This window comes from Bradyrhizobium sp. WCU1 (assembly GCF_053474805.1).
Map to the genome: position 1 here is coordinate 2,726,886 of NZ_CM130280.1, position 113,076 is coordinate 2,839,961.

109 protein-coding genes (2 of these 109 running past the window's edge) are annotated in these 113,076 nt (G+C 64.0%); 46 read left to right on the plus strand and 63 right to left on the minus strand.

The genetic code is table 11. The annotated features are described in order from the left end of the window. Window positions 1–862: the 3' portion of an O-succinylhomoserine sulfhydrylase gene (locus tag ACTUWL_RS12650; protein ID WP_021076967.1), read on the plus strand. It extends 332 nt beyond the left edge of the window; 862 of the gene's 1,194 nt are visible here — the last part of the coding sequence; its start codon lies beyond the left edge, outside the window; the stop codon is at window positions 860–862. Window positions 863–1,044: 182 nt separating this feature from the next. Here ACTUWL_RS12650 and ACTUWL_RS12655 read toward each other — a convergent pair whose 3' ends face one another. From ACTUWL_RS12655 to ACTUWL_RS12675, 5 genes are all read right to left on the minus strand, one after another. After that, the gene (locus ACTUWL_RS12655) at window positions 1,045–1,818 is read right to left on the minus strand and encodes an SDR family NAD(P)-dependent oxidoreductase (protein ID WP_021076968.1); all 774 of its coding nucleotides are present in this window, start codon (window positions 1,816–1,818) and stop codon (window positions 1,045–1,047) included. A 136-nt stretch (window positions 1,819–1,954) separates the two neighbouring features. After that, window positions 1,955–3,100, minus strand: coding sequence for a pimeloyl-CoA dehydrogenase small subunit (gene pimD, locus ACTUWL_RS12660; RefSeq protein ID WP_021076969.1), 1,146 nt, complete (start codon window positions 3,098–3,100; stop codon window positions 1,955–1,957). Between the two features lie 195 nt (window positions 3,101–3,295). Continuing rightward, window positions 3,296–4,486, minus strand: coding sequence for a pimeloyl-CoA dehydrogenase large subunit (pimC, locus tag ACTUWL_RS12665; RefSeq protein ID WP_021076970.1), 1,191 nt, complete (start codon window positions 4,484–4,486; stop codon window positions 3,296–3,298). 10 nt (window positions 4,487–4,496) lie between these two features. Continuing rightward, window positions 4,497–6,167, minus strand: coding sequence for a dicarboxylate--CoA ligase PimA (gene pimA, locus ACTUWL_RS12670; RefSeq protein ID WP_021076971.1), 1,671 nt, complete (start codon window positions 6,165–6,167; stop codon window positions 4,497–4,499). Window positions 6,168–6,342: 175 nt separating this feature from the next. Then, on the minus strand, window positions 6,343–8,439 hold the full coding sequence (locus tag ACTUWL_RS12675; RefSeq protein WP_021076972.1) for a 3-hydroxyacyl-CoA dehydrogenase NAD-binding domain-containing protein: 2,097 nt from the start codon (window positions 8,437–8,439) through the stop codon (window positions 6,343–6,345). Window positions 8,440–8,619: 180 nt separating this feature from the next. Here ACTUWL_RS12675 and ACTUWL_RS12680 point away from each other — a divergent pair, with 180 nt between their 5' ends. The 11 genes from ACTUWL_RS12680 (at window position 8,620) to ACTUWL_RS12730 (ending at window position 21,184) form a co-directional block, all read left to right on the plus strand. Next, window positions 8,620–9,486 (plus strand): IclR family transcriptional regulator, encoded by an 867-nt coding sequence (locus ACTUWL_RS12680; protein WP_021076973.1) that lies wholly within the window; start codon window positions 8,620–8,622, stop codon window positions 9,484–9,486. Window positions 9,487–9,555: 69 nt separating this feature from the next. Next, window positions 9,556–10,353 (plus strand): ABC transporter ATP-binding protein, encoded by a 798-nt coding sequence (locus ACTUWL_RS12685; protein ID WP_021076974.1) that lies wholly within the window; start codon window positions 9,556–9,558, stop codon window positions 10,351–10,353. After that, the gene (locus ACTUWL_RS12690) at window positions 10,350–11,063 is read left to right on the plus strand and encodes an ABC transporter ATP-binding protein (RefSeq protein WP_021076975.1); all 714 of its coding nucleotides are present in this window, start codon (window positions 10,350–10,352) and stop codon (window positions 11,061–11,063) included. Before ACTUWL_RS12685 ends, ACTUWL_RS12690 begins: the two co-directional genes overlap by 4 nt. Window positions 11,064–11,076: 13 nt before the next feature. After that, a complete protein-coding gene (locus ACTUWL_RS12695; RefSeq protein WP_021076976.1) occupies window positions 11,077–11,955 on the plus strand; it encodes a branched-chain amino acid ABC transporter permease in 879 nt (292 codons plus the stop codon). A 2-nt stretch (window positions 11,956–11,957) separates the two neighbouring features. Further along, complete coding sequence (locus ACTUWL_RS12700; protein ID WP_021076977.1) at window positions 11,958–12,974, plus strand: branched-chain amino acid ABC transporter permease; 1,017 nt, start codon at window positions 11,958–11,960, stop codon at window positions 12,972–12,974. 29 nt (window positions 12,975–13,003) lie between these two features. Then, window positions 13,004–14,233, plus strand: coding sequence for an ABC transporter substrate-binding protein (locus tag ACTUWL_RS12705; protein WP_106940443.1), 1,230 nt, complete (start codon window positions 13,004–13,006; stop codon window positions 14,231–14,233). 118 nt (window positions 14,234–14,351) lie between these two features. Further along, a complete protein-coding gene (locus ACTUWL_RS12710) occupies window positions 14,352–15,578 on the plus strand; it encodes an ABC transporter substrate-binding protein (RefSeq protein ID WP_021082493.1) in 1,227 nt (408 codons plus the stop codon). Window positions 15,579–15,806: 228 nt separating this feature from the next. Then, window positions 15,807–17,033, plus strand: coding sequence for an ABC transporter substrate-binding protein (locus ACTUWL_RS12715; RefSeq protein ID WP_021082492.1), 1,227 nt, complete (start codon window positions 15,807–15,809; stop codon window positions 17,031–17,033). A gap of 158 nt (window positions 17,034–17,191) precedes the next feature. Further along, window positions 17,192–18,418: an ABC transporter substrate-binding protein gene (locus ACTUWL_RS12720; RefSeq protein WP_106940444.1), complete on the plus strand. Its 1,227-nt coding sequence runs from the start codon at window positions 17,192–17,194 to the stop codon at window positions 18,416–18,418. A 272-nt stretch (window positions 18,419–18,690) separates the two neighbouring features. Then, window positions 18,691–19,878 carry an ABC transporter substrate-binding protein gene (locus tag ACTUWL_RS12725; RefSeq protein ID WP_373011656.1) on the plus strand — a complete coding sequence of 396 codons (1,188 nt, stop codon included), beginning with the start codon at window positions 18,691–18,693 and terminating at the stop codon, window positions 19,876–19,878. A 22-nt stretch (window positions 19,879–19,900) separates the two neighbouring features. Further along, a complete protein-coding gene (locus ACTUWL_RS12730) occupies window positions 19,901–21,184 on the plus strand; it encodes a glycerate kinase type-2 family protein (protein WP_021081428.1) in 1,284 nt (427 codons plus the stop codon). 115 nt (window positions 21,185–21,299) lie between these two features. Here ACTUWL_RS12730 and ACTUWL_RS12735 read toward each other — a convergent pair whose 3' ends face one another. Then, a complete protein-coding gene (locus ACTUWL_RS12735; RefSeq protein WP_021081427.1) occupies window positions 21,300–21,818 on the minus strand; it encodes a MarR family winged helix-turn-helix transcriptional regulator in 519 nt (172 codons plus the stop codon). A gap of 178 nt (window positions 21,819–21,996) precedes the next feature. On the opposite strand from ACTUWL_RS12735, the gene ACTUWL_RS12740 reads away from it, so the two are divergent. Genes ACTUWL_RS12740 through ACTUWL_RS12750 form a run of 3 tightly spaced genes read left to right on the plus strand, consistent with a single transcriptional unit; the run spans window position 21,997 to window position 25,528 of the window. Then, complete coding sequence (locus ACTUWL_RS12740; protein ID WP_021081426.1) at window positions 21,997–23,037, plus strand: branched-chain amino acid ABC transporter permease; 1,041 nt, start codon at window positions 21,997–21,999, stop codon at window positions 23,035–23,037. Between the two features lie 5 nt (window positions 23,038–23,042). Then, a complete protein-coding gene (locus ACTUWL_RS12745; RefSeq protein ID WP_021081425.1) occupies window positions 23,043–24,812 on the plus strand; it encodes a branched-chain amino acid ABC transporter ATP-binding protein/permease in 1,770 nt (589 codons plus the stop codon). After that, window positions 24,809–25,528 carry an ABC transporter ATP-binding protein gene (locus tag ACTUWL_RS12750; protein WP_021081424.1) on the plus strand — a complete coding sequence of 240 codons (720 nt, stop codon included), beginning with the start codon at window positions 24,809–24,811 and terminating at the stop codon, window positions 25,526–25,528. Before ACTUWL_RS12745 ends, ACTUWL_RS12750 begins: the two co-directional genes overlap by 4 nt. 57 nt (window positions 25,529–25,585) lie before the next feature. Here the strand turns inward: ACTUWL_RS12750 and ACTUWL_RS12755 are convergent, their stop codons facing one another. The 12 genes from ACTUWL_RS12755 to ACTUWL_RS12810 all read right to left on the minus strand — a co-directional run bounded on the left by ACTUWL_RS12755 (window position 25,586) and on the right by ACTUWL_RS12810 (window position 39,460). Continuing rightward, window positions 25,586–26,905, minus strand: coding sequence for a phosphorylase family protein (locus ACTUWL_RS12755; protein WP_021081423.1), 1,320 nt, complete (start codon window positions 26,903–26,905; stop codon window positions 25,586–25,588). Further along, window positions 26,898–27,350 (minus strand): response regulator, encoded by a 453-nt coding sequence (locus tag ACTUWL_RS12760; protein WP_021081422.1) that lies wholly within the window; start codon window positions 27,348–27,350, stop codon window positions 26,898–26,900. Before ACTUWL_RS12760 ends, ACTUWL_RS12755 begins: the two co-directional genes overlap by 8 nt. Then, window positions 27,347–29,932, minus strand: a complete 2,586-nt coding sequence (locus ACTUWL_RS12765; RefSeq protein WP_146160390.1) for a hypothetical protein — start codon at window positions 29,930–29,932, stop codon at window positions 27,347–27,349. The genes ACTUWL_RS12760 and ACTUWL_RS12765 overlap by 4 nt, the downstream gene beginning before the upstream one ends. Before the next feature lie 454 nt (window positions 29,933–30,386). Continuing rightward, window positions 30,387–31,538 carry an ABC transporter substrate-binding protein gene (locus ACTUWL_RS12770; RefSeq protein WP_021081420.1) on the minus strand — a complete coding sequence of 384 codons (1,152 nt, stop codon included), beginning with the start codon at window positions 31,536–31,538 and terminating at the stop codon, window positions 30,387–30,389. Between the two features lie 145 nt (window positions 31,539–31,683). Beyond that, window positions 31,684–32,103: an acyl-CoA thioesterase gene (locus ACTUWL_RS12775; protein ID WP_021081419.1), complete on the minus strand. Its 420-nt coding sequence runs from the start codon at window positions 32,101–32,103 to the stop codon at window positions 31,684–31,686. Between the two features lie 61 nt (window positions 32,104–32,164). Beyond that, window positions 32,165–32,926, minus strand: a complete 762-nt coding sequence (locus tag ACTUWL_RS12780; protein ID WP_021081418.1) for an SDR family NAD(P)-dependent oxidoreductase — start codon at window positions 32,924–32,926, stop codon at window positions 32,165–32,167. A gap of 22 nt (window positions 32,927–32,948) precedes the next feature. Then, window positions 32,949–34,817: a feruloyl-CoA synthase gene (locus ACTUWL_RS12785; protein WP_021081417.1), complete on the minus strand. Its 1,869-nt coding sequence runs from the start codon at window positions 34,815–34,817 to the stop codon at window positions 32,949–32,951. After that, window positions 34,814–35,608, minus strand: a complete 795-nt coding sequence (locus tag ACTUWL_RS12790; protein ID WP_021081416.1) for a crotonase/enoyl-CoA hydratase family protein — start codon at window positions 35,606–35,608, stop codon at window positions 34,814–34,816. The genes ACTUWL_RS12785 and ACTUWL_RS12790 overlap by 4 nt, the downstream gene beginning before the upstream one ends. 301 nt (window positions 35,609–35,909) lie before the next feature. Beyond that, window positions 35,910–36,371: a DUF3237 domain-containing protein gene (locus ACTUWL_RS12795; protein ID WP_021081415.1), complete on the minus strand. Its 462-nt coding sequence runs from the start codon at window positions 36,369–36,371 to the stop codon at window positions 35,910–35,912. Window positions 36,372–36,375: 4 nt separating this feature from the next. Further along, on the minus strand, window positions 36,376–37,680 hold the full coding sequence (locus tag ACTUWL_RS12800) for a TRAP transporter large permease (RefSeq protein ID WP_035652979.1): 1,305 nt from the start codon (window positions 37,678–37,680) through the stop codon (window positions 36,376–36,378). An 18-nt stretch (window positions 37,681–37,698) separates the two neighbouring features. After that, window positions 37,699–38,208 (minus strand): TRAP transporter small permease, encoded by a 510-nt coding sequence (locus tag ACTUWL_RS12805; protein WP_035652977.1) that lies wholly within the window; start codon window positions 38,206–38,208, stop codon window positions 37,699–37,701. A gap of 226 nt (window positions 38,209–38,434) precedes the next feature. Continuing rightward, a complete protein-coding gene (locus ACTUWL_RS12810) occupies window positions 38,435–39,460 on the minus strand; it encodes a TRAP transporter substrate-binding protein (protein ID WP_021081412.1) in 1,026 nt (341 codons plus the stop codon). 269 nt (window positions 39,461–39,729) lie between these two features. Here ACTUWL_RS12810 and pobA point away from each other — a divergent pair, with 269 nt between their 5' ends. Together pobA and ACTUWL_RS12820 are read left to right on the plus strand one after the other, a co-directional pair. Further along, entirely contained in the window at window positions 39,730–40,899 is a 1,170-nt protein-coding gene (gene pobA, locus ACTUWL_RS12815) for a 4-hydroxybenzoate 3-monooxygenase (RefSeq protein ID WP_021081411.1), read from the plus strand. 287 nt (window positions 40,900–41,186) lie between these two features. Beyond that, complete coding sequence (locus tag ACTUWL_RS12820; RefSeq protein WP_021081410.1) at window positions 41,187–41,630, plus strand: PaaI family thioesterase; 444 nt, start codon at window positions 41,187–41,189, stop codon at window positions 41,628–41,630. On the opposite strand, the gene ACTUWL_RS12825 is transcribed toward ACTUWL_RS12820, so the two are convergent. Then, window positions 41,627–42,520 carry a LysR family transcriptional regulator gene (locus tag ACTUWL_RS12825; RefSeq protein ID WP_035652971.1) on the minus strand — a complete coding sequence of 298 codons (894 nt, stop codon included), beginning with the start codon at window positions 42,518–42,520 and terminating at the stop codon, window positions 41,627–41,629. The two genes, ACTUWL_RS12820 and ACTUWL_RS12825, sit on opposite strands and share 4 nt — an antisense overlap. A gap of 105 nt (window positions 42,521–42,625) precedes the next feature. On the opposite strand from ACTUWL_RS12825, the gene ACTUWL_RS12830 reads away from it, so the two are divergent. Beyond that, window positions 42,626–43,258 (plus strand): pyridoxamine 5'-phosphate oxidase family protein, encoded by a 633-nt coding sequence (locus ACTUWL_RS12830; RefSeq protein WP_021081408.1) that lies wholly within the window; start codon window positions 42,626–42,628, stop codon window positions 43,256–43,258. Here the strand turns inward: ACTUWL_RS12830 and ACTUWL_RS12835 are convergent. Further along, window positions 43,255–43,986, minus strand: a complete 732-nt coding sequence (locus ACTUWL_RS12835; protein ID WP_021081407.1) for a glutathione S-transferase family protein — start codon at window positions 43,984–43,986, stop codon at window positions 43,255–43,257. The genes ACTUWL_RS12830 and ACTUWL_RS12835 overlap by 4 nt on opposite strands. 64 nt (window positions 43,987–44,050) lie before the next feature. Beyond that, a complete protein-coding gene (locus ACTUWL_RS12840) occupies window positions 44,051–44,284 on the minus strand; it encodes a hypothetical protein (protein ID WP_021081406.1) in 234 nt (77 codons plus the stop codon). A 168-nt stretch (window positions 44,285–44,452) separates the two neighbouring features. Between ACTUWL_RS12840 and ACTUWL_RS12845 the strand changes: the two genes are divergently transcribed. Both ACTUWL_RS12845 and ACTUWL_RS12850 read left to right on the plus strand, forming a co-directional pair. After that, window positions 44,453–45,151 (plus strand): helix-turn-helix transcriptional regulator, encoded by a 699-nt coding sequence (locus tag ACTUWL_RS12845; protein WP_021081405.1) that lies wholly within the window; start codon window positions 44,453–44,455, stop codon window positions 45,149–45,151. Beyond that, window positions 45,151–45,486, plus strand: a complete 336-nt coding sequence (locus ACTUWL_RS12850; RefSeq protein ID WP_021081404.1) for a YkgJ family cysteine cluster protein — start codon at window positions 45,151–45,153, stop codon at window positions 45,484–45,486. Before ACTUWL_RS12845 ends, ACTUWL_RS12850 begins: the two co-directional genes overlap by 1 nt. A gap of 7 nt (window positions 45,487–45,493) precedes the next feature. Here ACTUWL_RS12850 and ACTUWL_RS12855 read toward each other — a convergent pair whose 3' ends face one another. Both ACTUWL_RS12855 and ACTUWL_RS12860 read right to left on the minus strand, forming a co-directional pair. After that, a complete protein-coding gene (locus ACTUWL_RS12855; protein WP_021081403.1) occupies window positions 45,494–45,901 on the minus strand; it encodes a hypothetical protein in 408 nt (135 codons plus the stop codon). A gap of 247 nt (window positions 45,902–46,148) precedes the next feature. Beyond that, window positions 46,149–46,502 carry a DUF3307 domain-containing protein gene (locus tag ACTUWL_RS12860; protein WP_021081402.1) on the minus strand — a complete coding sequence of 118 codons (354 nt, stop codon included), beginning with the start codon at window positions 46,500–46,502 and terminating at the stop codon, window positions 46,149–46,151. 413 nt (window positions 46,503–46,915) lie between these two features. On the opposite strand from ACTUWL_RS12860, the gene ACTUWL_RS12865 reads away from it, so the two are divergent. Beyond that, window positions 46,916–47,143 (plus strand): hypothetical protein, encoded by a 228-nt coding sequence (locus ACTUWL_RS12865; protein ID WP_021081401.1) that lies wholly within the window; start codon window positions 46,916–46,918, stop codon window positions 47,141–47,143. A 245-nt stretch (window positions 47,144–47,388) separates the two neighbouring features. Further along, window positions 47,389–47,598 (plus strand): hypothetical protein, encoded by a 210-nt coding sequence (locus ACTUWL_RS12870; protein ID WP_146160391.1) that lies wholly within the window; start codon window positions 47,389–47,391, stop codon window positions 47,596–47,598. Here the strand turns inward: ACTUWL_RS12870 and ACTUWL_RS12875 are convergent, their stop codons facing one another. From ACTUWL_RS12875 to ACTUWL_RS12885, 3 genes are all read right to left on the minus strand, one after another. Then, window positions 47,599–47,994, minus strand: coding sequence for a DUF6894 family protein (locus tag ACTUWL_RS12875; protein ID WP_307756364.1), 396 nt, complete (start codon window positions 47,992–47,994; stop codon window positions 47,599–47,601). A gap of 30 nt (window positions 47,995–48,024) precedes the next feature. Beyond that, the gene (locus ACTUWL_RS12880) at window positions 48,025–48,786 is read right to left on the minus strand and encodes a Crp/Fnr family transcriptional regulator (RefSeq protein ID WP_106940451.1); all 762 of its coding nucleotides are present in this window, start codon (window positions 48,784–48,786) and stop codon (window positions 48,025–48,027) included. A gap of 251 nt (window positions 48,787–49,037) precedes the next feature. Continuing rightward, window positions 49,038–49,400, minus strand: coding sequence for a PRC-barrel domain-containing protein (locus ACTUWL_RS12885; protein WP_021081398.1), 363 nt, complete (start codon window positions 49,398–49,400; stop codon window positions 49,038–49,040). 397 nt (window positions 49,401–49,797) lie between these two features. Here ACTUWL_RS12885 and ACTUWL_RS12890 point away from each other — a divergent pair, with 397 nt between their 5' ends. Then, window positions 49,798–49,989, plus strand: coding sequence for a hypothetical protein (locus ACTUWL_RS12890; protein WP_021081397.1), 192 nt, complete (start codon window positions 49,798–49,800; stop codon window positions 49,987–49,989). Between the two features lie 31 nt (window positions 49,990–50,020). Beyond that, window positions 50,021–50,236 (plus strand): hypothetical protein, encoded by a 216-nt coding sequence (locus tag ACTUWL_RS12895; protein WP_021081396.1) that lies wholly within the window; start codon window positions 50,021–50,023, stop codon window positions 50,234–50,236. Between the two features lie 13 nt (window positions 50,237–50,249). Here ACTUWL_RS12895 and ACTUWL_RS12900 read toward each other — a convergent pair whose 3' ends face one another. Beyond that, a complete protein-coding gene (locus ACTUWL_RS12900; protein ID WP_021081395.1) occupies window positions 50,250–51,128 on the minus strand; it encodes a DUF6537 domain-containing protein in 879 nt (292 codons plus the stop codon). A 29-nt stretch (window positions 51,129–51,157) separates the two neighbouring features. Continuing rightward, window positions 51,158–51,826 (minus strand): Crp/Fnr family transcriptional regulator, encoded by a 669-nt coding sequence (locus ACTUWL_RS12905; protein WP_021081394.1) that lies wholly within the window; start codon window positions 51,824–51,826, stop codon window positions 51,158–51,160. Window positions 51,827–52,153: 327 nt separating this feature from the next. Between ACTUWL_RS12905 and ACTUWL_RS12910 the strand changes: the two genes are divergently transcribed. Beyond that, a complete protein-coding gene (locus ACTUWL_RS12910) occupies window positions 52,154–53,266 on the plus strand; it encodes a cyclic nucleotide-gated ion channel (RefSeq protein WP_021081393.1) in 1,113 nt (370 codons plus the stop codon). 11 nt (window positions 53,267–53,277) lie between these two features. Next, window positions 53,278–54,063, plus strand: a complete 786-nt coding sequence (locus tag ACTUWL_RS12915) for an enoyl-CoA hydratase/isomerase family protein (RefSeq protein WP_021081392.1) — start codon at window positions 53,278–53,280, stop codon at window positions 54,061–54,063. Window positions 54,064–54,191: 128 nt separating this feature from the next. Here ACTUWL_RS12915 and ACTUWL_RS12920 read toward each other — a convergent pair whose 3' ends face one another. The 3 genes from ACTUWL_RS12920 to ACTUWL_RS12930 form a co-directional block, all read right to left on the minus strand. Further along, on the minus strand, window positions 54,192–55,520 hold the full coding sequence (locus ACTUWL_RS12920; protein ID WP_106940575.1) for an IS1182 family transposase: 1,329 nt from the start codon (window positions 55,518–55,520) through the stop codon (window positions 54,192–54,194). A gap of 229 nt (window positions 55,521–55,749) precedes the next feature. Further along, window positions 55,750–56,184: a DUF6157 family protein gene (locus tag ACTUWL_RS12925; RefSeq protein WP_021082275.1), complete on the minus strand. Its 435-nt coding sequence runs from the start codon at window positions 56,182–56,184 to the stop codon at window positions 55,750–55,752. Between the two features lie 14 nt (window positions 56,185–56,198). After that, complete coding sequence (locus ACTUWL_RS12930; protein WP_021082274.1) at window positions 56,199–56,852, minus strand: glutathione S-transferase family protein; 654 nt, start codon at window positions 56,850–56,852, stop codon at window positions 56,199–56,201. An 82-nt stretch (window positions 56,853–56,934) separates the two neighbouring features. On the opposite strand from ACTUWL_RS12930, the gene ACTUWL_RS12935 reads away from it, so the two are divergent. Beyond that, window positions 56,935–57,936: a helix-turn-helix transcriptional regulator gene (locus ACTUWL_RS12935; protein ID WP_021082273.1), complete on the plus strand. Its 1,002-nt coding sequence runs from the start codon at window positions 56,935–56,937 to the stop codon at window positions 57,934–57,936. Here the strand turns inward: ACTUWL_RS12935 and ACTUWL_RS12940 are convergent. The 9 genes from ACTUWL_RS12940 to ACTUWL_RS12980 form a co-directional block, all read right to left on the minus strand. Then, window positions 57,933–58,343: a hypothetical protein gene (locus tag ACTUWL_RS12940; RefSeq protein WP_021082272.1), complete on the minus strand. Its 411-nt coding sequence runs from the start codon at window positions 58,341–58,343 to the stop codon at window positions 57,933–57,935. The two genes, ACTUWL_RS12935 and ACTUWL_RS12940, sit on opposite strands and share 4 nt — an antisense overlap. 70 nt (window positions 58,344–58,413) lie before the next feature. Then, complete coding sequence (locus tag ACTUWL_RS12945) at window positions 58,414–59,127, minus strand: nitroreductase (RefSeq protein ID WP_021082271.1); 714 nt, start codon at window positions 59,125–59,127, stop codon at window positions 58,414–58,416. Between the two features lie 2 nt (window positions 59,128–59,129). After that, a complete protein-coding gene (locus ACTUWL_RS12950) occupies window positions 59,130–60,374 on the minus strand; it encodes an acyl-CoA dehydrogenase (RefSeq protein ID WP_021082270.1) in 1,245 nt (414 codons plus the stop codon). Between the two features lie 29 nt (window positions 60,375–60,403). Further along, entirely contained in the window at window positions 60,404–61,651 is a 1,248-nt protein-coding gene (locus tag ACTUWL_RS12955) for an acyl-CoA dehydrogenase (protein ID WP_021081461.1), read from the minus strand. A 12-nt stretch (window positions 61,652–61,663) separates the two neighbouring features. Next, the gene (locus ACTUWL_RS12960; RefSeq protein WP_021081460.1) at window positions 61,664–62,791 is read right to left on the minus strand and encodes an acyl-CoA dehydrogenase family protein; all 1,128 of its coding nucleotides are present in this window, start codon (window positions 62,789–62,791) and stop codon (window positions 61,664–61,666) included. Window positions 62,792–62,951: 160 nt separating this feature from the next. Next, window positions 62,952–64,820 (minus strand): AMP-binding protein, encoded by a 1,869-nt coding sequence (locus tag ACTUWL_RS12965; RefSeq protein WP_106940546.1) that lies wholly within the window; start codon window positions 64,818–64,820, stop codon window positions 62,952–62,954. Window positions 64,821–64,861: 41 nt separating this feature from the next. Beyond that, the gene (locus ACTUWL_RS12970; RefSeq protein ID WP_021081458.1) at window positions 64,862–65,668 is read right to left on the minus strand and encodes an enoyl-CoA hydratase/isomerase family protein; all 807 of its coding nucleotides are present in this window, start codon (window positions 65,666–65,668) and stop codon (window positions 64,862–64,864) included. A gap of 187 nt (window positions 65,669–65,855) precedes the next feature. Then, window positions 65,856–66,614 carry an SDR family NAD(P)-dependent oxidoreductase gene (locus ACTUWL_RS12975; RefSeq protein ID WP_021081457.1) on the minus strand — a complete coding sequence of 253 codons (759 nt, stop codon included), beginning with the start codon at window positions 66,612–66,614 and terminating at the stop codon, window positions 65,856–65,858. A 46-nt stretch (window positions 66,615–66,660) separates the two neighbouring features. After that, entirely contained in the window at window positions 66,661–67,389 is a 729-nt protein-coding gene (locus tag ACTUWL_RS12980; protein WP_021081456.1) for a TetR family transcriptional regulator, read from the minus strand. A gap of 112 nt (window positions 67,390–67,501) precedes the next feature. On the opposite strand from ACTUWL_RS12980, the gene ACTUWL_RS12985 reads away from it, so the two are divergent. Both ACTUWL_RS12985 and ACTUWL_RS12990 read left to right on the plus strand, forming a co-directional pair. Continuing rightward, on the plus strand, window positions 67,502–68,674 hold the full coding sequence (locus tag ACTUWL_RS12985; RefSeq protein WP_021081455.1) for an acetyl-CoA C-acetyltransferase: 1,173 nt from the start codon (window positions 67,502–67,504) through the stop codon (window positions 68,672–68,674). Between the two features lie 171 nt (window positions 68,675–68,845). Next, a complete protein-coding gene (locus ACTUWL_RS12990) occupies window positions 68,846–70,390 on the plus strand; it encodes an acyl-CoA synthetase (RefSeq protein ID WP_021081454.1) in 1,545 nt (514 codons plus the stop codon). 230 nt (window positions 70,391–70,620) lie between these two features. Here ACTUWL_RS12990 and ACTUWL_RS12995 read toward each other — a convergent pair whose 3' ends face one another. Then, window positions 70,621–71,127, minus strand: coding sequence for a hypothetical protein (locus ACTUWL_RS12995; protein WP_021081453.1), 507 nt, complete (start codon window positions 71,125–71,127; stop codon window positions 70,621–70,623). Window positions 71,128–71,230: 103 nt separating this feature from the next. Between ACTUWL_RS12995 and ACTUWL_RS13000 the strand changes: the two genes are divergently transcribed. Both ACTUWL_RS13000 and ACTUWL_RS13005 read left to right on the plus strand, forming a co-directional pair. Continuing rightward, a complete protein-coding gene (locus ACTUWL_RS13000) occupies window positions 71,231–72,379 on the plus strand; it encodes an alpha/beta fold hydrolase (protein ID WP_021081452.1) in 1,149 nt (382 codons plus the stop codon). 106 nt (window positions 72,380–72,485) lie between these two features. Then, window positions 72,486–72,863: a hypothetical protein gene (locus tag ACTUWL_RS13005; protein ID WP_021081451.1), complete on the plus strand. Its 378-nt coding sequence runs from the start codon at window positions 72,486–72,488 to the stop codon at window positions 72,861–72,863. Between the two features lie 83 nt (window positions 72,864–72,946). On the opposite strand, the gene ACTUWL_RS13010 is transcribed toward ACTUWL_RS13005, so the two are convergent. Next, window positions 72,947–73,669, minus strand: a complete 723-nt coding sequence (locus ACTUWL_RS13010) for a hypothetical protein (protein ID WP_021081450.1) — start codon at window positions 73,667–73,669, stop codon at window positions 72,947–72,949. A 166-nt stretch (window positions 73,670–73,835) separates the two neighbouring features. Here ACTUWL_RS13010 and mbfA point away from each other — a divergent pair, with 166 nt between their 5' ends. The 4 genes from mbfA to ACTUWL_RS13030 all read left to right on the plus strand — a co-directional run bounded on the left by mbfA (window position 73,836) and on the right by ACTUWL_RS13030 (window position 77,805). Beyond that, window positions 73,836–74,807: an iron exporter MbfA gene (gene mbfA / locus ACTUWL_RS13015; RefSeq protein WP_021081449.1), complete on the plus strand. Its 972-nt coding sequence runs from the start codon at window positions 73,836–73,838 to the stop codon at window positions 74,805–74,807. 20 nt (window positions 74,808–74,827) lie between these two features. Continuing rightward, window positions 74,828–75,691, plus strand: coding sequence for a hypothetical protein (locus ACTUWL_RS13020; RefSeq protein WP_021081448.1), 864 nt, complete (start codon window positions 74,828–74,830; stop codon window positions 75,689–75,691). Between the two features lie 163 nt (window positions 75,692–75,854). Then, window positions 75,855–77,327, plus strand: a complete 1,473-nt coding sequence (locus tag ACTUWL_RS13025) for an amidase (RefSeq protein WP_021081447.1) — start codon at window positions 75,855–75,857, stop codon at window positions 77,325–77,327. Window positions 77,328–77,451: 124 nt separating this feature from the next. Beyond that, a complete protein-coding gene (locus tag ACTUWL_RS13030) occupies window positions 77,452–77,805 on the plus strand; it encodes a nuclear transport factor 2 family protein (protein ID WP_021081446.1) in 354 nt (117 codons plus the stop codon). A 139-nt stretch (window positions 77,806–77,944) separates the two neighbouring features. Here the strand turns inward: ACTUWL_RS13030 and ACTUWL_RS13035 are convergent, their stop codons facing one another. Together ACTUWL_RS13035 and ACTUWL_RS13040 are read right to left on the minus strand one after the other, a co-directional pair. Next, entirely contained in the window at window positions 77,945–79,033 is a 1,089-nt protein-coding gene (locus tag ACTUWL_RS13035) for a Zn-dependent alcohol dehydrogenase (RefSeq protein WP_021081445.1), read from the minus strand. A gap of 195 nt (window positions 79,034–79,228) precedes the next feature. After that, entirely contained in the window at window positions 79,229–81,010 is a 1,782-nt protein-coding gene (locus tag ACTUWL_RS13040) for an acyl-CoA dehydrogenase family protein (RefSeq protein WP_021081444.1), read from the minus strand. A 71-nt stretch (window positions 81,011–81,081) separates the two neighbouring features. On the opposite strand from ACTUWL_RS13040, the gene ACTUWL_RS13045 reads away from it, so the two are divergent. The 3 genes from ACTUWL_RS13045 to ACTUWL_RS13055 all read left to right on the plus strand — a co-directional run bounded on the left by ACTUWL_RS13045 (window position 81,082) and on the right by ACTUWL_RS13055 (window position 83,330). Then, window positions 81,082–81,783, plus strand: coding sequence for an SDR family NAD(P)-dependent oxidoreductase (locus ACTUWL_RS13045; RefSeq protein WP_021081443.1), 702 nt, complete (start codon window positions 81,082–81,084; stop codon window positions 81,781–81,783). Between the two features lie 142 nt (window positions 81,784–81,925). Then, on the plus strand, window positions 81,926–82,756 hold the full coding sequence (locus ACTUWL_RS13050; RefSeq protein ID WP_021081442.1) for an enoyl-CoA hydratase: 831 nt from the start codon (window positions 81,926–81,928) through the stop codon (window positions 82,754–82,756). 16 nt (window positions 82,757–82,772) lie between these two features. After that, entirely contained in the window at window positions 82,773–83,330 is a 558-nt protein-coding gene (locus tag ACTUWL_RS13055) for a GNAT family N-acetyltransferase (RefSeq protein ID WP_035652990.1), read from the plus strand. A gap of 51 nt (window positions 83,331–83,381) precedes the next feature. Here ACTUWL_RS13055 and ACTUWL_RS13060 read toward each other — a convergent pair whose 3' ends face one another. After that, entirely contained in the window at window positions 83,382–84,005 is a 624-nt protein-coding gene (locus tag ACTUWL_RS13060) for a GNAT family N-acetyltransferase (RefSeq protein ID WP_021081441.1), read from the minus strand. 67 nt (window positions 84,006–84,072) lie between these two features. Beyond that, the gene (locus ACTUWL_RS13065; RefSeq protein ID WP_021081440.1) at window positions 84,073–84,291 is read right to left on the minus strand and encodes a DUF1127 domain-containing protein; all 219 of its coding nucleotides are present in this window, start codon (window positions 84,289–84,291) and stop codon (window positions 84,073–84,075) included. Between the two features lie 118 nt (window positions 84,292–84,409). On the opposite strand from ACTUWL_RS13065, the gene ACTUWL_RS13070 reads away from it, so the two are divergent. The 5 genes from ACTUWL_RS13070 (at window position 84,410) to tcuB (ending at window position 90,654) form a co-directional block, all read left to right on the plus strand. Beyond that, on the plus strand, window positions 84,410–85,309 hold the full coding sequence (locus ACTUWL_RS13070; RefSeq protein WP_021081439.1) for a transcriptional regulator GcvA: 900 nt from the start codon (window positions 84,410–84,412) through the stop codon (window positions 85,307–85,309). Window positions 85,310–85,497: 188 nt separating this feature from the next. Beyond that, on the plus strand, window positions 85,498–86,808 hold the full coding sequence (gene tcuC, locus ACTUWL_RS13075; protein WP_021081438.1) for an MFS transporter: 1,311 nt from the start codon (window positions 85,498–85,500) through the stop codon (window positions 86,806–86,808). Between the two features lie 79 nt (window positions 86,809–86,887). Continuing rightward, a complete protein-coding gene (tcuA, locus tag ACTUWL_RS13080) occupies window positions 86,888–88,288 on the plus strand; it encodes an FAD-dependent tricarballylate dehydrogenase TcuA (protein WP_021081437.1) in 1,401 nt (466 codons plus the stop codon). 163 nt (window positions 88,289–88,451) lie between these two features. Beyond that, window positions 88,452–89,480: a 3-hydroxyethyl bacteriochlorophyllide a dehydrogenase gene (locus ACTUWL_RS13085; protein WP_021081436.1), complete on the plus strand. Its 1,029-nt coding sequence runs from the start codon at window positions 88,452–88,454 to the stop codon at window positions 89,478–89,480. Between the two features lie 70 nt (window positions 89,481–89,550). Further along, on the plus strand, window positions 89,551–90,654 hold the full coding sequence (gene tcuB, locus ACTUWL_RS13090) for a tricarballylate utilization 4Fe-4S protein TcuB (RefSeq protein ID WP_021081435.1): 1,104 nt from the start codon (window positions 89,551–89,553) through the stop codon (window positions 90,652–90,654). A gap of 185 nt (window positions 90,655–90,839) precedes the next feature. Here the strand turns inward: tcuB and ACTUWL_RS13095 are convergent, their stop codons facing one another. The 3 genes from ACTUWL_RS13095 to ACTUWL_RS13105 are packed head-to-tail and all read right to left on the minus strand — an operon-like array spanning window position 90,840 to window position 93,494. Beyond that, on the minus strand, window positions 90,840–91,253 hold the full coding sequence (locus ACTUWL_RS13095) for a Rieske (2Fe-2S) protein (protein ID WP_016846808.1): 414 nt from the start codon (window positions 91,251–91,253) through the stop codon (window positions 90,840–90,842). Next, on the minus strand, window positions 91,254–92,363 hold the full coding sequence (locus ACTUWL_RS13100; RefSeq protein ID WP_021081434.1) for an amidohydrolase family protein: 1,110 nt from the start codon (window positions 92,361–92,363) through the stop codon (window positions 91,254–91,256). A 15-nt stretch (window positions 92,364–92,378) separates the two neighbouring features. Next, window positions 92,379–93,494 (minus strand): amidohydrolase family protein, encoded by a 1,116-nt coding sequence (locus ACTUWL_RS13105; protein ID WP_021081433.1) that lies wholly within the window; start codon window positions 93,492–93,494, stop codon window positions 92,379–92,381. A 175-nt stretch (window positions 93,495–93,669) separates the two neighbouring features. On the opposite strand from ACTUWL_RS13105, the gene ACTUWL_RS13110 reads away from it, so the two are divergent. Beyond that, the gene (locus ACTUWL_RS13110) at window positions 93,670–94,152 is read left to right on the plus strand and encodes a CinA family protein (protein ID WP_021081432.1); all 483 of its coding nucleotides are present in this window, start codon (window positions 93,670–93,672) and stop codon (window positions 94,150–94,152) included. Between the two features lie 25 nt (window positions 94,153–94,177). Here the strand turns inward: ACTUWL_RS13110 and ACTUWL_RS13115 are convergent, their stop codons facing one another. The 5 genes from ACTUWL_RS13115 to ACTUWL_RS13135 form a co-directional block, all read right to left on the minus strand. Beyond that, window positions 94,178–95,470, minus strand: coding sequence for an IS4 family transposase (locus ACTUWL_RS13115; protein WP_110201936.1), 1,293 nt, complete (start codon window positions 95,468–95,470; stop codon window positions 94,178–94,180). Window positions 95,471–95,686: 216 nt separating this feature from the next. Next, a complete protein-coding gene (locus tag ACTUWL_RS13120; protein WP_199196604.1) occupies window positions 95,687–96,997 on the minus strand; it encodes an HlyD family type I secretion periplasmic adaptor subunit in 1,311 nt (436 codons plus the stop codon). Window positions 96,998–97,017: 20 nt separating this feature from the next. Next, window positions 97,018–98,769 carry a type I secretion system permease/ATPase gene (locus tag ACTUWL_RS13125; protein WP_021080303.1) on the minus strand — a complete coding sequence of 584 codons (1,752 nt, stop codon included), beginning with the start codon at window positions 98,767–98,769 and terminating at the stop codon, window positions 97,018–97,020. 148 nt (window positions 98,770–98,917) lie between these two features. Continuing rightward, window positions 98,918–99,340 carry a hypothetical protein gene (locus ACTUWL_RS13130; protein ID WP_021080302.1) on the minus strand — a complete coding sequence of 141 codons (423 nt, stop codon included), beginning with the start codon at window positions 99,338–99,340 and terminating at the stop codon, window positions 98,918–98,920. Window positions 99,341–99,349: 9 nt separating this feature from the next. Next, window positions 99,350–99,712, minus strand: a complete 363-nt coding sequence (locus ACTUWL_RS13135; protein ID WP_021080301.1) for an acyl-CoA thioesterase domain-containing protein — start codon at window positions 99,710–99,712, stop codon at window positions 99,350–99,352. 108 nt (window positions 99,713–99,820) lie between these two features. Here ACTUWL_RS13135 and ACTUWL_RS13140 point away from each other — a divergent pair, with 108 nt between their 5' ends. Beyond that, a complete protein-coding gene (locus ACTUWL_RS13140; protein ID WP_021080300.1) occupies window positions 99,821–100,729 on the plus strand; it encodes a LysR substrate-binding domain-containing protein in 909 nt (302 codons plus the stop codon). Here the strand turns inward: ACTUWL_RS13140 and ACTUWL_RS13145 are convergent. From ACTUWL_RS13145 to ACTUWL_RS13175, 7 genes are all read right to left on the minus strand, one after another. Then, window positions 100,726–101,703 carry an ABC transporter ATP-binding protein gene (locus ACTUWL_RS13145; RefSeq protein WP_021080299.1) on the minus strand — a complete coding sequence of 326 codons (978 nt, stop codon included), beginning with the start codon at window positions 101,701–101,703 and terminating at the stop codon, window positions 100,726–100,728. The two genes, ACTUWL_RS13140 and ACTUWL_RS13145, sit on opposite strands and share 4 nt — an antisense overlap. Continuing rightward, entirely contained in the window at window positions 101,700–103,112 is a 1,413-nt protein-coding gene (locus ACTUWL_RS13150; protein WP_021080298.1) for an Asp-tRNA(Asn)/Glu-tRNA(Gln) amidotransferase GatCAB subunit A, read from the minus strand. The genes ACTUWL_RS13145 and ACTUWL_RS13150 overlap by 4 nt, the downstream gene beginning before the upstream one ends. Then, window positions 103,109–103,306, minus strand: coding sequence for a hypothetical protein (locus tag ACTUWL_RS13155; protein ID WP_021080297.1), 198 nt, complete (start codon window positions 103,304–103,306; stop codon window positions 103,109–103,111). Before ACTUWL_RS13155 ends, ACTUWL_RS13150 begins: the two co-directional genes overlap by 4 nt. After that, window positions 103,303–104,376: an ABC transporter ATP-binding protein gene (locus ACTUWL_RS13160; protein WP_035652196.1), complete on the minus strand. Its 1,074-nt coding sequence runs from the start codon at window positions 104,374–104,376 to the stop codon at window positions 103,303–103,305. The genes ACTUWL_RS13155 and ACTUWL_RS13160 overlap by 4 nt, the downstream gene beginning before the upstream one ends. Before the next feature lie 189 nt (window positions 104,377–104,565). Beyond that, a complete protein-coding gene (locus ACTUWL_RS13165; protein ID WP_021080295.1) occupies window positions 104,566–105,453 on the minus strand; it encodes an ABC transporter permease in 888 nt (295 codons plus the stop codon). A gap of 65 nt (window positions 105,454–105,518) precedes the next feature. Further along, a complete protein-coding gene (locus ACTUWL_RS13170; RefSeq protein ID WP_021080294.1) occupies window positions 105,519–106,472 on the minus strand; it encodes an ABC transporter permease in 954 nt (317 codons plus the stop codon). A 195-nt stretch (window positions 106,473–106,667) separates the two neighbouring features. Continuing rightward, window positions 106,668–108,287 carry an ABC transporter substrate-binding protein gene (locus ACTUWL_RS13175; protein WP_291734306.1) on the minus strand — a complete coding sequence of 540 codons (1,620 nt, stop codon included), beginning with the start codon at window positions 108,285–108,287 and terminating at the stop codon, window positions 106,668–106,670. Between the two features lie 244 nt (window positions 108,288–108,531). Here ACTUWL_RS13175 and ACTUWL_RS13180 point away from each other — a divergent pair, with 244 nt between their 5' ends. Next, window positions 108,532–110,139 (plus strand): ABC transporter substrate-binding protein, encoded by a 1,608-nt coding sequence (locus ACTUWL_RS13180; RefSeq protein ID WP_021080292.1) that lies wholly within the window; start codon window positions 108,532–108,534, stop codon window positions 110,137–110,139. A gap of 279 nt (window positions 110,140–110,418) precedes the next feature. Here the strand turns inward: ACTUWL_RS13180 and ACTUWL_RS13185 are convergent, their stop codons facing one another. Together ACTUWL_RS13185 and ACTUWL_RS13190 are read right to left on the minus strand one after the other, a co-directional pair. Then, complete coding sequence (locus ACTUWL_RS13185; RefSeq protein ID WP_021080291.1) at window positions 110,419–112,653, minus strand: CHASE2 domain-containing protein; 2,235 nt, start codon at window positions 112,651–112,653, stop codon at window positions 110,419–110,421. Between the two features lie 107 nt (window positions 112,654–112,760). After that, window positions 112,761–113,076, minus strand: the 3' portion of a protein-coding gene (locus tag ACTUWL_RS13190; protein WP_021080290.1) for a VCBS domain-containing protein. 3,839 nt of this gene lie beyond the right edge of the window; the window shows 316 of its 4,155 coding nt (coding positions 3,840–4,155); its start codon lies beyond the right edge, outside the window; the stop codon is at window positions 112,761–112,763.

The window sequence follows — 113,076 nt, forward strand, 5'->3', positions numbered from 1 at the left end:
GAAGGCGCTGTTCGGCTCCTGCCTCTACGTGGTGCAGGACCTGCTGCCGCGCTACGGCATCGAGACGACGCTGGTCGACGGGCTTGACCTCGACCAATGGCAGCGCGCGTTGCGGCCGAACACCAAGACCTTCTTCCTGGAGAGCCCGACCAACCCGACGCTCGACGTGCTCGATATCGGCGCGATCGCCAAGATCGCCCACAGCGGCGGCGCCCGGCTGATCGTCGACAACGTGTTCGCGACGCCGATCTGGCAGAGCCCGCTGTCGCTCGGCGCCGACGTCGTGGTCTATTCCGCGACCAAGCATATCGACGGCCAGGGCCGCTGCCTCGGCGGCATCATCCTGTCGTCGGAAGCCTTCATCGCCGAGCACATCCACAATTTCATGCGCCAGACCGGCCCGTCGCTATCGCCGTTCAACGCCTGGGTGCTGCTGAAGGGACTGGAGACGCTCGGCGTCCGCGTCCGCGCGCAGACCGAGAACGCGGCGAAGATCGCCGAGGCGCTGGCGAGCCATCCGAAGGTCACCCGGCTGGTCTATCCCGGCCGCGCGGATCATCCGCAGGCCGCGACGGTGAAGAAGCAGATGGGCGCCGGCTCGACGCTGGTCGGCTTCGAGGTCAAGGACGGCAAGGCCGGCGCGTTCCGCTGTCTCAACGCGCTGAAGATCTCGCGCATCTCCAACAATCTCGGCGACGCCAAGAGCCTGGTCACGCATCCCGCCACCACGACGCATCAGCGCCTGGCGCCGGAAGCGCGCGCCGAACTCGGCATTAGCGAGGGTTTTATTCGCTTCTCGGCCGGGCTCGAGCATCCCGACGATCTGATCGAGGATTTCCAGCGCGCGCTGGAGCAGGTCTAAACTTGGATCGGAAGCGGAGGCTCACCTCTCCCTCGGGAGAGGTCGGCGCGTAGCGCCGGGTGAGGGCTTACGGTCCCTCGTGAGAGTTGCGGCCCCTCACCCGATTTGCTTCGCAAATCGACCTCTCCCCAATGGGGAGAGGTGAAGCGAGCGTGCGGCTAAAGCGATTCAATCATCATGCGTTACGTCGCCGCCGTCGTAACACCGCCGTCGACCACGATGGTCTGGCCGGTCATGAAGGTCGAGGCGTCGGAGGCGAGATAGGCCACCGCGCCCGCGATCTCGTCGGGCTCGCCAATGCGGCGGAGCGGCGTCGACGCGGTGCGACGCTTCAGATTGTCCGGATCCTCCCACAGCGCGCGGGCGAAATCGGTCTTCACCAGGCCCGGCGCGACGCAATTGACGCGCACGCCCTTCGGGCCCCATTCGCCGGCGAGGCTGCGGCACAGCGCGAAGTCGGCCGCCTTGGAGATGCCGTAGGCGCCGATCACGGTCGAGCCGCGCAAGCCGCCGATCGACGAGATGATGATGACCGAGCCCTTGCCGCGTTCGGCCATCTGCGGGATCGCCAGCGCGGAGAGCCAGATGTTGCTCTTGACGTTGGAGCCCATGATCTTGTCGAAGGCCTCATCGGTGATGTCGAGCAGCGGGCCGTAATACGGATTCACCGCGGCGTTGCAGACCAGGATGTCGATCTTGCCGTAATGCTTGATGGTGCCGGAGACCAGCGCCTCGACCTCCGCGCGGCGCGCGATGTTGCAGGGGATCACGAGGGCATCACCGCCGGCCTTCTTGATGCCGTCGGCGACGACCTCGCAGGCATCCGCCTTGCGCGAGGAGATCACGACCTTGGCACCGAGTTTTGCGAGCAGCTCCGCCGAGGCGCGGCCGATGCCGCGGCTCGAGCCGGTGACGACCGCGACCTGACCGGTGAGATCGAACGGGGTGTTCTTCATTGTTGTTGCCTCCCGGATCGGCCGTCATTCCGGGGCTCGCGAAGCGAGAACCCGGAATCCATTGGGCCGCATGATTTGTCGTGGAATGGATTCCGGGTTCGCCGCGTTGCGGCGCCCCGGAATGACGTTTGTGCGATCAGGCCAACAGCCCGCCGCCCTCACTGACGCGACGGAGGTGGTAGTCGGTGTCGCCGAGCGTGTTCTCGATCATGGTCAGCCGCTTGAAGTAGTGGCCGATCTTGGCTTCCATGGTCATGCCGATGCCGCCGTGCAGCTGGATCGACTGCTGGCCGACGAACTTCAGCGACTTGCCGACCTGCACCTTGGCGGCCGCGACCGCCGACGAACGCTCCTTGGCATCGCTGAAGTCCGACGCCATGGTCGCGAACATCGACATGCTGCGGGCCTGCTCCAGCGCCACGAACATGTCGGCGGCGCGGTGCTGCAGGCTCTGGAACGAGCCGATCGCGACGCCGAACTGCTTGCGGGTCTTGATGTACTCGACGGTGTCCTTCAGCGACTGGTCCATCGCGCCGACCGCCTCCGCGCACAGCGCAATGCGGGCCTCATCGGCGACACGCTCGATCAGCGGCAGGCCGTTCTCGGGATCGCCGATCGCAGCATCCGCACCGACTTCGACATTGGTGAAGGTGATGTCGGCCGCGTGCAGGCCGTCCTGGGTCGGATAGCCTTTTTTGGTGATGCCCTTGGCATCCGCCGGGACCAGGAACACGCCGATGCCGGCCTTGTCGCGCTGGCCGCCCTTGGTGCGCGCAGTGACGATCAGCGTGTCGGCGTTCTCGCCGTTGAGCACGACGAACTTCTCGCCGTCGATCACCCAGCCGTCGCCCTTCTTCTTCGCCGTGGTCACGACGTCGAACAGGTCGTAGCGCGAGTTCTTCTCGAGCTGGGCAAAGCCGAAGGTCTTGCTGCCGTCGATGATGCCCGGGATGTACTTGGCCTTCTGCTCGGCCGAGCCGCCATGGCGCAGGAAGCCGCCGGCGACGACGACGGTCGCGAGATAGGGCTCGACCACCAGCGCCTTGCCGAGCGCTTCCATCACGATCATGGTCTCGACCGCACCGGCGCCGAAGCCGCCGTCGGTCTCGGCGAAGGGCAGACCCAGCAGGCCCTGCTCGGCGAGCTTGCCCCAGAGCGCTTTGCTCCAGCCGCCCTTCTCCTTCATGTACTTCTTGCGCGCATCGAAGTCGTAGGCATCCGCCAGCAACCCGTCGACGCTTTCCTTGAGAAGCCGCTGCTCCTCGGACAGATCAAAATCCATGTTCGTTCCCTTAACTAACTGATCGTTGTTCAAGCCGGGGTCTCTTCACCTCGCCCCGCTTGCGGGGAGAGGTCGGATCGCATCGTCAGATGCGATCCGGGTGAGGGGGTACAGGTCTCTCGGCATTCCCTGCACGGAGAGAGGCCCCTCACCCCAACCCTCTCCCCGCAAGAGCGGGGCGAGGGAGAAGAGAAATCAAAGCCCCAGCACCGCCTTGCTGATGATGTTGCGCTGGATCTCGTTGGAGCCGCCGTAGATCGAAACCTTGCGGTTGTTGAAGTAGCTCGGCGCGATCTGCGCGGTCCAATCCATGCTCTCGTTCGAACCGGCATCGCCGTGCTCGTCATAGGGCGCGGCGAACGGGCCGATGATCTCCATCAGCAACTCGGTGGTGGTCTGCTGGATTTCGGAGCCCTTGATCTTGAGCACCGAGGATGCCGGATTGGGCTTGCCCTTGCCGTGCTTGCCCTCGTCGGCGACGACGCGGAGCTGGGTCAGCTCGAGCGCCTTCAGCTCGATCTCGCAGGCGGTGAGCTTCTCGCGGAACGCCGGATCCTCGATCACAGGACGGCCGCCGGACTCGACCTTGGAGGCCAGCGCGCGGATGCGACGCAGCCGCTCCTTCGAGACGCCGACCCGGGCGATGCCGGTGCGCTCATTGCCGAGCAGGAATTTGGCGTAATCCCAGCCCTTGTTCTCCTCGCCGATCAGGTTCTCGTAGGGAACCTCGACGTCGTCGAAGAACACCTCGTTGACCTCGTGGCCGCCGTCGATGGTCTGGATCGGACGCACGGTGACGCCCTTCGACTTCATGCTGAACACGATGAAGGAGATGCCCATCTGCTTCTTCGCGTTCTTGTCGGTGCGGCAGAGACAGAAGATCATGTCGGCGTGCTGGGCGAGCGTGGTCCAGGTCTTCTGGCCGTTGATGATCCACTTGTCGCCACGGCGCTCGGCCGTGGTCTTCAGTGAAGCGAGGTCCGAACCCGAGCCCGGCTCCGAGAAGCCCTGGCACCACCAGTCGTCGACATTGGCGATGCGCGGCAAATATTCCTTCTTCTGCTTCTCATTGCCGAAGGTGTAGATGACAGGGCCGACCATGCTGACGCCGAAGGCGAGCGGCTGCGGCGCGGGATAGGACTGCAGTTCCTCGTTGAAGATGTAGTGCTGCACGGTGGTCCAGCCGGTGCCGCCAAATTCCTTCGGCCAGTGGGTGACGCCCCAGCCCTTCTTGTTGAGGATGCGCCACCAGGTGACCATCTCGTCCTTCGACAGATGACGGCCTTCCTGCAGCTTGCGCCTTGTCTCCGGCGGCACGTTGTTCTTGAAGAACTCCCGTACCTCCTCGCGAAACGCTATCTCTTCCTTGGTGAAAGCGAGATCCATCGGATCCTCCTTATTGAACGACTGATTTGGCTTGCGATGTCTTGGGCTGTTGCTGGCGCAATTCGTGACGCGACAGTTTTCCAACCGGGGTGCGCGGCAGTTCGGCGACGAATTCGACCGCCGCCGGCAATTCGTGCTTGCCCAACTTGCCGGTGAGGAAGGCGCGCAACTCGTCGATCGTGAACGCTTTCTCGCCGTCGCGCAGCTTGATGAAGGCTTTGGCCGCTTCGCCGCGGTAATCGTCGGGAATGCCGATCACGATCACCTCCTGCACGGCAGGATGGGTGTAGATCGCCTGCTCGATCATCTGCGGATAGACGTTGAAGCCGCCGGAGATGATCATGTCCTTCTTGCGGTCGACCAGATAGAAATAGCCGTCGGCGTCCATGTAGCCGATGTCGCCGGTGAGGAAGCGGTCGCCGACGAAAGCCTCCGCGGTCTCCGCTGGCCTGTTCCAGTAGCCCTTGGTGACGTTCGGGCCGCGGATGCGGATTTCGCCGACCTCGCCGACCGGCATCACCTTCGTGGAATCCTCCAGCGACACCACGTCCATCTCGATGCCGGGCAGCATCAGCCCGATCGAGCCCGGCTTCTCCGGTCCTTCCTTGGGATGGCCGGTGCCGGGCGAGCAGGTCTCGGTCATGCCCCAGCCGCTCTTCAGCTTCATGCCGACGCGGCGCTCGAATATCTTGGCGACCTCGACCGGCAGCGGCGCGCCGCCGGAGCCCGCGACCACCAGCGAGGAGAGATCGCGCTTGTCGAGATCAGGCAGCGAGGCGATCGCGATCCACATCGTCGGCACGCCGGGAAACACCGTCGCGCGCTTGACCTCGATGTCCCGCATCACGGCCTCGACGTCGAAGCGCTGATGCAGCGAGATCAGATGGCCGCGCCGGATCACTGACAGCAGCACGACGGTCAGCGCATAGATGTGAAACAGCGGCAGCACGCAGATCACGCGCTCAATCGCATTGCGTTCGAGCCGCCCGGGCCTGCCCCAGACGTCGTAGATCGACACCGCCGCGGTGAGATTGCCGTGGCTGAGCATGGCGCCCTTCGGCAGGCCGGTGGTGCCGCCGGTATATTGCAGCAGCGCGACGTCCTCGACATCGACCGCGGGCCATTGCGACGGCTTGGTCACGCCCTCGATGAACTGGCGGTGCGTGATGATCTTGGGATTGTCGGGCAGCGCGGTCTGCTGTGTGCCGACCTTGCCCCAATTGTCGTCCTCGCAGACGATCAGACGATCGAGCAGGCCTTTGTCGAGAAACTTCAGCGCGGTCGGCAACAGCGCCGAGAGATTGCTGGTAACCAGCACGCGCGCACCGGAATCGGAGAGCTTGTGCGACAGCGCGATCTCGCCGTCGAGCGGCGACAGATGCACGATTCGGGCGCCGGCCTTCAGCGCGCCGAAGAAATTGATCGGATGATCGGGCGAATTGCCGAGGAACAGCGCGACCGAGGTGCCCTTGCCGTAGCCGGCCCGCAAGAAGGCGGCGGCGGCGGTCTCGACCAGGGACTCAAGTTCGCTATAGCTGATCTGCCGGTCGCGGAATTCGAGCACCGGGCGCACACCGAACTCGGCGGCAGCGTTGGAGAGCAGGTCGGGCAGCGTGCCGCGCGTGATCTCGTCGCTCCACTTCACGCCAGAAGGATAATATTGTTCGCCGGGATAGGTCATGAAAGGTCTTGCATCTGTGAGGTGACCCCGCTGCGCGGGCTCCCCTCCCCCTTGCGGGGAGGGGTTGGGGGAAGGGGTACCACACGGGCAGTCCCGACGCGGCTACCCCTCTCCCTAACCCTCCCCCGCAAGGGGGGAGGGAACCCTACCAGCGAGTCCTTGGCCAGAAAGCGGATCACGCCGCCTTCGACGCGGCGGCGAGCGAGGCGAAGGTCTTGCCTTCGTCCGCAAGCTTCCTGAGCAGCGGCGCCGGCTCGAGCGAGGGATCGTTGGTCTCCTTGGCATAGAACGCCAGGCGATCGGCGATGTGCTTGAGGCCGACGCTGTCGGCCCAAAACATCGGGCCGCCGCGATAGATCGGCCAGCCATAGCCATAGAGCCAGACCACGTCGATGTCGGACGGACGCGCCGCGATGCCTTCGGCGAGGATCTTCGCGCCCTCGTTGATCATCGGGTACATCATCCGTTCGAGGATCTCGTCGTCGGTGACGACGCGCTTCTTGCGGCCGAGGCGCGCCAGCGTCTCGTCGATCAGCTTCTCGACCTCCGGATCGGGCAGCGCCGCGCGCGAGCCCGGCTCGTACTTGTAGTAGCCCTTGCCGGTCTTCTGGCCGAACCGGCCGGCCTCGCACAGCGCGTCGGCAATCTCCGACTTGATGCCGCGATCCTTGCGCGAGCGCCAGCCGATATCGAGGCCGGCGAGATCGCCCATCGCGAACGGGCCCATCGGCATGCCGAACTTGGTGACGACGGCGTCGACCTGCTGCGGCAGCGCGCCTTCGAACAACAGCTTCTCGGACTGCTTGCCGCGCTGCGCCAGCATGCGGTTGCCGACGAAGCCGTCGCAGACGCCGACCACGGCCGGCACCTTGGCGATCTTGCGGGCGATCGACACCGCGGTCACCAGCGCGTCCGGCGCGGTCTTGTCGGCGCGGACGATCTCGCACAGCTTCATGACGTTGGCCGGCGAGAAGAAGTGCATGCCGAGCACGTCCTGCGGCCGCTTGGTCGACTGCGCGATCTCGTCGATGTTGAGATAGGAGGTGTTGGAGGCCAGCACCGCGCCCGGCTTGGCGTACTGATCGAGCTTGCCGAACACTTCCTTCTTGACCGCCATGGTCTCGAACACGGCCTCGATCACGAGGTCGGCGTCGCCGACGTTCTCGATGCCGACGACACCGTTGATCAGCGCCATGCGCTTGGCGGGCGCATCCGCCGGGATGCCGCCACGCGCGGCGGTCGCCTCGTAGTTCTTCTGCATGATGCCCATGCCGCGCTTGAGCTGCTCCTCGCCGGTCTCGATCAGGGTGACCGGGATGCCGGCATTGGCGAACGACATCGCGATGCCGCCACCCATGGTGCCGGCGCCGAGGATGGCGACGCGCGCCACGTTGCGGCCCTTGGTGCCTTCGGGGACACCGGAGATCTTGGCGGCTTCGCGCTCGGCGAAGAACGCGTAGCGCTGCGCCTTGGACTGCTCGCCGTTCATCAGCTTGAGGAAGCCCTCGCGCTCCTTCTTCAGACCTTCCTCGAACGGCAGGTCGATCGCGGCGCCCACGGCGTCGGCAGCGGCGAACGGCGCCTCGAGGCCGCGCGACTTCTTGGTCAACGCAGCGACCGCATTGGTGAAGATCGAGCGGTCGGCCTTGGCCGCGGCAAGCTTGGAGTCGTCATCGCGCAGCTTGCGCAGCGGACGCTTCTCGGCGACCACCTTGCGCGCAAATGCCTCACCACCCGAGGCCGGACCTTCCACGATCTCCTCGATCAGGCCGGCCTTGAGCGCCGCATCGGCGCTGATCGGATCGCCGCCGACGATCATCTTGACCGCAAGCTCCGGGCCGACCGCGCGCGGCAGGCGCTGGGTGCCGCCGGCGCCCGGCAGCAGGCCGAGCTTCACCTCGGGCAGGCCGAGCTTGGCGTCCTTGGTGGCGACGCGATAGTGGCAGGCCAGCGCGACCTCGAGGCCGCCGCCGAGCGCGGTGCCGTGGATCGCGGCAACGATCGGCTTCGGCGAGCTTTCCATCAGGCTCAGCACTTCGGCGAGGCCGGGCGGCTTCGGCGGCTTGCCGAATTCGGTGATGTCGGCGCCGGCGATGAAGGTACGGCCGCCGCAGGTCAGCACGATGCCCTGGACCTGCGCGTCATCGATCGCAGCCTTGACGCAATCGAAGATGCCACCGCGCACCGCGGCGCTGAGCGCATTCACCGGCGGACTGTTAACCGTGACGACGGCAATATTGTCATGACGTTCGAGCTTGACGACTTCACTCACCGGGACTCTCCCTGGATGCTTGTTCTTGAACTTGCGTTGAGTAGCTGAACGACTTGCGTCGAGCCGCTGCGATTAGACCAATTTCGCACTGCGAAATTTAATTCCACATCTTGACACGGAGGGTTATTTTGAAGCACGAGCCTTGTCAACGAGCATGACAAGGGCAGGACAAGGATCGGCATGAAGCGCGCCAGCAAGAAAGCAGCGACCGATCGCAATTTCGTCGTCGCGCTTTCCCGCGGACTGGACGTCCTGCGCGCATTTCAACCCAATGACGGCCTGCTCGGCAATCAGGAGATTGCTGCCCGCACCAAGTTACCGAAGCCAACCATCTCCCGGCTGACCTACACGCTGACCAAGCTGGGATACCTTACACCTGTACCGAAATTCGAGAAGTATCAGCTCGCGCCGTCGGCGATGGCGCTCGGCTACGCCGCGCTCGCCAATCTCGGCGTTCGGCATTTGTCCGAACCCTATCGAGAAGAAGTGATGCGCGCGACCGGCGGCGCCGTCGCCGTCGGCGGCCGCGACCGTCACAGCATGATCTATTTCGGCCAGAGCCGAAACGGCCTGGCGCTCGGCGTGCAACTCGACGTCGGCTCGCGGGTGCCGATCGCAACCACCGCGATGGGACGTGCCTATATTTGGGCATTGCCACCCGACGATCGTGCGGCATTATTGCGCGAGCTGCGGGATCACTATGGCAGCCGCTGGGCCAAGATGCGTGACGGCATCGAGCGTTCCGGCGAGACGGTGGCGAAGCACGGCTTCACCATGTCGACCGGCGACTGGCAGAACGACGTCGCCGCGGTCGGCGTTGCATTGAGATTGAACGACGGAACCGGTCCTTACGCCTTCAATTGCGGCGCGCCGGCATTCCGCTTCACGGAAGACAGATTGCTCAACGACATTGGACCTCGTCTTGTCGCGATGGTAAGGAACATCGAGCAGGCGCTCGGTGGAATGGCGCCGCAATCCAAAAAAGAAGAACGCAAAAAGACCAGAGTAGGAGGGAAAGTTGCACGTTTGGCCGAGGGGATCAGATAGCCTCCATCACGTCCAGCGAAACGCATCGCAGGACCGCTCGCACCGCTCGAAGACGGCGGGCGAGACGAGATGACGCAGGCACAGCTCGCGCAGGGGAATGATCCCTTGCTCGCGGTTCGCGACGTCAGCGTCGTGTTCGGCGGCATCATCGCACTGAATGGCGTGTCGTTCGACATGCGCCATGGGCAGATCCTCGGACTGATCGGGCCGAACGGCGCCGGCAAGACGACGCTGTTCAATTGCCTGTCGCGGCTCTATCAGCCGTCGTCCGGCGACATCCTGATGGAAGGCAAGAGCATCCTGTCGCGGCCGCCGCACCGGATCGCCGAGATCGGCATCGGCCGCACCTTCCAGAACGTCGCGCTGTTTCCCAACCTATCCGTGATCGACAATGTGCGCGTCGGCGCGCATGCGCGCACCTCGAGCGACATCGTCAGCGACTCGCTGCGCCTTGCCTGGGTCCGCCGCGGCGAGAACGACATGAACAAGAAGGTGCACGACATCCTGGGCTATCTCGATCTCGAGAGCGTCGCCCACACCGTGGTCTCGGGACTGCCGTTCGGCACCCAGAAGCGCGTCGAACTGGCGCGCGCTTTGGCCGCAGACCCCAAGATCCTGCTGCTCGACGAGCCGGCCGGCGGCCTCAATCACGAGGAAGTCTACGTGCTCGGCGATCTGATCCGCAAAATCCGCGATGACCGTAAAATTACGGTGTTGCTGGTCGAGCATCACATGGGTCTCGTGATGTCGATCGCCGACCACGTCGTCGCGCTCAATTTCGGCCGCAAGCTGGCCGAAGGCACGCCGGCCCAGGTCCAGGCCGACCCCGACGTCATCAAGGCCTATCTGGGGAGCAAGGACCAATGACCACGATGCTCAACGTCAAGGACCTGCGCGCCTATTACGGCCAGGTCCAGGCCCTGCACGGCCTCAGCTTCTCGCTCAACGAGGGTTCGCTGACCACGCTGCTCGGCGCCAACGGCGCCGGCAAGACCACCACGCTGCGGGCGATCTGCAACATGGTGCGCTCGACCGGCGCGATCGAATTCGAGGGCAAGCCGATCGGCACTCGTTCCACTGAAAACGTGGTCCGCCTCGGCATCGCCCATGTGCCGCAGGGCCGCGGCACCTTCACCAACATGACGGTGGAGGAGAATTTGCAGTTAGGGGCCATCAGCCGCTCCGACACCAAGGCGATCGGCTCCGACATCGAGCGGATGTACGAGCACTTCCCGGTGCTGAAGCAGCGCTACACCCAGCAGGCCGGCACGCTGTCCGGCGGCGAGCAGCAGATGCTCGCGGTGGCGCGCGCGCTGATGCTGCGGCCGCGCCTGATGCTGCTCGACGAGCCGTCGTTCGGCCTCGCACCGCTGATCGTGCGCGACCTGTTCCGCATCCTCGGCAAGATCAATCGAGAAGAGAAGGTGACCATCCTGGTGGTCGAGCAGAACGCGCAGCTCGCGCTCGAGCTCGCCGACCAGGCCTATGTGATCGAAACCGGACGGATCGTGATGTCGGGCAATGCCAAGGACATCGCGAACAACGAAGACGTCCGCAAATCCTATCTCGGCTACTGAGGGAGCTGGCTCAATGGAGCTTTTTGCCAACCAGGTCCTGGCCGGCATCGCCACCGGCGCGATCTATGCATGCATGGCGCTTGCGGTCGTGATGATCTACCAGGCCATCGACCATCTGAATTTCGCCCAGGGCGAAATGGCGATGTTCTCGACCTTCGTGTCCTGGCAGCTGATGCAATGGGGCGTGCCCTACTGGGGCGCCTTCGTACTCACGGTCGCCTTTTCATTCGCCGCCGGCATCGTCATCGAGCGGCTGCTGTTCAAGCCGCTGGCGAAGGCGCCGATCCTGACCAACGTCGCCGGGTTCATCGCGCTGTATGCGATCATCAACTCGGTCGCCGGCCTGATCTGGGACTTCACCATCAAGCAATATCCGACGCCGTTCGGCTCCTCGCCGTTCCTCGGCAGCCAGCTGATCTCGACCCACCAGGCCGGCATGATCGGCATCACGCTGTTGATGCTGCTCCTGCTGTTCTTCTTCTTCCGCTTCACCCGGGTCGGCCTTGCAATGCGCGCCGCCGCCTCGCTGCCTGAATCGGCCCGCCTCGTCGGCATCAACACCTCGTGGATGATCGCGCTCGGCTGGGGCATGGCGTCCGCGATCGGCTCGATCGCCGGCATGATGATCGCCCCGGTGGTGTTCCTCGAGCCGAACATGATGCTCGGCGTGCTGATCTACGGCTTTGCCGCAGCCGTGCTCGGCGGCCTGACCTCGCCATTCGGCGCCGTGATGGGCGGCTTCCTGGTCGGCATCTTCGAGAACCTGGTCGGCACCTATATCCCCGGTGTCGGCAATGAGCTGAAACTTCCGATCGCGCTTGCGCTGATCATCGTCGTCCTGGTCGTGAAACCGGCAGGCCTGTTCGGCCGCGCCATCGTCAAGCGAGTTTGATCATGAGCGCCGCTGAAGAAATCGTCACAGAAGCCCCCGCCGTCGAGGCCGTGCCCAAGCGTGCCATGACGCTCGGCTATGGCACCTCGCTCGCCGTGCTCGCCGCGCTGATCATCATTCCGCTGTTCGTGAAGAACTTCATCATCTTCCAGATGACGATGCTTCTGATCTACGCGCTGGCGGTGATGGCGCTCAACATCCTGACCGGCGGCAGCGGCCAGTTCTCGCTCGGCCAGAGCGCGTTCTACGCCGTTGGCGCCTATACCTCGGCGATCCTGATGGAGCATGCGGGCATGAACTATGCCCTCACGCTGCCGATCGCCGGCATCGTCTGCTTCGGCTTCGGCTTCCTGTTCGGCCAGCCGGCGCTACGGCTTTCCGGCGTCTACCTGGCGCTTGCGACCTTCGCGCTCGCGACCGCGATGCCGCAGCTGCTCAAGCTCGGCTATTTCGAGCACTGGACCGGCGGCGTGCAGGGCCTCGTGGTGACCAAGCCGGACGCGCCGTTCGGCCTGCCGATGTCGCAGGACATGTGGCTCTACTACTTCACTCTGGTGGTCTCGATCGCGATCTATGTCGCCTCGGTGAACCTGCTGCGCTCGCGCTCGGGCCGCGCCTTCATGGCGATCCGCGACAACGAGATCGCGGCCTCCGCAATGGGCGTCGACGTCGCGCTGTACAAGACGCTGGCATTCGGCGTCTCGGCCGGCATCACCGGCGTCGCCGGCGGTCTCGGCGCCATCGCGGTGCAGTTCGTGGCGCCGGACGGCTACACCATCCAGCTCGCGATCTCGCTGTTCCTCGGCATGGTGGTCGGCGGCGTCGGCTGGCTGCCCGGCTCGATCGTCGGCTCCGCCTTCATCATCTTCGTGCCCAACATCGCCGAAGGCATTTCCAAGGGCCTCTCCGGCGCGGTGTTCGGCGTGCTGCTGTTCCTCGTCATCTTCCTCGTGCCGCACGGCGCCAGGCAGGTTGCGATCGTTGCCCAGCAACTGGCCGCAAAGCTCAAGAAGAACTAAGAATCTTTAGAACCAAACCAGGAGACATTATGCTTTCTACCGTTCGGATCGCCGCGATTTCCGCGGCGATCACGGCTGTCGCCGTGACGTCCACCGCCGCATTCGCCCAGAAGAAATACGACACCGGCGCAAGCGATACCGAGATCAAGATCGGCAACATCATCCCCTATTCGGGACCGGCCTCCGCCTACGGCGTGATCGGCAAGACCGAAGAAGCCTATTTCAAGATGATCAACGACCGCGGCGGCATCAACGGCCGCAAGGTCAATTTCGTCAGCTATGACGACGCCTATTCGCCGCCCAAGGCGGTCGAGCAGGTGCGCAAGCTGGTCGAGAGCGACGAGGTGCTGCTGGTGTTCAATCCGCTCGGCACGCCGTCCAACACCGCGATCCAGAAGTACCTGAACTCCAAGAAGATCCCGCAGCTGTTCGTCGCCACCGGCGCCACCAAGTGGAACGACCCGAAGAACTTCCCGTGGACCATGGGCTGGCAGCCTAGCTACCAGAGCGAAGCGCAGATCTACGCCAAGTGGCTGATGAAGGAGAAGCCCGACGCCAAGGTCGCGATCCTCTATCAGAACGACGATTTCGGCAAAGACTACCTCAAGGGCACCAAAGACGGCTTTGGCGCCAAGGGCGCCACGAGCATCATCATGGAGGAGAGCTACGAGATCTCCGAGCCGTCGATCGACAGCCACATCGTCAAGATCAAGGCCGCCAATCCGGACGTGCTGCTGATCTACACGACGCCGAAATTCGGCGCGCAGACCATCAAGAAGACCGCCGAGCTCGGCTGGAAGCCGCTGCAGATCATCACCAACGTGTCGGCCTCGGTCGGCAGCGTGATGCAGCCGGCCGGCTTCGACAACGCCCAGGGCGTGCTGTCGGCGGCCTATGCCAAGGACGGTGCCGATCCGCAATGGGCCAACGATCCGAACATGAAGAAGTGGGCCGAGTTTCTCGACAAATACATGCCGGGCGCCGACAAGACCGACGGCGGCTACGTCTACGGCTACGGCGCCGCGCAGACGCTCGCCAAGGTGCTCGAAATGTGCGGCGACGATCTGACCCGCGCCAACGTCATGAAGCAGGCCGCCAGCCTGAAAGACTTCACGCCCGACACCCTGCTGCCCGGCGTCAAGATCAACACCTCGGCCACCGACTTCGCCCCGATCGCCCAGCTGCAGATGCAGCGCTTCAAGGGGCAGAAGTGGGAACTGTTCGGCGAGATTATTTCCGGCGACGTTCCCTCCGAGTGACGTTGCACTGCGGGAATAAACAACGGGCCTCCGCGATATCAGTCGCGGGGGCTTTTTGTTGACGCCCTGCTCCGATGGTATTGAATACCGCAAACCAAGAACCCGAGGTGGGGAAACCATGACTGCCGCACGTCCGTCCCTGACGGCGCTGTTGTCCGCATTCGCTCTGATCCTGACGAGCTGCAATGTCGCGCTGGCGCAGAAGGCCTACGACACCGGAGCCAGCGACACCGAGATCAGGATCGGCAACACCGTGCCCTACAGCGGTCCGGCCTCGGCCTATGGGGTGATCGGCAGGACCGAGGCGGCCTACTTCAAGATGATCAACCAGGCCGGCGGCATCCGCGGCCGCAAGATCACGTTCATCTCCTATGACGACGGCTACTCGCCGGCCAAGACCGTGGAGCAAGCCCGCAAGCTGATCGAGGACGACGAGGTGCTGCTGGTGTTCGGCTCGGTCGGCACCGCGAGCAACGCCGCGGTTCGAAAGTATATGAACGAGAAGCAGGTGCCGCAGCTGTTCATCGCCTCCGGCGCCTCCAAGTGGAATGACCCCAAGAACTATCCATGGACCATGGGCTGGCAGCCGTCCTACCAGGACGAGGCGCGGGTCTACGCAAAGTACATCATGAAGCACAAGCCTGATGCCAAGGTTGCCGTGCTCTACCAGAATGACGATTTCGGCAAAGACTACCTCAAGGGCCTGAAGGACGCTTTCGGCGGCAAGGCCTCGATGATCGTCGCCGAGGAAGCTTACGAAACTTCCGAACCCACGATCGACAATCATATCGTCAAGCTGAAGGCCGCCGGCGCCGATACGTTCGTCAGCGTCACGTCACCGAAATTCGCGGCGCAGGCGATCAAGAAGGCTGCCGAAATCGCGTGGACGCCGTTGCAGATCGTGGCCAACGTCTCCGCTTCGGTCGGCGGCGTGATGCAGCCGGCCGGCTTCGAGAACTCGCAGGGCATCCTGTCGGCGTCCTATCTCAAGGACGGCGCCGATCCGCAATGGGACAAGGATCCCGGCATGGAGAAATTCCTCGCCTTCCTCAAGAAGGACTATCCCGAGGCCAACAAGCTCGACGGCGCCACCTCCTACGGTTACGCCGCGGCACAGACCATGGTGAAGGTGCTGGAGATGTGCGGCGACGATCTGACCCGCGCCAATGTCATGAAGCAGGCCGCCAGCATGAAGGACTACGTGCCCGACACGGTGCTGCCGGGCATCAGCATCAACACCTCCGCCACCGACTTCGCGCCGATCAAGCAATTGCGCTTGATGCGATTCAAGGGCGAGAAGTGGGAGCTGTTCGGCGACATCATTTCGAGCAATCTGAGCAACTGATCGTCGCACTCAACTCAACGACGTTTGGTGAACTCACCGCAATCTCTGCGGCGCACCCGGGAAGAAGTCAGCTCCCGATATTGTCGACTAAAGATGCAGCTTCCGCGGCCTCGCCGCGGGGGCTTGTCATTGAGACACCCCCGGTAAGATGATAGTTTCCACCGACAATAACGAGCCCTCGAAACAGAGGGCCGCGACACATCATCTGCTATCAGGGAGAGAACCCGCATGTCTGCAACACGACATCTGGCGGCATTCGCCGTTGCGTTCGCGCTCGTCTCCGCATCCGGCAGCACGGCGCTTGCCCAGAAGAACTACGACACCGGCGCCACCGACACCGAAATCAAGATCGGCAACATCATGCCCTATAGCGGAGCAGCTTCCGCCTATGGCGTGATCGGCAAGACCGAGGACGCCTATTTCCGCAAGATCAATGCCGAGGGCGGCATCAACGGCCGCAAGATCACCTTCATCAGCTACGACGACGCCTACACGCCGCCGAAGACCGTCGAGCAGGCGCGCAAGCTGGTCGAGAGCGACGAGGTGCTGATGATCTTCAATTCGCTCGGCACGCCGCCGAACTCGGCGATCCAGAAATACATGAACCAGAAGAAGGTGCCGCAACTGTTCGTCGCCACCGGCGCCACCAAATGGAACGACCCGAAGGAATATCCCTGGACGATGGGCTGGCAACCCAACTATCAGAGCGAGTCGATCATCTATGCGAAGTACATTCTGAAGAACAAGCCGGACGCCAGGATCGCGGTGCTCTACCAGAACGACGATTACGGCAAGGACTATCTGAAGGGATTCAAGGACGGGCTCGGCGCCAAGGCGGCGTCGATGATCGTCGCCGAGGACAGCTATGAGGTGACGGAGCCGACCATCGATTCCCACATCGTCAGGCTCAAGGCCTCCGGCGCCGACGTGTTCTTCAACATCACGACGCCGAAATTCGCGGCGCAGGCGATCAAGAAGAACGCCGAGCTCGACTGGCATCCGCTGCACTTCCTCAACAACGTCTCGTCATCGATCGGCAGCGTGATCAAGCCGGCGGGCTTCGAGGCCGCCCAGGGCATCGTCTCGTCGCAATACCTCAAGGATCCGACCGATCCGCAGTGGAAGACCGACAAGGGAATGATCGCCTGGAACCAATTCCTGGATAAGTACTATCCCGAAGCAAACCGCGCCGACGCGTCCGTGATGTACGCCTACACCGTCGCGCAGGGCCTCGAGCACGTGCTGCGGGCGTGCGGCGACAATCTGACGCGCCAGAACATCATGAAGCAGGCCGCCAACCTGCGTGACCTCGAGCTCGACGGCTTATTGCCGGGTATCAAGGTCAACACCTCGGCAACCGACTTCGCGCCGCTTTCGCAACTGCAACTGATGCGCTTCAAGGGCGAGACCTGGGATCGCTTTGGTGAAATTTTGAGCGGCGATGTCGGCGGTTGACCCGCAATTGTCGACTAAAGACGCGGCCCCTGCGACGTTGTCGCGGGGGCTTTTCATTGAGACCAGCCGGGTATGGTGGTAATTTCACCTGATAACAACAGAGCTCTCGAAACAGGGGGCCGCGACACATTCGTCTGACAACAGGGAGAGAGACATCGATGTCCGCTACCACAAGATTTGCGGTCCTTGGGGCCGCGCTCGCGCTCGTCGCGACATCCGGCAGCGCTGCGCTGGCCCAGAAGAAATACGACACCGGCGCCAGCGATACCGAGATCAAGATCGGCAACATCATGCCCTACAGCGGACCCGCCTCCGCCTATGGCATCATCGGCCGCACCGAGGCCGCCTACTTCAAGAAGATCAACGACGCCGGCGGCATCAACGGCCGCAAGATCAACTTCATCTCCTATGACGACGCCTACTCGCCGCCGAAGGCCGTGGAGCAGGCCCGAAAGCTGGTCGAAAGCGACGAGGTGCTGCTGATCTTCAACTCGCTCGGCACGCCGTCGAACTCGGCAATCCAGAAATACATGAACTCCAAGAAGGTGCCGCAGCTGTTCGTCGCCACCGGCGCCACCAAGTGGAACGATCCGAAGGACTTCCCCTGGACCATGGGCTGGCAGCCCAACTACCAGAGCGAGACCCAGATCTACGCCAAGTACATCCTGAAGAACATGCCGAACGCCAAGATCGCGGTGCTTTACCAGAACGACGATTACGGCAAGGACTATCTGAAGGGTCTGAAGGACGGGCTCGGCCAGAAGGCCGCCAGCATGATCGTTGCCGAGGAGAGCTTTGAGACCTCCCAGCCGACCATCGACAGCAACATCGTCAAGCTGAAAGCCAGCAACGCCGACGTATTCATCGACATCGCGACGCCGAAATTCGCGGCGCAGGCGATCAAGAAGGTCGCCGAGATCGGCTGGAAGCCGACCCACTTCCTCAACAACGTGTCGGCCTCGGTCGGCAGCGTGATCAAGCCGGCCGGCTTCGAGAACGCGCAGGACATCATCTCCGCCGCCTATCTGAAGGACGCTTCCGACAAGCAATGGGACAATGATCCCGGCATGAAGGAATTCTACGCCTTCATGGCCAAGGACTTCCCCGAGGGCGACAAGCTCGACGGCGGCACCGTGGTCGGCTTCGGCGTGGCGCAGACCCTGGTCCAGGTGCTCAAGCAGTGCGGCGACAATCTGACGCGCGAGAACATCATGAAGCAGGCCGCGAGCCTGCAGGACTTCCGCACCGAAGTGCTGCTGCCCGGTATCAAGATCAATACCGCCGCGAATGATTTCGCCCCGATCAGCCAGTTGCAGCTGATGAAGTTCAAGGGCGACAAATGGGAACTGTTCGGCGAGGTCATCAGCGCCGACGTCGGCGGCTGAGAACTTTCCCGCATCGTGAAAAATCTGCCCCCTGCGACCCGATCGCAGGGGTTTTTCTTTGCCTTTCGTTTGCTATCGCTCTATCCGGAAAACCGAAGGACACGGGCCGTTTACACTTCAGCGGACGATACGCTATTCAACCAAATCTCATCGTGCTCTAGGTACGGCAGAGCCAACAAGAAGCCGAGCGCCTCCCGCCGGGCGCGCAAGAACAGGAGATCCGCAAATTGTCCACGCCCGTCCTTCACCGTGCCGCAACCGCCGTTTTCGGCCTGGCCCTGCTCGCGACAAGCGGCAGCGCCGCCCTGGCGCAGAAGAAATACGACACCGGAGCGAGCGATACCGAGATCAAGATCGGCAACATCGTGCCCTATAGCGGCCCGGCATCGGCCTATGGCGTGGTCGGCAAGGCGATGACGGCGGTGTTCAAGAAGGTCAACGACGACGGCGGCATCAACGGCCGCAAGATCAACTTCATCTCCTATGACGACGCCTATTCGCCGCCGAAGGCCGTCGAGCAGGCCCGCAAGCTGGTCGAGAGCGACGAGGTGCTGTTCCTGTTCGGCACGCTCGGCACCGCCTCCAACACCGCGATCCAGAAATATCTCAACGCCAAGAAGGTGCCGCAGCTGTTCGTCGCCACCGGCGCCACCAAGTGGAACGATCCGAAGACCTTCCCTTGGACCATGGGCTGGCTGCCGAGCTACCAGAGCGAGTCGCGGATCTACGCGAAATATCTGCTCAAGGAGAAACCCGCCGCCAAGGTCGCGGTGCTCTACCAGAACGACGACATGGGCAAGGACTACCTCAAGGGCCTGGAAGACGGCTTCGCCAGCGATCCCGCGCGGATCGTCGCCAAGGAGAGCTACGAGGTCGCCGAGCCGACCATCGATTCCCACGTGGTGCGGCTGAAATCCTCCAGTCCGGATGTCATCATCTTCTTCACCACGCCGAAATTCGGCGCCCAGGCGATCAAGAAGCTCGGCGAGATGAACTGGAAGCCGGTGACGATCGTCTCCAACGTCTCGGCCTCCACCGCGACGGTGATGCGTCCGGCCGGGCTCGACAATGCGCAGGGCGTCATCTCGGCGGCCTACGCCAAGGACGCCAGCGATCCGCAGTGGAAAGACGACGCCGGCATGAAGGCGTTCGACGAACTGCTCGCCAAATATTTGCCCGACACCAATCGCGCCGATGCCTCGGCGATGACCGGCTACAACATGGCGACCACGATGGTCGAGGTGCTGCGCCGCTGCGGGGACGACCTCACCCGCGCCAATGTGATGAAGCAGGCGGCGAGCCTGAAGCAGTTTCCGCAAGGCGGCCTGCTGCCCGGCGTGACGCTGTCGACCGGGCCCAACGACTTCCAGCCGATCGAGCAATTGCAGCTGATGCAGTTCAAGGGCGAGCGCTGGCAGTTGTTCGGCGACGTCATCAGCGGCGAAATTGGCGGCAACTGATCCGTCTCACAAAGGCATAGCCATGACCGACCGTCGTCCCTTCCTGCGTTCGATCTTCGATGCCGCAGTGGCGGCTGCACATCCCGATGTCGTGCTGGCGTCGCGGCTGCGGCCGGCGCCGAAAGGCCGCGTGATCTGCCTTGCCGCAGGCAAGGGCGCCGGCGCCATGGCCGCCGCGGCGGAACGGCACTATCTCGACACGCTCGGCCTCGAACCGTCGCGGCTGGTCGGCATCGCCACCACCCGCCACGGCCATGGCGTGCCGACCCGCCGCATCAAGGTGGTCGAGGCCGGCCACCCGGTGCCCGATGAAGCCGGCCTGCGCGCGGCCGACGATACGCTGCGGCTGGCGGCGGAAGCCACACCCGACGATCTGCTGCTGGTGCTCTTGACCGGCGGTGGCTCGGCGAACTGGATCGCGCCGGTCGCGGGGGTGAGCTTTGCCCAGAAGCAGCAGGTCAACCGCGCGCTGCTGCGCTCCGGCGCGCCGATCGGCGAGATGAACATCGTCCGCAAGCATCTGTCGCGGATCAAGGGCGGACGGCTGGCGCGCGCCGGCCAGCGCGCCGCCGAGATCGTCACGCTGGCGATTTCGGACGTGCCGCATGACGACCCCTCCGCGATCGCCTCGGGGCCGACAGTGCCGGATCCGACCACGCTGGCGGATGCCCGCGCGCTGGTCGCCAAATACAATCTCTCCGTCGATGACGCGGTGCGCCGCGCGCTCGACGATCCCAGCAACGAGAGCTGCAAGCCCGGCGATCCCGCCTTTGCGCGGGCGACGTTCGAATTGCTGGCGAAGCCGAAGGCCTCGATCGACGCCGCGGTGAAGGTCGCGCAGGACGCCGGCTACGAGACCATCGCGCTCGGCGCCGATCTCGAAGGCGAGGCCCGCGAGGTCGCGGCCGAACATGCGAGGCTTGCATTGAAGGCGCGCAGCGAGGGCAAGCGCGTTGCGATCGTCTCCGGCGGCGAGCTCACGGTGACCGTGCGCGGCAACGGCCGCGGCGGACCCAACCAGGAATATGCGCTGGCGCTCGCCGGCCTGCTCAAGGACACGCCCGGCATCGCGGCGCTCGCCGCCGACACCGACGGCGCCGACGGCGGCGCCGGCAGCGCGACCGACCCGGCCGGGGCCGTGATCGACCAGGTGACGTTTGCGAAGATGAAAGCGATCGGCCTCGATCCCAAGACCTATCTCGAGAACAACGACGCCACCGGCTTCTTCGCGCAGACCGGCGATTTGCTGCTGACCGGGCCGACGCTGACCAACGTCAACGATGTGCGCGTGATCCTGGTGGATTAGTTCACCGTCATTCCGGGGCAGCCCGAAGGGCTGAGCCCGGAATCCATTCAGCCACGACGCCTGCGGCGCAATGGATTCCGGGCTCTCGCTTCGCGAGCCCCGGAATGACGAGACCTCAAAACTCCTGCGCCAGCTTCGCCAGCATCTCCAGCAGCGCGGCGTGGTTGGCCGGGCCAAGCACCTCGATCAGCCGCGCCTCGTGCTTGTTGCCGACCAGCTTCTTGGCGCGCGCCAGCACCGCGCGGCCCTTGTCGGTCAGGACCAGGATGTGGGAGCGGCGGTCGTTGGTCGAGCGCATCCGCGCGCAAAGGTCGCGGCTCTCCAGCGCGTCGAGCATCGCGACGAAATTCGGCCTGAGGATGCCGAGCGTGTTGGCGATCTCGGTCTGGTTGCGGCCCGGATTCTTGTCGAGCAGCAGCAGCACCGAGAACTGCGCCGGCGTCAGCTGCAGCGGCGCGACGCAGCGCAGGAAGTCCTCGAACACCTTGAGCTGCGCGCGTTTGAGCGAATAGCCGAGCAACCCGGACAGTTCGCCCAGTTGCAGCATGCTGTCGTCCCCGGCAGGATCGACCGGTTCCCGGCGCAGGGCGCGCGACGAACGGACGGCATCGGAGGCGGTCTTTGAAACAGTCATCGCTCCAGGCTCGCAATCCCGGTACAAAACCCCGCGGGACGCTCGGGGACCTTGAGATTATATCTAATAATTGTTATCCGCTATATCTAATATCGGCGGCTATCAACAGCCGATATCGGCCGACCGGACCGGCACAGCCGGCTGCGGCGGCCCGACGCTTGAGGGGGAGCGCTCGGCCTTGAACACGACGATCATGCTGTTCCTGCTGCAGGACGGCATCACCAATGGCGCGATCTACGCACTGCTGGGGCTCGCCCTGGTGCTGGTGTTCGCGGTGACGCGGGTGATCCTGATCCCGCAGGGCGAATTCGTCACCTATGGCGCGCTGAGCTACGCCATGCTGGCGACCGGCCAGGTGCCCGGCACCGCGCGCCTTGCGGTCGCGATGGGCTTGGTCGCTTTTGCCCTCGACCTGTTCTTCGCCCGCAGGGCGCTGCATGCGCGGCTGGTGATCCGCTCGGTCGCGCTCAACATCGCCTTTCCCATGGCGCTGCTCGGCCTCGTCTATGCGCTGGTCGGTCCGCACACGCCGATCGCCGTCAACATCGCGCTGGCGCTGCTGATCGTGGCGGCGATCGGGCTGTTCCTCTACCGCATCGCGTTCCAGCCGATCGCGCACACCTCGGTGCTGGTGCTGCTGATCGCCTCGGTCGGCTGCCACCTGGCGCTGCAAGGCCTGGGCCTCGTGTTCTTCGGCGCCGAAGGCCTGCGCGGCCCGGCGCTGTCGAATGCCGCGGTGACCGCGGGTCCGCTGCGCTTCACCGGACAAAGCCTTGCGGTCTATGGCCTGACGGTCGGCTTCATCATCGCGCTGTGGCTGTTCTTCGGCTACACCAAGACCGGCAAGGCGCTGCGCGCCACCGCGGTCAATCGCCTCGGCGCCCGCCTGGTCGGCATCCGCACCACGCTGTCGGGCCAGATCGCATTCCTGCTCGCTTCCGTCATCGGCGCGATCTCCGGCATCCTGATCGTGCCGATCACCACGCTCTATTACGACACCGGCTTCCTGATCGGCCTGAAGGGCTTCATCGCCGCCATCATCGGCGGCCTGGTCAGCTATCCCCTCACGGCGGTCGCGGCCATCGTGGTCGGCATCGTCGAGGCCTTCTCGTCGTTCTACGCCAGCAACTTCAAGGAAGTCATCGTGTTCACGCTGATCCTTCCCGTCCTGGTGCTGCGCTCGCTCGCGGCGCCCCAGGTCGAAGAAGAGAAGGATTGAGCGCGATGGCGCAGCGGCTGCCTCTCATCATCTTCGCGCTCGTGCTGGCGGTGATCCCGCTGCTGCCGGGCATCCCGCCGTTCTGGATCGTGCTGCTCGACAATATCGGCCTCGCCTCGCTGGTCGCGATGGGGCTGGTGCTGCTCACCGGCGTCGGCGGTCTCACCTCGTTCGGACAGGCCGCGTTCTGCGGCTTCGGCGCCTACACCACGGCGGTGCTGACCACCGCCTACGGCGTCTCGCCGTGGCTGACGCTGCCCGCCTCGCTTGTGGTCAGCGGCATCGCCGCGGTGCTGCTCGGCCTCGTCACGGTGCGGCTGTCAGGCCATTATCTGCCGCTCGGCACCATCGCCTGGGGCATCGGCCTGTTCTATCTGTTCAGCAAACTCGAATTCCTCGGCCGCAACGACGGCATCTCCGGCATTCCACCGCTCTCGATCGGCGCGTTCAAGATGCTGAGCCCGGATACGATCTACTACGCGATCTGGATCGCGGTGCTGCTCGCCGCGCTGCTCACCATGAACCTGTTGGACTCCCGCACCGGGCGCGCCATCCGCGCGTTGCGGCGCGGCCATGTCGCGGCCGAAGCGTTCGGCGTGCAGACGCCGCGCGCCAAGCTGCTGGTGTTCATCTATGCCGCTGTTCTGGCCGGCCTGTCCGGCTGGCTCTATGCGCATTTCCAACGCGCCGCCAACCCGACGCCGTTCGGCGCACAGGCCGGCATCGAGTATCTGTTCATCGCCGTGGTCGGCGGCGCCGGTTACGTCTGGGGCGGCGTGCTCGGCGCCGCCATCGTCGTGATCCTGAAGGAGGTGCTGCAGAGTTACCTGCCCTACATCTTCGGCGGCCAGAGCCAGCTCGAGACCATCGTGTTCGGCATCATGCTCGTGCTCCTGTTGCAACTGGCGCCGCAGGGCGTTTGGCCCTGGCTCATGTCGAAGCTGCCGTTCAAGCCGGGACGCAAGACGCCGGATACTTCAGTTAAATTGGAGCATCGTGAGCGCGCGCCCGGAACGTCCCCGGTGCTGCTGCATATCGATAAAGCACGCAAGCAGTTCGGCGGCGTGCTCGCGGTGAACGACGTCTCGTTCGACGTCAACGCCCGCGAGATCGTCGCGCTGATCGGCCCCAACGGCGCCGGCAAGAGCACGACCTTCAACCTGATCACCGGCGTGCTGACCGCGACCAGTGGCAAGATCGCCGTGCTCGGCAACGAAGTCGCGAACGCGCCGCCACAGGAAGTGGTCAAGCTCGGCGTCGCACGCACCTTCCAGCACGTCAAGCTGGTGCCCGACATGACCGTGCTGGAGAACGTCGCGATCGGCGCGCATCTGCGCGGCAATTCCGGCGCGATCTCCAGCATGCTGCGGCTCGATCGCGCTGACGAGGCGAAACTGCTGGCGGAAGCCGCACGGCAGATCGCGCGCGTCGGGCTGTCCGACCAGATCGATCAGCTCGCGGGTTCGCTGTCGCTCGGCCAGCAGCGCATCGTCGAGATCGCGCGTGCGCTGTGCGTCGATCCGATGCTGCTGCTGCTCGACGAGCCGGCCGCCGGACTGCGCCACATGGAGAAGCAGCGGCTGGCCGCGCTGCTCCGGCAGTTGCGCGACGGCGGCATGTCGGTGCTGCTGGTCGAGCACGACATGGGTTTCGTGATGGATCTCGCCGACCGCATCGTGGTGCTCGATTTCGGCACCAAGATCGCCGAGGGCACGCCGGCCACGATCAAGCGCAATCCCGACGTGATCAAGGCCTATCTCGGAGCCGCCGCATGACCGCGCTGCTGTCGGTCACCGACGTCCACATTTCCTACGGCAAGGTCGAGGCGGTGCGCGGCGTCTCGCTCGAGGTCGCGGGCAACGAGATCGTCACCATCATCGGCGCCAACGGCGCCGGCAAGACCACGCTGCTCAACGCCATCATGGGCGTGCTGCCGCTGAGGGGCCGCACCACCTTCGCCGGCGTCGACATGGCGCCGCTGGATATCGAGGACCGCGTCGCAACCGGCCTGAGCCTCGTGCCGGAGCATCGCGAATTGTTCGGCACCATGAATGTCGAGGACAATCTGGAGCTCGGCGCGTTCCGGATCGCGAAGGGCGTCGCTGCCACCTCGCTGGAGCGGGTCTACACGCTGTTTCCGCGGCTCAAGGAACGCCGCAAGCAACTTGCCGGCACGCTATCCGGCGGCGAGCAGCAGATGCTCGCGATGGGCCGTGCGCTGATGGGCGCGCCGAAACTCCTGATGTTGGACGAGCCGAGCCTCGGCCTCGCCCCGATCATCGTCGCCGACATCTTCCGCATCGTCGGCGAGCTCCGCGCAGCCGGCGTCTCCGTGCTCTTGGTCGAGCAGAACGCCCAGGCCGCGCTGCAGATCGCCGACCGCGCCTATGTGATGGAGCTCGGCGAGTTCGTGCTGTCAGGCTCCGCAAAGGACATCGCCGCCAACAAGGGCGTCGCCGCGAGCTATCTCGGCTTCCAGCACGAAGGCTAAAGCGCGATTTAGAGCTATTTGCGGATGGCATGGAGCATGGAACGAGCCGTTCGATACCTACTTTTTGGACTGCCCGTCAATCCTATTAAAGTAGTTGGAGATGATCTCGCTCGCCACACAGTACGAAAGCCTACTAGCTAGTGGCTGAAATAGCTTGTGCTTGGATCCATCACCAAAGTCAGCAACGCCCTTTACAGCCATCATTGCAGGCTTAGCACCCACCGCTAATTCTATGGCCTTGAAGAAGCCGAATATTTCCATCTCGAGCCCGAGAGCATTCGGGAAGCGGTTGATTATCTCGTCCCCCTTCACGTCGTGCGCCACGACGCTACTACCAGAAAGCAATAGTCCGTACTTCACATCGGGATAGTCACCCACGTCCGCCTTAAATTTCTTTCTTAGATTCTTTGACCCTCGTTCGTTCCACACCTCGCTAACCGCAGATCTGAAGATTTCTCCTTCCGACTCCAACAGTGAGGAAATTAGGCGGTCCAGATGACCATCAACAGATACCGGCAGCGCTCGGTTAAAGAAGAACCCTTCCTCAGCCAACTCCCCGTACTTTCCCTCATCCCAGCATGCAGCCTGCCGAGCCACGATAACATCCCCCAACGCACTCCGATTTTGACACTTTTCCTGCCTAAAGCCGCAGCACATGCCCAACATAACCAGAAGCTTCGGTCTAAGTTGACCAATAAGCTGCTCGGCCACAGCCGCGGCGGGCGCCAACCCCATTCCCTCAATGCAATACACAGCAGCCCGCAAAACACGCTCTCCAAACCGAATTGCCCCCGTTTTGAGACGCCTATCTCGAAAGAGCTGAATGTCATCGTTGGGTCCGCTGGCCCATTGAATGCTATCCACAATCGGCTTGTACTCATTCTGAAAACGAGCCGTAACTAAGACCACGTCATAGTCATAACTCGCACTATGAGCTCGGCCATAAGCCGCCTTCCATTTTGCGATGAATTTGATCTTACTGACGATGCTTTTGAGCCAATCATCGCTGTCAGGCCTAAACTGCTCTATCGAAAATAGATTCTCCGCATAGTACCGAAGCTCAGCTTGATACTCCTGTTCGTACGCAGTGAGCCCAACGACACAAGCGGGCATGACCAGGCTACCAGACGCGAGCTGTTCAATGATCGCTCTCGAGTTTTCAGTTCGCGGAGAGCCACGGTCGGTTGCCGGGATGAGTATATCCAATATGACCAAGTCGTAGTAGTTAACCTCTAAGAGCTTCAGAGCCTCAACCAAATTCGACACTAGCTCTATCGTCAACTCAGGCTCGGAAACCCGATCGAGCAATCCAAGGCGAATCGCATCGCTTTTCTCGTGTGCATCCTCGATGACTAGGATGTTGAACCTACTAGCCATAGATCGCTCTCTTAGAATAGCTAATTAACTCATCGTGCCAGCCGTCCGTAGCTAGATCGACGTAGACAGTTGCTTGGTAGATTCCCGGAAAATAACGTCGAAGCTTCGTGTCCAAATCCTTGATACTTGCAATGACAGTCTGTCCCTCTGAGAATGACGCGTGTTGAGTAACGACGATAACCGGGAGCATCAAATTACGAGCTCGCATAAACTGGAGTATCTGCCGGCCAGCCAATGGCTTCTTCTTAATCTCGGTGCCGCTGTCAGGACTAACTTGAAAGCTCATATCCAGCAAAATGAGATTCCATTGCTGCACCTCAAGCAACGGATATGCAGCCTTAACCGACCTACAGACAGTGAACTCAATCTCTGGAATCAAGCTGAGGACATCCCTTATCCGGGCCTCCTTCAGAACATTGTCCTCAACGATCAGAACGTGCCTCATACCAAAAGAGCCTCGGCGCCGGGCAGCTTAATCTCGACAATGAATTGGCCATCCTCGGCGCTAATGATCGGAAAGTTAAAAACGGGAGGAACTTTAAGCAACCGTTCACAAGCATCGATCACCTTGAGAAAGCCATACCCTCCCTCCTTGTAGCTATTCACTCGTCTTTTGCCCTTCGACTTCCGCGGTCTAGTGGCGCGCGTGACAATTTTTTTGGCTCGAGCTTGATGCTTTCGCATTGCGCCCAGTTGCCCCTTCGCAAAGTTGTTTCCTATCCAGATAGTTAAATCTGATACATCCCGCGTCACTCTAATCAGAATCTCGGTATCATTTCTAAGCACGCTTCTCTTGCGCGCATTCGAAAGGCCATTGTGAATGATTTGATCGAACAGTTCGAATGCTCTTCCCGACACCTTGATATCTTTAATGCGAATCGGGCGATTGCTACGCCGATCGACGCACTCAAACTTAATCCTAGCCTTTGATCGGTCCGAGATAATGAAGGTGTTGGACTCTTCGTCGATAAGGTCTCCTATCTCAAATTCGATCAATCTACTTTCTTCGAAATCGACGAGAGAGATCCATCCAGAAACCTGATTGAAAGCGTTGTGCAGATTGATAGTTAGGCTGTCCAAAAACTCACTCGAGCCGATATCATTCAGCGGCCTGATGTCGACGTTAGCCACACCAACGAGCTTCTCGATAAGAGGCCTAATCTCTCCGACCAGGTGATTGCGTGAGGCCCCCAAGATGTCGGAAATTGCTCGCTTTTGAAGCTCGATCAGTTGGCCGACGAGATCGTCGAAGCGGAAGTTGTGCCCCTTCGCAATGTGTTTGATAATAAGAGTAGCAACAGCTTGAACCAATTCCTGATAGAAGCGTCCATCTCGATTTACCTTCAGCCATTCCTCTTGGTAGTCGCCGATGAGTGAAATTATCTCATCTTCGAGCTTGAAAAGCCGACTCCCCCCAAGAGCGAAAGTTGCCTCATACCACGCCCGGTTTGTTTGCCCGCTGAGCGGTTTCGACGAAGTCTGATTTGATATTGCATCCGTAAAAACCTTCAGAAAACGAGGTATCACGACGCCGTGCCTTAAATTATTGCTGAGCGCCCTCTCTAGGCTTGTTGCTGATTCGAATAGAGTAAGTTCACAGACACGTTGAGCGATGATCGTCGCCATGATATCGGCCGTTGAGCCTGTCGCAGGCGCTCCGACGACACGAATCGTTCTGAACAAGAAGCCGAAATCCGCATCAATCGTATCGGCAATTTCCATCTCTAGATATTTCCAATCAATTCGAATCCGACTGCTCCGAAACACTGCTTGAAATCGGTACATTTTTCGAAAGGCCGATTCCTCCGCGATTATCCGATCACAATAGTCGGCCGGCAGCGTCTCGCTTTCGCGGAAGAGGTAAGCCAAGCGCATTCGCGCATGACAAACCTCCAGATCAGCCATTGGTATGTTCAGCTTCGAACCGACTGGCTTGTCCCGAAATGCGTAAGCGTAAACTTCAATGACGCTCTTCTGAAGAACGAAAGCAGCTACAACGCCTCGCGCTTTCTCTCTCATATTGGAGATACTACGCGCGAACTGGGCAAGTCCTTGATTATGGGATTTGAGATAATTTACGTAGTTGATCAGCTGGTTAGTAACGAAGCCTTCTCCGTAGCTAAACTCGACGCTCTCGAACCGAGATATGATCTGTGGAGAAAGTAGAATCACCGACAACAAGATGTTCAGTAAGTACTGCTGTCCCCAGCCTACGGGCGCTAGCTCATGAAACATATCCCAGTTTATGAAGGCCAGCGAAGCAGGATCACGCTCATATTGATCCCGGACCAAAATTAGAAGCTTGTTGAATTCTTGTCTTTCCAAATACGAATAGAATTGAAGTGAGAATACGATAGATCCTTCTATTGGATCTGTAATATAGCGCTTGGCTCTCCTGAAGAAATCTCCGTCGCTTAACCCCCGCGCAATGTAGGCTTTCAAATGGTTGGGCAGCTTTGACTCGATCAACACCTCATCCGAGTGACGCTTAAAGTATTCACTTTCACCGCTGAAGTTGTTCACAGACCTCAATACGATCAGCCGACTCACAATGGTCTTGAGTCTCCACACCCCTGCAATAGGGACCAAAATTTCTAGCTGCTTGAGGCTCAGGGACCAAGTTGAATCAGATAGCGCCTGCAAAAGCACCAATAGGTCGGACCCGAACAGCGGCCACTTGAGTTGCTTCAGAGCGTAGAAAGCATCGCTTAGCTGAGCTAGCGATTGCAACTCGGTGCTTAAGCCAAAGGAGCTCATCGCGGCCGAGAGCGATGTACAGTCGTCAATGCTCGAAGTGATCGCTCTATCTAAATGATGATCGATCTTACGAAGCAGAAACCCTGACAGTCTGGAGTAGCCAGGTGATCGAACGATATTCGAGAGGAGAAGCGAATTTACGATGGAGTAGTCGATATCGTCGAGAGCTTCAAGTTGCCGACGATCAATAGGGTCCCCGCAAAACTGTTCGCCCAATGCGAGCACACGAAGTATTTCAAATTTTGACGTACCTTTCAGATGGTCGAACAATCTGTGTTGATCTAATTGTAGTCTCAGGCGGAGGCCAAGACTGATTATTTCAACGTCAGACAAGTCGATGCCAAGCGAAGCTGAGCGTCTCGGGCCGCTCCCCTGCCTGGCGTAGAAATTCGCCGCGATCGATTCGGGTGCCGGAGGGTCTCCGTTGAGAGGCGCGCCCGGACAGAACACCGCAAGTCTGTTCAAAAATCCCCGGACTACCCGAAATTCCGACCTAACAACAATCATGATCAAACCGGACTAGAACTCGTCAAAATTATGCGATCTAATTCGATCTATCTAAGGTAGTCAACATAGCAAGGCGTTTACCTCAACCCAACTTCCGGCGCGCTTTGGACGGCCTGTTAGCTACCGCCCGCGCTCACCCGCTCAGCTACAATCCTGCCTGCAGAAAAAGCCGGCCCCGGATCGGGACCGGCTTTTCGTTTCGCAGATCGCGGCCGGCTCACAGCGCCGGGACGTATTTGCCGTCCTTGACCGTCAGCAGGATGCGCGAGCGGTCGTCGAGGCCGTAGCGGTCCTTTTCGGTCCAGTTGTAGACGCCCTGGGACGCGACGATCTCCTTCTCGGAGATCAGCGCCTGGCGGATCGCCTCGCGGAATTCCACCGTGCCGGGCTTGGCGGTCTTCAGCGCCACCGGGATGATGCGGTTCAGCACCTGGAACGCATCGTAGGAGTGACCGGCGAACTGGCTGCGGCTGTTGGCGCCGTACTTGGCTTCGTAGGCCGTGTTCAGCGCAAGGCCCGGCTTCTTGGTCAGCGCGCTGTCGGGCTGGGTCTCCGGCGACATGATCGGGCCGGCCGACATGATGACGCCTTCCGCGGAGGCACCAGCGATACGGATGAAGTCCATCGTGGCGGCGCCGTGGGTCTGGTAGATCAGGCCCTTGTAGCCGCGCTCGCGCAGCGCGGTCTGCGGCAGCGCTGCGGCGGTACCGGAGGCGCCGACCAGGATGGCGTCGGGGTTGGCAGCGACGAGCTTCAGCACCTGGCCCGCGACCGACGTATCCGGACGCGCGAAGCGCTCCTCGTCGGTCATGGTCAGGCCCATCGGCACGGCCTGCGCCTTGAAGTCGTTGACCCAGAGGTCGCCGTAGGAATCCGAATAGCCGATATAGCCGACGGTCTTGATGTTGTGCGCCTTCATGTGCTCGTAGAGCACTTTGCCCATGATCGGAATCGACTGCGGCAGGTCGACCGACCATTTCGCGCGGGCGTCGTTGATCGGGAACGGCGCGAGGCCGAAATGCGGGATGCCGGCCTCGTTGGCGACCGTCGACACCGCGATCGTCGTCGGCGTGATGCAGGAGCCCATGATGATGTCGGCCTTGGACTCGGTGACGAAGCGCCGGGTATTTGTGGTGGCAGCCGTCGGATCGCCGGCGTCGTCGAGCACGATCAGCTTCAGCGGCACGCCGCCGATCTCCTTCGGCACGAAATCCAGCGCGTTGCGCTCGGGGATGCCGAGCGCCGCGGCGGGGCCGGTGGTCGAGATCGAGATGCCGATGGTGATTTCATTGGTCTGCGCCTGCGCGGTCATGCCCGGCAGCATAAAACCTGCTGCGAGCACTGCTGCGGCAAGAGTGGCTTTCCTCATTCATTCCTCCCTGCGGATATGTTTTTGGGTTTAAACCGGTTTTGCGGGCCAATTCAGCCCCTTCTTTAGAGCATGATCCGGAAAAGTGGAAACCGGTTTTCCGGGAGGATCATGCTCCGAAAGTCGAGTCATGAGAGACCGCGAGTCAGCCCTTCATGAAGCGGTCGATGATCTCCTGCGGAAACGGTGCCGATTTGAGCTTGGCCGGATCGTCCGGGTGGCGGCCGACCAGCACCCTGGTTTCGAATGCCTCGATCGCAAGCCGCTCGCCCTTGAACACGCGGTGCACCACCTCGAAGCTCGAGCGCTTGATGCTCTCGATCCGGCTCTCGATGGTGATCCAGTCGCCATGGGTCGACGGGATGTGGAATTTCGCCCGCGTATCGACCATGGGAATGCCGACCAGACCGTATTTGTGGACCAGGTCCTGTTTCGAGCAGCCGGCGGCCTCGAACATGATCGAGGTCGAATCGTCGAACATCGCGAAGTAGCGCGGGTAGTAAACGATGTTGGCGGGGTCGCAATCGCCCCACTGGATCTGCACGTCACGCCGGTTGACGAACATGGTTTTTCCTCGATCGAGCATGGCGATCCGGAAGAGCGTTCACGCTCTTCCGGATCATGCGTCAGCGCGGCGCCATCCGGAGCGCGGCATCGAGCCGCACCACTTCGCCGTTCAGATAGGGATTGTCGATCATGTGCAGCGCCAGCGAAGCGAACTCGTCGGCCTGGCCGAGCCGGCGCGGGAACGGGATCGCGGCAGCGAGCGAGTCCTGGGCTTCCTGCGGCAGGCCGGCCAGCAACGGCGTCATGAACAGGCCGGGCGCGATGGTCAGCACGCGGATGCCGAACTGAGCGAGCTCGCGCGCGATCGGCAGCGTCATCGCGACGATACCGCCCTTGGAGGCGGAATAGGCCGCCTGCCCGATCTGGCCGTCATAGGCCGCGACCGAGGCGGTCGAGATCACGACGCCGCGCTCGCCGGTCGCGAGCGGTTCGAGCTTCGACATCTCGGCGGTCGCGAGCCGCAGCATGTTGAAGGAGCCGATCAGATTGACCTTGATCACCTTGTCGAAGTCGGCAAGCGCCATCGGGCCTTCGCGGCCGATCACGCGCTTTGCAACGCCGATGCCGGCGCAATTCACCAGCACACGCGCGGGACCGTGCGCCTTGGCGGCGGCCGCGACCGCTGCTTCTGCTGCCGCGGCATCCGCGACGTCGCAGACAACGGAAATGCCGCCGATCTCCGCCGCGACGCTCTCGGCGAGCTTGGCGTTGAGATCGCAGACCGCAACCTTGGCGCCTTGCGCGGCCAGCCGCCGCGCCGTCGCAGCGCCCAATCCCGATGCGCCGCCGGTGACGATGGCGGCCTGGTCCTTCAACTGCATGGCATTCTCCTCTCTTCGAGAATCAGATTGACGTGATCACCGATGCCGGCGGCACCGGTGCATAGAGCGCATCGATGATGTCGGTGCGATGCTCAAGCACCGCGCGCTGGTTGATTGAGCCCTTGTCGGTGACCTCGCCACGATCGATCGACAGCGGCGCGTCGAGCAGGATTGCCCGCGCGATCCGGTTCGACGAGCCGGTGGCGCTTGCAAGCACACGCGCGAAGCGCTCGCGGAAGGCAGCGCGCACCAGCGGATCGTTGGCTGCGGCCGCGATGTCGCCAGAGGCAAGCGCCGGATTGATCAGGCGGCAGCCATCGAGATCGAGGATCACGATCGCCGTGAGTTCGTCGCGGTTGATCCCCGCGATCACGACGTCGCGGACCAGCGGCGCGCAGATGCCGACGAAGCGCGCCCGCAACGGCCCGACGCTGACCCAGGTGCCGCTCGCCAGTTTGAAATCCTCGGCGATACGGCCGTCGAAATCGAACCCGGCATCGAGATCGCCGGGGTTGGCGGGCTTCAACGCATCGCCGAACTTGTAGAAGCCTTCCTCGTCGAACGCCTTGGCGGTCAACTCGGGCTGCCGCCAGTAGCCGGGCGTCACGTTCGGGCCCCTGGCGCGGACCTCGAGCTTGCCGTTGTTGGGCACCAGCTTCGCGTCATTGCCCGACACCGGAAGCCCGACATGGCCGGAGCGGCTGGTGTCGGGACGTACCGACATGAAGAACGGCGAGGTCTCGGTGGCGCCGAGCCCGGTCAGCATGGGGACGCGATAGCCCTTCTCCTGCACGGCGAGCGCATCGAGGCTGTTCCAGACGAACGGCGACAGCGCGGCGCCGGAAAAGAACATGGCGTGGAGCCGGTGGAAGAATTTCGACCGCAAGTCGGCGTCGTCACGCAGATAGGGCAGCAGCGATTCATAGCCCTTGGGTACGTTGAAATAGACCGTCGGCGAGATCTCGCGCAGGTTTCGCACGGTCTCCTCGATGCCGCCGGGCATCGGCTTGCCCTCATCGAGATACATCGAACCGCCGTTATAGAGCGTCAGCCCGACATTGTGGTTGCCGCCGAAGGTGTGATTCCATGGCAGCCAGTCGACGATCACAGGCGGCTCGTCCTTCAGGAACGCCAGCGTCTCGCGCAGCATCACCTGGTTGGCGCAGATCATCCGCTGGGTATTGATCACGGCCTTCGGGTTGCCGGTCGAACCCGACGTCAGCAGGAATTTCGCGATCGTGTCCGGACCGACGGCCGCATGGATCGCGTCGAGGCGGCCGTCTTCCGGCGTCGCCATCAGATCGGCGAGCCGTGTCACCTCGCGGCCGGGCACCGCGCCGCGGCTTGCCGCGATCTCGACCTCGGGCGCCACGTTGGCGCGCAACGCGTCGGCGAATTTGTCGGCGTCATCGACGAAGACCAGACCGGGCGTCAGCAGCTTGATGACGTAACCGAGCTTGCCGTAGTCGCGCGACACCAGCGAATAGGCCGGCGAGACCGGACAGAACGGAATGCCGGCATAGAGCGCGCCGAGCGCGATCAGCGCGTGATCGATCGAATTGCCCGACAGTATCACGATCGGCCGTTCTGCCGACAATCCGCGCGCGATCAGCGCGGAGGCGATGCGCCGTGTGGCCTCGAACAGCTGCGCGTAGCTGATTCGCCGCCAGTCGCTACCGGCGCGCTCCGCCATGAACACGCGGTTCGGCTCAGCGTTCGCCCAGTGATGCAGCCGGTCGGTGAGGCGTACCGGAAAGTCGGCGAGCTTCAGCTTGGGACGAAGATAGATCGTGCCGTCGTCGCGGCGCTCGACGGTGACGGCGGGATTGCCGAACGAGATCGGGCGCAACGGATGCACACTCGCTGCTGATGCAGACATCGTGGCGCTCATGTCGGCTTCACCTTGGCAGTCTTGCGATCCAGGAAGGCGCGGATCCGCTTCTTGGCTTCCTTGTCGCTCTGCGCCACCGTCGCCATCAGCGATTCCATCAGCAGGCCGGTCTGCGGATTGGCCTCGGCGATCATCGGCAGCGCCTGCAACACCGCGAAGTTGGTCAGCGGCGCATTTGCGGCGACGCGCTCGGCAAGCTCCAGCGCCTTGGGCAACGCGCCCTCGGCTTCGGTGAGATATTGCGAGAAGCCGTAGGCTGAGCCCTCGGTCGCCGAATAGACCCGTCCGGTCAACATCATGTCGGCCATCCTGGGCACGCCGATCAGGCGCGGCAGCCGCACCGATCCGCCGCCGCCGACGAAGATACCGCGCTGGCCCTCGGGCAGCGCGAAATAGGCCGACGGCTCGGCGACGCGGATATGCGCGGCGCAGGCCAGCTCCAGCCCGCCGCCGATGACAGCGCCCTTCAGCGCGGCGATCACAGGTACGCGGCAATACTGGATGCGGTCGAATACGCGGTGCCACATCTGGGAATGCACCAGCCCCTCGGTGGCGTCGCGCTCGGTCAGTTCGGAGAGGTCAAGGCCGGACGAGAAATGATCGCCGACGCCATGGATCACCACCGCGCCGATTTCTTCCGGGATGGCGGAAAAGCAGTCCCGCAGCGCCAGGATGATGCCGTCGTTCAGCGCATTGCGCTTGGCGGGCCGATTGAGCCCGACCGTCAGCACCGCCCCCCGCGTCTCGATCCTGAGCAGCGCGGCGTCACCCGCGTCGGCAGCGTTTCCCATGGCGTTATTGTTTCCCGTTCAGAATAGTTATATTTTATAATTATCATCGCAGGAGTCAATATGGGTTCATGATCGTCGTCCTGGCGAAAGCCAGGACCCATAACCACCGCATTTGATGATGAACGGGATCGTGGCCTCGACGTCGCGCACAATTGAGATTTGGGGCAATGGGTCCTGGCTTTCGCCAGGACGACGCGGGATGTGTTGCACCAGCTGTGACTGATGCTCCCGCATTTTGCGCCGTGAACTGTCCGAGCTTTGCTCTTCAGCTCGTGCGGGCGAACAGAGCCCGCCCGGAGCTTCACAGCACCTGGTGCACGTCGATCACGACGCGGTCGGCGTGGCGGGCGGCGGAGCCTATGAAGATGTGCTCCATCAGCCAGCGGTACTTCTCGGCGCCGGTCTCGAATTTCGGCACGGTGCGGAAATAGATCAGCTTGGGATCGACAGGCTCGCCGCGCTTGAGCTTGTGCAAGAGTTCGACCGGCCCGAACCGGATGCCCTTGTTCTCGACATAGACGACGGCGCCGTCGTCGGTCTCGAAGGCGTATTTCGCCTCCAGCTCGATCAGCTCGCTCGGCCGGATGATCTGGAAGTCGGCGCCGAAGGGCAGCACCTTGCCGTTGATCCGCTCGCCTTTCACCTCGCCGCCGATGATCGGAATGATGCGGCGGACGCCGGTGCCGATATCGCCGGCGGACGTCACCTCGGCGATCGCTGCGGTGATGGTGAAGACGTACCTGGTGCGGAGTTCTGGGCTCATCCGTCTAACCTATCATGCGTTGCGGCAGCCAGGTCGCGAGCAGCGGGAACAGGATCAGGATCACCAGCCGGATCAGGTCGGTGATCACGAACGGCAGCACGCCGACGAAGATCGTCGACATGTTGACGTCCTTGATCACGCTCTTGATCACGAACACGTTCATGCCGACCGGCGGATGGATCAACCCGAGCTCGACCGTCATCACGATGATGATGCCGAACCAGATCGGATCGAAGCCGAGCGCGGTGACCACCGGAAACACGATCGGAACGGTAAGGATCACCATCGCCATCGCGTCCATCAGGCAGCCGAGCACCAGATACATCAACAGGATCAGCGCCAGCACGCCATAGGGCCCGATGCCGAGCCCGGTGAGGAATTCGGTGACGTGCTGCGGCGTCTGGGTGATGGTGAGGAAATAGCCGAAGCAGAGCGCGCCAATCAGCACGGTGAACACCGCTGCCGCGGTGCGGGTCGCCTGCAGCAGCGATTGCAGGATGCCGTCCTTGGTGAGCTTGCCACGGAGGAGGCCGATGATGAAGGCGCCGACCGCGCCGACCGCGCCGGCTTCGGTCGGGACGAAGAAGCCGCCATAGAGGCCGCCGATCACGAACAGGAACAGCAGCAGCGGCGACCAGACGTCGCGCAGCGCCACCAGGCGCTCGTGCCACGACGCCTTCTTGCCCGCCGGCAGGAAGCCCGGCCGCGTCACGCCGATGATGCCGATCGTGACCATGTGCATCAGGATCGCGAGCAGGCCCGGCACGACGCCGGCGATGAACAGCTTGCCGATATCCTGCTGGGTGATGATGCCGTACACCGCGAGCACGGTCGACGGTGGCAGCATCGCCCCCAGCGTGCCGCCGACCGCGATCACGCCGGTGGCGAACGATTGCGGATAGCCGAAGCGGCGCATCTCGGGATAGGCGACCGCTGAAAAGGTGGCGGCGGTGGCGACCGACGAGCCCGAGATCGCGGCGAAGCCGCCGCAGGCCGCAATGGTCGCGATGCCCAGCCCGCCCTTCCAATGGCCGACAAAGGTGTTGGCGGCGCGGAACAGCTCGCGGCTGATGCCCGAGACGGACACGAAAGCGCCCATCAACAAGAACATCGGGATCACGCCGAAGGAATAGTCGGTCACCGTGCGCATCGTGGTCTGGCCGACCAGTTTCAGCGCGGGAGCAAAGCCGGTGAGATAGCCAAAGCCAGTGATGCCGACGAGGCCCATCGCCATGCCGACGGGAACACGGAGCAGCATCAGCACGAACAGGCTGACAAAGCCGATGACGGCGACGGCCTCGGGACTCAGGTCGAGACTCATTACCGTCTACTCCGCGGTCTTGATCTTGGCATCATGGATATCTTCCGGGTGGAAGATCAGGCGGTAGGTGCGGATCGCGATCAGCAGCACCGCGGAGACGTCGCCGATCCACGACACCAGGAAGAACGGCCAGACCGGGACGCCGAGGTCCATCGTCACGATATGGCTGTTCCTGGTATCGATCACCTTGTCGACCAGCGTGTAGGTCTGCACCGACACCACGAACAGCAGCACCAGGGTCGCGAAGATGTCGATCCAGCGCTGGTAACGCGGCGAGGCATTGGCCCAGACCAGATCCACCGTGATGTGGGTGCCGCGATAGCTCGTCGCCGCAATGCCCCAGAAGATCAGGATGCCGAGCAGGAACTGGCCGAAATTGTAATAGTCCGGGATCGTCACCGCGAAGAACTTGCGCATGAACACCGCGGTGAAGGTGTTGAGCGCGACGACGCCGACGAAGAAGGCCGCCACCCATTCGATCGAATCGATGAAACGATCCATGAAATTCTTGCGCACCGGCTCGGGTGGACCGGTGATCGCGCCGTCTTGGGTGACTTCGGAATTCGCGGCCATGATTTGATCTTCGCTTCCCGTGGCTCGTCATTCTCGGTGCGCAATTGCGCACCTGAGGGGCGCGACAAAGTCGCGAACCCGGAATCCATAACCACCACAGTGAGTATGGATTCCCCGATGCGCATCTGCGGCCTGCGCCAAGCGGCGCATCCCGGAATGACGAAGTCGCCTAGATCCCCGCCTCGTACTTCTTCAGCGTGGCCTGCAGATCGGCCTCGACCTTCTCGGCATCGCCGCCGGCCTTCTTCACCGCCTCGGCCCAGCTGTCGCGCAGCGGCTTGACCGCCTTCTTCCATTCGGCGAGCTGATCAGGGGTCAGCGGATAGACCTCATGGCCTTGCAGCGCCTTCATCTTGGTGCGGCCGTTGGCTTCGAAATCGGTCCAGGGATCGGTGACCTTGGAAGCCCATTCCGGCGAGCAGTGGTCGTCGATCACCTTCTTCTGGGCATCCGACATCGCATTGTATTTGGCGAGGTTCATGTTGTAGGTGAAAACCGTCGTGTAGAGCGGCACGTCCATGTGGTACTTCACGACCTTGTCGATGCCGAACAGGAAGATCGAGCCCCACGGGAAGGTGATCTCGTCGGCCACGCCGCGCTCGATCGCGTCGCGCGATTCCGGCGCGGAGGCCTGCACATTGGTGCCGCCGAACATCTTCACCATCTCGCCGATCGTGCTCTGCGCCGGCCGCACCTTGACGCCGGAGAGGTCGCCCGGCAGCACGATCTTCTTCTTGCCGTGCAGCGCGCCCGGATCGTGGATGAAGGCGAAGCAGAGCTTGGTATCCTTCATCTCGGTGGCCGCGTATTTGTGGTACCACTCGTTCAGCGCCAGGGTGCCCTTCTTGCCGTCCGAGAATACGAACGGCAGCTGGCCCGCGGCCGCGATCGGGAAGCGGCCGGGCTGATAGCCGGGATTGACGTAGGTGACGTCGGCAATGCCGTCGCGCGCCATGTCGTAATGGTCGAACGCCTTGCCGAGCTGCTCGGACGGAAACACGGTGACCTTGATGGTGCCGCCCGATGCCTTCTCGATGTCGGCGGCCCAGGCCTGCGTCGCCGGCACCAGCGGATGCGCCGGCGGCACCCAGAGCGACACCTTGAGATTGACGGTCTTGTCCTGCGCCAGGGCAGGGGCTGCTGCGGCCGGCACGATGGCGGCTGCCATCAGCAGCGCCGACAAACTTCTCCTCATCACGTCTCCTCCTCTCCAGGACGGCGGGCTTTGTGCCCGGTCTCATTACTTAACATGTTATCTAATTCACGTAGATATTCAAGCCGAAATCCGCGGGGCGGACGCCTCGTCGCACCCGGCCCTCCGGCATCTTGCGCTGCGGCGAAAGCTGTCCGCGGCAAATCGACCTTGCCAAACCTGTTATATGATATAGTTGCCAAGGCAAGTTGACGGTGAGCCCCCGGCGCGGGGCGCCCGACTCAAGCCTATCCGATCGGGAGGAGCAGGTATTGCGGACAAAAGTAGCAATCATAGGCGCAGGTCCGGCCGGACTGTTGCTTGGGCAACTACTTCATACTTTCGGCGTAGACAACGTCATTCTCGAGCGGCAGACCCCGGACTACGTGCTGGGCCGGATTCGCGCCGGCCTGCTCGAGGAAGGCACGGTGTCACTGCTCGAGCGCGTCGGCGCCGGCGCCCGGCTGCGCCAGGAAGGCCTGGTCCATCACGGCGTCGAGCTGGCGTTCGGCGGCGCGCGGCACCGCATCGACATGCATGCGGCGACCGGCAAGACCGTGACCATCTACGGCCAGACCGAGGTCACGCTCGATCTGATGAATGCCCGCAAGGCGGCCGGCCTGACCACGGTGTACTCCGCCGCCGACGTCAAGCCGCACGACTTCGGCACCGATCGTCCGCGCGTCAGCTACGTCAAGGACGGCGTCAGCCACGAAATCGCCTGCGATTTCATCGCCGGCTGCGACGGCTTCCACGGCATCAGCCGCGCCAGCGTGCCGGCCTCGGCCATCACCAGCTATGAGCGGGTGTATCCGTTCGGCTGGCTCGGCATCCTCTCCGAGACGCCGCCGGTTTCGCCGGAGCTGATCTACAACAAGCACGAGCGCGGCTTTGCGCTGTGCACGATGCGCTCGACCCACCGCAGCCGCTACTACGTGCAGTGCCCGCTCGACGATCATGTCGACCAGTGGTCCGACGAGCGGTTCTGGGATGAGTTAAAGCGGCGGCTCGACCAGAAGGCGGCCGACGAGATCATCACCGGCCCCTCGATCGAGAAGAGCATCGCGCCGCTGCGCAGCTTCGTCGCTGAACCGATGCGGTTCGGCCGGATGTTCCTCGCAGGCGACGCCTCGCATATCGTGCCGCCGACCGGCGCCAAGGGCCTGAACCTTGCGGCCAGCGACGTGCATTATCTGTCGCAGGCGCTGCGCGAATTTTACGACGAGAAATCCTCCGCCGGCCTCAACGGTTATTCGGCGAGGGCGCTGGCGCGGGTCTGGAAGGCGGTGCGCTTCTCCTGGTGGATGACCTCGATGCTGCATAAATTCCCCGACGAAGGCGAATTCGCCGCGCGCATCCAGATCGCCGAGCTCGACTACCTCGTCAGCTCGAAGGCGGCGTCGACCTCGCTGTCGGAGAATTATGTGGGGCTGCCGTTCTAGGGGTGCTCGCGGATGCTTTTGTCAAACAGCATCCTCTCCGCAATCTCGGCCGTCATACCCCGCGTATGCGGGGTATCCAGTACGCCGCGCCTTCTCGATTCATGCCGTGCGGTCTCTGGGATACTGGATCGCCCGCTTTCGCGGGCGATGACAGCTGAAGACGTGGCAACAGGCCAGCGCCGCATTCAAACACCCACGTGAATCCCGTTTAAAACTTTGTAGGCGGTGAAACCGTCCTCGACATCGCGTTCAATGGCGTCAATCCAACGTCATAAGCGAGATTTGAGATGACCACCGATACACAAATCGCCCCCGACATTCCTGACGGCTTCGAGCCGCTGTTCCGCAAGAGCCCCCTCACCGAGCCCTGGGAGCCGCTCTACCAGAAAAAGACCGAGCGATCCGTCATCATCGGCCTGCGGCTGGCCCGGCCGCACACCAACGGCCGCGGCCTGATCCATGGCGGGCTGATCGCGGCACTTTCCGACAACGCGATGGGCTATAGCTGCGGCCAGGCGACCGGCTGGACCACCTCATATGTGACGATCTCGCTCACGGTCGATTTCGTCGGCTCGGCCAATATCGGGCAGTGGCTCGCGATCGAGAGCGACGTGATCAAGACCGGCAGCACGATCTGCTTCGCGCAGAGCCTGATCAAGGCCGACGGCGTCACGATCGCGCGCGCCAGCGGCACGTTCCGCGTGGTGCCGAAGAAGCCGCCGGTGAGCTAGCTGAAGCGCCAGTCGGTGATCTCGGTGACGAGATCGATGAAGGTCCGCACCTTCGCCGACAACAGGCGGGATGTCGGATAGACGACATGGATCGGTACCGGCGGCTGCTCGAACGCGGCGAGCACGATTCGGACCCGCTTCGCCTTCAGTGATTCGGCGGCCTGGTAGGCCATCACCCGGGTCAGCCCGCCGTCCTGCTCGGCGAACTGGATGGCGGAATCCGAACTGTTGCTGGTGAAGCGCGGCGTCGGCGTGATGCGGATCTCCTGGCCGTCCTCCACAAAGCGCCAGTCGGGCGTTGCGGTCATGGCGCCGAACTGGATGGTGTCATGGGAGGTCAAGTCCGCCGGCCGCTTCGGCTCGCCGCGGAGCTTGAGATAGCCGTGCGAGGCCACCACGATGCGGCGCATCTGGCCGACATGCCGCGCCACCAGGGTCGAATCCGGCAGGTGCCCGAGCCTGACCGCGAGGTCGACGCCATCCTCGACGAGGTTGATGCGGCGGTCCGACAGCCGCAGGTCGACGCCGACCTCGGGATAGCGCTTCAGGTAGGCGGAGACGACCGGACTGACATGCAGCCGCCCGAAGCCGAACGGGGCGGAGATCACCAGGCGGCCTTCGGGGCGAGTGCGCTCGCTCTCCACCGCGTCCTCCGCCTCCTCGACGTCGGCGAGGATCCGCCGCGCCCGCTCCAGATAGCGCGAGCCGGCGTCGGTCAGCGTCACCTGCCGCGTCGTCCGCTGCAGCAGCCGCGCGCCCAGCCGCTCCTCCAGTGCCGCGATCAGCCGGGTGATGGCGGATGGCGACAGACCGAGCTTGCGGGCAGCGGGAGCAAACCCCTCGAGGTCCGCCACCGCGACGAAGGCCTGCATGGCATCGATCCGGTCCATGGAACTATTGCATAATCGGCAATAGTGAAGTGTCAATTCACAAGATTGCTTGCGATCCGGAAACGCCCATTTGTACGGGTAGGACAGCCGTTTCGGGAGGCCCAGATGTTTGATGCTGACACCTATCCCAGCGACGTCGCCTTCACCCCGGCGGTCAAGGCGATCCAGACCCGCAAGGGCTCGCGCGACACCTATGCCGAGGTCGAGGCGCATGGCGGCTGGCAGACCGAGATCGACGAGAACCTCGCGGCCCTCCTCGCCAACACCAACAGCTTCTACTTCGCGACCGCATCAGCCGACGGTCAGCCCTATATCCAGCACCGTGGCGGACCGAAGGGCTTCATCAAGGTGCTCGACAAGCACACCATCGCGTTCGCCGACTACAGCGGCAACCGGCAGTTCATCACGCAGGGCAATCTCTCGGAGAACCCGAAGGCGTACATCTTCGTGATGAATTATGCGCACCGGCAGCGCGTCAAGATCTGGGGCGAGGCGCGCGTGGTCGAAGACGATCCGGCGCTGACGCGTTCGCTGATGCCCCAAGGCTATCGCGCGCGCCCTGAGCAGGTGATCCTGTTCAAGGTCACGGCGTGGGACAGCAACTGCCCGCAGCACATTCCGCAGAAGTTCGACGCGGCCGACGTGGCGCAAGCCCTCGCCTCACGCGACCAGCGTATTGCCGAACTCGAGGCGGAGCTCGCCGCATTGAAGGGCCAGCCCGCCCCTGCTGCCAGCTAAGCTGCCTGCTGCTGCAGCGGCGCCCAGGCGAACTCCGGATAGTACTGCTGCATCATGCGGGCGACATAGGCGGTGAGATTGTCGAACTTCTCGGTGCGCTCGCGCAGCGGCGAATCGAAGAACGGCGTCAGGATCCCCGCCAGCGCGCCGAACGCAGTGGCATCCGTGCCGCAGGGCGCGTTGCCCATCAGATAAGGCTTGTCGCCGAGCTGCACGGACAGCGCAAACAGCGAGCGCATCGCGAGGTCGACGTCCTCGTCGGGCCCGTGGCGGCCGAGCCCGCTCAACAGATAGTTCTCGGCCACCCGGAACTGGGCGTCCTCGCGCAGCTTGTCGCGCATGTGATCGGGCGCTCCGTCGAAGAAATGCGCGGGCCCCTTGGCGAAATTGGTATCGTCGACCCAGCGCGCGCCGACCAGCGCCCAGTAGACGTGATGCTCGATCATGCGCTCGAAGGCCCAGGCCTGAGCGCGCGCCTGCAGGCTCAGCGGCGCGTCGAAATCGAAACCGTATTTGCCCTCGATATGGGCGCGGATGAAGGTCGAATCGGCGATCGTCTCGCCGTCGTCGGAAATGAACGGCAGCTGGCCCTTCGGAGAGGCCGGCGGCATCGCCTTCTCCTTGGTGTAGGCAAGCCCGGCCATCTTGAGCTGGACCTCGGTCTTGGTCACGAAAGGACTGATTTCCGGCAGACCGAAGCCCGTGCCAAAGCCAAAAAGCGTAATCATATGAAGCTCCCGATCGCCTGTAGTCGTGAATTGAGGCTAGCTGTCCCCTGCTGCCAGCATGGTGTCAGCAGTAGTGGCATTCACTGCCGAGCGGGGTTGCGGGTGCGAGGCGGCGAACCGCCTCGCGAACCCGCTTGACCAGCCGTGCCCGCCCGTAGGACCAGACCGTGCTGACAGACTGTGCGATCAGCGCGACCAGGGCCCAACGCAGGTCGCCGGAGGTGGAGTAGACCGTGACCAGCTGTTCCAGCGCGAAGCTCTGCGCTTGCCGGAAACCGAGTTCATCAAGATTCGCCATGGACAAATTCCCTTCACTTGAGGTGTTGTCCTGATATAGCCCCCACCTGCTGCCAACATGCTGTCAGCAGCAGCCGGACGGGACGCAGAAAAGCCGACGCGTCGAGACACCGCGAGATGCGTCAAGACGGTCGTCAAGACGCTGAAGAGAATTGCCAAGAGAGTTGCCATGAGACGCGCCGACCGGCTGTTTCAGATCATCCAGGTGCTCCGCCGCACCCGTAAGCCTTTGACTGCGGACGCGATCGCAGCCGAGCTCGAGACCTCGAAGCGGACCATCTATCGCGATATCGCCAGCCTGATCGAGCAGCGGGTGCCGATCCGCGGCGAGGCCGGCATGGGCTACATCCTGGAGAAGGGTTTTGACCTGCCGCCGTTGATGCTGACACCCGACGAGATCGAGGCCTGCGTGCTCGGCGCGCAATGGGTGATCGGCCACGCCGATCCGGCGCTGGCGCGCGCCGCCGAGGACCTGATGGCCAAGATTGCCGAGACCGTGCCCGACCGGCTGCGGCCGTTCGTGCTGGAGCCGGCGAGCCGCGCCCGCTCCGCCTGGAACCGGGAGCCCGACCGCATCGACATGGTCAGGACCCGCAGCCAGATCCACGAGGGCAAGAAGATCACGCTGAACTATCGCGACGAGCACGGCCGCGACAGCGAGCGTACGATCTGGCCGATCGCAGTCGGCTATCACGAGGCGGTGCGGCTGCTTGCCGCCTGGTGCGAGCTGCGCAAGGATTTCCGCAGCTTCCGCACCGACCGCGTGGTCACCGCTGTTTACCACGACGAGAAGTATCCGGAGCGGCGCGATCTGCTCAGGGCGCGCTGGCGACGCAGCCTGGTGTGGGAAGCACCGAGGGACACCTGATGGCCGACGACGCAATCGATGCGGCCGGCAACAGCCCGTGCCAGTCCTGCGGCGCCTGTTGCAGCTATTCGGAGAACTGGCCGCGCTTCACGATCGAGGACGACACGCAACTCGACCTGATCCCGGCGCAATTCGTCAACGCACGACAATCAGGGATGCGCTGCGAGGGCGATCGCTGCTCGGCGCTGTCGGGGAAGATCGGAGAGGCAACGCGCTGCGTGGTCTATGCGGTGCGGCCGGACGTGTGCCGGACCTGCCAGCCGGGCGACGCGGAATGCGCGATGGCGCGGCGCCGGCACGGGCTGCCGCTCATCGCGAGCGCGCAGCCGGATTGAGCGCGGCTTAGGCCGTCACAGTCACCGTCTCGCTGACGTCCTCGTCGTCGAGCTCGTCATCGACAACCGGCGCGAAGCTCGACAGCGGCTTGGTCGACAGCGTGATCGGCTTGCGGCCGCCATGCGAAACGGCCGCGGCACGGACCGGCTCGCGCGACAGCGCGTACAGCGTCGACCCGACACGGCCGCCGGAATTGACCAGCTCCCACTCGCTGCAGCTCGACGCAATCGCCACCGCGAGTGCGTGCAGATGGCTGCGCCGATAGCAGAACAGCGCCAGCCTCGCCCGGACATCGGGCGCGACATTAGCGACCAGCAACGAAAGCCCGTTCGGATTGGCGCGATACATCTGGCCGAGCAGGTCGTCGGCAACCGGGCAGGCATCGTTCTCGAAGGCGTCGCGGCTTGAAAACATTTGCAAATCCCCCTCGATCGGGAAGATGCCGCGCAATCCTCTAACGAAAGGTTAACCACGGCCTCCGGTCGTCGCCGAAGAGGCTTGCCCGTTGCACGCGAATCACATCCGCCCCGGCCAAAAGCGTCTTCAAGCGAAGGGAATACCGGTTCGCGTCAAGAAAACGCGTCAAAACCAGGATCCCGTCGGAACGGGCTTCGGCGGGAGGGTCGTGGTCAGGGCTGTGGGAGGCGGCGTCGCGAGTCGCTCAGTTCGCGGCCATGTAGATCGACAGCGCGAAGCCGGTGAGGTGATGCAGCGCCTGGTCGACCCCGATCAGGGTCCAGAACCAGGGATGGTGCGATTCCAGCGTCACGCCGAAATGCGAGGCGCAGATGCCTTTGCAGCGATCGACGATGATGTGGATCACGAAGTCGACGAAGGCGACGTACCAGAACCGCGGCGCCACCACCAGGATCAGTGCCAGCGCGACCGCAAGGTGGACCAGGCAATGCGCGAGCAGCGGCATGGCCCAGCCGGTCTTCTGGTCCTTGCCGATCGCCATCCAGGCGTTCTGCAGCATGAAGTCGGCGATGATGTGCTTTGCGGTGAGAAGCAACATCCATCCCACCAGGGCACCAACCGACACCGACGATGACATGGCAGGAAACAACAAGCTGACGCCCTTTTACTTCGATGAATGTGATTGCAAGAAATCCGGGTCAGGCCGTCAGCACAATTCCGCAAACCGAAGCTTGTCTCATTTATGACATCTCCGGCGGCGGAATGCACCTGCGGCCCCGCGAAAATCACATCCGGGTTCAGGCCTCGATAGTGGCGATGGTCATGCGCCATCGCGGCGCAGGTCAGCCGGACCAAGGTGGCGGCCGGTTGGGGGGATTGCATTCCCCCACGGAGGTATACCGTCGGCGGCACAGGAAATTTTCTTTCTTTTATAGTCATTTACGGATTCACCGGGCAGCGCCGCGGCGGCAACACACCGTTCCGGACGGGTGATCAGCCAGGTAGTCAACCATGAGCGCCGAAGCCCCCGCGCCTTCGCCGATGCAGCCGCGGCCTCGCCCTCCGGTCGCCAAGAGCAACCGCGCGCAGATCATCACCTTCACCCTGCTGACACTGCTGCTCAGCGCGGTCACCGAGGCGATCCTGCGCGGCGCGGTGCATCGCCGCGTCGAATCACCCGCTCGCGATTTCACTTTGCGGGCGCCAACTGATCCGCGCTCGCGATCAGGAATTGGCTGACGCCGTCTGGAACGAAGCGGAACAGCGGGAGTCGACTCATAGCTCCCGACATCAGCCCCCAAGCGCATCGGGAGTAGCGACCCTGGTGCCGCCAACCTCCGGTGCCGGGGTCGTTGGTCGGCTGGTTCATGTATGGAATCCGCGACGAAACGAGACACTCCGGCGCGATCGCCGCAAGCCTTGGTCTCACCTCCGCCACGCTTGGGCGCTCCCATGCGGCTGGTTGCCTGGCGGAGGGATCGACGATGGGTAAGAAGATTGCGCTCGGATTTCTTGCTACAACACTTTGCGCCGCTCCGGTCGAAGCGGAGCCAGCCAATCCGGCGACGCCGGCAATCACCAAGCCCAACAATGACGCGACATTGCGTGCGCCACACGCACCGCCGCCGGCACCATACCGCGCCCAGCCAAAAATCGAGTCCGCTCCGACCGGCCAGCGGCGCCCGGTGAGGTGATCACCTCCAGTTGAGGCTGCCTTGTTGTCTCAGATGGGTTGCCTCGAAAACGAAGACGACCTTGAAGACGGGGCCGCCTTCGGTCCGCACTTCGATCGCAAAATCATGCCGGTCGTCCAGTGACGCAAGGTCTCGGGCCAGTTCGCCCAGAGTACGGGCGGCCTCCAGTTCTGCGGCCCGTTGATCCTCAAACTCAAGCCCCTCTTCATCCGGATAGAGCCCAGTGCCATCTCTGATATCGAAGAAATAGCGCACCATCCAATCGCCTCCATCATTGTCGGCGACAATGGTCAATAACGCGAAGCACAGGGAAATCGTTTCTAAGCGGACGACGACAGCAACGCGCTCATGCGAACCGCTGTGCGCCCGGTCCTGCTTGCATCCATGGAGGACCAAGCGTTGCGCCTCTCCGAGGGGGCGCGCCGGTCATCCCGCAGCGGCGTCCGATTGCGTGCCGACGGCGTCGAGCTGCCGCCCTTCGTGATCCATATGCAGATAGTTCGGATTGAACAGGCCTGCGCGCATCAGCCGGTCGAGATTGGGGACGGACAGGGTCTTGCCCTTGAGCACGATCAGCCCGTCGGCGCGCAGCTCCTGTAGCGTCCGATTGACATGGACCTTGGAGAGTCCAGTGGCGTCGGCGAGGTCGCCCTGCGTCAACGGGAAGTCGCAGCTGTCGCCCTGGGTCAAACCGGCAAGACGCAGCCGCAGCCAGATCTCGCAGAGCAGATGAGCGATCCGCTCCAGCGCCGTGCGCTGGCCGAGGCTCATGGTCCATTCGCGCTGGATCGCCGCATTGACCAGGGTTTCCCACCAGAACGCGGTGACGATGCGCGGATGCCCGGCCGCGACCTTGTCGAAGAACTCGCGCGAGAGATCCGCGATCGACACCGCGGTGATGGTGCCGATCGAATGATCCATCTCGCGCAGGATGAAGACGTTCACGTCGCAAATGTCGCCGGGCAGGAAGAACGACACCACCTGGCGCCTTCCGTCCTCGAGCTGCTTGTAGCGACAGGCCCAACCGGACAGGATCAGGTGGACATCCTTCGGTTTCTCGCCTTCACGGACGATATCGACGCGCGGTGCAAAATGCCGGACCCGCTCAGTCGATGCACGATTGAGAATGACGTGATCGACCGGCGAAAGCCTTACGAACTGCTCCAATTTACGGACTAGCGATGCCAACGACATTGGTCTCCCCGCATGCTTAATCGGGTAACCGCCAAGCCGTTTTCAATAACGTATGTTACATTGCACAGCTATTGACGTATGTTCACTAGTGTACAGACGCCGGAGGACTCGACGGTTACTGTCCTCAAGCGCCGTACAGTTCAGTTACTATCAGGGCATCGCCGCCGTCGGCGTTTCAAAAGCCTTGCAACAGGCAAGCCTTGCAACAAGCCTTACAAAGAGCCAGCCCTGCAAGCCGTCGTCGCTCAGACGAGCGGCACACCGTAGTAGTCGTTCACAGCCCGGGTGGTGCCGATGTCGGCCCAATTCCAGTCCCGTTCGCTGCCGTATTTCGGCGCGCCGCGCAGCTGGCTCTCGGTCACGCCGGTGACATAGCCACCAAGCTTCGTGTCGTATTTGAGCGATTGCCAGGGCAGCGGATAGTGGTCGTTGCCGAGGCCGAGAATGCCGCCGAAGCCGAGCACGGCATAGGACACCCGGCCACTCTTCTTGTCGATCATCACGCGCTCGATCGAGCCGATCTTGCGCTCATCCGATCCATAGACCGCGGTACCCTCGACCTTGTCGCTGCCGATCAGGTTTCCGAGCTCTTTTTCATCCATCGCCATGTCACTTCTCCTGTGATCTCCCGGCGCCAACGACGGTCCGAGAGGATCGTTCCTGCCGCATTGCCGCAGTTGCTGCCCAGCGAAAGCGCCATTCGGCGAGCGTCATTGAATTTGAGACGATATGCGGGCCCCGGCGATACAATTCGCCGGGGCCCGTCACCGGAGCGTTTCGCCACCTTTCGGGGAGCAAGGCAGCGAACACAATGGTGTTACGCATGACGCCGAAGATCGTTCCTGTGGTCTCAGCATCGCGTTTGCGATGCCCGGGCCGCCCTTGCGATCCCTCGGCCTGCTCTTGCGAGACTGGAGATCGCAATTTTTTCAATTGTCGAATGTCATGGGTTAACGACGCGAATTTGGCACCTGCCTAAGCTTTTGGTCTCACGTCGGAGGCAGCATGATCAAAAAGAAGCGTAACAGGTCGCGGCCTCCCGGATCGTTGGAGGACCGCCTGCAAAAATTCGCCGAAGATTCGCGCATTGCAGCGCGCAAGCTGCCACCGGGACGGGAACGCGAAACGCTGATGAAGAGAGCCAGGCAAACCGAGACCGTGATGGAAGTCAGCGAATGGCTGACACTCCGCAAATAGCGGCGCCTCGAAGAGGACCGACAGGACAGCTATGACGATCGAGGAACGGTTTGACTCACATACGCTTGCCGCCATGAACTTCGCGCTCGACCAGGTCTGCGCCGATGCGCTCCATGGCGAGGAACATGCCACCCGCAGGCGCGTTGCCAGATACATCATCAAGTGCGCCAAGAGCGGCAGGACGACGCTCCCCGAGCTGACCGAAGCCGGGCAGCAGGCGCTGGCCAAGGTCGTCGCAATAACATAGACCGGCTGGCGCGCTAGATCACCTGGGACGCTACCGGCACCCGCGCGCGAATCTCCGCGATCTTGCGCTTCAGCGCCGCTTGCCGCGGGTCGGGCATGATGGCGGCGCGGGCCTCGGCGATGGCGCCGGCGAGGTCGGGAAGCGCGAGCGCGCCATCGAAGGTCGGCTTGACGAGCCCGTCGATGATCAGGTGCCAGTCCGCGATGCCCTGGCGATAGGGATCGCCGTAGCCCTGGATCATGGTCGCGGTCTGCACGACCGCCCGAGCCGCGCCCGGCTGCTTGGTCAGGCTGCGGTCGATCATGTGCAGCCAGCGCTCGACCCAGAGCCGCTCCTTGGCGTAGCGCCCCGAGAACAGCCGCCAGCGCTTCAGGCCCGCCTCGATCCTGAGCCGGCGAACGCTGAAGCGATTGTTGGCGCTGAAGCGGATCGAGACCCGGCGGCGCCGCCAGCCGAACTGATCGAGCACGGCAAGGATCGGATCGGCGACCATCTCCGGCAAAGCGTCGATCAACTCGTCAAGGCGGAGCTTCTTGACGTCGTCGGCCGAGCGCGCGGCGAGGCCGCCCGCCGCATGGGCTTCGCCGAGCTTGAGCTGCGCGATCCGGATAGCATCCTCATAGGCCATGCGCTCCGCCATCAGGCGGGCGATGTCGCCGAGCAGGGCGTCGTCGACGCCGCGGCGGCCGACGAAGCGATTGAGCCGGTCGATATAGAGCTGGGCATAGCTCGTGCTCTGATAGGCGATCAACAGATGGATGGCCTCGGTGACAACAGGCCCGAGATGATCCGGGCAGGCGTCGGGCAGCACCGGCGGCCCCTCGTCCTCGTCGCCGATGATGTCGGCAAACAGGTAGCGGAGCGAGGCCAGCAGACTGTCGTCATCCGGCACTGCGGCGCCTCCAGAACTGGTCACCGGGCTCATGCAGGCTTAGGCTCCGCGACCTTCGGCGTGGTGTGCTGCGCGAGCTGCTGCTCGAGCGTCGAGATATTCTGGAACAGGCGGGCAGAGGCCAGGCGCAGGAAGTAGAAGCCGAACGCCGGATTCTGGACGTAAAGCTGCTCGACCTGATCGTAGGTCACCGACAGCACCACGCCGGCTTCGACGCATTCCAGCGTCTGGGTTCGCGTGTTCGACGGCGACAGCATGCCGAACTCGCCGACGATGGCGCCGACCGGCAACTCGATGCCGGACTCGACCAGGCGGAAGCGGCCGCTGGTGATATAGAACATGCTGTCGGCCTTCTCGTCCTTGTAGAACAGGACTTCGCCGGCAGTGCATTTGCGCTCCGTCGTGAATGGCCGCAGCCAGTCCATCGACAAATCGCTGTTGACCGACCTCTTCACATTGCGGACCAGTTGCAGCATCTGGTGCAGGCGGTAGGTGTTCATCGGCAGCAGCACGGAATGCAGGATCAGGGTCGCGTAATTGTGGGTCGGGATCGCGGTCGCGATCAGGATGATGTTGGTCAGGATGGCGAAGACGCGCAACGGGATCATGGTCCGCATCGACAGCGTGGCGACCACGAAGATCGATGCGAAGAAGCTGCCGGCGGCGCCGGCGTGCTCCGCGAGATGTGAGGTATCCATCGGAAACCAACCAATTCTCAAGAAGTGAACAAGATCGCCTTATTAGTCGCTTCATTCCTGCCGAGGTTGCCTGCCCTCGCGTCGGCGGCCAGCATCCCTGATATACGGGGAAAAAGCGACGATTTGTCTGATTTCTCACATTCGCGGGCGCAAAATCGGGCCAACATGGTTAGGCCATTCGCCCAACCTGCCGGCCTCTTCGCCACGATCAGGCCGCCGCAGCCGGCGCGTTGACGGCCTCGGCCGGGAGAGGCACGTTGTGCGCTCGGCCCGGCCACGCGCTGGGCCTCGATTCCAGCAGTTCAGCGACAGGCAAGCTCCGTTCCGATGTCCAAGCCGCTCGTCCTTCCGGCCTTGACGCGCTTCGTTTCCGCCACCGCCGGCCGCAACATGACCACGGTGGCCTATGTCGCGGTCATGGTCGGTGTCGCCATGATGACGCTGCTGACGGTCGAGCCGGCCTATGACGCGGCCCCGCACTGGGTCGACGCGCTGCTGTGGGCCTGCCTTGCCTATTTCATATTCGAATGGCTGGTGCGGCTGCGCCATATGCGGCGGCAGGACAAGCTTTGGTTCTACGCGCTGTCCAGCGCCGGCGTGGTCGATGCGATCGGCGCGCTGGCGGTGCCGCTGGCGCTGCTCTGCGGCATCGCGTCGAAAACCGCATGGCTGCTCGGCGTGCTCTGGGTGCTCAAGGTGGTGCCCGGCATTCCCGGCCTGCGCCAGCTCCGCCGCGTGCTGGTGGTGGAGTCCGGCCCGCTGCTCAGCGTGCTCGTGATCTTCCTGATGGTGGTGTTCCTGGCCTCGGTCGCCGAATACTTCCTGGAGCGGGACGTCCAGCCGCAGACCTTCGGCAGCGTGCCGGCGGCGCTGTGGTGGGCGGTGGTGACGCTGACCACGACCGGCTATGGCGACGTGGTGCCGATCACCCCGCTCGGCCGGATCGTCGCCGCCATGGTGATGATCTCGGGCCTCGGCGTGTTCGGGCTGTGGACCGGCATTCTGGCGACCGGCTTTGCCGCCGAAACCCGCCGCGACAACTTCCTGAGAACCTGGGAGACCGTCAGCAAGGTGCCGTTCTTCGCGCATCTCGGCCCGGCCGCGATCGCCGACGTCACCCAGGTGCTGCGCACCATCGACTTGCCGCCGCGCACCATGATCATCCGCAAGGACACCAATGGCGACTGCATGTATTTCGTCGGCGCCGGCGAGGTCGAGGTCGACCTGCCCGGACGCAAGGTCAAGCTCGGCGAAGGCGCGTTCTTCGGCGAGATGGCGCTGCTCGGCAATGCCAAGCGCGGCGCCAGCGTCTCGACCAGCAAGGTGACGAGGCTGTTGGTGCTTGACCTGGTCGATTTCCGCCTGTTGATGGCAAGGCATCCCGATCTCGCCGAGACCATCGACGCCGAGGCGAAGCGGCGCGAACGTGAGAACCAATGATGGAGACCAAGATGGCTGACGCGGCCGACACCGCCAGCGGACCCGTGCTCGAGATTGCCGGCGCGCGCGCCACGATCCGTCTCAACCGGCCGAAGCATCTCAACCGCCTGCAGGCCGAGGATCTCGGCGAGCTCGTCCGCCTGTTCGACCGGATCGAGGCCGATCCCGCGATCCGGGTGCTGGTGCTGACCGGAACCGGCCGCGCATTCTCCGCTGGCTACGATCTCAACTCGGTGGCCGAGCGCGCGGTGAGCGCCAACGAGCAGCAGAGCGCGGGTTCGGCCTTCGAGGTCGTGGTCGACCGGCTCGAGGACCTCGCTGTGCCGACGATCTGCCGGCTCAATGGCGGCGTCTATGGCGGCTCGACCGACCTTGCGCTCGCCTGCGACTTTCGCATCGGCGTCGATACCGCCGAGATGTTCATGCCGGCGGCGCGGCTCGGGCTGCACTATTACAAGAGCGGCATCCGGCGCTACGTCACGCGGCTCGGCGTCGACAATGCCAAGATGCTGTTCTTGACCGCGCAGAAGATCACGGCGCCGGAGATGCTGCGCATCGGCTACCTCACCGCAATGGTGCCGCCCGACGTGCTCGACGAGGAGGTCGACCGGCTGGCGACGATCCTGGCCGGCAATGCGCCGAAGGCGATGGCCGGCATGAAGCGCGCGATCAACGAATTCGCCCGCGGCCAGCTCGACGAAGCCGACGCCGACCAGCGCCATCGCGACAGCATGCGCGGCGACGAGATCAAGGAAGGCATCAAGGCGTTCGCCGAGAAGAGGGCGCCGAGGTTTTAGTTGACCTCCCGCGCTCTAACTACCGTCACCCTGACAGCTTGTGAAGCTTTCGGGTTTTGCCTTTTACGTCTGTAGGTCGGGTGGGTTTGGTTTTTTGCGCAGCTGCGGCCGGGTGGCCGATGTGGTGTTTAAGCGCTGTAGAGCCGATGCCCTTGTAAGACGTTGTTGGTGAGGGCGAACCAGAGCGCGACGGCACGGACCTTTTCAAGGCCGCGTACGGTGAGTTGCCGCAGGCCCCAGTTGCGCCATCGAGCGTGGATGCACTCGCAGATCGATCGGAGCTTGTACTGGGCCTTGCCCGGCTCGCTTGCCATCCGTGCCCGCCAAGCCAACACGCCCGGGCCGTCGCCGCGCCGCGGCAGGTAGGGATCGGTACCGTGCTTGGATTGCGTGGGCGGACAATAGACCTCAACCCCTTGATCATGCGCCCACTCGATGTCCTCGGCACTGCCAAAGCCGCCATCAACGAGATGGCGGCCCGGAAGGCGGCCGGTCCGCGCGCGCAAGCGATCTAGCATTGGCTGCATGAGGCCGCGATCGGAACCAATATTGGTCACGTCGAGCCCGGCCACGATCTGCTCGCCGGCCGCGCTCGCCACCTGCACATTGTATCCTGGCCGGAAGCCGCCGTCGGCCATCTTCATGACGCGGGCGTCGGGGTCCGTCGTAGAGGCGCGCGGCTCCTTCGGCGTCTTGCCGTTGTTGCGCTTGTCTTCGCGCGCCTGGCGCTGCCGCTTGATCTCGGCGAGCGCGGCCTGCGCTGCCTTCAGGCGTTCGGTGCGCTCACGCGCCGCTCGCTCCTTGGCCGCCTTGATGCGCTGGTTGCTGGCATCGGAGCGCGCCTCGACCTCGCGTTTGAGCTCCGCCACGATCGTCTGCGCGGTCTCCAAATGGTGATCGAGTGTCTGTTCTCGCCGGAACGAGGCGGCCCCGGCGCTCGCCCGGATCCGCACGCCGTCCTGCGCCAGCTTGCTGAGGTCGACCAGGCCCACCTCCGCCAAGGCCGCAAGATGTTCGGCGAGCAGCCGATCGAGCAGATCGGCGCATCCGACCCGGAAGTCCGCCAGCGTATGGTAGTTCACCGAGACCCCGCCACACAGCCAGCGATAGACATCGTGGCTCTCGCACAGCCGCTCCAGGGCGCGAGCGCTTCCTACCCCGTCGCTGGTCGCATAGAGCCACAGTGCCAGCAAAAGCCGTGGCGACGTCGCCGGATGACCCGGCCTCTCGCCCCGCGCCTTGATCCGATCTTCAAGCTCGCGCAGCTCGAGCCCGTCGACATAGCACCAGATCACCCGCGCCGGATGATCTTCCCCGATCAGGCTATCGATATCCACCGCCCGCAGTTCAATCTGATCGCGCTGCGGCTCGCGCAGACGCGGCAAACCCGCTGGCGCCGCATCAGTTTGCGGCTTCGGCTGCTCCGGCAGTTCTCCAAACAGCTGGTCTTCAGCCATCTCCCGCTCTCCCGCAATTCAGCGATTGCAGGGAATCACATCCCCCATCCCTCCCGCTACATCTTTCGCCCAAGCCACAAAAATTCACACGCTCTGAGGAGCCGCGGAGCGGCGTCTCGAAGGGTCGACGGCCCCACTGTGGCCGTGCATCCTTCGAGACGCGCTACGCGCTCCTCAGGATGACGGAGCTGACAGTATGCTATTCGGCACGATCTTTCGCTGAATCCCCTCACGCCCGCTTGCTCCGCATCGCGCGCGTCTGTGCGATCTCAGGGTCGCGCGCCAACGCCTGGTAGCGCTGGCTGTCGACGGCGTAGATCGCGATGCGGCCTTCGTCGTCGGCGTGGACACCCCAGCCGAAACGCTTGCCGAGCGGCGAGGCGCGCATGCAGGCCTGGCCGCGCGAGAAGAACGTCTCGCGTGCCGCGTTGCGTTCCTTCTTCGCGGCCTTTGGATCAAGCGCGCGGCCGGCCGACGATGTGACGAACACCACATCGTCGGAGGTGTATTTGTAGGGCGCGCCGGCGAGCATCCGATATTGCAGCACGGCGACCGTCGGCTGGCCGCCGCGCAGCTGCGGCTCCTCGCCGCGCTGCGCCGGGCAATCCTCCGCGACGCGGATCAGGGTGTTGAAGCAGTTGGTGCTGTGCAGGACTTTCGCCATCGCCACGATCCGTATCACACGCCGGCGGCCGCGGCATGCTGCGCCGCCAACTCGTCGTCGGCCTTCGCAATCCGCTGGAACGCCGGACGCGCGGCGATGCGTTCGGCATAGCGGACGAACACGTCCCTTTTCGGCACGATGCCGAACATCATGGTCCAGTTGAACGCGATGCCCCAAAGGATGTCGGCCGCCGTGATCTCTTCGCCGAACAGATAAGGCCCCTTGGCGAGCTGCGCCTCGAGTGCGGCCAGCATGGTGTCGTAATCGGCATAGGGCGATTGCGTGATAGGCGCCGGAGCGCGCTTCATGAAATGGTCGATCACGGCCGGCTCGAATGAGGAGCCGTAGTAGGCGATCCAGCGCAGATAGGGACCGCGGCGCGGGTCGTTCAGCGCCGGCGTCAGGCCGGCCTGCGGAAACAGATCGGCGAGATAGATGAAGATCGCGACCTGCTCGGTCACCAGCGCGTCGCCGTGGCGGATCGCCGGCACCTTGCCGAGCGGATTGATCGCAAGGTAGGCGGCCTTGCGCTGCTCAGCCGCCTTTATGTTGAGGATGTGCAGATCGTAGGGCGCGCCAAGTTCCTCCAGCAGCACGCGGGCGCCGGTGGCCCGGGTCTGCGGCGAGTAATACAGCGTGACGCGATCGGTGGGGGCAGCGGTGGTCATGGGCAGGTCTCCTTGCGCCGTCGGGGGATGGCCCCCTTATGTCTACCTATACCTGACATCTTGTGTCAGGTATGATTTCGCCATGCGCGCGAGCCGGCTGTTTTCCATCCTCACCACCCTGCAGGCGCGGGGACAGGTCACCGCGCCCGAGCTGGCGGAAGCCTGCGAGGTTTCGGTGCGCACGATCTATCGCGACATCGATGCGCTCGCCGCCGCCGGCGTGCCCGTCTATGCCGATCGCGGCGCCGAGGGCGGCTATCGGCTGCTCGACGGCTATCGCGTGCGGCTCAATGGCCTGTCGCAGGGCGAGGCCGAGGCGCTGTTCATGGCCGGGCTTCCGGGGCCCGCCGCAGCGCTCGGCCTCGATGCCGCGATGATGGCGGCACAGACCAAGCTGATGGCGGCGCTGCCGGAACATTTGCGCCCCAACGCGAACCGATTGCAGCAACGCTTTCACCTCGACGCGCCCAACTGGTTCGGCGAGACCGAGGAGCCGAAGCATCTGCGCGCGATTGCCGGCGCGGTGCTGAGCGAGAACCTGATCGAGATCCGCTACCAGAGCTGGAAGGCCGAGAAGCGGCGGCGCGCGGCGCCGCTCGGCCTCGTGCTGAAGGGCGGCAGCTGGTATCTCGCGGGCCTCGTCGACGGCAATGCGCGCACCTACCGCGTCGCGCGGGTGCTGGATTGCACTGTTCTGGACACGCCGTTCGCGCGGCCGGCGGACTTCGACCTCGCTACGTATTGGCGTGCCTCGATCGAGCGGCTCGAGGCCGAGTTGCACCCGAACGAGGCCACGGTGCGGCTGTCGCCGCTCGGGCTGAAGCTGTTCGACGCGCTGGCGCATCCTTACGTGAAGGCGCGGATGCGGCTTGTCGGCAGTACCGACGCCGACGGCTGGCACATCGCCACCATGCCGGTCGGCAAGACGGTGTGGCATGCCGCGAGCGAGCTGCTGCGGCTCGGCGCCGAGGCCGAGGTGATCGCGCCCGACGAGCTGCGCGGGAAGATGGCCGAACTCATCGGCGCGATGGCCGCGCGTTATGCCGACGCGCCGCTGCGCCGCGTGGCGGGACGCAAGGGCTAATAGCGGCTGTCGGAGCTGATCACGAAGCGGTCGAGGAAATTGACCGGCAGAATCTCGAACTTGTCCAGCTCGAGCGTAATCCCGGTCACGAAATCGATCCCCTTGATTGTGCCCTGGAGATCGATCCGACGACCGCGGCGCAGGCCGCGTGTTTCCGGATGTTGCTCGATGTCGATATAGGCATAGATCGGATTGTCGAGCCGCGCATGGTGGTGCCAGCCGCGTTGCAGGAAGCTGAATTGCAGCACCGAACCCGCGCCCCAGTCGATCGCGTCGAAGAAGCGGGTCTTCCAGGCAACGGGCTGTCCCAGATAATGAGCGGCGATGAACGCATCGCGCCCGAGCGCAGGCAACCGGTGCAGTTGCCAGCTGATCTCAGCCGGCGTCGGAGCGGCGTTGTTCGCCATTTTTCTTATTGGCTTTTTCTTGTCGCTTCTTCTTGTCCTCGGCGGGAAGATACGTCCCGCCTTGAGGAAACTATACATCAACGAATGTGACAGTATCAGCCACAGTTGCGCGTGACGTGCGGTAGCTGTTCACCTTGTGTGCGTGATCCGCATAGCCGAACGAGATGCCGCAGACCACGCGGCGATCGTCAGGCAGGCTGAAATGGCGGCGGATCAGGCCGGAATGGCGCGCGAGCGCGGCCTGCGGGATGGTGCCGAGCCCGAGCGCCTGCGCGGCCAGCATGAAGTTCGAGACATAGCCGCCGCAGTCAATCGCGCCATAGATGCCGAGCGGCTCGTTGGTGTGGATCACGGCAATGTGCGGCGCGCCGAAGAAATTGTAATTCTCCAGCGCCTGTTTGGCATAGGCGGCTCTGTCGCCGCGCGCGATACCCAGCGTGTTGTAGAGCTGGAAGCCGCTTTCGCGGCGGCGTTCCAGATACACGCCGACATATTCGCGCGGCGGCGTGAAGTCGTAGTCCTCGCCGAGACCGCGCGAGGCCTCGGCATAGATCGCCTTGCGGAACCGCTCCTTGGCCTCGCCCGAGACGATCAGTACCTGCCAGGGCTGGCTGTTGCACCAGGACGCGGTGCGCTGCGCGGTCGTCAGGATGTTTTCGATAACGTTGCGCGGCACATCACGCGGCAGGAATGCGCGCACCGAGTAGCGCTCGTTGAGCAGTTCCTCGAGCGCGCCGATGCGGTCTTCGGTCGCATAACGCGCGCCGGGTGTTTTCGCATCCATGCTCAGCGTCCCTTGGTCGGGATCTTGTTGTAGGGCACGTCCTTGTCGACCCGGATGTCGCCGGGCAGACCCAGCACGCGCTCGGCGATGATGTTGCGCAGGATCTCATCGGTGCCGCCGGCGATGCGCATCGAGGGCGATGACAGCAGCATCTGCTGGAACTGGCCGTTGGCCTGCTCCTCATCGGTGCCGGTGAGGCTGCCCGCCGCGCCTTCGAGGTCCATCGCATAGGTCGCGATGTCCTGCAGCATCAGGCCGGAGACGAGCTTGCCGATGGAGTTTTCCGGACCTGGCCGCTCGCCCTTCGACAGCGCCGAGATCGCGCGGTAGCTGGTGTATTTCAGCCCGCTCGCCTTCACCGCCCAGCTCGCCAGCTTCGAGCGCACCGCCGGATCGTCGATCGCAAGGCCATCTTCCAGCATCAGATTGGAGCAGAACTCGAACATCTCGGGCACGCCGGTCGCAAGCCGCGCGCCGATCGACATGCGCTCATTCATCAGCGTGGTCAGCGACACGCTCCAGCCCTCGCCGACCGCACCAAGCCGCTGGCTGTCCGGGATTACGACGTCGGTGAAATAGACCTCGTTGAATTCCTGCATGCCGTTGGCCTGCTTGATCGGCCGCACTTCGACGCCCGGGCTCTTCATGTCGAGGAAGAACATCGTGAGGCCCTTGTGCTTGGGCACATTCGGATCGGTGCGCGCGATCAACAGGCCGTAGTCGGAGTAATGCGCACCCGAGGTCCAGATCTTCTGGCCGTTGACCACCCAGCTGTCGCCCTTCTTCTCGGCGCGTGTCCGAAGTCCCGCGACGTCGGAGCCGGCCGACGGCTCGGAGAACAGCTGGCACCAGATCTCCTCGCCCGCAGCGAGCTTCGGCAGATAGCGGCGCTTGGCCTCCTCGCTGCCCCAGGCCATCACGGTCGGCCCGCACATGCCCTCGCCGATCTGGAACGGCTGGGTCAATTTGCCATAGACGCCTTCTTCCTGCTGCCAGATCACGCGCTCGATCGGGGTGGCGCCACGGCCGCCATATTCCTTCGGCCAGTGCAGGCAGGCCCAGCCGCCTTCCGCCTTCTTCTTCTGCCAGGCCTTGCCGACCTCGACCATGTCGTGCTTGGCCAGCCTGATGCGGCCGAGCGACGACTTCGAGAGCTCTTCTTCGAACTCCTTCGGTGCGTTGGCGGCGATCCACTTGCGCGCAATGGCGCGGAACTCGGCTTCCTGCGGCGTGTCATCGAAATTCATGGCGAACCTCTTTTTGATTTCACGCGCGATCAGGCGCGGCCCTTGGTCGGGATCTTGTTGAAGGGAACATCCTTGTCGACCCGGATATCACCGGGCAGGCCCAGCACGCGTTCGGCTATGATGTTGCGCATGATCTCGTCGGTGCCGCCCTCGACGCGGGTGCCCGGCGCGCGCAGCAGCATGGCCTGGAATTTGCCGGCAACCTCGGCATCCTCGTGCCCGCTCAAGGCGCCGGCGGCGCCCTGCAGGTCGAGAGCGTAGGTCGCGACATCCTGGATCATCGAGCCGGCGACCAGCTTCCCGATCGAGTTCTCCGGTCCCGGACGCTCACCGCGTGACAGCGCGGAGATCGCCCGCATGCTGGTGTATTTCAGCCCGCTCGCCTTCACCGCCCAGTTCGCAAGCTTGGAGCGGACCGCGCGGTTCTCGATCGCGGGGCCATCCTCCAGCATCAGGCTGTTGCAGAAATCGAACAGCTCGGGGAAGCCGGTGGCCACGCCGGCGCCGATCGACATGCGCTCGTTCATCAGCGTGGTCAGCGACACGTTCCAGCCGTCATTGACGTTGCCGAGCCGCTGCGAGTCCGGAATGCGCACGTCGGTGAAATAGACTTCGTTGAAGTCCGACGCCCCGCTCGCCTGCTTGATCGGCCTGATCTCGACACCCGGGCTCTTCATGTCCAGGAAGAACATGGTGAGGCCCTTGTGCTTCGCGACCGTTGGATCGGTGCGGGTCAGCAGGATGCCGTAGTCGGAATAATGCGCGCCCGAGGTCCAGATCTTCTGGCCGTTGATCACCCATTCGTCGCCGTGCTTCTCGGCGCGGGTCCGAAGGCCCGCAACGTCGGAGCCGCCGGCGGGCTCCGAGAACAGCTGGCACCAGATCTTCTCGCCGGAGGCGAGCGGCGGCAGGTATTTGCGTTTCTGCTCCTCGCCGGCGAACGCCATCATGGTCGGACCGCACATGCCATGGCCGATGATGAACATCGAGCTGAGGCGGCCGAACGGTCCCTCTTCCTGCTGCCAGATCACGCGCTCGATCGGCGAGGCGCCGCGGCCACCATACTCCTTCGGCCAGTGCAGGCAGGCCCAGCCGGCATCGGCCTTCTTCTTCTGCCATGCTTTTGCGACCTCGAGAATGTTGGCGCCCTTGAGCGCAACGCGGCCGAGCGAGGCCTTGCGCAGTTCGTCCTCATATTGCTTCGGCGCATTGGCTCCGATCCAGGCTTTCGCCTCGGCGCGGAATGCGGCCTCCTGCGGGGTGTCGTCGAAATTCATGACGGTCCCCGCTTACGCCGCGTTCTTCTTGCGCATGCGATCGATCAGCGCGTCTTCCCAATAGGACAGGCTGCCGAGACCGAGCGCCACCGCATTGGCGCGGCGATAGTACATGTGGCAGTCGAACTCCCAGGTGAAGCCCATGCCGCCGTGAACCTGGATGTTGTTCTTGGCGCAGTGCTGGAACGCCTGCGTCGCGCTGATGCGCGCGGCGGCCGCTGCCTCCGGCAACTCGCCGGCGTTGGTCGAAAGTGCCCAGGCGCCGTAATAGCAGTTCGAGCGCGCCAGCGTCGCCGAGACATACATGTCGGCCAGCATGTGCTTGACCGCCTGGAACGAGCCGATCGGACGGCCGAACGCGATACGGTCGAGCGCGTAGTCGCGGCCCATTTCCAGCGCGCGGTCGGCGCCGCCGACCTGCTCAAACGCCGTCAGCACGGCCGCACGATCGAGCACCTGGGTGATGACGCTCCAGCCCTCGCCGGCGGCGCCGAGCGGTTCAGCCTTGGCATTCCTGAAGGTGATCTCGGCCTGGCCACGGGTGAGATCGATGTTGGTCAGCGACTTTACCTCGACGCCGGCGGCCTTGAGATCGACGATGAACAGGGAAATATCGGACTCGCGGCCGCTGGAGCCGGTGCGCGCGGCGACCACGGCGAAGTCGGCGATCGCGCCGTCCGCGACCGGCTTCTTGACGCCGTTGAGCACGCCGCCATTGGCCGTGACCTTGACCGCCTTCGGCGACGGATTGCCCTTGCCCTCGAACAGCGCCAGCGTGCCGATCGCATCGCCCGAGGCGATCTTCGGCAGCCACTTCTGCTTCTGTGCGTCGCTGCCCGCGATCAGCAGCGCTTCGGCGGCGAGATAGACGGTCGAGGAGAACGGCACCGGCGCCAGCGCGCGACCCATCTCCTCCGCAATCACGCAGAGCTCGAGATGGCCGGCGCCCGCACCGCCGAACTGCTCAGGGATCGCGATACCGAGGAAACCCATCTCGGCGAGGCCCTTCCACAGCGACTTGTCGTAGGGCGCCTTGCCATCGAGCACCTCGCGCACGGCCTTCGGCGGGCACTGTTCGCTGAGGAATTTCCGCGCCTCGTCGCGCATCTGCTTCTGTTCGTCGGAGAAATCGAAATTCATGGCGCTACCTTCTTGGTTCTTGTCGTTTCAATTGGCCGTCATTCCGGGGCGCGCGAAGCGCGAGCCCGGAATCCATGGAACCGCAGACCGTGCGGCACGATGGATTCCGGGCCTGCGCCTTCGGCGCATCCCGGAATGACGAATGGAGAGAGCGAGGGCTTCAGCACAGCACGATCACCTCGCCGCAGGGCTGCTCGGCATAGAGCTTCTCGACCAGTTCGGCACGGCGCTCGAGGCCGGCACGCTGGTTGATGTAGCCCTTGTCGGTGAGCTCGTTGCCGTCGATCGATGGCGGCTCGACCATCAGCATCGCGCGCGCGATCCGCATGCTGCTGCCGGTGGTGGACGCGTTGTGGGCCTGCAAGCCCTTTTCGAGACAGGCGATCACGGCCGGATGCCGGATCACGTCCTCATAGCTCGCGTCCGCATTGCCGACGAGCTGGCGGCAGGCATGCAGGTTCGGCCAGCACAACAGGCCGATGAATTCGCGATCCTGCCCCGCCACCAGCGCGTCATGCACGACCGGCGTCGCGGCCGCGATCGCATCGGTGCGCAGCGAGCCGACATGGACGAAAGTGCCGGTCGTCAGCTTGAAGTCCTCGACCACGCGGCCCGCGAAGATGATGCCTTGCAGCGGATCCGTGGGGTCCACGAACACGCCGGCATCGCCGATGCAATAGAAGCCTTCCTCGTCGAACATCTTCGCCGTGAGATCGGGCTGGCCGAAATAGCCCGGCGTGACATTGACGCCGCGCAGCCGCAACTCGTATTTCGAGCCGCACGGCACCATCTTCAGCTCGACGCCGGGGAACGGCAGGCCGATCAAGCCGACGCGCTCGGTGTCCCAATAGGTGCCGGTCGAGGTCGGCGCGGTCTCGGTCGAACCCCAACCGGTGTAGAATACGATGCGCTCACCCGTGGTCTTCACCGCCAGTGCCTGCATGCGGTCATAGAGATCGTCGGGCAGCCGGGCGCCGCCATAGGCCATGATCGAGAGATTCTTGAAGAAACTCTCGCACAGCGCCTCGTCCTTCTCCATCGCAGCCGCGAGGGCGGCATAGCCGGCCGGCACGTTGGCGTAATAGGTCGGCGACACCTCGCGCAGATTCCTGATGGTCTCCTCGAGTTGGCCCGGCATCGGCCGGCCGTCATCGATATAGAGCGTGCCGCCATCGACCAGCACCGGATTGAACGCAGCGTTGCCGCCCATGGTGTGATTCCACGGCATCCAGTCGAGCACGGTCGGGATCGGGCCGTTGGCTTCGCGCGGGCGCACCTGCATCATCATCGCCGCGTTGGCGCACATCATCTGCTGGGTGTTGATGACGGCCTTCGGCATGCCGGTCGAGCCCGAGGTGAACAGCAGCTTGCCGACGGTCTCGGGCGTGATCTTCGCGATCGAATTGCCCACATCAGCCGTGACCTTCGTTGCCGCGAGCTCGGCAAAGGCCACGCTCTTGATGCCCTCGCAGGGCCGCAGCACGTGGACGACGGTGATGCCGGCGAGGTCGATCGCCCTGAGCGCCTTCTCGAAGCTCGGGCCATCCTGCACCATCACGACGGCAGGCTTGATCAGGTTGAACAGGTATTTGAGCTTGAGATGATCCTGGCTCATCAGCGAATAGGCCGGCGACACCGGCGCGGCCGGCAGCCGCGCCTGCATCGCCGCCTGCGTCATCAGCGCGTGCTCGATCGAATTGCCCGAGAGGATCGCGACGGGGCGGCCGTCGGCAATGCCGAGATTGAGCAGGCCTTGGGTCAGCGCATCGACGGTGCGCTTGGCTTCGCCATAGGAGACCTTGCGCCACCGCCGGTCCGGGCCGCCGCGCTGCGCGAGCCAGATGCGCTCCGGGGCCTGCGCCGCCCATTTGGCGAGATAGGCCGGGATGTGCGTCTCATAAGCCTGGAGCGGAATCCGCGACTTCAGGACGACGGTGCCGTCGTCGCGCCGTTCGACCGCGATGTCACGCGCGAGCCAATCCACCTTGCGGAAGGCGGGTTTCGTCAGCATCGCCGCGTCTCCATCCATTTTGCGTCTCCCGGAATTCTTGTCCTTTTGAGGATCTGTTCTCAGCGCCTGATATAGACAGGCTTTCGTTTCTCAAGGAAGGCCCTGATGCCTTCCTGAAAATCTTCCGAGCGGCTGCACAGCACCTGATTGCGATCCTCCATCGCAATCACGGCCTCGATCGAGCCGGCATCGACGCTCATGTTGATGCATTCCTTCGAGAGGCGCAGGCCAACCGGCGAGGCCGTCATCATCGCATCGACGTAAGGATTGGCGGCAGCGTCGAGATCGGTGGGCTCGACCACTTCAGATACGAGGCCGACGGCAAGCGCGCGATCGGCATTGATGAAGCGCCCGGTCAGGATCAATTCGGAGGCGACTGACACGCCGACGAGGCGCGGCAGGAAATAGCTGGTGCCGATGTCGCAGCCGCCGAGCCCGAGCTTGATGAAGGCGCAGTTCATGCGCGCGTTCTTCGCCGCGATGCGGATGTCGGCCGCGAGCGCCAGCGCGAAGCCGCCGCCGGCAGCCGCGCCCTGCACCAGTGCGATGATCGGCTGCGGAGCGCGCCGCATCAGCATCACGATGTCGGCGATGCGGCGCTGCGAGTCCAGGGAGTCAGCGACGCTCGGCGGCTCGGTCTGGCCGCCGCGCCGCGCCATCGCGTGCTTGAGGTCGAGCCCGGCGCAAAAGTTCGCGCCGGCACCCTTCAGCACCACGACGCGGGTGTCGCGATTGCGCTGCAGGCCCTGGAAATAGACATTGAGCGCATCGATCAGCGAGGGATCGAGCGCGTTGAGGCTCTCGGGACGATTGAGCGTGACCCAATCTGTTCCATCGCGATGTTCGATCAGCAGCGGTTGAGACACGCGTCACTCCTGCATCTGCGGATACGGTGACAATCGATGCGCCCTCTCCCCTTGCGGGAGAGGGCATATGCGGCCATGCCGCATGCTCACTACGGAAAGGGGTGGCCGCGGAGAGAACCCCTCTCCCGGCAGCCTTCGCTGCCGCCCTCCCCGGCAAGGGGGGGAGGGTAAGAGAGCGCAGCCCGCGCTAGCGCGGCGCCATGCGGATGGCGCCGTCGAGACGGATGGTCTCGCCGTTGAGCATCGGGTTCTCGACGATGTGGACCGCGAGGTTGCCGTACTCCGAGGCATCGCCGAGGCGGGCCGGGTGCGGCACCTGGGCGCCGAGGCTCTTGCGCGCTTCTTCGTTGAGACCCATCAGCAGCGGCGTCAGGAACAGGCCGGGCGCGATGGTGTTGACGCGGATCTTCAGGCTGGCGAGGTCGCGCGCAGCCGGCAGCGTGAGGCCGACGACGCCGCCCTTCGAGGCCGAATAGGCGATCTGGCCGATCTGGCCTTCATAGGCCGCAACCGACGCGGTGTTGATCACGACGCCGCGCTCCTCGCCGATCGTCTCGGCGGTGGCGAGGCGCTCGGCGAACAGGCGCAGCACGTTGAAGGTGCCGATCAGATTGACGTTGATGATGCGGACGAATTTCGCCAGCGGGTACGTTCCGTCCTTGCCGATAATGCGCTGCGAGCCGCCGATGCCGGCGCAGTTCATCAAGACCCGCGCGATGCCGTGCGCGGCCTCGGCCTTGGCGATCGCCGCCTTGATCGCTTCCTCGTCGGTGACGTCGGCGTGCAGGGCGACGCCCTTCACTTCGGCAGCGACCTTCTCGGCGTTTTCCTTGTTCTGGTCGATCACGCCGATCCTGGCGCCCTTGGCAGCCATGGCGCGCGCGGTGGCGGCGCCGAGGCCGGAACCACCGCCGGTGATGAGAACGGCAACGTCTTTCAACTGCATGAGAACAACCTTTCCTTGGGCGTTTCTTCTCTAGACTTGAACTTTTTTATCCGGCGGCGACCGCTGCCGTTTCCTTGTCGGGATTGAGCACGCCGCCGAAGATCAAGGCTTCCATGTGCTTGATGTATTCGCGGCAGACCTCGTCGGTGACCGGACCGACGCCGACCGCGCGCGACATCGCGTGGCGGCCGAAGAACAGGTGATCGCAGGCACCGATCAGGCTGGTGTAGAACAGCACCGGATCGATCTTGCGGAATTGGCCGGCCTTGATGCCTTCTGCGAGCAGCCGGCGGTGAAAATCCAGCAGCGGCGCGACGAAGAATTTCGACACCTCGTCCGCGGCAGAGGGCGAGCTCTCGTGCAGCAGATAATGGATCAGCCGGTTCATATAGGGGAACTGGTGATAGGCGCGGATGATGCCGCCGATATGCAGGCGCAATTTCTCCGACGGCGTGATCGGCTGCGCCAGCAAATATTCGAGCTGCGATATCTCGGTGGCGGCGTCGCGCGCCAATAGCGCCAGCAACAGCCCGTCCTTGTTGCCGAAATGATATTTCACCAGCGCAGCGTTGACGCCCGACTTCTGGGCGATGTCGGACAGCGAGACCTCGATCGAGGCGCGTTCGATCATCAGCTCGCTGGCTGCGACCAATAGCTTGTCGGCAGTGGCGTTTCTGCCCGCGGCGAGTTTCGTCGGTACGCTGGTATTCAACTGCGCTCTGGTCCCGCTTGGTGTCTGGACACGACGGTAAATCGAGGCCGCACATAAGCCCATGGCGGGGCGGCACTCAAGAGTTAATTGATTGATTGACTAAATGCTGAGCCGCCCCTTAAATCCGGCCCAACTTTAAAGACCACCCAATCCAGAAACCTCAGGGAGATCAGACATGGCCGAGGCATATATCGTCGCCGCCGCTCGCACCGCAGGCGGCCGCAAGGGAGGGCGCCTCGCCGGCTGGCATCCGGCCGATCTGGCCGCGACCGTGCTCAATGCCTTGGTCGACCGCACCGGCGTCGACCCTGCGCAGGTCGAGGACGTCATCATGGGCTGCGTGATGCAGACCGGCGAGCAATCCACCAACATCGCGCGCAATGCGGTGATGGCCTCGAAGCTGCCGGAGAGCGTGCCCGCGACCTCGATCGACCGCCAGTGCGGCTCCTCGCAGCAGGCGCTGCACTTCGCGGCCCAGGCGGTGATGTCGGGCACCATGGACTGCGTGATCGCGGCCGGCGTGGAATCGATGACCCGCGTGCCGATGGGGCTCGCCTCCTCGCTGCCCGCCAAGAACGGCTTCGGCCACTACAAGAGCCCGGGCATCGAGGCGAAGTATCCCAACATCGTCTTCAGCCAGTTCACCGGCGCGGAGATGATGGCCGAGAAGTACGGGCTGTCGAAGGATGAGCTCGACGAATATTCCTACAACAGCCACCAGCGCGCGATCGCGGCCACGCAGGCCGGCCACTTCAAGGACGAGATCGTGCCGGTGAAGATTACCCGCGCCGACGGCTCGACCGATACCCACCATATCGACGAAGGCATCCGCTTCGACGTCAGCCTCGACGGCATCAAGGGCGTCAAGCTGATCGCCGAGAACGGCAAGCTGACCGCGGCCAGCGCCAGCCAGATCTGCGACGGCGCCTCCGGCGTGATGGTCGTCAACGAGAAGGGCCTCAAGGCGCTCGGCGTCAAGCCGATGGCGCGCATCCACCATCTCACCATGATGGGCGGCGATCCCGTGATCATGCTGGAAGCGCCGCTGCCGGCGACCCAGCGCGCGCTGCAAAAGGCGGGCATGTCAATCGACGACATCGACCTGTTCGAGGTCAACGAGGCCTTCGCCTCGGTGCCGACCGCTTGGCTGAAGACCACCGGCGCCGATCCGGCCCGCCTCAACGTCAATGGCGGCGCGATCGCACTCGGCCATCCGCTCGGCGGCAGCGGCACCAAGCTGATGACCACGCTGCTGCATGCGCTGAAGCAGCGCAACAAGCGCTACGGCCTGCAGACCATGTGCGAAGGCGGCGGCATGGCCAACGTGACGATCGTCGAGCGGCTGTAAGAGGCAGAGCGATTCCACGTTGATGGTGTCGTCCCGGCGAAAGCCGGGACCCATAACCACAAATGTGCGTGGTTACGGCGGCTGGAGCCCCAGCTCGTTTCTACAATTTAGATCGGTGGTTATGGGTCCCGGCTTTCGCCGGGACGACCACCTTGTTTTTTGCGAGTATCAATGACCCATCCCTCCATCCACGCGCGCAACCATCCGGACAAGATCGCCTACCAGATGGCGGCGTCAGGCAAAGCCATCACCTATCGCGAGCTCGACGAACTCTCGAACCAGGGCGCGCATCTGTTCCGTTCGCTCGGCCTGAAGGCGGGCGACCACATCGCGCTCCTGATGGAGAACCGCCTCGCCTTCATGGAGATCTGCTGGGCCGCGCAGCGCTCGGGCCTCTATTACACGGCGATCAGCCGCTACCTGACGGAAGAGGAGATCGCCTACATCATTAAAGACTGCGGCGCCAAGGTGTTCATCACCACGCCGCAGTGTGCCGACAAGGTGAAGGGCCTGATCAAGGGCGAACCCGGCGAACCGCTGTTCTATATGATGGACGAGCCTGCAGCGGGCTTCCGCTCCTATGACAAGGAGGCCGCCGCGCAGCCGACCACGCCGGTTGCCGACGAGGTCGCGGGCTACGACATGCTGTATTCCTCCGGCACCACCGGCCGGCCCAAGGGCATCAAGAAGGAATTCGAAGGCAACCGGATCGACGTGCCGAACCCGTTCCTGCGGATTCTCACCGCCGACATGTGCGGCATGAATGCCGACTCCATTTATCTGTCGCCGGCGCCGCTCTATCATGCGGCTCCCTTGCGCTTCAACATGATGGCGACGGTGCTGGGCGGCACCTCCGTCATCATGGAGCATTTCGACGCCGAGGAATTCCTGAAGCAGGTCGAGAAGCACAAGGTGACGCAGTCGCAGCTGGTGCCGACCATGTTCGTGCGCATGCTGAAGCTGCCCGACGAGGTGCGCGCCCGCTACAACGTCTCCTCGCTGAAGGGCGCGATCCACGCCGCGGCGCCCTGTCCGGTCGACGTGAAGGCCAAGATGATCGAGTGGTGGGGACCGATCCTGATCGAGTATTACGCCGGCTCCGAAGGCAACGGCGTCACGGTCTCGACCTCGCAGCAATGGCTGACCCATCGCGGCACGGTCGGCCGTGCCGTGGTCGGCAAGGTCAAGATCCTCGACGAGAATGAGGAGGAGGCGCCCACGGGGCAGATCGGCCAAGTCTATTTCGCCGACGCGCCCGTGTTCAGCTATCACAATGATCCCGAGAAGACGAAGAAGGCCTACAACGCCAAGGGCTGGTCGACGCTCGGCGACGTCGGCTACCTGGATGAAGAAGGCTTCCTCTATCTGACCGACCGCAAGAGCTACATGATCATCTCCGGCGGCGTGAACATCTATCCGCAGGAAACCGAGGACGTGCTGATCACACATCCCGCGGTGTCCGACGTGGCGGTGTTCGGCGTGCCGAACGAGGAGATGGGCGAGGAGGTCAAGGCCGTGGTGCAGCCGCATGACATCGGCAAGGCCGGCAAGGCGCTCGAGGCCGAGCTGATCGCGTTCTGCCGGCAGCACCTGTCGCCGATCAAATGCCCGAAGAGCATCGACTTCGAGCAGGAGCTGCCGCGCACGCCGACCGGCAAGCTGGTGAAGCGCCATCTGCGCGACCGCTATTGGCCGAAGGCGCCTGCCAGGACGTAACCGCGGCTCGCCCGTCCGGAGGGCCCCGCCGCCGCGCGCGGCCAAAATATCGAAAAACAACCCCATGCAAAGGAGCTGGCGGCTGCCGGGCGTTTGACAACACAGCTTGACACGTCGGGCAACTCAGGGAGATATTTCCAATATTCCGAAATAGTGCAACTGATCCGTGCCGTCCTCCAGGGGAGGATGAAGAGCGCACGCGGGACGCCGCTTGCGCCCAAACCGGCGGCCTACAACTCCGCCGCCGGCTCGCAGGCGGCAGAGGCCGCGGCACGCAGATGCAGCTGGCCGTGCTTGCCTGACGCCGTGGTGGTCCACTGCGCGTCGATCTGCTGCAAATCATCCGACAGCTTGCCGCGATGGCTGCCGTCGGTCTCGAACGCCCCGCCGTCGTCCGGCGATTGCTCGAAGATCTCGACCTCGAGGTCGGACAGCCGGATGAACATCCGCACCCCGATCTTGGTTACGTGACGACCAACTTCATATGAGCCGCAGCCGCGCGCTTCCGCATTCTGCTCGTTCAGAGCGTTGACCTTGTCGAGGGTAACGACGACGTTCTGCACCGTGGTGTCGCCGTCCCACAGGAACTCGCCGATATAGGCACGCGGCAGTTTTTCGGTAAGTTGCTTGATGTCGGCGGCGCGCACGGCCGATATCAGCACGAAGCTCGCGGCGATGATGGTCAGACCGAGACGCACCATCCAGCCGGGCAGCTCTGCAATCCTCGCGTGGCGCATGCGGTAGGCATCCCCTGGGCAAAGTTGCTATCGTCACGACAACGACTGCCAGCATACAGCCAAATGCGCTGGTTGTACGGCGATGCCCAACAGGTGAACTCAGATGGAAGCCCTCTCCGACGTCCCGCTGCCCTCCACCATCCGCTCGCGCTATGTCGACGGGATCAACGGCCTGCGCATGCATGTGCTCGAAGCCGGCTTCGAGACGTCGGGCCGGCCCTGCCTGTTGCTGCTGCACGGCTTTCCGGAGCTGGCGTTTTCCTGGCGCAAGGTGATGCCGAAGCTTGCCGCGGCCGGCTATCACGTCATCGCGCCGGACCAGCGCGGCTATGGCCGCACGACGGGCTGGAGCGCGGATTATGACGGCGACCTCGCCGCCTTCCGCCTGCCCAACCTGGTGCGCGACGCGCTCGGGCTGGTCGCGGCGTTCGGCTACACGCATGTCGATGCCGTGATCGGGCACGATTTCGGCTCGTCGGTCGCGGCGTGGTGCGCGCTGATCCGCCCCGACGTGTTCCGCACCGTGGTGATGATGAGCGCACCGTTCTCGGGTCCGCCGTCGCTGCCGTTCAACACCGCCAATGAACCCGCGAAGCCCGCGACTGACGACCCCGTGCATCGCGAGCTCGCCGCGCTGCCGCGGCCGCGCAAACATTACCAATGGTACTATTCGACACGACCGGCCAATGACGACATGCATCGCGCGCCGCAGGGTGTGCACGACTTCCTGCGCGCTTACTACCATCACAAGAGCGCGGACTGGAAAGACAACACGCCGTATCCATTGCATTCCTGGTCCGCAGGCGAACTGGCGAAACTGCCGACCTATTACGTGATGGATCTCGCCAAGGACATGGCTGCGACGGTCGCCGAGGAGATGCCGTCGCGCGAAGCGATCGCCGCCAACACCTGGCTGCCGGATCGCGAGCTTGCCTATTACAGCGCGGAATATCAGCGCACCGGATTCCAGGGCGGGCTGCAATGGTATCGCTGCGGCACATCAGGCGCATTCACGGCGGAATTGCAAACCTGGAGCGGCCGCAGCATCGACCAACCATCCGCCTTCATCTCCGGCAAGCAGGATTGGGGCACCTATCAGCGGCCCGGCGTATTCGAGGCGATGCAAACGAAAGCCTGCACCAAAATGATCGGCTGCCATCTGGTCGACGGTGCAGGCCACTGGGTGCAGCAGGAACAGCCGGACGAAGTGAGCCGGCTGCTGCTGCAGTTCCTCGCGCGTGCAGCGCAATAGACCGCGTGCGCTAGGGGATATGTTCCGGAAATTTCCGGGAACATTCCATGGAACCTGGCGTTGCAGTCGGCCGGTTTTGTCCGGCGGACCGATTTGGAGGAGGACTATGGAAAAGAAGATTGCCGGATTGTTGGGAGCGGTCGCATCCCTGGGCGCGCTCGGGGCCGCCCAAGCTGCGCCGGCACCCGCGCCGACCGACGTGCTGCAAGCGAGCTCGTACGCAGAACTGCTGGAGCCGATCACTAACGCCTCGGCAAAGCTGCAGGCTCTGGACGAGGCTGCGCCTCCTCCGGTGCGCGAGGACGTCCAACTCGCGCAGTTCTATCATCACCACCATCATCACCATCACCACCACCATGGCTACTATCGCGGCTATGATCGTGGCTACGGTCCTCCCGTCATCGTGGTGCCGCGCTATCGGCGCTACCATCACCATCATCACCACCACCATCATCACCACAGCTTCTACCGGCGCGATTACTGAGCGGCCGCAGGCCATTTACGATGCGGCAACGGGGCCCTGCGGGCCCCGTTGCTATTTTGTGGGTCGATGACGGCGGCGACCGCTCAAGTGCCGCGCGCCTTTTCCTTTGCGGCGCGGTGGAGATGGCGATAGGTGCCGTCGAACACCGTGTCGGTCGACGAGGTCCATTCGGTGCCGGCAGCCAGTTTGGGCCGATTGCTGTAGATGCGGCGCGCCTGCAATTCGCGCTCCGCGGCCTCCTCTTCGCCCATCGGCTCGAGCTGGAAATCCGCCTCCTCCGGAATCACGATGATCTGCGCGAACGGCTCGTTCGGGCGGAAGATGTGGGTGCGTCCTTCCGCCGGCGCCTTGAACACGCAGAAGAACATCATCGGCCACCAGTTGCGGATCAGCGCCGGAACGGCGATCGGCACGGTGTCGGTGCGGTCGGTGTAGAAACGCGGATGCGGCTCGGTGCGCACCGCCATGCCGCGTTCGACCTTGAGGTCGAGCAGGATCTGGTAGGTGTAGAAAGTGGTGCCGAAATCCCGGAAGGGTGGCCACTGCACCCCACTGTCCGGCGGCTCGCCCCAATCCGCATCGAGGCGCAACCGCCCGTCCTGCGTGGTGACGCGCAGCTCGAAATCGTAGGGGTAGAACAGCTCGATCCCGTACTGCGCCCCCTCCGAGAACGGTACGCAATGCCAGACCTGCTCGCGTGAGCCGTCGGTGCGCGGTTCGCGAGCGCCCGCCCAGCCAGGAATCTCGAGCTTGGTCCGTCGCGGTGCCAGCCGCGCGTCGTTTAGGCGATATTTGACGGTATCCATGTCATCCCCCGGTCGTAACAACTGGAACTCGAACGGGCGTGGGATCGCCCGGTTCCCGTTATCGTGATCACAAACAGTACGACGACACGGTGTTCGGATTGACCCGAGCCGGCTTAGCTAATATTAGAATTATTCTAATTCTAAACTTAGTGAAGAAGGCGTTGCCGTGAAGAATTTCGCCGATCTGACCGAGCGCGAGGTGCTTGCGGTCGCGATTGCCTCCGAGGAGGAGGACAGCCGAATCTATATGAGCTTCGCCGAGGATCTTGCCGAACGCTATCCGGATACCGCAAAGATATTCGAGGAAATGGCTGAAGAGGAGCGCGGCCATCGCCATCGGCTGCTGGAAACCTACGAACAGCGCTTCGGTCCGCATCTGCCGCCGATCCGGCGGGACGACGTCAAAGGCTTCCTGCGTCGGCGCCCGATCTGGCTGACCAAGAACCTACCGCTCGACACCATCCGCAAGGAGGTCGAAACCATGGAGCTCGAGGCTGAGCGATTCTACGCCAAGGCGGCCGAGAAGGCTGAGGATACCGGCGTGCGCCGCCTGCTCGGCGATCTCGCTGAGGAGGAAAAGAGCCATGAGAAACTCGCGGTCCGCCTGACCGGCGACATCCTCAAGCCCGACGTGCGCGCCGAGGAAGACCGCACCCGGCGGCGGATGTTCGTGCTGCAATATGTGCAGCCGGGGCTTGCCGGATTGATGGACGGCTCGGTCTCGACCTTGGCGCCGCTGTTCGCCGCCGCCTTCGCCACGCATCATAATTGGCAGACCTTCCTGGTCGGCCTCGCCGCCTCGATCGGCGCCGGCATCAGCATGGGCTTTGCCGAAGCATTGTCCGACGACGGCTCGCTGACCGGCCGCGGCTCGCCCTGGCTGCGCGGCATCACCTGCGGATTGATGACGACGCTCGGCGGCCTCGGCCACACCATTCCCTATCTCGTGCCCGATGCCTGGCCGAACGCGTTCTGGATCGCGACCGCGATTGCCGGGATCGTGGTGTTCTTCGAGTTGTGGGCGATCGCCTTCATCCGCTCGCGCTACATGGACACGCCGTTCCTGCAGGCGGTGTTCCAGATCGTGCTGGGCGGCGCGATCGTGCTCGCGGTCGGCATATTGATCGGTGCGGCGTAGCAAACTGATCGGAGGCAGAGATGCGGTATGACCGTCAACGCCGACACCTGGCCAGCGCCGTGCTTGCTACTGCGCTGCTCGGATGGGGCACTCGCGCGCAGGCAACCGACGAGATCCAAGTCTATAACGCCGGCATCGCGGCAGTCGGCCAGTTCACCATCCAGCAGCATCTCAACTATGTCGGCATCGGGCAGAAAGACCCGCCTTTCCCCGGCGGCTTTCCGTCCAACCACAGCCTCAACGGCACGCCGGAGTTCGCCTATGGCATGACCGACTGGTGGGAGCTCGGGCTCTATCTGCCGTTTGCCGTGCAGGACCGGCAGTTCCTGTCCGATGCCTTCAAGCTGCGCACGCTGTTCGTCTCGCCCAACGCCGACAAGCGCAATCTGTTCTACGGCATCAACTTCGAGCTCAGCTACGAGATGCCGAAATTCGCGCAGACCCGCTGGGGCCTCGAGATCCGGCCGATCATCGGCGTGCGCAATGCGGACTATGAATTCATCGTCAACCCGATCGTCGACGTCGGCTTCGGCAGATATGGCGAAGCCGATTTCGCGCCCGCCGCGCGCGTAGCGCGCAAGATCAAGGACGATGTGTATGTCGGCCTGGAATATTACGCCGATTTCGGCAAGATCGGCAACTTCAGCCCGCTTGCCGAGCAGCAGCACACCTTATTCGCGGTGACCGACTTCAAAGTGGGCGATGTCGACATCGACTTCGGCGTCGGCTACGGCCTGACACGGGCATCCGATCGTTTCGTCATCAAGACCATCATCGGATATGCCTTCCCGGTGCCAGGGACCAAGCAGGACAGCGACCGCGCCAGCGCGAGCGGGGCCATCAATCCAATGGCGCATCTGTCGGCGCGCAGCACGCCCTATTAGATCCGCGTCGGCCTCTTCGGCATCATCACGTCGAATCCGGTGATCACGTTCGCATCAGGCGATGTGTGACGTCGACGTTGCCGAGTAGCGCAATTGCGATCAAGCCGGTCTTGCCCGGCTGCTCCATTCTGCGCATGATCGCCGCAAAATCAGGGAGCACGCCGTGGCCAAATCGCAATGGAGTTTCAAGACCGCCGTCGAACTGTCGGAGGCGCTGCGCAACAAGCAGGTCTCCGCCGTCGAGCTCGCCGAGGATGCGATCGGCCGCATCGAGCGTCATGACGGCAAGGTCAACGCGGTCTGCGTGCGCGATTTCGAGCGCGGCCTCGCTGCCGCCCGCGCTGCCGACGCCGCGATCGCGCGCGGCGAGCACCGGCCGCTGCTCGGCATCCCCATGACGGTGAAGGAATCCTTCAACGTCGCGGGATTGCCGACGACCTGGGGCTTCCTGCCGCAGAAGGACTTCGTTCCGACCGAGGACGCGCTCTCGATTCAGCGGGTGAAAGACGCCGGCGGCGTGATCCTCGGCAAGACCAACGTGCCGGTCGGGCTCGCCGACTGGCAGAGCTACAACGAGATCTACGGCACCACCAACAACCCTTACGACCTCGGCCGCACGCCGGGCGGCTCCTCCGGCGGATCGTCGGCGGCGCTTGCCGCAGGCTACGGCGCGCTGTCACTCGGCTCCGACATCGGCGGCTCGCTGCGCGTGCCCGGCTTCCACTGCGGCATCTATGCGCACAAGCCGACCTTCGCGCTGCTGCCGTCGCGCGGCCACACCCCGCCGCCGCTGCCGCCACTGCCGTTCGATCGCGACCTGTCCGTGATCGGCCCGATGGCGCGCGGCGCGGCCGACCTCGCGCTGGTGCTCGACGTGATGGCGGGCCCCGATCCGCTTGAAGCCGGCAAGGCCTACCGGCTGGACCTGCCGGCGGCGCGCCACACCGCCTTGAAGGATTTCCGCATCCTGGTGATCGACAGCGATCCGGTGCTGCCGACCGACAAGGTGATCCGCGGCAGCATCGACAAGCTCGCCAGCAACCTCGACAAGGCCGGCGCCAAAGTGTCGCGCGCGAGCCCGCTGCTGCCGGACTTCGCCGCCTCCTCGCGGCTCTATATGCGGATCCTGCTGTCGTTCCTGGGCGCGACCTTCCCGCCGGAGGTCTATGCCGGGGCCTGCGCTGCGGCGGCTGCGCTGCCGGCCAGCAATACCAGCCTGCAGGCCGAACGGCTGCGCGGCATCGCGCTCAGCCACCGTGACTGGGTGATCGCCGACGGCAGCCGAGCCCGGCTGCGCGCGCAATGGCGCGAGCTGTTCAAATCATTCGACGCGGTGATCTGCCCGATCATGCCGACGCCGGCCTATCCGCACGATCATTCGCCCGATCAGGAGCAGCGCAAGATCCTGATCGATGGCGAGCCGCACGTCTACACCGACCAGCTCGCCTGGCCCGGCATCGCGACCCTGCCCGGCCTGCCCTCCACCGCGATCCCGACCGGCTTTGCCCCCGACGGATTGCCGATCGGCGTGCAGATCGTCGGCCCCATGCTGGAAGACCGCACGCCGCTGAAGCTCGCCGAGCTGATCGAGCGCGAGTTCGGCGGCTTCGTGCCGCCGAAGGCGTTCGACGATTGAGAGCTGCCGCATCGTCATTGCGAGCGAAGCGAAGCAATCCATATATCCACGTGTGCGGAGCGATGGATTGCTTCGTCGCTTGCGCTCCTCGCAATGACGATGGAGCGAAACGGGAGGAAAACCAATGAGCAACGACCTCGAAGAGCTGACGAAACTCAACAAGGACTACGTCGATTCCGTCCAGAACTGCGACGTCAAGCGCTTCGATGAAATCCTGGCGCAGGATTTCTACTGCACCAATCCCGACAAGAGCCTGGTCGACCGCGCCGCCTTCCTGAAGCAGACCGCGATCCCGGTGAAGATCAAGGGCCTGAAGGCCGAGGACGTCAAGATCCGCATCCTCGGCGACTTCGCCATCATCCACGCGCGGACCAGCTATCTCGACGCCGACGGCGAGCAGGCCTATGGCCGCTACACCGACTGCTGGGCGCGGCAGAACGGGAAATGGCTCGCGGTGTCCGCGCATGTGGCGCGGTAAAGGCGGACGCTAATCTCAACTGTCGTCCCGGCGAAGGCCGGGACCACTGTTGCTTGTGGTTAGCAAAGAAAGTCGTCCAATTACGAGCCCGAAGCGAAGTCGCGGCGTATGGGTCCCGGCTTTCGCCGGGACGACGACCTCAGCTATCGAACATGATCACGCTGCGCAGCGTCTTGCCGGCTTTCATGTTGGCAAAACCCTCGTTGATCTCGGAGAGCTTCAGCTTGGCCGAGATCCAATCCTCCAGATGCAGTCTGCCGCGCATGTAGAAATCGACCAGGCGCGGCATGTCGACGCGGAAGTGGTTCGAGCCCATCGAGGAGCCCTGGATGCGGCGCTCGCGCAGGAAGTCGAAACCGTGCAGCTCGATCTTCTGGCCGAACGGAATCATGCCGACGATGGTCGCGGTGCCGCCCGCGGCCAGCATGGCGAAGGCCTGCTCGGCGGTGTCCTTGCGGCCGAGCACCTCGAAGGAGTGCTGCACGCCGCCGCCGGTGAGTTCGCGCACCTGCTGCACCACGTCGCCGCGGGCCGGGTCGACGATGTCGGTAGCCCCTAACTTGGTCGCGAGTTGCAGCTTGGCCGGATTGGTGTCGATCGCGATGATGCGGCCGGCGCCGGCGATTTGCGCGCCGTTGATCGCGGCCATGCCGACGCCGCCGCAGCCGATCACGGCCACGGTTTCGCCGGCGGTCACCTTCGCGGTGTTCACGACGGCGCCGTAACCGGTGATGACGCCGCAGCCGATCAGCGCGGCGAGATCGAGCGGCATCTCCTTCTTGATCTTCACGATGGCGTTCTCGTGCACCAGCATCTGCTCGGCGAACGACGACAGATTGAGGAACTGGTTGAGCTTCTCCTTCCGGCCCCAGGACAGCCGGTTGGAGGCGCCGGGCAGCATCTTCACCGTGGTGTCGGTGCACAGCACGGTGCGGCCGGTGGTGCAATTGTCGCAGGTGCCGCAGAACACCGAGAGGCAGGTCACGACGTGATCGCCGGGCTTCACGTAGTTGACGTCGGAGCCGACCTTCTCGACCACGCCGGCCGATTCATGGCCGAGCACGGCAGGCAGCGGATGCGGATAAAGGCCTTCCATGAAATGCAGGTCGGAATGACAGAGCCCCGCGACCGCGGTGCGGATCAGGACCTCGCGCGGCCCCGGATTGGGCACGCTGACATCCTCGATCACCAGCGGCTGATTGACTTCATGCAGGACGGCGGCCTTCATCGGAATTTCCTCTCATGTTTCTTGTTGGGTACGCTCTCCACCTCTCCCAAAGGGAGAGGTCGGAGCGCATCGAAGATGCGGTCCGGGGGAGGGGTTCAGGTCTATCGATAGATTGCAACCCCTCACCCGGATCGCAGGCGCGATCCGACCGCTCCCTTTGGGAGAAGTGAGACTACGCGAACGACCACGGCGAGCCTACGCTGCGACAAGCAATTCGCCAACCTCGGCCATGCCGATGGCGCGATCGCCGAGCAGATGCTCGGTCATCCTGCGCTGAACGGTATTTTCCGCAAGCCGGAACGGATCGCCCGGCATCACGCGGTGATCGACCACCATCCGCGACAGCAACAGCCGTCGCGCATCGCCGCGCATCTCGTGGATGCGACCGCCTTCCCAGGCCAGCGCCACCGCGCTCGCGACATGATAGAGCAGGCTCGTCGCGCGCCGTGCGTCGCCCTCGTTGTCGATGCGGCCAGCCACTTCGCGCGCAAATCCGATCGCGCGATCGCTGAGCTCACGCAGCCGATTGCGCCAGGCTTGCGGCACGTTGGGACTGTCGTCGAGCCGCGCATGCAGATCGGCGGCGAGCGCATTGTCGGCGCCATGGCGCCCGACCGCGCGCTTCAGCGCATCGATCGCGACGATGTTGCCGGTGCCCTCCCAGATCGAGCCGAGATGCGCATCGCGCAGCAACCGCGGGGTGACGAATTCCTCGATGTAGCCGATGCCGCCGCGCATCTCCATCGCATCGCCGCAGACCTTTCGGGCATCGCGGGTGGCGCGGAATTTCAACGTCGGGGTCAGGACGCGGAGCAGCGCCGCGGCGTCCTGGCTGCCGGCCTCGGCACGATCGAGCGCATCGGCGGTGAGGAAGCTCATCGACAGCGCCTGCTCGGTCGGCAGCATGATCTTCATCAGTTGACGCCGCGCCAGCGGCAGATCGATGATACGCTGGCCGAACACCACGCGGCCCCGCGCCACCGTGATGGCGTCGTGCCAGGCACGGCGCATCAGCGCGGTCGATTTCACGCCGTTGGACAGTCGCGACGAGTTGACCATCTCGGCCATCTGCACGAAGCCGCGATCGAGCTTGCCGACGGCATAGGCGATCGCGCCATCGAACTTGATCTCGCCCGAGGCCATCGAGCGGGTGCCGAGCTTGTCCTTCAGCCGCACGATCCGGTAGTGGTTCGGCGAGCCGTCGTCGAGGAACCGCGGCATCAGGAACAGGCCGACGCCTTTCGTGCCCGGCCCCGCACCTTCCGGCCGCGCCAACAGCATCACCACCTTGGCATCGGCGTTCGAGCAGAACCATTTCTCGCCGTAGAGCCGCCAGTGGTCGCCCTCCTGCACCGCGCGGGTGGTCAGCGTGCCGACGTCGGAGCCGCCCTCCTTCTCCGTCATGAACTGGCCGCCTTGCGTCAGCCTGCTCATGTCGGTCTGGGTCAGGCCGTCGAGATATTTCGCCTTCAACGCCTCGCTGCCGAAATTGTTGAGCAGCTTGGCGCAGCCGTCAGTGACGTTGATCGGGCAGCCCATGCCGAATTCGGTCTGGTTGAACAGGAAGGTGAAGGCGTGCTTGGCGACCACGGGATATTTGTCGGGCCAGCCCATGATACCCTTGCGGATCGACAGTGCATGGATGCCGAACTCGCCGAACGCGGCCTTCTCGATCTCGCGATAGGCCGGATGATACTCGATCGTTTGCACGTCGCGGCCGAACTTGTCGCGCTGGTGCAGCACCGGCGTATGCCGGTCGGCCAACCGCGCGCATTCGTCGAGATGGCCGCCGGCCAATTCGCCGAGCCGATCAAGATACGGCTCGATGTGGCGAAACAACGCCTCGGGCAGATGCAGTTTCAGAAGATCCGTCAGCGCCGGATCGGCCCGGTAGAAATTCATTCCCGTCGTGTCGGGGGCCAACAGGCCCGGCTGGCTGGCGGACGACGAAGTCAAATCTTGCTTGAGCGGCTGCATTGAATTCCCGGCTGCGTTCCTCATCTCTTTGGGCACGACTATCCTCCTCCGGCCGAGCAAAGGAAAGCCCAATGGATATTCCAAAATACAAGATCGCCCTGATCGTCGGCGCCGGCGCGGGTCTCAGCGCCTCGCTGACCCGGCTATTTTCGCGGGAGGGAATTCGCGTGGCGCTGGGCGCCCGCAGCATCGAGAAGCTCGGCGCGCTCTGCACCGAAACCGGTGCGAAGGCCTATGCCTGCGATACCACCAAGGCCGAAGATGTCGAGCGTCTGTTTGGTCTGGTCGAGCGCGAGATCGGAACACCCGACCTCGTGGTCTACAATGCCTCCGGCCGCTCGCGCGGGCCGTTCGTTGAACTCGTTCCGTCCGAGGTCGAGCAGGCGATCGCGGTCTCGGCGTTCGGCGGCTTCCTGGTGGCACAGGAGGCGGCGAAGCGCATGGTCCCTAACAAGAAGGGCGCGATCCTGTTCACCGGCGCCTCCGCCAGCGTGAAGGGCTACGCGCAATCGGCGCCGTTCGCGATGGGCAAGTTCGCATTGCGCGGGCTGGCGCAGAGCATGGCGCGGGAACTGTCGCCGCAGGGCATCCATGTCGCGCATTTCGTGATCGACGGCGGCATCCGCAGCGCCGCCCGCACCGAGCCCGCCGACAAACCGGATTCGATGCTCGATCCCGACGCGATTGCGTTGAGCTACTGGAACGTGCTGCAACAGCCGCGCAGCGCCTGGACCTGGGAGCTGGAATTGCGGCCCTGGGTTGAGAAGTTTTGAGATGACGGATATCATGCAACAGGCGTAGGGTGGACAAGGGCGCCCTTGCGCCGTGCCCACTCTCGGCACTCTGGTCGCGGTGGTGGGCACACTAAGCCTTGCCCACCCTACGAAGCCAAACATGAGCACCATGGGGAGCGAAATGACCGCTGACATCAAGATCGAGACCGGCACCGACGAACTGCTCTGCGTAATCCGCGACCGCGTCGCCGTCATCACGCTGAACCGCCCGGATGCCCGCAACTCGCTGTCGGACACGCTGACGCCGGCGCTGCGCACGATGATCCGGACTTGCGGCGAGAACCCCGAGGTCGGCGTGCTGCTCGTGACCGGCGCCGGCAAGGCGTTCTGCGCCGGCGGCAACGTCAAGGGCATGGGCGCCAACCGCGACCCGAAGAAGCTCGAAATGTCCTATGAGGACAAGGTCGCGGATCTGCAGGAGCGCCAGCGCCTGCTGACCGGCGCGCTCGCCTCGGTGCGCAAGCCGACCATCGCCGCCCTGCCCGGCCCCGCGGTCGGCGCCGGGCTTGCGATCGCGATGGCCTGCGACATCCGGATCGCGGCGCAATCGGCCTTCGTCTCGACCGGTTACTTGCGCGTGGCGCTGAGCGGCGATTACGGCATGGCCTGGCTGTTGACGCGCCTGGTCGGCACTTCGCGCGCCCGCGAACTGATGTTCACCTCGGAGAAGGTCGATGCCGCGAGGTGCGAGCAGATCGGCCTCGTCAACCGCGTGGTGCCGGACGAGACGCTGCAGGACGAGGCGTTCGCGCTCGCGAAGTCGATCGCCGAAGGTCCGACCCTGGCGCTGCGCTACATGAAGGACAATCTCGACGAGGCACTGCTGTTCGACTTCGCCACCGCGCGCGACCACGAGGCCGAGCGTCTGATCCGCCTCACCACGACCGCCGATCACAAGGAGGCGGTGCAGGCCTTCATCGAGAAGCGCAAGCCGGTGTTCCGGGGCAGCTAGGCGCGTTCGCGTGCGCATGGACGCCTCCGTCAAAGTCCTCACCCCGGAGCGATGGGCCGATATCGACAAGCTGTTCAGCGAAGGTGCCGTGACACGGCGATGCTGGTGCATGTATTGGCGCATCGGCGCCCGGTACCGCCGGCAACAGCCGTCGATCAATCGAGCAGCCTTCAACAAGACTGTTAGGAAGGGGCCGCCGCCGGGACTTCTCGCCTATGTCGGCGGCCAACCTGCGGGTTGGTGCCAGATCGGCAGCCGCGACGCGTTGCCCTACATGCAACAGTCCTGGCGGCTGCGTTCACCTGATGACGTTCCTGTCTGGGCGATTTCCTGCTTCTACATCGGAAAGGATTTTCGTCGGCACGGGATCGCTGCCCGCTTGACCGAGAGTGCGATCGATTTGGCCCGAAGCAACGGAGTACCTGCGATCGAGGCGTACCCGATCGACCGATCAGCGTCTCCCAGTTCATCAAGCACGGGATTTGTAACGACGTTTGAACGGCTGGGGTTCAAACACGTGCCTTCGCCATCGCCCGAACGGCCTATCATGCGGCTGTATCTGCAGAAGCTGTAACGCGGGAGAAAAGGGCCCGGTTCTGGAGGGGCCAGAACCGGGCCTAGTCAATCAAACCGCAAGCGAGGACATCACGGCCGAGCGGGAAGTGGCGGCAAGCCGCCAGCTGGCACAGGGAATGTCTTGCGGTTCGACATGGATTTCCTTCGCAAAGCGCACCAGCTTCCAGTCGCCGGGGCTTGCCGCGAAGGCGTAGTCGGATTTGCGGGCGAGGCCGATCATCGTCGCGTTGGAACGCAGCGTGTCGCCGAAGATGCGCTCGGCTCCGAAGGACGCCGCACGGCATTCGAGATTCTTGAGCAGCGCCTTGCCGATGCCGTGGCCCTGCCACCGGTCATCGATCGACAGGCCGAACTCGACGCTCGACGTATCGGCATGGAAGGCGTAGCGGGCTTCGCCGACGATGGTCTCGAAACCATCGACCAGCATCGTCGCGACCACCGTGAACCGGTCAGCCTCGCCGACATGAACGAAACGCTCGAGCTCCGTCTTCGGCAGCTCGCTCAACGCGCCGAGGAAGCGGTTGTAACGGGAGCCCGCGGAGAGCGAGCGGATATAGTTCTGCAGCTCCTCGCGGTCGCGCGGCTCGACGAAGCGCACCTTGATCTCGCTGCCGTTCTTGGCGCGCAGCACGTCAGAGTATTGCTTGAGATCGTCGAGATGCAGCGCAGTCATGACACGCTCCTCGGGTGAAAATTAGCCGGCGCCCCTCGACAGAGGCAGCGCCGGCGATGGCGGCCCTTCAGGCCCGCCAGAACGGCTTCTCGGTCTCGAACACGATGTCGCTGCGGGACATGCCGATGTCGTGCAGGTCGCGCTCGGTCCACTGCGACAGCTCGCGGCGGCGCTCATAGCGCTCCCACCAGACGTGAAGGGTCTCGCCGACCTGATTCAAAAGGCCTGATGCTTGGTGATCCAGCGTATGATGATTTGTCATCGATTCATGGGTGAAAATGGACATTTGCGGCTCCTATCGGTAACCTGTTGGCGGTAATATCTGCGCCATTCGGCCCGTTCACAAACGACACTTTGTACCGCTTCGCATGAATTAAAGTCATGTATTGGGAGGCATTGAGGGGATGACCAGCCGGCTGCCTTCGCTGAATGGTCTGCGGGCGTTCGAGGCCGCGGCACGGCACATGAGCTTCACGCTGGCGGCGTCCGAATTGAACGTGACGCAGACCGCGATCAGCCATCAGATCCGGCGCCTCGAGGAGGAACTCGGCGTCCGCCTGTTCATCCGCCAGAACCGCTCGCTGAGCCTGACGCCGGAGGCTGCCGAATACCTTCCCGGCGTCCGCGCCGCCTTCAATGACCTCAGGCTCGCGACCGACCGTTTGCTACGCCGGGACGACGATCACGTGCTGACCGTCTCCACATTGGCATCGCTCGCGGCCAAGTGGCTGCTGCCGCGCCTGTCGGCGTTCCAGGAGGCGCATTCGGGCATCGACGTCCGCATCACCACCTCGACCAGCCTGGTCGACTTCCAGCGCGACAAGGTCGACGCCGCGATCCGCTATGGCCGCGGCCAATGGGCGGGCCTGCGCGCCGACTGGCTGATGGCGGACGAGCTGTTTCCGGTGTGCAGCCCGTCGCTGCTGCAGGGAACCAAGCCGCTGAAATGCCCCGAGGACCTCAGGGATCACGTGCTGCTGCACACCAGCAACGCCAACAGCGACGACTGGCGGCTGTGGCTGACCGCAGCAGGCCTGCCGACCGACATTTCCAAGCAGCCGGGTGTGACCTTCGACCTGCTGTTCGTGACGCTGCAGGCCGCGATCGACGGCATCGGCATTGCGATGGGCCGCACCTCCTATGTGCAGGACGACATCGCCAAGGGCCGCCTCATAGTTCCCTTCAAGATTGCGCTGCCGGCCGACGCCGGGTTCTACCTGGTCACGCCGCAGGGCCGTGCTGATTCACCGAAGCTCTCCGCATTCCGCTCCTGGCTCGGCGCCGCGGCGCACTCGGCGTCGTGATGCGGCGCCCCCTTCGCTCGTAAGCGCCTCAGGCGATTTCCATCTACGGCTTTTTTCCAATGGCTCCTGCGAGATTTCGGGTTGGTCGCGCCGGACCGGCGTGCCAAATTGCCGCATATGGCAGGTAACTGCCTTGGCCGACGAAGCAATTTGCGCCGGCCGTTTCGTCACGGGGAGGAAAGGGCGCTATGTCGCAGTCGAGTCCATCGCAAGTACCGCAAATCAAGTCACGTCTCGGCGCGATCCTGCGCGCGACCAGCGGCAATTTCCTCGAGCAATTCGACTTCTTCCTGTTTGGCTTCTATGCGCAGGCGATTGCGAAGGCCTTCTTCCCCTCCGAGAACGAGACCGCCGCACTGCTCAACGCCTTCGGCGTGTTCTGGCTCGGCGCGCTGATGCGCCCGGTCGGCGCGATCGTGCTCGGCGCCTACATCGACAAGATCGGCCGCCGCAAGGGCCTGATCGTGACGCTGTCGATCATGGCGATCGGCACCGTGGTGATCGCGATCTGCCCGACCTATGCGACGATCGGCATTGCCGCGCCGATCATCGTTCTGCTCGCGCGCCTGCTGCAGGGATTCTCCGCCGGCGTCGAGCTCGGCGGCGTGTCGGTCTACCTTGCGGAGATCGCGACGCCCGGCAATCGCGGCTTCTATACCTCGTTCCAGTCGGCGAGCCAGCAGGTCGCGATCTTCGTCGCCTCCATCCTCGGCTTCATCCTGAGCGAGAGCATGCCGGCCGCGACCGTCGCGGCCTGGGGCTGGCGCATCCCGTTCTTCGTCGGCTGCCTGATCATTCCGGTGATCTTCTTCCTCCGCCGGACGCTGGAGGAGACGCCGGCATTCCTGGCGATGAAGCATCATCCGACCGCACGCGAAGTGTTCGCGTCGGCGCTCGCCAACTGGCGCATCGTCATCCTCGGCATGATGATCGCCGTGCTGACCACGACGACCTTCTATTTCGTCACCGTCTACACGCCGACCTTCGGCAAGACCGTACTGAAACTGTCGACCCAGGACGCGCTGCTGGTGACGCTGCTGGTTGCGGTGACCAACTTCATCTGGAATCCGGTTGGCGGTGCGCTGTCCGACCGGGTCGGCCGCAAGCCGGTGCTGCTCGCGATTGCCGGTCTGTCCCTCGTGACCGCCTATCCGGCACTGCATTGGCTCGTCACCGAGCCGACTTTCGGCAAGATGCTTGCGGTCGAGATGATGTTCTCGTTCTATTTCGGCGTCTACAGCGGCACCATGCTCGGCGCGCTGGTCGAGATCGTGCCGGCGCATGTCCGAACCACCTGCTTCTCGCTGGCCTTTGCGCTTGCGGCCGGCCTGTTCGGCACCTTCACGCCGTTCGCTTCGACCTGGCTGATCGACAAGACCGGCGACAAGGCCTCGCCCGGCTACTGGCTGATGTGCGCCGCGGCGCTCGGCATCGTCGCCGCGCTGATCGTTTATCGCGGCGGCCAGACCATCGAGCAGCGCGAGACAGTTGCGGCCTGAGATCGCGTATGCATTCGGGGCAGGCCGATCGCCTGCCCCGGCATGTTGCTTTCCATGCCAACAACGATCACAAGAACGCATGGTTGATCTGACACGCAGGTTCGACGTGCTGGTGATCGGCGGCGGCAACGCCGCCCTTTGCGCTGCGATCAGCGCACGGCGCGCCGGCGCCTCGGTGCTCGTGCTGGAAGGCGCCCCGAAATTCTACCGCGGCGGCAACACCCGCCACACCCGCAACATGCGCTGCGCCCATGACGCGGCGACCGAGATCCTCACCGGTCCCTACACCGAAGAGGAGTTCTGGAAGGATTTGCTGCTGGTGACCGGCGGCCAGACCGACGAGGAACTGGCCCGCTTCATGATCCACGAGTCCAAGGACATCCTGAACTGGATCGTCGAGCAGGGCGTACGTTGGCAGCCCTCGCTCGGCGGAACGCTCAGCCTCGGCCGCACCAACTCGTTCTTCCTCGGCGGCGGCCGCGCGATGCTGAACGCGCTCTATCGCACCGCCGAGGAGCTCGGCGTCGACATCCTCTACAATGCCGAGGTGATCGATCTGAATATCGAGCACGGCATGTTCCTCTCGGCGCAGCTGAAGCAGCCGGTCGGTGGCAGGACCGAAGTGCGCGCCTCGACGCTGGTCGCGGCCGCCGGCGGCTTCGAGGCCAACATCGAATGGCTGAAGCAATATTGGGGCGAGGCCGCCGACAATTTCCTGATCCGCGGCACGCCGTATAATCGCGGCACGATCCTCAAGATGCTGCTGGCCAAGGGCGTGCAGGAGATCGGCGATCCGACGCAGTGCCATGCGGTTGCGATCGACGCCCGCGCGCCGAAGTTCGACGGCGGCATCATCACGCGCCACGACTCGGTGGTGTTCGGCATCGTCGTCAACAAGCATGCCGAGCGTTTCTACGACGAAGGTGAGGACATCTGGCCGAAGCGCTATGCGATCTGGGGCCGCCTGGTCGCAGCGCAACCGGACCAGATCGCCTACATCATTTTCGACTCGACCGTGGTGACCAGCTTCATGCCGACGCTGTTTCCGCCGATCGCGGGCGCGACCATCGCCGAGCTCGCCGGCAAGCTCAAACTCGACGCCGCCGCGCTGGAAAAGACCATCACCGAATTCAACGCCGCGGTGCAGCCTGGCACCTTCGATCACACCATCCTCGACGACTGCCGTACCGAAGGCATCACGCCGGCCAAGACGCATTGGGCGCGCAAGATCGAGACGCCGCCCTATCTCGCCTATCCGGTGCGGCCCGGCATTACCTTCACCTATCTCGGCACCCGCGTGAACAAGCAGGCGCGCATGCTGATGCAGGACGGCAAGCCGTCCGCCAACATGTTCGCGGCCGGCGAGATCATGGCCGGCAACGTGCTCGGCAAGGGCTACGCCGCCGGCATCGGCATGACCATCGGCAGCGTGTTCGGCCGCGTCGCCGGCCGGGAAGCGGCGAAGAATGCGCGGAACTAAGTCTCGCACCTTGCTTACCTCGCCCCGCTTGCGGGGAGAGGTCGTATCGCATCGAAGATGCGATACGGGTGAGGGGGAGTCTCCAAGAGCGCGGTGCTGGGAGAGCCCCTCTCATCCCGACCTTCCGCCCGCACGCGGGCAGAAGGGGAAGATCGGAGGACACATGTCACGGCTTGCAATCGCTGCGGTTACCCTGATGGCATCGGCCGCGACCTACGCCGCCGAGCCGATCGCGCTGCGCGACATGGGCTCGTTCCACGTCGGCGGCCGTCTCGTCGAAATCAGCGGCAAGCCGGTCAAGGACGTCACCTTCACGCCCGGCGGAGTGCCCGCAAAAGTCGATCCGAACGGCACCTACCAGGTCGAGCAGATGTACGTGCAGTACTTCCTGCCGCAAAACGAAAAAGGCGCCTATCCGCTGCTGCTGTGGCATGGCGGCGGACTGACCGGCGTCACCTATGAGACGACGCCGGACGGCCGCGAGGGCTGGCTGAACTATTTCCTGCGCAAGGGCTGGAGCGTCTACAATTCGGACGCGGTCGAGCGCGGCCGCGCCGGCTGGGCGCAATACCCCGATATCTTCAAGGGCGAGCCGGTGTTCCTCACCACGTCGAATCCGTTCCAGCGGTTTCGGATCGGCGACGGCCCCGACTCCTATGATCCGGATCCCGCCAAGCGCAAGCTGATGCCAGGCAGCCAGTTCCCGAACGCGGGCTACGAGAATTTCGTCAAGCAGAACGTGCCGCGCTGGACCACGACCGATGACGCGACCATCGCGGCCTACATCGCCGAGATCGATCGCGTCGGCCCCTGCATCATCCTGTTCCACAGCCAGGCCGGCACATTCGGCTTCAAAGTTGCACAGGCGCGGCCCGACAAGGTCAAGGCGCTGATCGCGATCGAGCCGGCCGGCGTCGGCGATCCCGCCAAGGTCGACGCGTTGAAGAACATCCCGACGCTGATGGTCTATGGCGATTACATCGAGCGGGATTCGCGCTGGCCCAAGATCCGCGCCACCGGTGGTGCCTTCGCCGACGCCATCAGCGCCGCCGGCGGCAGCGCGGATGTGGTCGACCTGCCCAAGGTCGGGATCAAGGGCAATTCGCACATGATGATGATGGACAAGAACAATGCCGAGGTCGCCGGCCTGATCCAGACATGGCTGGAAGGCAAAGGGCTGACCAAGAAGTAACATAGCGTTTTCAAGCGAAGTGGACACCGGTTCGCGTCAGGAAAACGCGTCAAACAAAGAGCAACACGCGATGCACGGGACGAGGACATTGCAGGAAGCCGACCGTTTGATGACGGTGTGCAATTCCTGCCGCTATTGCGAGGGGCTGTGCGCGGTGTTTCCTGCGATGGAGATGCGCCGCGCCTTCTCCGACGGCGACCTCAACTACCTCGCCAATCTCTGCCATTCCTGCGGCGCCTGCTACACCGATTGCCAGTTCTCGCCGCCGCATGAATTCAACGTCAACGTGCCGAAGACGCTGGCGGTGGCACGCGCCGAGTCCTACGCTGCCTATGCCTGGCCGCGCGCGTTCTCCGGCGCGTTCGCCCGCAACGGCCTCGTCATCAGCTTGATCGCGGCGCTCAGCGTCGCGGCCTTCATCTTCGGCTTCGCCGCGCTCAACGACCGCGGCGTGCTCACCGGCATCCACACCGGCCCCGGCGCGTTCTACAAACTGATGCCGCACAACGCCATGGCGCTGCTGTTCGGCCTCGCTTTGCTGTACGCGATCCTGGCGCTGGCGATGGGCGTGCGCGCGTTCTGGCGCGATATCGGCGAACCGGTCGGCATGACGACGGATACGAAATCGCTGTTGCAGGCAGTCCGCGACGCCGGCGAGCTACGTTATCTCGACGGCGGCGGCGTCGGCTGCTTCAACGAGGACGACCATCCGACCGACCGCCGCAAGCTGTATCACCACTTCACTTTCTACGGCTTCGCGCTGTGCTTCGCCGCGACCTGCGTCGGCACGCTCTACCACTACCTTTTCGCGCGCGAGGCGCCCTATGCGTGGTGGGACCTGCCGGTGGTGCTCGGCACGCTCGGTGGCATCGGCCTCGTGGTCGGGCCCATTGGACTCTTGTCGGAGAAATGGAAGCGCGACCGCGTGCTGGTCGACGAGCAGGCCAAGGGCATGGACAGCGCGTTTATCCTGATGCTGTTCCTGACCAGCATCAGCGGCCTCGCCTTGCTGCTGTGGCGTGAGACCGCCGCGATGGGCCCGCTGCTGGCGCTGCATCTCGGCGTGGTATTCGCGCTGTTCATCACCATGCCCTACGGCAAATTCGTTCACGGCATCTACCGCTTCGTCGCGCTGGTGCGCTATGCCCGGGAACGGCGGATGATGGCGGAGTGACTTCTCCCGTCATTCCGGGGCACGCCGCCCGAACTCGGGTTTACCCGAGTTCGGCAGATGTTAAGTGTCCAAGTCGGCAACAGCCGACTTGGATGGCGTGAGCCCGGAATCCATCAGGCCACACAAACAACCGGAAAAATGGATTCCGGGCTCACCGCTTCGCGGCGCCCCGGAATGACGATTAGCTACAGGTCGACCACCACGTAGTCGCTTTCCACCGCAACCTTGATGGTCTCGGCGACATACGGGCCCTTCACCACATTGGTGCCCGGCTCGACACTGACAGGATAGGCGCGCACGCGGAAGCGGCGCGGATCACAATAGGACTGGCCGGTGCGGATATCGAACTCCCAGCCGTGCCAGGGGCACCGCAGAATCTCGCCGAGTTTTGTATACTCGATCTCGCCCGGATCGGAGGACGACGCGAGCCCGATCAGCGGCCCTTCGCATAGCGCCGCACCTTGGTGCGGGCAGCGGTTCAACAGGCCGAAGAACTCACCCTTGACGTTGAAGACGGCGATCGGCCGCCCGTCGATCTCGAGGAACTTTCGCGAACCCGGCGGCAGTTCGTCCACCGGGGCAATCACATGACGCGCCATCTATGAGATACCGTAAAGCTGCTTCGCATTGTCGAGATAGAACGCTTGCCGGTTGGCGTCGCTGACGCCGGCCGGCAGCACGCGCGACGGCTCGTCGTAATCCCAATGCGGGTAGTCGGTCGCGAACAACAGCTTGTCCCAGCCGATCCACTCGATGGTCTGGAATAGATGGTCGCGGCTCTCCGGGTCCTCCATCGGCTGCGTCGTCCACCAGATGTGATCGCGGATATACTCCGACGGCTTGCGTTTCAAATGCGGCACCTCGCTGTGCAGCCGCGCGAACACCTTGTCGAGCCGCCACGCCAGCGACGGCGCCCAGCCGAAGCCGGCCTCGACCATCACCATCTTCAGGTTCGGGAAGCGTTCGAACACGCCTTCGAGCACGAGGCTCGCCAGCGCGGTCTGCTGGCACTGCGAATGGCCGACCATCTCCTCGATGTAGTGGCTTGGCCAGCCCGAGGCGGTGATCGGGTTGCCGCCGAAGCCGAAGGCATGCACGCCGATCGGGAGACCCACTTCCTGGGCCGCCTCATAGATCGGCCAGTAGCGGCGCTGGCCGAGCGGCTCGACATTGCGGCTCAGCAGCAGCACCTGGACGAAATTGCTGTCGCCGGCGCGCTTGCGGATCTCGGCCGCGGCCGAGGCGCCATCCTCATTGGCGACGACGACCGAGCCCTTCAGCCGGGAGTCCTTGCTGGTCCATTTCTCGATCTGCCAGTCGTTGATCGCCGCGCAGACCGCGCCGGCGAGATCCTGGTTGCGGAGTCCCTGTCCGGTGGCGAGCGGGTTGAGCACGCCGAGCGCGACATTGTTGGGATCGAGATGCTGCTTCTGCATGAAGGACAGCGACGAGCCCTGCGGGCCGCCTTCCGGCGGATAGGCATCGCGGCGCGACGCGTTCGGTTGCGCCTTCGGATAGGGCGGCCCTTCCATCATGCCCTGATAGGCCTGGATGCCGAAGGTTTCGAGATGCGCGTGCCAGCGCTTGGCCAGATAAGGATACAACTCGTCCTTGGTCGCGCGTGCCGGATGGATGTCACAATCCGCGATCGCGGTCTTGATGCCGGTGGACGATGCGGCTTCCGGGCGTTCCCGAATCTGGATGTTCATCGCGTCGTCTCCTTGTCAGTTCTGGGCATGATCTTGTCCGAAAACCGGGGGCCGCTTTTCGGTATCATGCGCCACCTTCAGGCGCGGATAGGTCGCATGCGGATTGTCGATTATGATCTTGCGGACCAGGTCGGGCGACAACCCCGGCGGCAGCACCTCGTCACCGTCGAATTGCCAGTGCGGGTAGTCTGATGAGAATAGGAGCAATTCGTCCGACTGCATATGGTCGAACAGCCGATTCAGCGTCTCAGGTTCCGGCGGAGCATCGACCGGTTGCAGCGAGAAGCGGATGTTGCTACGCACAATCTCCAGCGGCGGCCGGTCGACCCACGGCGTTTCCATGCGCACGCCGCGCCAGAATTTGTGTAGCCGCCACAGGAACGGCGGCAGCCAGGTGAAGCCGGATTCCAGCATCACCATCTTCAGCTTCGGGTGGCGCGCGAACACACCCTCGACGATCAAGCTGGTGAGCTGGGTCTGGAACGCCTGCGCCTGCGCGACATAGTCCTCGATGTGGTAGGAGCCCCAGCCGACCGAGCTCGGCGGGTTATGATAGGCACTGCCGGCATGGATGCCGATCGGCAGGCCAAGTCGCTCGGCCGCGGCGTAGATCGGCCAGTAGTGGCGCTTGCCGAGCGGCATGTCGCCCATCACGAGCATCAGCACCTGCACGAAACGCTTGTCCTGCGCACAGCGCTCGATCTCGGCGACCGCCTTCTCGATGCTCTGCACGGGGATCACGATCGAGCCGCGCAGGCGATCGTCCTTGTCGAGCCATTCCTTGACCAGCCAGTCGTTCAGCGCACGGCAGAACGCATCGGCCATGTCCTCGGAGAACACCATCTGCACGCCGTAGAGCGGATTGCAGATTCCGTAGGCCGTGCCGAACCTGTCGAGTGCCTGGTGCTGCATGTCGGCGAGGCTCGAGCCCGGCTTGCCTTGTGCGGGCCGCCAGTCCGGCCGCGACGAGATCGGCGAATTGGTCGGGTAGGATTGCGAGATCAGGTCGGTCATGCCGCGCGTCGTCACCTGGTCGCGCCAGTAGTCGTTCAAATACGGCAGCAGGCTGGTGAGATGAGGCACGGCGGGATGCAGATCGCAATCCACGCCGCCCGCGATCGGCGACGTCATGGTGTTTCCTCGGCTCCGCGCACGCTCACAACACCTTGTGAGGCACAGCTTGATTATTGTCCGATATTCAAGCAGGCCGGGCCGCGATCCGCAACTCGGCAGGGACCGATGTGATGTGCTAGGAAGGCAGAACGCCCTCCAGGAATTTCATGGCAAGCAACGAGAAAGAGCGCCGATGAACGCACTCACATCCATCGCTGAACAGGTCGCCGCCAAACTGATCGCGAACAAGCAGACGATTGCGGTTGCGGAATCATCCACCGGCGGGCTGATCTCGGCATCGCTGCTCGCAGTACCGGGCGCGTCGGCCTACTTCCTCGGCGGCGGTGTGATCTACACCCGCGATGCGCGGCGCGCGTTGATGGATATTCCGGACGACGCAATGCGCGGGCTCCGCTCGTCGTCTGAACCCTATGCGCAGCTGCTTGCGCGCCAGATCCGCGAACGGCTGTCGACCGATTGGGGCTTGTCGGAGACCGGCGCCGCCGGCCCGACCGGGAACCGCTACGGCGATGCCGCCGGCTACAGCTGCATGGCGGTCGCAGGTTCCAGGCAGCAGGTGATCACATTGGAGACCGGAAGCAGCGACCGGCAGGCCAACATGCAGGCGTTCGCGAAGGCGGCGCTGGAGTTGTTGTTGAGGAATTTGTCGCAATAAATTCCCCGTCGTCCCGGCGAAAGCCCTAGGGCATGCACAGATCTCTGAGGGACCATCCAGCGGCTGCGGCGTGGAAGTATTGCAGGCCGTGTTTCATAGTGATGGGGCCCGGCGGTTTGGACGATGGATAGCCGTCCCAGCCGCCGAGCCGGCCGATAATCCAGGCGGCCCAAGCGAGGCTGTCAGGCGGGTGCGGGTTTCTCAGCCGCTTGCTTTGGGCTTCGAGGTTGCGATTGAGGGCGGCAAGTGTAGCGACTTCCCCAGCATTGAAGGCAATTCGGACAGACTGGTTGTCGCGACCATCGCGCGCCTGCACAAGCTGAAGGGAGATGACTGCCGCCTTGGCCGCGATCGCGACCAGCTTGAGAAGCCGCTCGGCGGTCCCGATCTGACTGTCTTCGAGCTTGAGGCCTTGTGTCTTCAAGATGCGGAAGAACTGCTCGATCAGCCACCGCCGCTTGTACCATTCGATAATGCGCCAGGCCTCTTCTGCATTCGTCACCGGATGCGTGGTGAGCAGCCGCCAGTGCAGCGGCTCGATCCCGGCCTGCGGCTCGATCTCGCGCACATCGACCAGGATCAAGGGTAGGCTTTTCGGCAGATGGCGCAGGAACTTGGTTTGCGGTCGGGCCAGTTCGACGGCGCCGAAGCGCAGATCGAGAAGCGCAGCCCGCTCAGGCCGTTGTGCTCGCGCAGGCAATACGATGGTCCGTTGTTCGATGCTGGTCATGGCCTCGCTGGCCGCATACAGGCCACAGCCATCCGCCAGCTTGCGATCATGCATGCTCCGGGCAATGACGTGGAACTGGTGTTCTGCGGCGCAGGCGTAGAGCGCGAAGATGTCGCTCTCGCGGTCGCCCAGCATGGTCACCATCGCAGCCTTCGCCAACAGCGGCTTGGCTGCCAGAGCGGTCGCGATCCAGCGTTGCGATTCTTTGTCCTTCAGATCGCGATTGTCGTGCGAGACGGTGCGGCGGCCCTGGCGGGTCCAGATCTCGCCGTGCAACAGGCCAAGGCAGCAGCCGCTTTCCGCGTCTGCGGCCAGCATCGGGTGCAGCAACACCCCGCGGGTGTTGCCATGACCGATCTCGCCCAAGCCACGCCGGTTTTGTGCCTTGGTGGCAAAATTGATCTCGCTGGTATCCTGGATCGCCAGCACATGGCGGCCTTCGGCCGCCATTACCGTACCATCGCTCCAGCTTTCGATTATCCGCGTCGTCGTCACCTTGGCATTGCCGAGAAAGCGGTTGAAGCGCACCTCCCGGGCACGCATGCCTCCTGCCAGCCGTCGCAGGCAGACATCCTTGCCCGCGACCATGCATTCGACGAGCGCCGCCCCCCTTTATCGAGGCGGAGATCCCCGAACCGACCTAATGACCAGTCAATTTGCGCCAGCATGTCGACACCTCCGCCAAAGCCGAAGTGCCGCAATATGAATCACACGAAATACCGATTCGGGAATCCCCACCCAACTAGATGTGTGCATGCCCTAGGGCGAAAGCCGGGACGACGGGTGGGGATATTCGCGAAAACCCTACTTCTCGCGGAACGAGCGCATGAACTGGTCGTGCAACGGCTTCATCAGATACGACAGCATGGTGCGGTCGCCGGTCTGGACGAAGGCTTCCACCGGCATGCCGGGGATGATCTTGACCTCGCTGCCGAGGCGCGCGACTTCCTCCGGCGGCATCGAGACGCGGATCGTGTAGTAGCTCTGCCCGGTGCGCTGATCGGTGTTGACGTCGGCGGAGACGCGGGTGACGACGCCATTCAACTCCGGCGTGGTGCGCTGGTTGAAGGCGGAGAGCCGTAGCACGGTCTTCTGTCCGACCTGAAGCTTGTCGATGTCCTGCGGATTGACCTTGGCCTCGACCGACAGGTCGTCGGCCCTCGGCACGATCATCATGATGGCATCGCCCGCGGTGATGACGCCGCCGACGGTGTGGACGGTCGACTGCAGCACCACGCCATCCTGCGGCGCGCGGATCTCGATACGACGGAGCTGATCCTCGGCGGTCACCTTGCGCTCGACGAACTCGCCGATCTTGTCGTTGGTCTCGCGCAGGTCCTTCGAGACCTCCGACAGCATGTCCTTGTCGACCTGGATGATCTGCAGCTCGGTCTCGGTGATCTTGCCCTTGGCCTGGGCGCGCGAGGCGATGTACTGCGCGCGCTCGCCGGAGAGCCGCGCCGCGTCGCGCTCCAGCGTGGTCAGGCGGGTGAGCTGCACCAGATGCTGCTCGTAGAGCTGGCGGACGCCGACCAGCTCCTGCTGCACCAGCGCGATCTCCTTGTCCTTGGCAGCCTCCTGCGCCTGCAGGCCGGAGATCTCCTCGTTGAGCTGGGTGACCCGCTCGCGCAACTGCGCCTTCTGGCCGGTGCGGCCGTTGACCCGCACCTCGAACAGCTTGGTCTCGCTCGCCATGATATCGCGAACGTCGGGATCCCTGGCCTGCTCGGTGAGCTGCGGCGGAAACGCGATCTTGTCGAGGCCTTGCTGTTCGGCCTGGAGCCGGGCCGCGCGCGCGTAGAGGCCGTTCAGCGTCTTGACCACGATCGCAAGGCTCGCCTTGACGACAGTCTCGTCGAGGCGCACGACGACGTCGCCCGCCTTGACCGTGTCGCCGTCGCGCGCCAGGATTTCGCCGACGACGCCGCCGGTCGGATGCTGCACCTTCTTGACGTTGGTATCGACCACCACCGAGCCCGGCGCGATCAGCGCGCCCGAGATCGGCACCGTCGCCGCCCAGCCGCCGACACCACCGCCCAGCACCAGCACCACGGCGAGGCCGACCACGAGGTGCTTCCTGATCGAAGCATGTGCATTGCGCGGTTGATCGGTCATGCGGGCGCTCGTGCGGTCGCTCATGACTTGGCCGCCCCGGCATCGGCGACGATCTTGATCGGCGTCGGCACCGGCGGCGCGGCGCGCTGAAGCACCTGCGCCAGCACGGTTTCCTTCGGGCCGAAGGTCTGCATGCGGCCGTCCTTCAGCACCAGCAGCTGGTCGACCCCCTCGATGCCGATCGGCCGGTGCGCGACCACGATGACGATGGCGCCGCGCTCGCGGGCGCCGCGCACCGCGCGGGTCAGCGCCTCGTCGCCTTCGCTGTCGAGGTTGGAGTTCGGCTCGTCCAGCACGATCAGGAACGGATTGCCGTAGAGCGCGCGCGCCAGCGCGACGCGCTGCGCCTGGCCGGCGGAGAGCGCGGTGCCCTGCTCGCCGACCTGGGTATCGTAGCCCTCGCGCATCTTGATGATCATCTCATGCACGCCGGCCTCCTTGGCCGCCGCGATGATGCCGTCGGACTTGGCGTCGGGATCGAACCGGCAGATGTTCTGCGCGACGCTGCCGGCGAACAGTTCGACGTCCTGCGGCAGATAGCCGACATGGCGGCCGAGCTCGTCCGACGACCATTGATCGAGCGCGGCGCCGTCGAGCCGCACCTTGCCGCGTGCCGGCACCCAGACGCCGACCAGCGCCCGGATCAGCGACGACTTGCCGGACCCGCTCGGGCCGATCACGCCGACGCCGCTGCCGGCTTCGACGGCGAAGCTGACGTCCTGCACGATGGGGCGCTGGTCGCCCGGCGCGACCATGGTCACCGCCTCGACCGCGAGTTTCTTCTTCGGCGCCTGCAGCAGGGTCTGCTCCGGCCGCGCCGGAATCTGCTGCAGCAGGCGGTTGAGGCGCTGCCAGCTCTGCCGCGCGGCGACGAAGCTCTTCCAATGCGCGATCGCGAGATCGACCGGCGCCAGCGCCCGCGCGCTCAGGATCGAGCCGGCAATGATGATGCCGCCGGTGGCCTCCTGGTGGATCACGAGATAGGCACCGACCGCGAGCACGGCCGACTGCAGCATCATGCGCAGCACCTTCGCGACCGCACCGAGCCCGCCGGTGACGTCGCTGGCACGCTGGTTGCCGGACAGATACTCCTCGTTGGCCTCGTTCCAGCGCTTGTTCATCCGCCCGGCCATGCCCATCGCCACCAGCACTTCGGCGTTGCGGCGGCTGGAGACGGCGAGATCGTTGCGCCGCGACGCGAGCGACATCGCCTCCCTGGCCGGCGTGCGCGACATGTATTCGGTGATCAGCGTCAGCGTCACCAGGATGATGGCGCCGACCAGCGCCGTGACGCCGAGCAGCCAGTGGAACGCGAAGCAGATCAGCATGTAGAACGGCAGCCAGGGCAGATCGAAGAACGCACCTGGACCCATGCTGCCGAGGAAGGAGCGCACATTGTCGAGGTCGCGCAGCGGCTGCAGACCCTCGCTGCGATTGCCGGCTATCAGCGGCAACCGCACGATGGTGTCGAACACCCGCGCATTGAGCGCTTCGTCGAGCGAGGTGCCGACGCGGCCGAGGATCCGCCCGCGCAACAGATCGAGCACGCCCTGGGCGATGTAGAGCACGGCCGCGATGACGACGAGGCCGACCAGGGTCGGCACGCTGCGACTCGGCAGCACCCGGTCGTAGACCTGCAGCATGAACATCGAACCTGTCAGATACAGCAGGTTGATCATGCAGCTGATGAGGCCGACGCCGATGAAGGCACTGCGGCATGCGCGCAGCGCCTCAGCCAGTTCGGAACGCCGGACAGCGGGCGCGGCTGCCATAAAAAAGATCTCTGCAAAACGAAAGAGTTACGTGATCACCACGTTGTACAGGCGTTTGCGACCACCGTCCATTTCAAGTCGCGCCGACCAAAGCACGGTTCGCGGGCTATTTTTGTGATCCCACAGACAGTTGACGGAATAAACAGGGTTAACCGGCCGCGGAACCCGGGCTTGCGGCGGACGCGCTTCTCGGAAAGGGCACGAGAACGACCGACATCGAGACCCGGCCGATCTCGCCATCGACATCGAGCAGCACCCCGCTGCCGACGCCGAGCCCGGCCTCCGGGCGCCAGCGGGCCTCGGCACGAACACCGATCCACGCGCCCCGCGGCGGCCTGAACAGCTGCACTGTGAGGTTCGGATTGGGATCGGCCACCACGTTCTGCACCGGGCGCGCGATGCCATGGGTCCAGTCGGCCGGACCGAGCACGCGTGCGAGCGGGCCGGCATCCGCAATCACGTCGTGATGCATGCGGAACCAGGCGACGTCGCCGCCGGCGCGGGCTTCCATCGCGTCCATGAACCAGCTGCGGCCGTGGACGGCGTGCGGGCGGCGCAGCGGAAAGCGCATCGGATCGATCTAGTCGGCCGCGCCGGCCTGAAAACCGGGGACCTCGGCCGCACGTTCGCGCGACAGCGTCACCCGCACGGTCGCGCAAGGCTGCGGCTCCCCCGCCGGCCAGAGTGTGTTGTCGACGACGCTGACCCGGCCGCCTTCGGTCACCACGGTGACATGCGTGCGCAACTCCGCCATCGGTGTCGGCCGCAGGAACCAGGCCGACGCCGAGATCGCGACGCCCCAGTTGCGCGCATTGGCGATGGCCTCGACCTCGGCAGTCAGGAGGCTTGCGACCGCGCCGCCCTGAAGGCCAGCAAACGGCCCGGCCGCCAGCGCGGCGGGCCTCCAGTGATGCGGCGTGGCTGCAGGTTCGAAGATGGCCAAGGCGAATGGTCCTGAGGTGAGCGGGATTGAGCGTTCGGCCGATCTGATCCAAGAATAGCGGCCATGACAAAAGGCCATTCATCACTCGAGGTGAACAGGATTCATCCATTGGATGCCCCGGATCCGCGGGTCATCCCGCCGCTTGCGGCGCTGCTCGCCTTCGAGCGCGCCGCGACGCAGCTCAGCTTCCGCCGCGCCGCCCGCGACCTGTCGCTGAGCCCGTCGGCGATCAGCCACCAGATCCGCGGGCTGGAACAACAGTTCGGCACCAGGCTGTTCGTCCGCGGCGCGCGCTCGGTGCGGCTGACCGCGGACGGCGAACGCTACCTCGCAAAGGTGTCGGCGGCGCTGGCAATGCTGGACGAGGCGAGCCGCGACATGCTGCGGCAGCGCGGCGAGAGCGGCGGGGAACTGTGGATCAGCTCACTGCCGTTCTTCACCGGCGCGGTGCTGCTGCCGGCGCTGCCGGAGTTCAAGCGGCGCCATCCGCAACTGACGCTGCGGATCGAGGCCACCCATCAATATGCCGACTTCAACGGCTCCCGCGTCGACGTCGCGATCCGCTACGGCCGGGAACATGCCGCCGGGCTGAGGGTCGAGCCGCTGGTCCAGGTCAGGGGATTGCCGGTCTGCACGCCGGCGCTGGTCAAGGCCGGGCTGCGCAGCCCGGCGGACCTGTCGCGCGAGGTGCTGATCCACGTCACGACGCAACCGCGGGCGTGGCCGGCCTGGCTGAAGGAGGCCGGTTTGCCTCACCTCGCCCCGCGCGGGCATCTTTGGCTCGACAGCGTGCCGGCGGTGCTGGAAGCCGCCGAGCATGGGCTCGGCGTGGCACTGGCGTTGGCGCCCCTGATCAAGGCGCGGCCGGGCTTCGGCAAGAAGCTGGTAGCGCCATTCGCGTTCGAGCCCACGCACAGCGAGACGATCTATCTGGTCTCCCGCACCGAGCAGGCCCGCGATCGCCGCATTGCGGCGGTGCGGCGCTGGATCGCCGATGCGGTGGCGCGCGCGAGCTAGACCGTGGCGGGTACAGGCTCTGCCAGGACGCAGCGTGCCTGGTGGCCGGGCGCGACTTGCACGTTCGGCGGCAGGCTTTCACTGCAGCGCGGTTCGGCGAACTTGCACCGCGGCGCAAACGAGCAGCTCGCCGGTGCGTGGTCGAGCGAGGGCGGCGTGCCCGGGATGGTCTCGAGCCGCTGGCCGCGCATCGCGCCGTGAATGGTCGAGGCCAGCAACCCGTTGGCATAGGGATGCACCGGCGTGCGCACGATCTCGCGCAAGGCGCCCTGCTCCACGATCTGCCCGGCATACATCACCGCGACCCGGTCACAGATCTCGATCGCAACGCCGATGTCGTGGGTGACGAAGATAACCGACATCCCGAACTCGCGCTGCAACTCGCGCAGCAGCAACAGGATCTGTATCTGCACCGTGGCATCGAGCGCGGTGGTCGGCTCGTCCGCAAGCAGGATCTTCGGCTTGCAGGCCAGCGCCAGCGCGATCATCGCACGCTGACGCATGCCGCCCGACATCTCGTGCGGATAGGACTCCAGCCGCCGCTTCGCCGAGGGGATCCGCACCACTTCGAGCATCTCAAGCGCACGGGCCGTGGCCTCGCGCTCGCTCTTGCCCTCGTGCCGCATCACCGTCTCGGCGATCTGGCGCCCGATGGTGTAGACCGGATCGAGCGCCAGCGCCGGCTCCTGGAAGATCATCGAGACGGTCTGGCCGCGGAATGCGGACAGCGCCTCGTCGTCCATCGCCAGCACCTCCCGGCCCAGCACCTTGACGCTGCCGGAGATCTGCGTGCGCTTTCGCGGCAGCAGCCGCATCAGCGCGCGCAAGGTCACGCTCTTGCCCGACCCGGACTCGCCTAGCAGCCCCAACACCTCGCCCTCGCCGAGCGACAGGCTGAGATCATTCACGGCATGGACCGTGCGATCGCCGGTGAAACGGATGTTGAGGTTGTTGATCTCGACGAGATTGGTCATGCGAGCTTGGGTACCCTGGCGTGGAAATCGGTCGCGCGCTGGAAAGCAGCGCCGATCCGGAGCAGCGTCGCCTCCTCGAAGGAGCGGCCGATCAGCTGCATGCCGACCGGCAGACCCGTCCTGGTGAAGCCGGAGGGAATCGAGAGCGACGGCAGGCCGAGATAGTTGACCGGGCGGGTGAACCGCGTCAGCCGCTGGATCACCGCCTCCGCACCCGGACCGTTACCGACATCGCTCTCGGCGATTGTCGGCGCCGGCACCGGCGAGGACGGCGCGATGACAGCATCGATCCCGGTGACCGCCGCATTGTGCGCGGCGAGCGCGGGCCCGCGCCAGCGCATCGCCTCGAGATAGGTGACGGCGGGAATGGTCAGGCCGTTCTGCAGCCGCATCAGCACCTGCGCGCCGTAATCCTGCGGCCGCTCGATCATCCAGCGCTTGTGGAAGGCGGCGGCCTCGGCCGCGAGCACCAGTTGCGACGCCCCGCTGAGCTGACGCTGATCCGGCAGCTCGACCGTGACGATCTCGGCACCTTCCTTCTTGAGGGTGGCAACCGTCTCGTCGAGGACGCGTGCCACCTCGGGATTGAGGTCATCGACGTAGAAGGCCGTCGGCACGCCGATCTTGAGACCCTTCAGCGACTGCCTGGTCGCAGCCAAATAGTCCGGCACCGGCTGCGTCGACGCGGTGAGATCTTCGGGATCGGCACCGGCCATCAGGCCAAGCAGCAGCGCGCAATCCTCCGCGGTCTGCGCCAGGGGACCGACGGTATCGAGCGACTGCGACAGCGGCATCGCGCCGGCGCGGCTGACGCGGCCGACGGTGGTCTTCAGGCCGGTAACACCGCAGAAATGCGCAGGCATCCGCACCGAACCGCCGGTGTCGGAGCCGAGCGCGGCGAAGGTCAGCCGCGCGGCGACCGCCGAGCCCGAACCCGACGACGAACCGCCGGTGATGTGCTCGGTGTTCCAGGGATTGCGCACCGGGCCGTAATGCACGTTATGACCAGTCGGCCCATAGGCGAACTCGACCATCTGCAGCGAGCCGAGCCGGACTTGGCCGGCATCCTTCAGCCGCTGCAACGCAGTCGCGGTCGTCTTCGGCACGAAGTCGCGGCGGATCAGCGAGCCGCAGGTCACGACCTTGCCGGCGTCGTAATACATGTCCTTGTGCGCCAGCGGCACGCCATGCAGCGCGCCACGGCTGTCGCCCCTGGCGAGGGAGGCGTCGGCCTCGGTGGCAGCGGCGAGCGCCTGCTCGGATTCGATCGCCATGAAGGCGTTGAGGCGCGGCTGCCACTCGGCAATGCGATGCAGCACGGCGCGCGTCACCTCATGCGAGGAGACCTTCTTCTCAGCGATCGCCTTGGCAACCGCGGTCAGCGTCATCAGGGCCGGATCAGAGCTCATTTCGACACCTTTGCGATCTGCGCCAGCAGGAAGCTCGCGGGTTCGAGATCGAACGGCAACGTGCCGGCGATCGGTGCGAAGCCGTCGAATGCCGGCCCGATCGAATTGGCGATCCGGGTGGCGACCTCGTCGTCAGCGGGCACGTCGGCAACGTGCGCGATCACCTTGACATCTTTTGGCGTGGGTCTGGTCATGCCGCGTTTTCTCCTTTTGCTTTTGCCGGCGCGCGGCTGTGCCCCGAGCCAGCAATGGCCATGTAGCACGCCGCTTGATGGCCCATTGTATCGAGATCGCTGAGTTTTGGCGTGTCGTTTGCGCAGAGCGGCTCCGCAAACGGACAACGGGTGTGAAACCGGCAACCCGGCGGCGGATCGATCGGGTTGGGCGGATCGCCGGAGATCGGCGGCACCTCGGTGCGCTTGTCGGGATCGGATGACGGCATCGCCGCCAGCAGCGCGCGGGTATAGGGATGCGCCGGCGCGTCCCAGACCGCATCGACCGGGCCGAGCTCGACGACCTCGCCGAGATACATCACCAGCACGCGGTCAGAGATGTAGCGGACGACGTTGAGATCGTGGCTGATGAACAGATAGGTCAGGCCGAATTCGCGCTTCAGATCGGCGAGCAGATTGAGCACCTGCGCCTCGACCGACTTGTCGAGCGCGGAGACCGCCTCATCGAGAATCACGAGCCGCGGCGAGAGCGCGAGCGCACGGGCGATGTTGACGCGCTGGCGCTGGCCGCCGGACACTTCGTGCGGATAGCGATTGGCGAAGATCTCCGGCCGCAATCCGACCTTGCCGAGCAGTTCGCGCGCCAGCGTCCGCGCCGTGTCGTCGGCCATGCCATGGACCTTTGGTCCGAACGCAATCGACTCCTCGATGGTGAGGCGCGGGTTGAGCGACGCGTAGCTGTCCTGAAACACCATCTGCACGCCGCGCCGCAGATCGCGCAGCGAGAGCGCCGGCCCGACCTGCCTCCCGTCATAGATGATGTCGCCGGCATCGCGCGTCATCAAATGCATCAGCAGCCGTGCCGTGGTCGATTTGCCGCAGCCGGACTCGCCCACGATGCCGACGGTCTCGCCTTTCATGACCGAGAACGTGACGTCGTCGACGGCGCGCACGGTCTTGCGCGGACTGAACAGCCCGCCGCGCACCGGGAAGTGCTTTGTCAGCCCGTTGACGTGCAGCAGTGGCTGCGCGGCGCCGCCGATGTCGGCGACCGGCTCCAGCATGTCGATTGGAGTGGTTGTATCGATCATGTCGAGCACGCGGGGATTACCCCTGCCCACCGGGCAGAGGTCGGCGCGTAGCGCCGGGTGAGGGCCTTAGGTCTCACGAGAGGGTATAACCCCTCACCCAGATCGCATCTAACGATGCGATCTGACCTCTCCCACAAGGGGAGAGGTGAACCGTCGTTGCGGGGAGAGATTGCGAGTATGGTCATCGCACTAGTTCCTGATGTCCATGGCGCTGCGCATGCCGTCGCTGAGCAGGTTGAAACAGATCGAGACCGCGAAGATCATCGCGCCGGGCAGCGCTGCGACCCAGGGATTGACATAGATCGCGGTGCGCAGCGTGTTCAGCATCAAGCCCCATTCCGGCTCCGGCGGCTTTGTCCCCAGCCCGAGGAAAGACAGGCCGGCGGCGAGGATCATGGACACCGAGATCAAGCCAGTGGCGTAGACGAAGATCGGGCCAAGCACATTGCCGAGCATGTGCACACGCATGATCGTGAAGGGACCGGCACCGGAGGCCCGCGCCGCCTCGACGAAGTCCATGTTGCGGACGCCGGTGGTGACGCTTTCGGCGACGCGGGTGATCTGCGGCACGAACACGATGGTCAGCGACACGATCGAATTGGTGATGCCGGCTCCGAGCGCGCCCGAGATCGCGATCGCCAGCAGCACCGAGGGGAAGGCGTAGAACACGTCGACGGTCCGCATGATCGCGGTGTTGAGCTTGCCGCCGACATAGCCGGCAACGAGGCCGAGCGAGGTCCCGATCGCAAAGGCGAAGATCACCGGCAGGATGCCGATCACCAATGAGAGACGGCCGCCATAGATCAGGCGCGCCAGCATGTCGCGACCGAGTTCGTCGGTGCCGAGCGGATAGCCCGGCGTGCCGATATGGCGCAGGCGCCGGATCATCGAGCCCTGATAGGGATCGGCGAGATGCAGCCACGGCGCCAGCAGCGCCGAGGCGAAGATCAGCAGCAGGACGACGGCGCAGGCCATGCTGACCTTGTCGCGCCTGATCCGTCGCCCGACCGTCGCCCAGTAGCCGCGCGCCTTGCTCGCGGGTGCGGCCTGCAATGCGGTATCGCTCATCGCACTCATGCGAAGCCTCTTGGTTGGAGCATGATCTCCGCGGAAAACCGGTCTCCACTTTTCCGGATCATGCTCTAGCTCCGCTTGATGCGCGGATCGATCGCGGCCTGCGCGATGTCGACCAGGAGATTGAGCAGCACGAAGAACAGCGCCAGCACCAGGATCGTGCCCTGCAGCAGCGGCAGATCGCGCTGGAAGATCGCGGAGTTCAAGAGCAGGCCAGAACCCGGCCAGGAGAACACGGTCTCGATCAGGATCGAGCCGCCGAGCATGTAGCCGAGCTGAAGTCCCATCACCGCGAGCGCGGTCGGCGCCGCGTTCTTGATGACGTGACGAAACACGCCGGTCTCGCGCAGGCCCTTGGCGCGGAGCGCTTCGACGAAATCCTGGCTCAGGATGTCGCCGGTCAGCGCACGCACCGTGCGGGTGACGATGCCCATCGGGATCACTGAAGTCGTGATCGCAGGCAGCACCAGATAGCGCAGATGCTCCCAGTCCCACGCCCAGGCTCCGGAGCCGCCGGGCCCGGCGCCGACCGCGGGCAGCCAGTTGAGCTGCACCGAGAAGATGATGACCAGCACCATGCCGAGCCAGTAATGCGGTAGCGAGACGCCGGCGATGGCGATCGAGGTCGCGACCTTGTCGACCCAGGTGTCGCGGAAATAGCCGGCGATCAGGCCGAACAGCAGGCCGAGCGTGAAGCCGATCATCGCGGCCGCGATCGCCAGCATCACGGTGTTGCCGACCGCGCGCATCACCTCCGACAGGACCGGCCGCCCGGTCGCAATCGAATTGCCGAGATCGCCATGGATCGCGCGCCACAGCCACAGGCCGAATTGCACGGGCAATGGGCGATCAAAGCCGTAGGCGCTGCGCAGTTGCGCGGCGAGCTCCTGCGAGGCATCGGCGGGCAGCACCGCAACCAGCGGGTCGCCGGGCGTGATGTGCACCAGGAGGAAGCACACCAGCGCCACGCTGAGCACGATCGGAATGACGTAGACGATCCGTCTGGACGTATAGGCGAGCACGTTGCGTTCTCTCTTCCTTCTCCCTTTGTGGGAGAAGGTGGCGCGCGAGGCGCGCCGGGTGAGGGGTTCTGTCCGCGGCTACAGTCAGTTCACGACAATAAGGAGTGTCCGCGGAGACAACCCTCACCGGCTTCGCTTTCAGCGAGGCCACCCTCTCCCAAAAGGGGAGAGGGTGCACCGATCACGTTGCCGGCATCACGGCGCGACCGTGACCGGCGAGAAGTCGACGAACCAGCTCTTCGGCTGCACGAAGCCCTTCACCTTCGGGCTCATCGCCCGCGGCGCGACGTCGTGGGCGACGTAGAGGAACGCCGCATCATCGACCGAGGCCGCATGCAGCTCGGCGAGCGCCGCGTCGCGCGCCGCCGGCTCGAAGGTCTGGCGCGCCTTCTTCACTAGCTCGTCAAACTTCGGATTGTTGTTGAAGCCCCAATTGTTGGAGACCGGCGGCGCCATGCCGGACTGCAGGAAGCGCACCAGCGCGAAGAACGGATCCATCGCCGCATAGGTGACGTTGATCGCGTTCGAACCGTTGGCCGACGGATCCTTGGTGCCGCGCCGCCAGTTGGTGAACAGCGTGTTCCACTCGATGACGTCGAGCTGCACATCGAAGTAGCACTCCGCCAACGCCTGTTGCAGATATTCGTTCATCGGCAGCGGCAGCATCTGGCCCGAACCCGACGCCGAGGTCTGGATCTTGACCGTCAGCTTCTTGTTCGGACCGAAGCCCGCCTCCTGCATCAGCTTCTGGGCGGCCGGCTTGTCGTACTTGATCTGGAAGGTCGGATTGCCGCGCCAGGGATGGCCCGGCTCGAACGTGCCGGTCGCCGGCACCATCAGGCCTGCGAGCAGACCGTCGCGCAGCCCTTCGCGATCGATGCAGAGGTTGGCGGCCTTGCGGACGCGGATGTCATTCCACGGCGAGCCCTCGACGCGGGAAAACTGCCAGGGCCAGACATGCGGCTCCTCGTTGGAATAGAGGTTGAAGCCACGCTGCTTGATCTCGGGCAATGCGTCCGGCGCCGGCGCCTCGATCCAGTTGACCTGCCCGGACAGCAGCGCCGCGGTGCGCGCATTGGCCTCCGGCATCGGCAACAGCACCATCTTGTCAGTCTTCGGCACGCGGGCCTTGTCCCAATAGTTCTCGTTCTTCACCAGCTCGAGCCGCTCGCGCGGGGTGAAGCTCGACATCTTCCAGGGGCCGGTGCCCGACGCGTCCTTGGCGAATGCGGCCCATGCGGCCTGCGACTTCGCCTTGGCGTCGGCGCCTTCGGCCTTGTCGTAGAACTGCTGCCACTTGGCCGGGCTCGCCATGAACAGATTGGTGAGGTTGATCGGCAGGAAGCTGTCCGGCTCCTTGGTGGTCAGCTCCACCGTCATGTCGTCGATCTTGCGCGCCGAGACCAAGGTCGGCATGCGCGAAGCGGTGACGCCGACCTGGCTCGCGTCGTATTGCGGCGCATCCTGCTTCAGCACCTTGTCGACGTTCCAGACCACCGCGTCGGCATTGAACGGCGAGCCATCATGAAAGCTGACGCCGGGACGCAGCTTGAAAACCCACTTGGTCTTGTCGGCATCGTCGACCTTCCACTCGGTGGCAAGGCCCGGGATCATCGCGCTGGCCTTGTCCGACGACGACAGGTCCCACATCGTCAGCGCGTCATATATCGTCAAGCCAGTGAAGCGGTTGCCTTCAAAACCCTGGTCGGGCTGACCGAGCGTGCGCGGAATATCGGCAGCCGTCATGCCAATACGCAGCACGGTCTCGGCGCCGGCGATCGCCGGCACGCCGGCAGCAATCGCGAGCGCCAGCATGAATGCCGTCGCATTGGTCTTGTTGTTACGCATCTCAGCAACCCCTTCGAAGTCTGGTGACGTTTTGGTGATTATTTCTTGGGCAAGCGTATGCAATGCCTGTGCCAAGGGGAATAGTTCTTCAGCAAATAACCGCCGGGCGCGTCATTTCTTCCTACCTTAGGCTAAGACGGGGCAATGCTGCCTATTCTGGCATCATGCTTGCAAGTTTTGGCTCCGACTTCCCACCAACGGAGCCTTTCACATGCGTGCGCGCAATTCGATCCTGATGGCGGCAATGGCGCTTGCCCTGACCGCGGGCTGGCCCGGCATGTCGGCACGGGCGGAGTCCGTTGTGCGCTACGGCATTTCGATGGCCGACATTCCGCTGACGACCGGCCAGCCCGATCGCGGTGCCGGCGCCTATCAGTTCACCGCCTACACGATCTACGATCCGCTGGTGGCCTGGGAAATGGATGTTGCCGACCGGCCCGGCAAACTGGTGCCCGGGCTTGCGACCGAATGGAAGGTCGACGATGCCGACAAGACCAAGTGGCGCTTCACGCTGCGCAAGGGCGTCAAGTTTCATGACGGCAGTGACTTCAACGCCGATGCCGTGATCTGGAATCTCGACAAGGTGCTGAACGATAAGGCACCGCAATTCGACAAGCGGCAGAGCGCGCAGGTGAAAACCCGCCTGCCCTCGGTTGCGAGCTACGCCAAGATCGACGACTTCACTGTCGAGATCACCACCAAGACAGTCGATTCCTTCTTTCCCTACCAGATGCTCTGGTTCCTGGTCTCGAGCCCGGCGCAATACGACAAGCTCGGCAAGGACTGGGACAAGTTCGCAAGCCAGCCCTCCGGCACCGGCCCGTTCAAGCTGACCAAGCTGGTGCCGCGCGAGCTCGCTGAGCTGACCAAGAACCCGGACTATTGGGACAAGAAGCGGCTGGCAAAGGCCGACAAGCTGATCCTGATCCCGATGCCGGAGGCGCTGACCCGCACCAACGCGCTGCTCGCCGGGCAGGTTGATCTGATCGAGACGCCGGCGCCCGACGCCGTACCGCAGCTCAAGGCCGCCGGCATGAGGATCGTCGACAATGTGACGCCGCATGTCTGGAACTATCATCTGAGCGTGCTTCCGGGCTCGCCCTGGACCGACATCCGCCTGCGCAAGGCGCTCAACCTCGCGATCGACCGCGACGCCGTGGTCGGCCTGATGAGCGGCCTCGCCAAGCCGGCCAAGGGCCAGGTCGACCCGTCGAGCCCGTGGTTCGGCAAGCCGACCTTCGAGCTGAAATACGATCTCGCGGCCGCAAAGAAGCTGGTGGAGGAAGCCGGCTATTCAAAGGACAAGCCGCTGAAGACGACCTTCATCATCGCCCAAGGCGGCACCGGGCAGATGCTGTCGCTGCCGATGAACGAATTCCTGCAGCAAAGCTTCAAGGAGATCGGCATCGATATCGACTTCAAGGTGGTCGAGCTCGAGACGTTGTACTCGCATTGGCGCAAGGGCGCAGCCGACGAGATGAATGCCGGCATCACCGCCAACAACATCGCCTATGTCACCTCGGACCCGCTCTACGCCATCGTGCGGTTCTTCCATTCCGGCCAAGTGGCGCCGACGGGCGTCAACTGGGGCGGCTACAAGAATCCGAAGGTCGACGCCTTGATCGACGAGGCCAAGCAGACCTTCGACAGCGCCAAACAAGACGCACTGCTGGCGCAGGCGCACGCGCTGATCGTCGACGACGCCGCGCTGGTCTGGGTGGTGCACGACACCAATCCGCACGCGCTGTCGCCGAAGGTGAAGACCTTCGTGCAGGCGCAGCACTGGTTCCAGGACCTGACGCAGATCGGGCTGGAGTAGATCTCCCCATCGTCGTCCCGGCGCAGGCCCTAAAGCGCGATGAGATTTGGTTGAATCGCCTTGGCGCGGTCTTGGTTCACCTCTCCCCGCCGGGGAGAGGTCGGATTGCGCAGCAATCCGGGTGAGGGCTCCCGCTCTCGCGATAGACCGCAACCCCTCACCCGATTTGCTGCGCAAATCGACCTCTCCCAAGGGAGAGGTGAACTTTCAACGCCGTTCCAGCTCGATCTAATCTCATCATGCTTGGCGCAGGCCGGGACGACAGCGAGTTTGCGACGCCTATTTCGTCGTCAACGCAAATGCGCCGTCCCAATCATCCGGCGGCGGCTCCTTCTGGAAGGCGCGGATGCGTGCCTCGTAGAGGCGGTAGAGATATTGCAAGGCCTGCGCCTCGTCGGTCTTGCGGCCACGCTCGATCGCGGCGAGCGCGCCATCCCAATCGCGGCTGCGGTAGCAGGCCAGCATCTCGATGGTCAGGTTGCGCAGCCGCTGGAAGCGGCCGGAGCCGGCGACGTCCTCACGCCCGGCGATCGCATAGATCACCTCGGGCTCCTTCTTGCCCTTCACCATGATGAAGTCGAGCTCGAGGATGGCGAACTTCTCCTTCACCGCGAGCGCGGTCTTCGACCCCACGATGATCGGGAAGCCGTACTCCTTGGATTGCCCCTCGAGACGCGAGGCCAGATTGACGCTGTCGCCGAACACCGAATAGTCGAAGCGCACATCGGAGCCCATGTTGCCGACCACGCAGGTGCCGGTGTTGAGACCGACGCCGATGTTGAGCGGCACATAGACGTGGCCACCCTCCTTCGCCTCCTGCTCGCGCGCGCGGTTGAGGTCGTCGACGCGCTCCAGCATGTCGAGCGCAGCGTCGCAGGCGTTGAGCTGGTGCTGCTTGTCGTCGAGCGGCGCGTTCCAGAACGCCATGATGGCGTCGCCCATATATTTGTCGATGGTGCCCTTGCGGGCGAGGATCGCGTTGGAGAGCGGTGTGAGGAAACGATTCATCAGCGCCGTGAGGCCCTGCGGATCGCTCTTGTAGGTCTCCGAGATCGAGGTGAAGCCGCGCATGTCCGAGAACATGATTGTCATCTCGCGCTCCTCGCCGCCGAGCACGAGCCGCTCCGGCGACTGCGCCAGCTGCTCGACCAGCGCGGGCGACATGTACTGCACGAACTGCGACCTGATCTGCCGACGCTGCTGCTGCTCGCGCACGAAGGCGGAGAAGATCAGCGTCAGGTAGATCGCCGTGGTCGACATCAGCGGATAGGTGAAATCGATCAGGAGCCGGTGCTGCGAATAGAAATACCAGGACGTACCGATCAGCACCGAGGCAAACAGGCCGCCGACGACGACCAGCGTCACCGGACCGAATTTCGGCGCGAAGGCGATGACCAGCAGCCCCATGATCATCGCGGCAAAGAACTCGATGGCGATGCCGTAGCTCGGCTGTGAAACGACGTCGCCGGTCAGCGCGCTCTCCAGCACCTGGGCATGAACCTCGACCCCGGGCATGGCCGGCGTCACCGGCGTGGTCTTGATGTCGTTCAGCCCGACCGAGGAGGTGCCGATCAGGATCAGCTTGCCGGCGATTCTGTCCGGCGAGACCCGCCCATCCAGCACATCGACGGCCGAAACATAGATCGAGGGGTCGCGGCGGGCATAATGGATCCAGAGCTGGCCGTAGAGGTCGGTCGGGATCGCAAAGCCCGTGATGCCGAGGCTCTGGATGCCGCCCTTGTCGGCCTTGATCAGGATGGTGCCGGAGCCGCCGGCCACCCGCAGCATTTCGAACGTCAGCGACGGCATGGTGACGCCCTGCGCGACCATCATCATCGGCACCCGCCTGACGATGCCGTCGCGCTCCGGCCTGATCGTGAACAGGCCCCGCCCGGCGGCGGCCTCCTCGAGCACCGGCACGTTGCGCAACAATCCGGGAAACTCGAACATGAACTGCTGCGGCTCCTCGCCGAGCATTGCAAGCCCGGTGACCGGCAGCTTTTCGTTGAGGTCGGCGCGCACATTGGGCGCGCCGGATTCGCCGAGCACCACGCGCGAGTTCTTGATGGCGTCGGCCAGGATGCTGTCATTGCTCGGTAGCTGCCGCAGCCTGGCGCGCATCTCCTCATCGAGGCTGCTGAACGTATCGGCCGCGATATCGGGATTGAGGCGGTCGGGCTCGGAGAACACCGAGTCGAACGCGATCACCACGGCGCCGAGCCGGGTCAGGTTGATGACGATGTCGGCGAGCCGCGTCCGCGGCCACGGCCATTGCCCGAGCCGGGGATCGGCGAGGCTCTTCTCGTCGATATCGACGATGGTGACGGGCCGCGCGGTCTTCTTCCGGGGTTCGAGCACCTGAAATGTGTCGAACGTCCTGACGCGAATCTCCTGCACCGGAGCCGGATCGGCGGCCCGCAGCGCGGCAAAGCCGACCAATAGCGCCACGCAGGCCAGCCGCGCATAGCCGAAGCGCCGTCCGAACCACCTTCGTATCGCCTTCAGCCGTCTCATGCCATCTGGATATCACGCACGGCGAGTTGTTCCAATGGAGCAGGCATGCGCGCTGCACAACCAGCCAGATCCGGCGCACCGCCGATGGCGGCACGGCCGCACAGCCGTCACGTGACGTGAAGCAGGAAGTCGTTGTGGCCGAGCGCCGCGGGACTGACGTTGCGCAGCGTGATGGTGTCGGCGCTGTCGATCGTGATCAGGGTATCCGCCGCGTTGGTCGGCGATGCCGCGACGTGCTGGCTGATCCAGGTATCGACATCGCCCGTCGATACCACCGCGGTGAGATCGATATGGTCGATGCCGGGCTTGAAGTTCAAAATCGTGTCGTGGTTGAAGTTCGGCGCGAACACGAACTGGTCCTGATAACCCGCCGTCCCGAACAGCACGTCCTTGCCAGCGGTGCTGGTCAGGGTCACCGGCGCG

Coding starts and splice junctions, on each gene's coding strand:
- ACTUWL_RS12655 (WP_021076968.1), bottom strand. CDS start 1,818: ATGAAGAACACCCCGTTCGATCTCACCGGTCAGGTCGCGGTCGTCACC.
- pimD (WP_021076969.1), bottom strand. CDS start 3,100: ATGGATTTTGATCTGTCCGAGGAGCAGCGGCTTCTCAAGGAAAGCGTC.
- pimC (WP_021076970.1), bottom strand. CDS start 4,486: ATGGATCTCGCTTTCACCAAGGAAGAGATAGCGTTTCGCGAGGAGGTA.
- pimA (WP_021076971.1), bottom strand. CDS start 6,167: ATGACCTATCCCGGCGAACAATATTATCCTTCTGGCGTGAAGTGGAGC.
- ACTUWL_RS12680 (WP_021076973.1), top strand. CDS start 8,620: ATGAAGCGCGCCAGCAAGAAAGCAGCGACCGATCGCAATTTCGTCGTC.
- ACTUWL_RS12685 (WP_021076974.1), top strand. CDS start 9,556: ATGACGCAGGCACAGCTCGCGCAGGGGAATGATCCCTTGCTCGCGGTT.
- ACTUWL_RS12690 (WP_021076975.1), top strand. CDS start 10,350: ATGACCACGATGCTCAACGTCAAGGACCTGCGCGCCTATTACGGCCAG.
- ACTUWL_RS12695 (WP_021076976.1), top strand. CDS start 11,077: ATGGAGCTTTTTGCCAACCAGGTCCTGGCCGGCATCGCCACCGGCGCG.
- ACTUWL_RS12700 (WP_021076977.1), top strand. CDS start 11,958: ATGAGCGCCGCTGAAGAAATCGTCACAGAAGCCCCCGCCGTCGAGGCC.
- ACTUWL_RS12705 (WP_106940443.1), top strand. CDS start 13,004: ATGCTTTCTACCGTTCGGATCGCCGCGATTTCCGCGGCGATCACGGCT.
- ACTUWL_RS12710 (WP_021082493.1), top strand. CDS start 14,352: ATGACTGCCGCACGTCCGTCCCTGACGGCGCTGTTGTCCGCATTCGCT.
- ACTUWL_RS12715 (WP_021082492.1), top strand. CDS start 15,807: ATGTCTGCAACACGACATCTGGCGGCATTCGCCGTTGCGTTCGCGCTC.
- ACTUWL_RS12720 (WP_106940444.1), top strand. CDS start 17,192: ATGTCCGCTACCACAAGATTTGCGGTCCTTGGGGCCGCGCTCGCGCTC.
- ACTUWL_RS12730 (WP_021081428.1), top strand. CDS start 19,901: ATGACCGACCGTCGTCCCTTCCTGCGTTCGATCTTCGATGCCGCAGTG.
- ACTUWL_RS12735 (WP_021081427.1), bottom strand. CDS start 21,818: ATGACTGTTTCAAAGACCGCCTCCGATGCCGTCCGTTCGTCGCGCGCC.
- ACTUWL_RS12745 (WP_021081425.1), top strand. CDS start 23,043: ATGGCGCAGCGGCTGCCTCTCATCATCTTCGCGCTCGTGCTGGCGGTG.
- ACTUWL_RS12750 (WP_021081424.1), top strand. CDS start 24,809: ATGACCGCGCTGCTGTCGGTCACCGACGTCCACATTTCCTACGGCAAG.
- ACTUWL_RS12755 (WP_021081423.1), bottom strand. CDS start 26,905: ATGGCTAGTAGGTTCAACATCCTAGTCATCGAGGATGCACACGAGAAA.
- ACTUWL_RS12760 (WP_021081422.1), bottom strand. CDS start 27,350: ATGAGGCACGTTCTGATCGTTGAGGACAATGTTCTGAAGGAGGCCCGG.
- ACTUWL_RS12770 (WP_021081420.1), bottom strand. CDS start 31,538: ATGAGGAAAGCCACTCTTGCCGCAGCAGTGCTCGCAGCAGGTTTTATG.
- ACTUWL_RS12775 (WP_021081419.1), bottom strand. CDS start 32,103: ATGTTCGTCAACCGGCGTGACGTGCAGATCCAGTGGGGCGATTGCGAC.
- ACTUWL_RS12780 (WP_021081418.1), bottom strand. CDS start 32,926: ATGCAGTTGAAGGACCAGGCCGCCATCGTCACCGGCGGCGCATCGGGA.
- ACTUWL_RS12785 (WP_021081417.1), bottom strand. CDS start 34,817: ATGAGCGCCACGATGTCTGCATCAGCAGCGAGTGTGCATCCGTTGCGC.
- ACTUWL_RS12790 (WP_021081416.1), bottom strand. CDS start 35,608: ATGGGAAACGCTGCCGACGCGGGTGACGCCGCGCTGCTCAGGATCGAG.
- ACTUWL_RS12795 (WP_021081415.1), bottom strand. CDS start 36,371: ATGAGCCCAGAACTCCGCACCAGGTACGTCTTCACCATCACCGCAGCG.
- ACTUWL_RS12810 (WP_021081412.1), bottom strand. CDS start 39,460: ATGAGGAGAAGTTTGTCGGCGCTGCTGATGGCAGCCGCCATCGTGCCG.
- ACTUWL_RS12820 (WP_021081410.1), top strand. CDS start 41,187: ATGACCACCGATACACAAATCGCCCCCGACATTCCTGACGGCTTCGAG.
- ACTUWL_RS12825 (WP_035652971.1), bottom strand. CDS start 42,520: ATGGACCGGATCGATGCCATGCAGGCCTTCGTCGCGGTGGCGGACCTC.
- ACTUWL_RS12830 (WP_021081408.1), top strand. CDS start 42,626: ATGTTTGATGCTGACACCTATCCCAGCGACGTCGCCTTCACCCCGGCG.
- ACTUWL_RS12835 (WP_021081407.1), bottom strand. CDS start 43,986: ATGATTACGCTTTTTGGCTTTGGCACGGGCTTCGGTCTGCCGGAAATC.
- ACTUWL_RS12840 (WP_021081406.1), bottom strand. CDS start 44,284: ATGGCGAATCTTGATGAACTCGGTTTCCGGCAAGCGCAGAGCTTCGCG.
- ACTUWL_RS12845 (WP_021081405.1), top strand. CDS start 44,453: ATGAGACGCGCCGACCGGCTGTTTCAGATCATCCAGGTGCTCCGCCGC.
- ACTUWL_RS12850 (WP_021081404.1), top strand. CDS start 45,151: ATGGCCGACGACGCAATCGATGCGGCCGGCAACAGCCCGTGCCAGTCC.
- ACTUWL_RS12855 (WP_021081403.1), bottom strand. CDS start 45,901: ATGTTTTCAAGCCGCGACGCCTTCGAGAACGATGCCTGCCCGGTTGCC.
- ACTUWL_RS12860 (WP_021081402.1), bottom strand. CDS start 46,502: ATGTTGCTTCTCACCGCAAAGCACATCATCGCCGACTTCATGCTGCAG.
- ACTUWL_RS12865 (WP_021081401.1), top strand. CDS start 46,916: ATGAGCGCCGAAGCCCCCGCGCCTTCGCCGATGCAGCCGCGGCCTCGC.
- ACTUWL_RS12870 (WP_146160391.1), top strand. CDS start 47,389: ATGGGTAAGAAGATTGCGCTCGGATTTCTTGCTACAACACTTTGCGCC.
- ACTUWL_RS12885 (WP_021081398.1), bottom strand. CDS start 49,400: ATGGCGATGGATGAAAAAGAGCTCGGAAACCTGATCGGCAGCGACAAG.
- ACTUWL_RS12890 (WP_021081397.1), top strand. CDS start 49,798: ATGATCAAAAAGAAGCGTAACAGGTCGCGGCCTCCCGGATCGTTGGAG.
- ACTUWL_RS12895 (WP_021081396.1), top strand. CDS start 50,021: ATGACGATCGAGGAACGGTTTGACTCACATACGCTTGCCGCCATGAAC.
- ACTUWL_RS12905 (WP_021081394.1), bottom strand. CDS start 51,826: ATGGATACCTCACATCTCGCGGAGCACGCCGGCGCCGCCGGCAGCTTC.
- ACTUWL_RS12910 (WP_021081393.1), top strand. CDS start 52,154: ATGTCCAAGCCGCTCGTCCTTCCGGCCTTGACGCGCTTCGTTTCCGCC.
- ACTUWL_RS12915 (WP_021081392.1), top strand. CDS start 53,278: ATGGCTGACGCGGCCGACACCGCCAGCGGACCCGTGCTCGAGATTGCC.
- ACTUWL_RS12920 (WP_106940575.1), bottom strand. CDS start 55,520: ATGGCTGAAGACCAGCTGTTTGGAGAACTGCCGGAGCAGCCGAAGCCG.
- ACTUWL_RS12925 (WP_021082275.1), bottom strand. CDS start 56,184: ATGGCGAAAGTCCTGCACAGCACCAACTGCTTCAACACCCTGATCCGC.
- ACTUWL_RS12930 (WP_021082274.1), bottom strand. CDS start 56,852: ATGACCACCGCTGCCCCCACCGATCGCGTCACGCTGTATTACTCGCCG.
- ACTUWL_RS12935 (WP_021082273.1), top strand. CDS start 56,935: ATGCGCGCGAGCCGGCTGTTTTCCATCCTCACCACCCTGCAGGCGCGG.
- ACTUWL_RS12940 (WP_021082272.1), bottom strand. CDS start 58,343: ATGGCGAACAACGCCGCTCCGACGCCGGCTGAGATCAGCTGGCAACTG.
- ACTUWL_RS12945 (WP_021082271.1), bottom strand. CDS start 59,127: ATGGATGCGAAAACACCCGGCGCGCGTTATGCGACCGAAGACCGCATC.
- ACTUWL_RS12950 (WP_021082270.1), bottom strand. CDS start 60,374: ATGAATTTCGATGACACGCCGCAGGAAGCCGAGTTCCGCGCCATTGCG.
- ACTUWL_RS12955 (WP_021081461.1), bottom strand. CDS start 61,651: ATGAATTTCGACGACACCCCGCAGGAGGCCGCATTCCGCGCCGAGGCG.
- ACTUWL_RS12960 (WP_021081460.1), bottom strand. CDS start 62,791: ATGAATTTCGATTTCTCCGACGAACAGAAGCAGATGCGCGACGAGGCG.
- ACTUWL_RS12965 (WP_106940546.1), bottom strand. CDS start 64,820: ATGGATGGAGACGCGGCGATGCTGACGAAACCCGCCTTCCGCAAGGTG.
- ACTUWL_RS12975 (WP_021081457.1), bottom strand. CDS start 66,614: ATGCAGTTGAAAGACGTTGCCGTTCTCATCACCGGCGGTGGTTCCGGC.
- ACTUWL_RS12980 (WP_021081456.1), bottom strand. CDS start 67,389: ATGGGCTTATGTGCGGCCTCGATTTACCGTCGTGTCCAGACACCAAGC.
- ACTUWL_RS12985 (WP_021081455.1), top strand. CDS start 67,502: ATGGCCGAGGCATATATCGTCGCCGCCGCTCGCACCGCAGGCGGCCGC.
- ACTUWL_RS12990 (WP_021081454.1), top strand. CDS start 68,846: ATGACCCATCCCTCCATCCACGCGCGCAACCATCCGGACAAGATCGCC.
- ACTUWL_RS12995 (WP_021081453.1), bottom strand. CDS start 71,127: ATGCGCCACGCGAGGATTGCAGAGCTGCCCGGCTGGATGGTGCGTCTC.
- ACTUWL_RS13000 (WP_021081452.1), top strand. CDS start 71,231: ATGGAAGCCCTCTCCGACGTCCCGCTGCCCTCCACCATCCGCTCGCGC.
- ACTUWL_RS13005 (WP_021081451.1), top strand. CDS start 72,486: ATGGAAAAGAAGATTGCCGGATTGTTGGGAGCGGTCGCATCCCTGGGC.
- ACTUWL_RS13010 (WP_021081450.1), bottom strand. CDS start 73,669: ATGGATACCGTCAAATATCGCCTAAACGACGCGCGGCTGGCACCGCGA.
- ACTUWL_RS13020 (WP_021081448.1), top strand. CDS start 74,828: ATGCGGTATGACCGTCAACGCCGACACCTGGCCAGCGCCGTGCTTGCT.
- ACTUWL_RS13030 (WP_021081446.1), top strand. CDS start 77,452: ATGAGCAACGACCTCGAAGAGCTGACGAAACTCAACAAGGACTACGTC.
- ACTUWL_RS13035 (WP_021081445.1), bottom strand. CDS start 79,033: ATGAAGGCCGCCGTCCTGCATGAAGTCAATCAGCCGCTGGTGATCGAG.
- ACTUWL_RS13040 (WP_021081444.1), bottom strand. CDS start 81,010: ATGCAGCCGCTCAAGCAAGATTTGACTTCGTCGTCCGCCAGCCAGCCG.
- ACTUWL_RS13045 (WP_021081443.1), top strand. CDS start 81,082: ATGGATATTCCAAAATACAAGATCGCCCTGATCGTCGGCGCCGGCGCG.
- ACTUWL_RS13050 (WP_021081442.1), top strand. CDS start 81,926: ATGACCGCTGACATCAAGATCGAGACCGGCACCGACGAACTGCTCTGC.
- ACTUWL_RS13055 (WP_035652990.1), top strand. CDS start 82,773: ATGGACGCCTCCGTCAAAGTCCTCACCCCGGAGCGATGGGCCGATATC.
- ACTUWL_RS13060 (WP_021081441.1), bottom strand. CDS start 84,005: ATGACTGCGCTGCATCTCGACGATCTCAAGCAATACTCTGACGTGCTG.
- ACTUWL_RS13065 (WP_021081440.1), bottom strand. CDS start 84,291: ATGTCCATTTTCACCCATGAATCGATGACAAATCATCATACGCTGGAT.
- ACTUWL_RS13070 (WP_021081439.1), top strand. CDS start 84,410: ATGACCAGCCGGCTGCCTTCGCTGAATGGTCTGCGGGCGTTCGAGGCC.
- tcuC (WP_021081438.1), top strand. CDS start 85,498: ATGTCGCAGTCGAGTCCATCGCAAGTACCGCAAATCAAGTCACGTCTC.
- tcuA (WP_021081437.1), top strand. CDS start 86,888: ATGGTTGATCTGACACGCAGGTTCGACGTGCTGGTGATCGGCGGCGGC.
- ACTUWL_RS13085 (WP_021081436.1), top strand. CDS start 88,452: ATGTCACGGCTTGCAATCGCTGCGGTTACCCTGATGGCATCGGCCGCG.
- tcuB (WP_021081435.1), top strand. CDS start 89,551: ATGCACGGGACGAGGACATTGCAGGAAGCCGACCGTTTGATGACGGTG.
- ACTUWL_RS13095 (WP_016846808.1), bottom strand. CDS start 91,253: ATGGCGCGTCATGTGATTGCCCCGGTGGACGAACTGCCGCCGGGTTCG.
- ACTUWL_RS13100 (WP_021081434.1), bottom strand. CDS start 92,363: ATGAACATCCAGATTCGGGAACGCCCGGAAGCCGCATCGTCCACCGGC.
- ACTUWL_RS13105 (WP_021081433.1), bottom strand. CDS start 93,494: ATGACGTCGCCGATCGCGGGCGGCGTGGATTGCGATCTGCATCCCGCC.
- ACTUWL_RS13110 (WP_021081432.1), top strand. CDS start 93,670: ATGAACGCACTCACATCCATCGCTGAACAGGTCGCCGCCAAACTGATC.
- ACTUWL_RS13115 (WP_110201936.1), bottom strand. CDS start 95,470: ATGGTCGCGGGCAAGGATGTCTGCCTGCGACGGCTGGCAGGAGGCATG.
- ACTUWL_RS13120 (WP_199196604.1), bottom strand. CDS start 96,997: ATGACCGATCAACCGCGCAATGCACATGCTTCGATCAGGAAGCACCTC.
- ACTUWL_RS13125 (WP_021080303.1), bottom strand. CDS start 98,769: ATGGCAGCCGCGCCCGCTGTCCGGCGTTCCGAACTGGCTGAGGCGCTG.
- ACTUWL_RS13130 (WP_021080302.1), bottom strand. CDS start 99,340: ATGCGCTTTCCGCTGCGCCGCCCGCACGCCGTCCACGGCCGCAGCTGG.
- ACTUWL_RS13145 (WP_021080299.1), bottom strand. CDS start 101,703: ATGACCAATCTCGTCGAGATCAACAACCTCAACATCCGTTTCACCGGC.
- ACTUWL_RS13150 (WP_021080298.1), bottom strand. CDS start 103,112: ATGAGCTCTGATCCGGCCCTGATGACGCTGACCGCGGTTGCCAAGGCG.
- ACTUWL_RS13155 (WP_021080297.1), bottom strand. CDS start 103,306: ATGACCAGACCCACGCCAAAAGATGTCAAGGTGATCGCGCACGTTGCC.
- ACTUWL_RS13160 (WP_035652196.1), bottom strand. CDS start 104,376: ATGATCGATACAACCACTCCAATCGACATGCTGGAGCCGGTCGCCGAC.
- ACTUWL_RS13165 (WP_021080295.1), bottom strand. CDS start 105,453: ATGAGTGCGATGAGCGATACCGCATTGCAGGCCGCACCCGCGAGCAAG.
- ACTUWL_RS13175 (WP_291734306.1), bottom strand. CDS start 108,287: ATGCTGGCGCTCGCGATTGCTGCCGGCGTGCCGGCGATCGCCGGCGCC.
- ACTUWL_RS13180 (WP_021080292.1), top strand. CDS start 108,532: ATGCGTGCGCGCAATTCGATCCTGATGGCGGCAATGGCGCTTGCCCTG.
- ACTUWL_RS13185 (WP_021080291.1), bottom strand. CDS start 112,653: ATGAGACGGCTGAAGGCGATACGAAGGTGGTTCGGACGGCGCTTCGGC.